The following is an 81071-nucleotide window of genomic DNA, read 5'->3' on the forward strand; positions in this document are numbered from 1 at the left end:
TCGCCCGAAGGCCAGTAGACGGTGCCGGACGCGCGCAGGCCGTCGACCGTGCCGTGCGCGCTCAGCACGACCGCCTTGTCGACGCGGACCGTCACCGGGGTCTCGATGTGCACCGTGGTGGCCTTGGTGAACGCGGGCGGCAGGTCCTCGGTGAGCCCGGTGATGTCGCTGCCGCGCGGGCCGCCGTTGCCGATGAACAGCACGCACATGATGAAGGTCGGCGCGGCGATGGCGAAGAGCTTGAGCCAGTACTGGAACGCCTGCACCACGGTGATCGCGCGCATCCCGCCGCCGAACACGTTGACGATCACCACGATCGTCACGAGCAGCGCGCCCGTCCACGTGGGCACCGGCAGGATGTTGGCGAGCGCGAGGCCCGCGGCCTGCAGCTGCGGGACGACGTAGAGGATCCCGATGAACACCACGAACGCGGCGGCGAGGCTGCGCAGCGCCCGCGAGCCGAGGCGGGCCTCGCAGAAGTCGGGCAGCGTGTAGGCGCCGGAGCGGCGCAGCGGGGCGGCGACGAACAGCATCAGCGCGAGGTAGCCCGCGGTGAAGCCGACCGGGTACCAGAGGGCGTCGGCACCGTCCTTGAGCACGAGGCCGGCGACGCCGAGGAAGCTCGCGGCCGACAGGTACTCGCCGGAGACCGCGGCGGCGTTGCGGCGGGAGCGCACGGTGCGGCGCGCGACGAGAAAGTCCTGTGTGGTGTTCGCGGTGCGCGAGGAGCGCCAGCCGATGTAGAAGGTCGCGACGGTGACGAGCACGATCCCGGCAAGCGCCCAAATCTTTGCGTCCACCGAGGTCCCGGTTCCTAACGAGAGCTGGCTACTTCTCCACCATCGCGACGAACGCCTGTTCCTGGCGCTCGGCCACCCGGTTGTACCAGTAGCCGACGCCGAAGAACAACGGGAACGGGAGGATGCCGATCACGAGCCACGGCAGGGCGACGCCGGCCAGGTTGACCTCGGCGAGCTGCGGGACGAGGAAGAAGACCGCCGGGACCGCGGCGAGCAGGCCGACCGTGAGCACCCAGAGCCACATCGAGACGCGGAGCTGGTGTCGGACGAACTGGCTCACCAGCTCCTCGCCGTAGCTGGTCTGCTCCTCCAGCTCGACGACCGTGCGCAGCACGGTGACCGGCGCACGCGAGTCGGCCAGCACGACGCGCTTGCGGCGTGGCTTGGTGGGCGGGTCCTTGTACGGCTTGTCGTGTTGCCCGGGGCCGGCGGCGTGTTTGCTCATGCCCCCCCGCGGCGCGTGATGCGGTCCTTGAGCTCACGCGTGTGCCGGCGGCTGACCGGGAGCTTGCGCTCCTCCTCGCCGATCACGACGTGGTAGCCGTTGCCGCCGAGCTGCAGCTCGGTGATCAGGTTGATCGGCACCAGGTAGGAGCGGTGGATGCGGACGAAGCCGGCCTTCTCCCAACGTTCCTCCAGTTGCGCGAGCGGGATGCGGACCAGGTGCGAGCCCTCCGCGGTGAACAGGCGCGCGTAGTCGCCCTGCGCCTCGACCCAGCGCACCGCACTGCGCGGGATCAGCTTGGTCGTGCCGGCGAGCTCGACCGGGATGACCTCCTCGTCGGTCGGCTCGGGGCCCGGGGCGGCGCCGGCCTGCTCGCCGGTGAGGCCGTCGCCGCGCAGCTTCGAGATCACGCGCTGGATCGCCCGGTCCATGCGCGTCTGGTCGCACGGCTTCGGGATGAAGTCGACTGCGCCGAGCTCGAACGCCTCGACCGCGTCGTTGCCCTCGCCGTGGCCGGTGATGAACACGAGAACCGGCGACGGCTTGAAGCCGGCCAGGACCTTGGCCATCTCCATGCCGGTCAGGCCGGGCATCTTGAGGTCGGAGAAGACGGCGTCGACGATCGGGCGGCCGGAGTTGCGGCGCGAGCTGAGCTCGGGGTCGTCGCCGGCGAGCTGGCGCAGGGCCTCGGTGGCGTCGAAGGCCGGGATGACCCGGCGCACGTACCGGTTCGCGTCGAGCCGTTCGAGCATGAGGTCCATCCCGTCCTTCTCGTCGTCGACGGCCAGGACGACGAGACCGGGGGTGTTGGCTGAAGTACTCACGGTGAGGAGCATCCTGCCGATCGGAAGAACCAAATGTCCATGGTCAACCTCCTGCTTACCCCGCCCGAGTGAGCAAGGGGTCGATCTTGCGTGGCGGACACGACTCTCAGCAGAGTCTCACACGCCTCACATCCCGAACCGCGACCACGCGGCGCGCACTTCGAGCGCCTCGAGCGCCCCCATCACGCGGTCGGCCGCGCTGAAGGTCGCGGCCGTGCCGCCGAGGCCGAGGCGGGCGAGCAGCGGGCGCTTCGGCTCCGCGATCGCGACGTCCGCGTCCGGGTACCGCTCGGTGATGACCTCGCGCAGGTTCCCGACCCCGTCGACGAGGCCGAGCTCGACGGCCTTCTTCCCCGTCCAGACTTCGCCGGTGAACAGGTCGTCGTCGCTGGTCAGCCGGTCACCGCGGCGCTTTTTGACCCACTCGACGAACTGGTCGTGGAGCTGGGTCTGCAGGCTCTTGAGCCACTCGACGTCCTCGTCCTTCTCGGGGCGGAACGGGTCGAGGCGGACCTTGTGGGCACCGGCGGTGTAGACGCGACGCTCGACGCCGACGCGCTCGAGCAGCCCGTTGAGCCCGAAGCCGGCGGTGACGACGCCGATGGAGCCGACGAGGGAGGAGGCGTGGGCGTAGATCTCGTCGGCGGCGCAGGCGAGCCAGTACCCACCGGATGCGGCCACGTCCTCGGCGAACGCGATGACCGGGACCTTCTTCCGGTTGGCGAGCTCGCGGATCCGCTCGCCGACGAGGGCGGACTGGGTGGGCGCCCCACCGGGCGAGTTGATCGCGAGCGCCACCGCCTTGAGCCGCTCGTGGTCGAACGCCCTGTGCAGCGCGGACTCGACGGTGTTGATGTTGATGGTGCCGCGCGCGAGCGGGGACGGCGTCGGCGTGATGACCCCGTGGAGCTTGACAACGGCGACGACGGGTCCGCTGTGGCCGCGAGCCTTGGGCAGCCGGGCGGCCAGCTTGTCGGTGACGCTCATGCCCCAACCCTATGCGCGATCCGGTGTACGACTCGTGAACCTTGCGCCCGTTCCTCGGGTGCCCAGCCGCCCGACACCAGCGACCCAGGTGCCCGAAACCTCCCCCCGCGCGCACGCGCGTGCAGAACGCGAGAAACGTAGCCCCCGCCCTCTCCGGGGGCACCCCTCGTGATCGTCAGTTTACCGGGAGGTACCGACAAAAGCGGTGGTCAGCCGTGCGCTGTGGACAACTGGGTGGGTTGTGGACAGCTGTCAGCGGGTTGGTTGGGTGGCGGTCGAGTCGGTGGTCTTGGATTCCGAGCCCTCTTCCGCGCCGAACTTCGGGAGGTCGGGGCGGACGCCGGGGAAGAACTTCGGGACGCGGAGGATCACCTTCATGCCCGCGCCGGGGGCCGTCTCCGCCATCAGGGCGTACTCGTCGCCGAAGACGGAGCGCATGCGCTGGTTGATGTTGCCGATGCCGACGTGTGAACCCGTCTTGTGGGCGTCGCGGAGGTCGGCGAACAGGCGGTCGGCATCCATGCCGACACCGTCGTCCTCCACGCTGATCAGGGCCTCGTTGCCGTTGTCCTGGGCGACCACCGTGATCGTGCCGCCGCCCGGCTTCGGGGAGATCCCGTGCTGGACCGCGTTCTCCACCAGCGGCTGCAGCACCAGGAACGGGACCACCACGTGCAGCACCTCGGGGGCGATCTTGATCCGCACGTTGAGACGGTCCGCGTAGCGCTGGGCCTGGATCGTCAGGTAGCGGTCGATGTTGCGCAGTTCCTCGGCCAGGGTCGTGAACTGGCCGGACGTACGGAACGAGTACCTCGTGAAGTCGGCGAACTCCTGCAGCAGCTCGCGCGCGCGCTCCGGGTCGGTGCGGATCAGCGAGGAGATCGAGTTCAGCGCGTTGTACAGGAAGTGCGGCGAGATCTGCGCGCGCAGCATCCGCACCTCGGCCTTCGCCAGCGCCTGCTTCGACTCGTCGAGCTTCGCCAGCTCCAGCTGGATCGACACGAACTTCGCCACCTCGTCCGCCGCGCGGATCAGGCGCTTGGAGTTCACGCCGCCGATCACGATCAGCGTGCCCTCGACCTGGCCGTCCGGGATCAGGGGGACGATCACGGCCGTGCGCATCGGGCAGCGGCCGCGTTGGGTGCACTTCAGGTTCGTGTGCGGGATCGCCGCGCGCTGTGCCTTGCGGATCGCCACGTCGATCGTCGGGATCAGATGCTGGTAGTGCTCGTTCGCGCCGCCGTCCCACGACAGCAGGTGCCCGTCCGCGTCGGTGATGCCGATCGCCACGCACTTGAGCATCTCGACCAGGTGCGACACCGCCTGGTCCGCCGCCTGCTCCGTCAACCCGCCGCGCATGGCCGGGGCGGCCTGGGAGAGGCGCTGCACGGCGTCGAGCACCGCGTCGTCGACCGAGCCCTCCGACTTGCGGCGGCGCACGACAAACCCGAGGAGCGCGCCGACCCCGAGCATGACGACGGCACCGATGAGCGCACGCTCGGTGAAAAGGCCGGACAACAGGTCGCTCACCCGTCAATGCTCAACCGAATCGCATGTGCGAAGCAAGCGACCCCTACTTGAGCAGGCGCGACATGCGCCGGTCCGCCAGCGGCTTGCCGCCCGTCTGGCAGGTCGGGCAGTACTGGAACGCCTTGTCCGCGAACGACACCTCGCGGATCGTGTCGCCGCAGATCGGGCACGGCATGCCGGTCCGGGCGTGCACCCGCAGGCCCGACCGCTTCTCCCCCTTGAGCAGCGCCGCGTGCTGGCCGACCGAGCGGCTGACGGCGTCGGTGAGAACCGTGCGCATCGCCGCATACAGCTCGTCGACCTGCGCGTCGGTGAGCTTGCCGGCCGTCGCGTACGGCGAGAGCTTTGCGGTGTGCAGGATCTCGTCGGAGTACGCGTTGCCCACTCCGGCGAGCATCTTCTGCGAGGTCAGCGCCGTCTTCAGCCGCTCGTTGTGGCCGGCGAGCACGGCCGCGAACTCGTCGCGCGTCACCGCCAGCGCGTCCGGGCCCAGCGACGCGATGCCCGGCACCTCGGCCGGGTCCGCCACGATCCAGACGGCCAGCCCCTTCTTCGTGCCCGCCTCGGTGAGGTCGAAGCCCGGGCCCGTGCCGGGCGGGCCCAGGTGCACGCGCAGCGCGAGCGGTCCCTTGCCCGGCTTCGGCGGCGCGGCGGACAGCGTCTCGGCCCAGCGCAGCCAGCCGGCGCGGGCGAGGTGGACGATCAGGTGGAGGCCGTCGCAGTCGAGGTCGAGGAACTTGCCGTGCCGGCCGGTCGAGACGACGGTCCGGCCGTGCAGCTCGGTCCACGGCGGGGTGACGGTCTTGAGCACGGAGAGCGACGCGACGTCCACCCTGGCCACGCTGCGGCCGACGCCGTGCTCGCGGATGTGCTGGGCGAGCGCCTCTACTTCGGGAAGTTCAGGCACGACGCCAGTGTTGCCGGATTCCGGCGATTACGCCACGGGTTGTAGCGGACCTTCCACACCGGGCACGCCGTCGCGGGCGATCGCCTTCATGACCCGGGTGCTCTGCTGGCGGACGTTGAAGACGCCGCGGACGGTGCCGACCCACCGCTCGATGGTGCCGTCCTCGTTCTGCACCTCGGCGACGATCCGCCACGGGCGGCGCAGCGCCCAGCGGGTCGGGAAGAACAGGATGCAGAGCAGGACGAGCATGACCACCCAGAGCGGCACGACGACGTCGTCGGGGGTCCACGCGATCAGGACCGTGCCGAGGGCCAGCACCAGGACGAGCAGAACGATCGCGGCCGCGTTGCCGACGCTGACGTCGTGCTCGAAGTCGTCCCCGGTAGCGGCCGGCCGCCACTCCATGTGGCTACGAACCGTCCACTTCCGTCCGTCCTTGTCTTTGACGATGCGCGGGGTCATCACGGCCTCCCGGCTCCGGAGCTGGTCGGGATATCGCTACTTATGATGACCTAACCCGTGACTTTCATGCACCCGTCAGGGCCCGTTCGGCGCAGCGGGCGACGCGGTAGGTTCAGCCGTTCGGGCTGTCTGCGGTCCACTGGACGGTGGTTGTGACGGCCGTCGTTGCTGGGTGTAGCTGGTGTTCTCGGTCCTCGTCCGCGCCTGGTTCTTCGCGTTGACCTCGTAAATCGTCGTCGTCTCGTACACGACCGTGTAGCCGTCGTACATCGTCGTGTGGCGCTCGACCGTGGTCTCCCGGTAGACGATCGGGGAGCTCTCGTCGAACGGCGCCTCGGCGCTCATCATCGGTTCCTCGGCGCGGGCACCGGCCGCCTTGTTCGCCGCCGGCTTCGCGTTGGCCTTCGCGGACGTCGGCCGCACTGTCTTCGCGGGTTCGTCGACCGGCTCGCCCTGCTCGGGCACGCGGGCCTCGGTAGTGAGCCGGCCGGTGGTGACCCGCAGCGAGGTGGCCGGTGGCGGTGGTTCCTGACTGCGCTGCAGCTCGACGCCGCCCTTGCCGGCCAGGTCGAGCGGTGCGGACGAGCCGCCTCCGGCACCCCACGGCGCGACGACGAACCCGAGCACGCCGACGGCCGCGACCGAGCCCGCCGCGACACCGATCTGGACCTTCGTGCTCGCGAGCAGGCCCTTGAGCATCGCGCCGAGCCCGCCCGCGCTCGCCACGGCGACGACCGGAAGGGCGGACACACCCGCGTGCGCGCGCAGTCCGGAGCAGACCTCGCGCAGCTCGTTGTACATGGCCGCGCAGGACGCGCAGGTGGCGAGGTGAGCGCGGATGCGGCGGCGCTCGATACCGGAGGTGCAACCCGCGGTGTAGGCGCCGAGCTTCTCGAGCACGGAGCGGCAGCCGGTGTCGCCGCGATCGGCGGTCAGGTGGGCCTGCAGGTAGGCGGCGCGCAGGCCCTGGCGCGCGCGGCGGGCGAGGGCGGCGGTGGCGTTGGGGCTGAGGCCGAAGTTGGTGGCGACGGCGGCCGGGCGCTCGCCCTCGACCTCCATCTTCCAGAGGACGTTGCGCCAGCGCTCGGGAAGGCTGGTGAACGCCCGGCGGATCAGGCTGCGCTCGGTGAACTGGCCGGAGGTGTCGGGGTCGGACGCGGCGCGGTGGGTCAGCTCCTCGTCGCTGACCGGGACGTCGCGGCGCAGGCTCCACTCCCACGCCACCCGCCGGGCGACGATCAGCAGGTAGCCACGCACGTTGTCGACGGGTCCGGAGCCGCGGCGGATCGCCTGCAGCACGCGGAAGAAGGCCTCGGCGGTAAGGTCCTCCGCTTCGGCGCGGTCGGTGACGAGGCCCAGCGCGAGCCGGTAGACGGCGGTCGAGTGGCGCGAGAAGAGCTCTCCGAAGGCGGCGTCCTGCCCGGCCCGGAGGCGCTCGAGCAGTGCCCGATCCTCCGCGTCCCCCGTCTCCACCCTGTGTGCTCCGGATGATCTCGGAGCATCGCCGGTCATCAGACCCGGCACCTCCTCCCGGCCGCCACGGGAATCTGGCTCAACATGCCACAGGGCGCTTGTGGTGTGCGGCAAACGTTAAGAACGGGAATGTGATACCTACGAAGGTATTAGCCCATTCGGTCCATTCACCGCAGGTCAGAACCGGCCCCAGCCCGTTGGGGGTTACCCCGGCCCGCATCCGCTAAACTCGGCCCCAGCACGCGCGGAAGCGCATGCGGACGTAGCGCAGTTGGTAGCGCATCACCTTGCCAAGGTGAGGGTCGCGGGTTCGAGTCCCGTCGTCCGCTCTGTGCACGTACGAAGGCCCGCCCCGAGAAGAGGCGGGCCTTCGTCGTCGGTCAGGCTTCGTTGGTCGTCAGGCCGATCGGGCAGCTCACTCCGGTGCCGCCCAGGCCGCAGTAGCCGTTCGGGTTCTTGGCGTCGGACAGGTACTGCTGGTGGTAGTCCTCCGCGTAGTAGAACTCGCCGAGCGGGGCGATCTCCGTGGTGATCTCGCCGTGGCCGCTGCGGGTCAGGGCCGCCTGGTAGGACTTGCGGCTCTCCTCCACGGCCTCGCGCTGTGACTCGTCCGTGTAGTACACGGTCGAGCGGTACTGGGTGCCCATGTCGTTGCCCTGGCGCATGCCCTGCGTCGGGTCGTGGCCCTCCCAGAAGACCTTCAGCAGGCCGTCGAAGGTGATCTGGTTCGGGTCGTACACGACCAGGACCACCTCGGTGTGTCCCGTCTGGCCGCTGCACACCTCCTCGTAGGTCGGGTTCGGCGTGTACCCGCCCGCGTAGCCCACGGCCGTCGTGTAGACGCCCGGGGTCTGCCAGAACAACCGCTCCGCGCCCCAGAAACAGCCCAGGCCGAACACCGCGGCCCGCAGACCGTCGGGGAACGGCGGGGCGATCGGCCGGTCGGTGAACACCGCGTGCGCGCTCGCCACCGGCATCCGGTTCGCCCTGCCGGGCAGCGCCCGCGTGGCGTCGACCATCCGTGCCTTGTCAAACCCGAACAAGCCCATGCCTCCACTCTCACCTGTGCACTCACCGAGGTCAACGCACAGACGTGGTAACAACTTCCCCATGGCGTGGCAGGAGGGGTTGCGGGCGCTCGGCGAGAAGCCGGAGACGGATGTGGAGTAGGCCGCGCGTCGGTGGTCAACGCGGCTTTGACATGGTATTGGCGTGACGAGCACGGTCTTGAAGTCGGATCCGGAGGCGGATCCGCCCCGCGAACCGGACGACTCGCAGGACGGCTCGAGCAGACTCGACCGGCGCGCGGGTGCCATGGTCGCCGCGCTGCGCCGGTGGCTCACCGACCCCGTGATCGCCCGGCTCGTCGAGGTGCTCGCCCTGATCCCGCCCCTCGCGATCGTGGTCGAGGTGGCGCGCTCGGGGAAGCTGCAGTGGCTCGACTACTGGTACGTGCTCGTCCGCATGACCAACCCGGACGGCTCGTTCCATCCCGGCGGCATCTTCGTGCCGCAGAACGAGCACCCGCTGATGATCCCGTCGCTGCTGTACTGGCTCGACGCGCGGCTCGCGGACGGCGACAACCGGGTGCTCGGCTACCTCGTGATCGTGATCGCCGCGGCCACCGTGCTGATGCTGCGCGCCGCCCTGCCGAAGACGCTGCCGCCGGTCGTGCGAGCCGGCCTCGTGGTGGCGGCGTCCGCGCTCGTGTTCAGCCTCCAGGGGCTGCACATGTTCGTCCGCTCGATGAGCGGCGCCGCGTGGCTCACCGCCAACCTGTTCGTGGTGGCCGCACTCGTGCTCGCGAACCGGCGCAAGTGGTGGGCCGCCTGGGGCATGGGCCTGCTCGCGACCGCCTCCTACGGCACCGGGTTCGCGCTCTGGCCGGCCCTGGCCGTGCTGGCCGCCCTGCACAAGGAGCGCTGGCGGACCCGGCTGATCCCACTCGGCATCGGTGTCGTCCTCGTCGGCATCTGGTACTACCTCAAGCCGACCATCTGGCGCGGCGGCACGCCGGCGAACGACGTCGGCTCGCTGCTGTACACGTTCCTGTCGATCGTCGGGAAGATGTGGACGGCCGACAACGCCGGCTTCGCGGTGATCGCGGGCGCGCTGATCCTCGTCGTCCTCGCCGTGCTGACCACGAACAAGACCGCGCAGGCACCCGGGCTGCGGTTCTGGTGGGCGCTCGCGGTCTACGGCATCCTCGCCTGCGGCATGATCGCCACCGCGCGGGTCGACTTCGGCGCCGACTTCGGGCTCTCCAGCCGGTACTCCTCGCTCGCCGTGATGGTGTCGATCCCGCTGCTGGTGCTGATGGCCGCGATCCTCTACAAGGGTGTGCGGCGCAACGCGCAGAAGATCGCGATCACCGTGGTCGCGCTCGGGGTCGTGGGCTTCACGCTCGGCCTGCCGACCGCCGCCCTGCTCCGCGGCCAGATCACCGAGCACCCGCTCGAGGGCATCGCGATCGCGGCCGGGTACGGCGACACGCTGGGCCCGGTGATCCCCAAGGAGGACCAGCTCGAGCCGACGCTGCGAGCGCTGCACGCCTACCCGCTCAACGGGCGGTTCTCGCTCGGCTGCGGCGGCCCGGAGCTCGGCTCGAGGATCGACCTCGACAAGACGACCGCGCTGCCCCAGCCCGGCACCCGCAGCCCCAACCAGCCGTCCGGTCTCGTGGAGTCGATCGAGCCCCGCGGCGAGGCCGACCTGATCGTCGGCTGGGCGACCGGTGGCATCGCCCGCGGTGCCGACCAGGTCCGCTGCACGCTGGTCGTGGACGGCGGCGGCAAGGTCGTCGGCGCGGGCGTGAGCAGGCTCGTCCGCAGTGACGTCACCGCGAGGTACTGGAACACACCGCCCGACGTAGGCTTCAAGGCCATCGGACCGGTCACCGACGAAACACGCGTCGTCGTCGTCTACACGAGCGGCGCGATGCGATGGCTACCCGCACAGGTCAGCGACACCGGAGACAAGTAGTGAGCATTGAAACCGTGCCAGACGTGCAGGTGAGCGTCCTCATCCCGGTCAAGGACGAGGAGGCGACGCTGGCCACGCTCGTGGCCCAGATCGGCGAGGCGTTCGAGACGCTGCCGGAGGTCGAGTACGAGGTGATCTTCGTCGACGACGGCAGCGTGGACTCGAGCTGGACCGTCATGCAGGAGCTCGCCGCCGCGAACGAGCGCGTGCGCGCGCTGCGGCTGCGGCGCAACTTCGGCAAGGCGGCCGCCCTCGCGGCGGCGGTCGACGAGGCGCGCGGCGAGCGGGTCGTCACGATGGACGCCGACCTGCAGGACGACCCGGCCGAGGTGCCGCGGCTGCTGGCCGAGCTCGACGACGGCGCGGACCTGGTGTCCGGGCACAAGGCCGACCGCAAGGACCCGCTCGGCAAGCGGATCCCGTCGAAGTTCTTCAACAAGATGACGGGCGTGATCACCGGCCTGAAGCTCAACGACCACAACTGCGGGCTCAAGGCCGCGCGGACCGAGGTGTACCGGCGGGTGCCGCTCTACGGCGAGCTGCACCGCTACATCCCCGCGCTCGCCCACCAGCACGGCTACAAGGTGCGCGAGCTCGCGGTCAACCACCGGCCGCGCGAGCACGGCAAGTCGAAGTACGGCTTCGAGCGGTACGTGCGTGGCGCGATCGACCTGCTGACGGTCATGACGATCACCAAGTACGGCCGCCGCCCGGCGCACCTGTTCGGCGGGCTCGGGCTCGCCTCGGGGATGATCGGCTTCCTCATGCTGGCCTACCTGACGATCGTGAAGATCTTCGGCGGCCAGGCGATCGGCGACCGGCCGCTGCTGATGCTGGGCATCCTGCTCGTGATCCTCGGCGTGCAGATGGTCTCGATCGGACTGATCGCGGAGATCGTGCTGCATCGCACGGCGAACCGGCGCGAGGCGACCGACCTGATCGGCGAACGGACGAAAACGCTCGAACCGGCGGACGCGGTGGAGCCGACGACGCCGTCGGTGGTGGGCAAGTGAGCGGTCTGAAGGGCGCCTACGTGAGCGGCGTCAAGACGATGCGCAAGGCCGCCGACAAGGCCGGCCTGCTGGAGCGGCTCGAGCGCAGCGACTCGCCGAAGGCGAAGCACGTGCGCACGCTGTTCTCGATCTTCGACGCCCAGGACATGGCGCGCATGGACCTGGCCTGGTGGAGCTACCCCGCGATGCGCCGGGTCGGGGAGTTCCTCGGCGAGCGGCCGGAGGCGCGCGTCTTCGAGTACGGCGCGGGCGCCAGCACGGCGTGGCTCGCCAAGCGGGCGGGCCAGGTGGACAGCGTCGAGCACGACACGCAGTGGGTCGAGTTCGTCCGGGAGCTTCTGGCGGACACCCCTGGCGTGAAGCTGCACGCGGTGCCGGCGACGCCCGCGACGGCCGAGACCGTGGTCCGCTCCGGGCGGGCCGGGCACACCGACCTCGACTTCGCCGAGTACGTGGCGACGATCGACCGGGTCGGCGGGCTGTTCGACGTGATCGTGGTGGACGGCCGCGCGCGGGTGGACGCGTTCCGCCGCGCGCTGGACCACCTCGCCGACGGCGGCGTGATCGTGTTCGACAACCTCAAGCGCAAGCGGTACTGGGATGTCATCTCCGCGATGCCGGGCCTGCGCTTCGAGCTGCTGAAGGGCGCGACGCCGACGCTGCCGTACCCGACGACCACCGGGCTGATCTGGCGTGAGTGACGACCACAGTTCGAAGGCAACCACGGGCGATCCCGCCGCGCGGGATGAGCTTCGAACTGTGGCCGGACCTGCCGCGCCGCGACCGAGCCGGCGGGCGGACCTGCTGGCGGTCGCGTTCGTGGTGGTCGCCGTGGGGGTTGCCGCCTGGGCCCTGCGGGACGAGCTGCCGGACGTCCTCGCGGCGATCGGGAAGATCGCGTGGTGGCGGATGCTGCTCGCGCTCGCGTGCGTCGTCGCCGGGCTCATGGCGACGGCCGAGGTGTGGAAGTACTGCCTGTCCGCACTCGGCTCGTCGGTGTCCTCCGGGGCCGCGCGGCAGATCTTCTTCCCCGCGCAGGTCGGCAAGTACCTGCCCGGCTCGATCTGGCCGTTCCTCGCACAGATGCGCTTCGCGCGCGAGCACGGCGTGCCGGGCGGCCTGGCGCTGCTCGCCGGCTCGGTGTTCCTCGTGGTGCACGCGGTGACCTCGGTGCTGGTCGGCGCGCTGCTGCTGATCAGCCAGCCGGCCCTGGTGAGCCGGTTCGGCTGGGCCGGGCTGTTCGTCCCGCTGGCGTTCGTGCTGCTGCATCCCAAGGTGATCAACCTGCTGGCCCGAAAGCTCGCCGGGCGCTCCGGTGTCGAGCCGCCCGTGCTGCGCTGGCGGGACCTGGTGCGCCCGCTCGCGTGGATGTTCCCGGCCTGGCTCGCGTACGGGCTCGCCGGCTACCTGCTGGCCGCCCCGTTCACCGACTCGATCCTGCAGCTGCTGGTCGTGTGCACCGGGGCGTTCGCGCTGGGCTGGATCGTGGGGCTCGTCGTGTTCATCGCGCCGGCCGGCGTGGGTGCCCGCGAGGCGGTGCTGATCCTGGCGCTGACCCCGCTGCTGGGCGTGGCGGCGGCGACCACGGTGAGCCTGATCCTGCGGGTGGCCCACACGCTCGCCGACGTGTTGCTCGCGCTCCGCTACGGGCTCGTGCGCGCCCGGCGCAACCACCGGGAGCCCGAAGAGCCGGTGGCTTCGGCCTGAACGGCGGCCTGGCGGTCCCACGCCCGGGCATCTCACGGACACCACGCGGAGTGTCCGGCTACCGTATCGCGCGTGACCTTGCACGATCGGCGCTCGGTCGGCGGGTTGCCCCCGCTGCACGAGGCGTGGCTGCCGCGGGAGCATGCCCTGCACCGGCCCCGGCACGGTGGCCGGCAGCTCACCGCGCTGATCTGTGCGCTGGTCTTCTTCACCACGCCCGCGTTCATGTGGCTGTTCGGCATGCGCCCGGTCGCACTGGAGAACCACCAGGTCAAGGGCTTCCCCAGCATCCTCGAGGGCTGGGGCTTCCTGACCGGGATGGACCCGTGGGCCACGGAGAACCTCGTGTTCCGCCCGGAGGCCATCGCCGCCGCCGACTGGGTCAGCCGCACCCTGTTCGGCGAGGCGGCGCCGTACGACCAGGGCAACGGCGCGCCGGCCGGCCCGCTGCCGGGTGGGCCGCCCAAGCCGGAAACCGGCACAACCACGCCGGACGACCCGTCCGCGACCGACCAGGACTCGGCCGGCTACCGCAGGGTCATCGAAGGCAGCGACGGCTGGATGTACCTGGGCCTCGACACGGCCAACAAGTGCAAGCCGAAGCAGCCGCTGGACAAGACGATCAAGCAGCTCGACGCCCTGCGCGACGCCGTCGAGGCGTCCGGCCGCAAGTTCATGCTCGTGGCCGTCCCGGACAAGTCGACGATGGTCCCCGAGCACCTGCCCGACAGCTACCCCGGCAAACACTGCGCGAGCGAGGTCACCCCGGGGCTGTGGCGCAACCTCGCCACGGCCGGCGCCATCGACATGCGGCCGTCCCTCCAGGCGACGAGCGAGCTGCTCGGCCGGCCCGTCTACTTCCCGCTGGACTCGCACTGGACGGACGAGGGCGCGCTGACGATGGTCCGCCAGCTCGCCGACCGGATCGAGCCCGGCGTGTCCGAGAACTGGCGTATCGAGCGCAGCGAGACCCACGAGGCGAGCGCCGACCTGCCGCCGCTGATCGGCAAGCAGGGCGAGAACAAGGCGCCGAGCTTCCGGCTGCTGCCCGACGGCGAGACCGACCGCACCGGCACGCACCTCAAGGACCCGCGCAAGCCGATCCGCCGCTCGTCGGAGCCCATCGACGGCATGGTCGACAAGTCGACGCTGCTGCTCGGCGACTCGTTCATGCTGCCGGCGTCGGCCTACCTGTCGGGGGCCTTCTCCGACATCACGCAGCTCTACTACAACACCATCGAGTCCGACCCCGCGCTCGTGGCGTCGACCATGGTCGAGAACGACGTCGTCGTGTTCGAGATCGTGGAGCGCAACATCGCGCTGGGCACACCGGAGATACTCGACGGCCCATTCATCGACCACGTACGCGAGGAACTGCAGAAACATCCCATTCGCTAAGCGCCACAGGGAGAGAAGACCGATGACCTGGCTGGACCGCCTGCGCCAGCTCGACACGCGCCTGACCAACGGTGAGATCAGCGCCGCCGACTACCGGAAGGCACGCGACGAGATCCTTGCCGAGGCATCCAGCGGGAAGCGGCCGGTCGGCGGTGAGTCCCCGAAGGGCGAGGCGTGGATACCAGCGCATCCGGCGCCGATGCCCGCCACGCCGCCGTCTCCCCCTGCCGCCCCGCCGACGCCGGCCGCGCCGAAGCCGCCCGTGGCCGCCGCGGTGCCCGAGGTGCCGCTCATCGCCGAGCACTCGCCCGGCCACACCGCCGGGCCGGCGAGCGAGGCGGACGCGGGCGAGACCACGCAGGTCATCGGGGCCGACCAGCCGACGGCCGCGGTCGTCGACGACTCGCCGACCATCGTGGCGCCGGACGCGCCCGCGGTCGCCCCGACGACCCACAAGCTCGCGTCGCCGGCGTCCCCCGACGAGCCCACCGGGGACGACGAGCCGACCCAGGTCGTGGCGAACGAGACCGCGACCGACGGCCCGACCGAGGACGTCTCCGCCGACGAGGAGGAGACCGAGGTCGTCAGGGCGAACGTCGTCGCGGCGGCCGTGCCCGCCCGGCGGCCCGTGCCGGAGTTTCCCGAGTTCAGCCCGCGGGTCCCGCGCCCCCGGTACGCCCGCCCCGCGCCGATCCAGGGCGAGGAGGTGTTCGCGGAGGCCCGGCCGGTGCAGAGCAGCGTCGCGGTCCGGATCCTCGTGCCGCTCACGATCCTGGCGGTCGTCGGCGTGGCCGTGTGGTGGTTCGCCTTCCGCCAGGACGACTCGGCTCCCGCCGCCGCGCAGAACGAGAACCCGCCGGCCAGCGCGGCGCCGCAGACGCCGTCCGAGACGCAGACACCGGCCCCGCCGCCGGTGCCGACCGCGGCCGAGGTCGCCAAGAAGGTGCCCACGCTGCCCGGACAGGCCAAGGAGCCGAGCACCGGGACGCTGACCGTGGCCAAGGCACGGAACCAGAAGCTCCTCAACCCCGCCTACGCCAAGCTGCTCACCGACAACGGCGTGACGGAGCTGGTCTACCGCAAGTCCGCCCGCGGCGACTTCGGCTTCCTGCTCCTGGCCGCGCCGGTCAAGCCGAGCGGGGGCGCGGCCGACCTGGCCACGGCGACGACCGGTAACCTCCGCCAGGCCGGCTTCGCGCCGGCCCGGCCGCCGAAGTCCGGTGACGTGCCGGTGATCACCCGCAACGACCAGTTCTTCCGCACCTTCGTGGCCATGTACGCCTCGGGAGAGGTATGGGTGCAGCTCAACGTGTCCGGTCCGCCGGACGGGGACACCGCCGCGGCGCGGACCGAGTTCGAGAAGGTCCTGGCGTCGGTGACGAAGGAGCTTCCGGCCGCATGAGGGCGTGGTCTGGACCCCGTGCACAATAAAGTTTCGTTCGCGATCGCCGGATCGGTGTGCATGAGCGTCGCGGCCGTCAGCAGGAAGGGAGACCAGGGTGGCCTGGCAGGACGAACTCCGCATGCTCGACGAAGAGCTAGCGTCGGGGCGAATCTCGGCCGATGACTACCGCTCCCGCCGCGAGCAGATCATGTCGTCCGCGGTGGGCAACCAGCAGGCGGGTGGCGTCACGGTCGGCGAGACGACCACGATGCTGCCGCCGGTCTCCCAGCAGAACCAGACCACGCAGACGACCCAGGTGAACCAGGGAGCCCAGGGAGCCCAGAGCCCGCAGGGCACCCAGGGAGCGCCGGGCGCCCAGGGCGGCCAGCAGGGCGAGGACTCAGAGAAGACGCAGATCGTCGCGGCCCCCGACGTCGGGGACCCCGAGCGGACGCAGACCGTCGGCGGCGGCTGGCGGACCACGCCGCCCATGGACGACGCCGCCAGCCGGACCCAGTTCGTGCCCGGCGTGCCGCCGCAGTCGCGGGCCGGTGGGCAGTTGAGGCCGGCGCCCCCGCCGTCGCCGCCGGGTGGCTTCCCGCAGCAGGGCCAGTACCAGAACCAGCCGCCGTGGCAGAACGAGGAGGAGCTCGCCCCGCCGTGGGCCGGGCAGGAGTTCCCGCCGCTCGCCGCCACCGGCACGCCGGACTGGTCGCGCCAGGGCCCGGAGGTCTTCGGCGACGAGAAGAAGTCCAACGGCCTGAAGATCTTCGGCATCATCGCGATCGTGGTGGTCCTGCTCGGCATCGCCGCGGGTGCGTACTTCCTGTTCGGCCGGGGCGACAACAAGCAGAACACCGCCGACCCGACCAACGAGCAGCAGCAGAACCCACCGCCCGCGACGTCCGAGGCGCCGTCCACGACGCAGACGCCGGAGGGCCCCATCGCGGAGCTGCCCGGCGACGTGTCCGACATGAAGGACGTCGACACGTTCGCCAAGGTCGTGGCGCTGAACTACCTGGACAAGCAGGAGATCAAGATCTACCAGAACACCGGCGCCACGAAGGCGCAGATCGCGATCTCCACCGAGAACGACGTCCAGCTCATCGTGCTCGTCACCGACCAGAAGAGCCCGGCGGCCGCGGTCAAGGCCCGCAACCAGCTCGACACGCTGCAGCGCAAGTTCAAGCTGGCCAAGGTCTCCTCCTCGCAGGCCGGCGTGCTGACCGGCCTGAACGACAAGGCGAGCCGCGGCCCGATCTACCGGGCGCACTACGCGTCCGGCAACCAGGTCGTCCGGGTGCAGGCGCAGGGCCAGGACAAGCAGGCCGTCACGGAGGCGTTCAACGAGCTCCTCGACGCGCAGCTCGAACGGCTACCCGCGGATGGCTGATTCGGGGGGATCGGGGGGCGCGGCCGGAGAGTTCGCCGGCACGGTCGCGGGCACAATCGTCGCGCGCAACTACGTGCCGGCCGCGCGCGTGCTCGCCGACTCGTACGTGCGGCACCATCCGGGTGCGGAGTTCGCCGTCCTGGTGATCGACGCCGAGGAGGACGAGCTCGCCGAGCTGACGTCGGCGGTGCCGGGCATCCGCTTCCTCGGCCCGGACGACATCGACCTCGACCCGAGCGAGTTCGGCCGGATGGCGCTGGCCTACACGGTCACCGAGCTCTGCACCGCGGTGAAGCCGTGGCTGCTGCGCACGCTCCTCGCCGACCACCCGGTGGCGATCTACCTCGACCCGGACATCGAGGTCTTCGCGCCGTTCGCCGGCGAAGTCGCCCGACGGGCGGGCGAGCACGCGATCGTGCTCACCCCGCACGTGCTGGAGCCGATGCCGCGCGACGGGCTGCGGCCGAGCGAGGCCGACATCATGGCCTCCGGCGTGTTCAACCTCGGCTTCATCGGGGTCTCTCGGGACGCCGCGCAGTTCCTCGCGTTCTGGGCGGACCGGCTGCGCCAGGACGCCATCTCGTCGGTCACCGAGCAGCTGTTCACCGACCAGCGCTGGGTCGACAACGTGCCGGCGCTGTTCGACCACACGGTGATCGACGACCCGGGCTACAACGTCGCGTACTGGAACGTCTACCAGCGCCCGCTCGCCAGGGACGGCGAAGCGGTCACGGCGGCCGGCCGGCCCGTGCGGTTCGTGCACTTCAGCGGCTACCGGCCGGAGAAGCCGTGGCTCGCGTCCACGCACTATGCCGACAAGCCGCGCGTGCTGCTGTCCGAGTACCCGGTGCTGGCCGAGCTCCTCGCCGGCTACCGCGCGAAGCTCGCCGACGCCGGCTACCGGCAGGCGCTCGAGGACATCCCGTACCGGTGGAACACGCTCCCCGACGGGACCTACGTGCCACCGGCCCTGCGCCGTGCGTACCGGCAGGCCTGGGTCGACTCCGAGCGCGAGAAGACGCCCGCGCCGCCCAACCCGTTCCGCGGCGACACCGCCGACGACCTGCTGGCCTGGGCCACCGCCCCGGCGACCCCGGCGCAGGAGCACGCCGGGCTGAGCCGCTGGGCGTACGCGCTCTGGCTCTCCCGCGTGGACCTCCGGCAGGCCTACCCGGACCCGCTGCACGCGGACGCCGAGGGCTACCGGCACTGGTGCCGCACGTCCGGGGTCAACGAGCGCGAGCTGCCGGCGGACGCCGTCGCGGTCCGGCCGGCGGCCGAGCCCGTGCCGGTGTCCGACGAGCTCGGCGCGAACGTGCTCGGCTACCTCACCGCCGAGCTCGGCGTCGGCGAGATGGGCCGGCTCGTGCACGACGCGGTCGTCGCGAGCGGGGTCCCGGTGGCCACCGCGGTCGAGGAGACGACCGTGGCCAACCGCACGTCGCACCCGCTGCCGGCGGACGCGTCGCCGGGGGACCCGCGCTACGGCGTCAGCGTGCTCGTGGTCAACGCCGACATGACCGCGCAGACCCTGCGGCTGCACCCGGACCTCGGCCGCGACCGGTACGTGGTCGGCGTGTGGTCGTGGGAGCTCGCGGAGTTCCCGCCCACGATGCACCCGGCGTTCGGCCAGGTCGACGAGATCTGGACGATCAGCGACTTCTGCGCCGCGGCCATCGCCGCGCACTCGCCGGTTCCCGTGCACCGCATCCCGGTGCCGGTTCGCGACCCGCTCGCCGGTCGCGCGCCCGAGCCGCGGACCCCGGACGGCGTCACCCGGTTCCTGTTCGTCTTCGACCACAACAGCATCTTCGAGCGCAAGAACCCGCTCGCCGCCATCGAGGCGTTCACCACGGCATTCCCCGAACGGACGGACGTCCGGCTCGTGCTCAAGACGATCAACGCCGGCAAGCACCCCGGCGACAGCGAGCGGCTGCGCATGGCGGTCGCGCGCGACGAGCGCATCGAGCTGATCGAGGGGTACCTCTCCGCCGACGAGGTGGCCAGGCTCTTCGCCTCGGCCGACGGCTACCTGTCGCTGCACCGCAGCGAGGGCTTCGGGCTCACGGTCGCCGAGGCGATGGCCCACGGCCTGCCGGTCGTCGCGACGGACTACGGCGGCACGAGCGAGTTCCTGACCGCCGAGACCGGCTGGCCGATCCCGTACCGGCTGGTCGACGTCGGCCCCGGCAACGAGCCGTACCCGCGTGACGCGCAGTGGGCCGAGCCGGACGTGGCCGCCGCCGCGGCCGCGCTCCGCGAGATCGCCGGCGACCCGAAGCGGGCGCTCGAGCGTGGCGCGGCCGCCCGCAAGCACGTGCTCGCCACCCGCACGCTCGCCGAGGCCGCCGAGTGGGCCCGCACCCGGATCGAGACGGCACACACCACGTGGCGGCAGCGACACCAGGCCGGCACGCGGCCGGACCAGCTCGTGCCGCTCGACCGCAGCCGCGAGGCCTTGCGGTGGCGGGCGGACCCGTCGGCGAGCAGCAAGGTCCCGATGGCGTCGGCGCTGCGCCGCGGCGTGCTGCGCATGCTCGACCACTACGACCACCACCAGCGCACCGTGCTCGGCGAGCTGATGAACGGCGTGGCGGAGAGCGTCACCCAGCTCGCCGCCGGGCAGCAGGCGCTGAGCGAGCGGCTCGACCGCCTCGAGCACGGGCTGACCACGAGCAAGCAGGCGCACCAGCAGCTGAGCGAGGACGTGGCCCGCCTGCCGGGCGAGATGGACCGGCGGATCGGTGCCCAGGCCAACAGCCTCGGCGAGCGGATCGCCGAGTTCGAGCACGAGATCACCCGCATGTTCCACGAGCGCGCGGAGTGGATGGCCGCGATCGAGGGCGCCACGAGCGAGCTCGCCAGCGAGGTGCCGCTGCTGCGGACCGGGCTGCTGCGCCACCACGAGCTGGTCAACCCGGCCCCGGCCGGCGGCGAGGCCAGCGAGACCGTGGTCAGCGATGCCGGCCCGCTGCGGCTGCCGGCCGAGGACACCGTCGTGCTGCCGTGGCTGCGCCGCTACGGCACTTGGGAGGTCGACGAGGCGCGGCTGATCGACCTGCTGCTCCCCCGCGGCGGCACGTTCGTCGACATCGGCGCGCACGTCGGCTACTTCACCGTCCGGGCGCTGCGCCGGGTGGGCGCGGACGGCCGCGTGGTGGCGGCCGAGCCGTGGCAGCGGGTTCGCGACCTGCTCGCGCTCAACGTGTCCGCCAACGTCCCGCCGGACGTGGCCGAGGCGCTCACCGTGGTCCCGGCGGCCGCGTGGCACGCCGACGGGCCGCTGCGCCTCGCGCTCGCCGACGACGGCAACAGCGGCGACAACCGGGTCGACCCGGCCGGGCCGCTGGAGATCGACGGCGTCCGGCTCGACGCCCTGCCGGCACTCGCCGGCCGCAAGGTCGACGTGGTCAAGTGCGACGCGCAGGGCCGGGACCACCTCGCGCTGTCCGGCCTCACCGGGGTGTTCGACGTGCACCGCCCGCACGCGCTGGTCGAGTTCTGGCCGGCCGCGATCGCGGATCTGGGCGACGACCCGGTGACCGTGCTCGACACCTACCGCGCGTGGGGCTACCGGCCGATTCCGGTCGACGCGGCCGTCGTCGACGGGCTCGAGGCGGCCGGCGGGGCGGCCGCGGCCCGCACGTTCGACCCCGGCCCCGAGCGGTCGGCCAAGGAGCTGATCGAGGCCGCCGTCGCCACCGGCGAAGGCTTCCTCACGTTGTGGCTGCGTCCGGCATGACCGACGGTCCGGCCGACGGCAGGACGGGCACGGTCGCCGAGGATCGGCCGCCCGTGCCGGCGGCGGCGGACCAGCCGGTCACCGAGCCGGCCCGCCCGCCGTGGCGGCCGACCACCAGACTGCTCGCCCGGCTGCTCGAGGTCCTCGCCGTCATCCCGGTGATCACCACGCTGCTCGAGGTGCTCGCCGGGCAGCGGCTGCAGTACACCGACTACTGGTACGTGCTGCTGCGGATCACGAACCCGGACGGCTCGCTGCACATCGCCGGCATGCGGGTGCTGCAGAACGAGCACCCGCTGATGCTGCCGTCGTTCCTCTACTGGCTTGACGCCCGGCTCGCCGACGGCGACAACCGGATCCTCGGCGTCCTCGTCGTGCTGATCGCGGCGCTGACCGTGCTGCTGCTGCGGTTCGCGCTGCCGAAGTCGCTGCCGCCGCTGCTTCGGGCCGGCATCGTGGTCGCCGCGTCCCTGCTCGTGTTCAGCCCGCACGGCCTGCACAACTTCGTCCGCGCGATGAGCGGCTCGGCCTGGCTCACCGCGAACCTGCTGGTCATCGGCGCGCTGCTGCTGGCATACCACCGCAAGTGGTGGCTCGCGTGGCTGCTCGGGCTGCTGGCGTGCATGAGCTACGGCACCGCGTTCGCCGTCTGGCCCGCGTTCGCGCTGATGGCCACGCTCGGCCGGGAGGCGTGGTGGAAGCGGCTGGTGCCGCTCGGCGTCGGCGTGCTCGTAGTGCTGACGTGGATCGGCCTGAAGCCGGCCGTCGACCCCGGCGGCACGCCCACCAACGACCTCGCCAGCCTGCTGTACACGTGGTTCGCGGTCGTCGGTCACCTGTGGACCTCGGAGAGCTCGGGTGTGGCGGTGCTCGCGGGCGTGGCCGTCGTCGGCATCTACTGCTGGCTCGCCACCACGACCGTCGGGCGGGACCGGTCGCTGCGGTTCTGGTGGGCGCTCGCGCTGCACGCGTTCGTCGCCAGCGCCATGATCGCGGCGGCCCGGATCGACTTCGGCTCGGACTTCGGCCTGTCCAGCCGGTACACGTCGCTGTCGGTGCTGATGGCCGTGCCCGCGATCGTGCTGCTGGCCGTCTACATGCACCGCGTCCTGGGCGAGCGGGCGCAGAAGCTCGCGATCGGGGTGCTCGCGATCGGCCTGCTCGGCTACACGCTCGGCTCGCCGGCGGCGGCCACGATCCGCTCGCAGAACTCCGAGCACCAGCTCGAGGGCATCGCCCTGCGCGCCGGGCTCGGCGACTCGTATGGTGCCACGCTGCCGCCGGCGAAGGCGCTCGTGCCGCGGCTGAAGGCGATGGGCCACTACCCGTTCTCCGACACGTTCACGCTCGGCTGCGGCGGTCCGGAGCTCGGCTCGACGATCGACATGAACGCGATGACGCCGCTCCCGCCGGCCGACTCACGCAACCCGCGGCAGGCGGCCGGCTCGGTCGACGACATCGAGAGCAAGAACGACGCGGTGATCATCCGCGGCTGGGCGACCGGCGTCGCGGACCCGGTGCGATGCGCGCTCGTGGTCGACCCGCGGGGCAAGGTCACCGGCGGCGGGCTCACCCACCTCGCCCGCCCGGACGTGACGAACCGCCTGTCCGGGATCAAGCCGGACGTCGGCTTCTCGGTGATCGCCCCGCACGAGGCAGCCGGCCGCGTCGTCATCATCCTGAGCAGCGGCTCGATGCGCTGGCTCGAACCCAAGGCGCCCGATTCGGGAAAGTAACCAACCGGCTGTCCGGTCGTTGATCCTCTGGAACCGCGGATATTGACGCACTCCGGCGTCAACAGAACAGCAGGTACCGGATGGCGACGCAGGTTGTGCCGGCAGCCGGGTCGGGGCAGGTGGCCGGGTCACACGACCGGCTGGTCAGTCTCGACCTCGTTCGTGTGCTCGCGGTCGTCCTCGTCCTCTACACACAGCTGGCCTCGTGGTTCCGGGCGAACGCCGAGCCGCTCGGCGCGAGCTCGGTGATCGACGACTTCCTCGTCACGCCGCTGCGCCTGGACGCCGACCTCCGCTTCTTCGGTGCCGCCCTGATCTTCGTGGTGACCGGGTTCCTCGCCGGGCACAGCGCGGCCCGGCGAAGCCTCGGCGAGTTCGGGGTGCGGCGCCTGCTGCGCGTGTTCCCGCCGCTGTGGGCCGCGGTCCTGCTGGCGTGGGCGCTGGTCGCGCTCGGCCGGCCGGCGGTGCCGCGCGCGGACGGCGCCCGGGCCGGCGACCTGCTGGCCGGCCTCGGGCTGGCGAACTACTTCCAGTCGCCGTCGGTCGCCCTGGTTGGCGCGGCCTGGACGCTGCTGCCGGTCCTCGCGGTGTACGTGCTGGTGGCGGCACTGCTGCCGGTGTTCCGGCGCAACCCGTGGCTCGTGGTCGCCGTCCAGATCACGGTCTTCTCGGTGCTGCTGTCGATCATGCCGAACATCGACGCGGTCGCTGCCGAGGCGGGCGGGGTGATCGGCGCGTACGGCACGGCGGTCGTGCTGGGCGAGGTGATCTGGCTGGTGTGGTCGGGCCACTCGCCCATGTGGGCAGCCGGCTGCCTCGGCGTCGCCTGCTGGGTCGTGTTCGCCTGGGCCGACCGGCTCGGCTACCACGGCGGCACGGCCTACCCGCTCGCGCTCGCGTACTCGTTCCTGCTCGTCGTGGCCGCCGTCCAGCTCGGCGACGTCGCCCGGTTCGCGGCGGCCGACTACCTGGCGCGCCGGAGCTACGGGATCCTGCTGACCCACCAGGCGGTCACCGCGGCCGTGCTGGCCGCGCTCGCCGGGCACGTGCACTCCGCGCTCGCCGCCGCGGCCGCGGTCCTCGCGACCCTCGCGGCGGCCGAGCTGGTGCACCGCGTGGCCGAGCGGCCGGCGGCGTGGGTCGCTGACCGGTTCGGCCGGGTGGCCTCGTGAGCGAGCTTGCGAGCGAACCATGGATACCGAGCGACCGCGAGCGGCCGCGCCGAGCCTGCGAGGCGCGGTCGTGAGCAGGGTCGAGAGGTCGAGGCAGAACCGGTTCGTCTTCCTCGACATCATGCGCGGCATCGCGCCGGTGCTGGTGATCTACAGCCACGTCGTCGCGCTGTTCCTCAACCCGCACAAGCTCGACTCGCCGGTCGTCGACCTGCTGAGCGAGCAGTTCCGCGACCCGCTGCGGCTCGAGCAGCAGATGGGCCACTTCGCGGTCGTGATGTTCTTCCTGGTCAGCGGGTTCATCATCACGCAGGTCGGCACGCAGGAGTCGCATCGCGAGTTCGGCGTGAAGCGGCTTTTCCGGATCTACCCGCTGCTGATCGTGACGGTCGGGCTCACCGCGATCCTGTCCATCTGGCACCTCCAGGTGCTGCGGACCGGTCAGCACTTCGAGATCACCACGCCGTCCGTGCTGACCAACATGGCGCTGGCGAACTACTTCATGGTGCCGCAGGTGATCCTCGTCGGGGTCGCCTGGACGCTGGTGATCGAGGTCGTCTTCTACACGATCGTCATGTCGCTGCTCGCGGTGCTGCGGCGGTGGACGTGGGTGGCGATCGTCATCGAGCTCGGGCTCGTGCTGGCCGGGCTGTTGCTGGCGCGGGAGTTCGGCTCGTCGTTCTTCCTGCTCGCGGTCAACCTGTCGTACCTGCCGGTCGTGCTGCTCGGCCAGGTGACCTGGGCGGTGTGGAGCGGGCGGGTGCCGCTGTGGGCGGGCACGCTCCTCGGGTTCGCCTGCTGGACGCTGTACGTGCTGGGCGACATCCGGAACATGGGCCGGCTGGACGACGCGTACAACTCGACGTTCGCGCTCGGGTTCGGCCTCTTCCTCGCACTGCTGCTGGCCGAGTCCAGGCTCCGGCCGACGAAGCCGATCTCGTTCCTCGCCGACCGCAGCTACTCGCTCTACCTCCTGCACGGCCCGGTCGCGTTCCCGGTGATGGAGAACCTGCGCGGAGTCGTCCCCGTGTGGCTGGCGGTGCTCGCCGGGCTGGTGTTGACGGTCGCGGCGGCCGAGGTGACGTTCCGGTTCGTCGAGCAGCCGGGGCAGCGGATCGGGCGCCGGCTGACCAGACGCTTCCGCCTGCCCAGGCCGAAGGCCGCCGAACCGGTCCGCGAGGAACCGGCCGAGGACGTCGTGCCCGCACCGGCGGTGACCGACCGGATCGAGCCAACCCGGCCCCCGCGCCCGGCCCGGCCTCCCGCCCGGCGCCAGCCCGTACGACCTCAGCCCGCGGCTCAGCCCGCGCGCCCCCAGCCGGCGTGGCCGAGCACGGACTGGGACGGCGCCGACGTGCCGGCCGCGCGCCGGGTCCCGTCCGTGGAGGACGCGTTCGCGCCCCGGGTCGCCCGGCCGGCTCCGCCCCGGCCCCGCCGGCCACCGGTCGTGCCTCCCCGGGAAGCTCCGCCGGTGCACGGCTTCCGGCCGACCAACGGGGCCGGGCGGGGGGAAATCGACCGCGTGGAGCCGAACTCCGTACCCGCCCCTGGCCGCCACCGGCGCAACGACTAATCCGATCGGAGCAGTTCCTTCGGCGTGTCCTGCGCGGAATCCGTGCGCGCGGGACGGAACCCGACGACCATCTCAGACGTCGCATGCACCGACCGATCCCCCCGGAGGCGAGCATGTGGGTTCAGATCGTGGTTGTCGCGGTTGTGGCCGTCGTGTTCCTCGTCCGGCTGGTCGCGGCCCTCTACGACCAGCCGTCGAAGTCCCGCAACTGACTGCTGCTCGGCAAGCAGCACCAACGCGGCCAGGCCGATGACCAGGCCGGCCAGCACCTTGCCGAGGCCCTGCAGCGCGGCCAGCGGCGCACCGCCGCTACCGAGCACCGTGCTGCCCAGCACGTTGACGGTCCCCCACAGCCCCCAGGCGAACATCGCGCCCGCGCCGAGCCAGGTCATCACGACCGGCAGCCAGAACGGCAGCCGCGGGCCCATCCTGTGCACCAGCCACAGGATCCCGCCGCCAGCGAGCAACGCCATGACCCCGTGGGTCGCCTCCACGACGCGCGACGCCGCGTCCAGCCGCGCGCCCGCCGGCAGCCCGAGCCCGCTGCCGGCCGCGTGTGCCAGGTGCAACGCGGCGACCGCGGCGACCGGCATAGCGGCGCCGTTCGCCAGCACCACCTGGACCGGATGCGTCGCGCCCCGCGGCACGTCGCCGGTGCGCTCGGTGAACACCGATGCCCAGCGATTCCGCGCGTAGAGCACGAACGCGGTCAGCAACGTGACGCCCTGCCAGGCGAACCCGGAGTAGACGAGCGGTTGCACCCACGGCTCGAGGAACGGCGAGCCGTGGGTCGTGAACGCCATCGGCACGACGAGCACGACCGGCGTGAGCAGTCCGGTGCCGACCCAGATCGGCACGAGCACGAGCCACGCCGGCAGCCGCCAGTCGTGGGTGAACGCGAGCGCCACGAAGACGGCTACGAGGTCCATCCCGGCGGTCACGACGTTCAGCACGAGCAGGCTGCCGTCGTGGGCGACGCCGTGGGCGATCGACGTGTCGGTGAAGCCGATCGTGCTGCCGGAGAGCCAGGCGAGCTTGAGCCACAGGTACGGCAGGGTGGCGAGGATCGCCGCGTAGCCGACGATCAGCCGGGTCAGGTGCAGACGGTTGGACATGACCCCAGCGTGCTGCTGCGGCGGCTGCGCGGCGTCCCGCGCGGGTGCGAGCCGGCCCCTACCTCCGAGGGAGATTCACCGGCTCAAGGGAATCGCCACCCCCGTCAGCTTCTCCGAGATGTCCCACAGGCGCTTGCCGAGCTCGCGGTCGCGGGCGTCGTCGAGCGGCTCGACGAGCGTGGGGAAGCCCTTCGACTCGCCCCGCCCGTCCGGGCCGTAGAACTGCCCACTCTCCACGTCCGCGCCGGTCGCCGCGTACAGCTGCGGCAACGAACCCATCTCGGCGTCCTGCGCGAACAACCGGTTGCCGGCCTTCATGAACAACTTGCCGACGCCGGTCGGGCCGGACGACTGCAGGTTGGTCGCCGAGTAGCCGGGGTGCGCGAGCACGCTGCGGACCGGGAGGCCGTTCGCCCGCAGCCGGCGGTTGAGCTCGATCGCGAAGACGACGTTGGCGAGCTTGGACTGGGCGTAGTACTTGGTACGCCCGTAGTCCTGCTCGCCGTGGATGTCGTCGAAGTGGATCCGGCCGCGCTTGTGCAGGTTCGAGGACACCGTCACCACGCGGCCGTCGTGGCTGCGCGCGAGCCGGTCCAGCAGCAGCCCGGTGAGCGCGAAGTGGCCCAGGTGGTTCACCCCGAACTGCAGCTCGAAGCCCTGCCGGGTGCGGCCGTGGGGTGGCATCATCACGCCCGCGTTGTTGATCAGTACGTCGAGTTCGCCGAGCGTGGCCGCGAACTCGTGCACGGAGTCCAGGTCGGCAAGATCGAGCAAGCCGAGCTCGATCTTGGCTTCGGGTTGTTCCTCCAGCAGTTCTTCCAGCGCCCGCTGACCTTTGCTCCGGTCGCGGGCCGTCATGATCACGTTCGCGCCCAAACTACCGAGGGCACGTACCGTTTCCAGCCCCAGTCCGCTGTTCGCCCCAGTTACCACGAAGGTTCGGCCGACCTGGCTGGAGATGTGGTCGGCGATCCAGCTCGCTGCCGACGGTTTCTCAGCGTCAGGTGCACTGCTCATAGGGCATAGCGTGCCTCACGCGGGCGCGAACGGCACCGTGACCCGGCGTATCAGCCGAGTGTCGTGGCCCATAGTGTTCGGCAGATGGCGAAGAGCAGCCAATACCCACCGTTTGGCAGCTGGATCACTGCCAGTCGGCTTAGTAGTTTGATCCGGTGGAACTGCGTCACCTCGGAGAATCCGGCCTGGTCGTCAGCGTCGTGGGGCTCGGCTGCAACAATCTCGGCCGGCCGGGGACCGCGGCGGAGTCGCTGGCCGGCTCGCGCGCGTTGATTCACGCCGCGATCGACGCGGGAGTCAACCTCTTCGACGTCGCCGACGTGTACGGCGCACCGCGCGGGCGCAGCGAGGAACTGCTCGGGCAGGCCCTTTCCGGCCGTCGCGACCACGTCGTGATCGCCACCAAGTTCGGCGTGGACATGCAGGGCGCCAACGGGCCGGACTTCGGCGCGCGGGGCTCGCGGCGCTACGTCAAGCGTGCGGTCGAGGCGTCGCTGCGGCGGCTCGGCACCGAGTGGATCGACCTCTACCAGCTGCACCGGGCGGACCCGCACACGCCGATCGAGGAGACCCTGAGCGCGCTGGACGACCTCGTGCGCGAGGGGCTGATCCGGTACGCGGGCGTGTGCAACCTCGCGGGCTGGCAGGTCGCGGACGCGGTGTGGTTGTCGCGGACGAAGAACCTGCTGGCGCCGATCGCGGCGGAGAACCAGTACTCGCTGCTCGAGCGCGAGGCGGAGCGGGACCTGCTGCCGGCGTGCGACCGGTTCGGTCTGGGCGTGCTGCCGTACTTCCCGCTGGGAAACGGGTTGCTGACCGGCAAGTACCAGCGCGACGTCGAACCGCCGGCGAGCGCGCGGCTGGCCGGCCGGACGCGGTTGCTGGCGGACGCGCCGTGGGACCGGATCGAGAAGCTGCGCGCGTTCGCGGACGAGCGAGGCATCGGCATGGCGACGGTCGCGATCGGCTGGCTCGCGGCGCAGCGCACGGTGGGCTCGGTCATCGCGGGCGCGACGACGCCGGAGCAGGTGATCGCGAACGCCGGCGCCGCGCAGTGGCATCCCACCGAGGACGATCTGGTGGCGCTGGACGAGATCTGCCCGCCCGGACGCCGCTGACCATTCACCGCTGACCATTCACCGCTGACCATTCACGGTGGGTCATCCCCCGGTCGGACGTGCGGACCGCACCGATGGCGGACGCGCGAGCACGGGTCGGCCGGTCATGGTGGAGGAATGGAGCTTCTCGCCGCCGCCGGCCTGTTCGTCCTGCTCGCGCTGCTCGCGGCCGTGCCGTTGGTGCTGCTGCTGAATCTCGGTGGACGCCACCCCGATGGCGAGGGTTAGCGTTGCCGGGTGCTTAAAGGCGATCTTGTCGTTCTCGTACCCGTCGCCGAGGCCCACGTCCCGCAGCTGCTACGCATCCGGCGTACGCCGGAGGTGCACGCCCGCTGGGGCGAGTCCGGGCCGGGCTGGCCGCTCGACGAGGACGGGGTCGTGTCCCTCACGGTGCTCGTCGACGACGAGGTGCGCGGGATGATCCAGTATGGCGAGGAGGACGATCCCGGCTACCGGCACGCGTGGATCGACATCTTCCTCGACCCGGCCGTCCATGGTCGCGGCGCCGGCCAGGACGCGGTGCGCACGCTGGCCGGGTACCTCATCGAGGAGCGCGGCCACCACCGGTTGGTGATCGACCCGGCGGCGGACAACAAGGCGGCGATCCGGTGCTACGAGAAGGTCGGGTTCCGCCCGGTGGGCATCATGCGCGACTACGAGCGCGACCACGACGGCACGGGCTGGCACGACGGTCTGCTGATGGACCTGCTGGCGTCGGAACTCGTGTGAGCACCCGTTAACCTCTTCCGCGGACGTGCGGAGAAAGGGGACGGGGCATGCAGATCGACGACATCGCGGCGATCGTGACCGGTGGAGCGTCCGGTCTCGGCGGCGCGACGGCCCAGGCGCTGGCAAAAGGCGGCGCGCGGGTGTTCGCCCTGGACCTCCCGCCGGCGATCGACAAGGCGCCGTCGGTCTCGGGCCTGACGTACGTCCCGGCGGACGTGACGGACCCGTCGCAGGTTTCCGCGGCGGTCGACACCGCGGCGGGCGCCGGCGTGCCGTTGCGAGTGGTGGTGAACTGCGCCGGCATCGGCCCGTCGGCGCGGATCCTGTCACGAAAGGGGCCGCACGATCTGGACCTGTTCCGCAAGGTGGTCGAGATCAACCTGATCGGCACGTTCAACGTGCTCACCCTCGGCGCGGCGGCCATCGCCCAGACTTCGCCGGACGACAACGGACAGCGCGGCGTAGTGGTCAACACGGCGTCCATCGCCGGGTACGAGGGCCAGGTCGGGCAGGCGGCCTACGCGGCGTCCAAGGGCGGGGTGATCGGGCTCAACCTGCCCGCGGCCCGGGACCTTTCGTCGTTGGGGATCCGGGTGATGACGATCGCACCCGGGATCATCGACACGCCGATGCTGGCGACGGTCTCGGACGAGTTCCGGGCGACGCTGGCGGAGGGGATCCCGTTTCCCAAGCGGCTGGGCCGGCCGGAGGAGTTCGCGTCGCTGGCCCTGTCGATCATTGCGCACGACTACCTGAACGGCGAAGTCATCCGGATGGACGGCGCCTTGCGGATGGCGCCTCGCTGATCCGTTCGTCCACAAAGGACCCGGCCCGCGCGGCTCGAGAACCTCAGAGATCCCCGACGTAGGGAATCGAACCGACCTCCTCCGAGGTCATCCACCGCCGCAGGGTCAGCGTTGCGTGGACGTCGTCCTCGTTGTACTCCAGCAGCCGCTGTCGCTGCCCCGCGTCCGGCGCCGCGCCGTCCATGCCTACCGCGTCGCGATACCAGCGCATCGAGTTCTCGCCACTCGCCTCCGGGTCGCGCCAGGTGAAGCCGGCCGCCGGGGCGATCGTCTTCAGGCCCTTGCCGCGGGAACACAGGAAGTGGTCACGGACGCTGCCGAACAGGTCGAACCACGAGTCCGACGTGATGAACACCTGCACGCTTTCCGTCGACGGGATGCCCGGTTTGCCGGCGAAACGCTTCGCCGAGGCCAGCAGCCAGCGGTTCTCCGCCAGCTCGTTGTAGCAGTACGCGCGGAAGCTCAGGCCGCGCGCCCGGGCCCGCAGCCGGATGAGCATCAGCCACTGCCAGAACTCCGCGAAGCTTCGCGCCTCGTCGTCCGTCGGGAGCGGCTCCCACGTGGCGAACGCCCGGTAGCCCTGGCGCTCGCCCACGTCCGCGCCCGAGAGCCAGGCGCCCCAGAGGTACGCACCCGAGTCGCCGAAGCTCTCCATGTCCACGTCGACCTCGACGTCCGCTCTCGGGACGACGATTTCCGGCACCCGCCGCACGACCGTGAGGTCCGCCAGCCACGCCTTCGCCAGGCCCACCGCGTCCGTCAACGGCATGCCCGTCGGCGGGAGGGACTCGTCGTTCGGGTCGAGGTGGGCCAGGTCGTCGACCGTGCGGACGCCGGCCGCACGCAGGGTCGCCGCCTCCTCGCCGCGCACCACCAGGCTCACGTCCCGCGCGCCCTGCAGCTCCACTTGGCACACCGGCCACCACGGGCACGTCCGGCACTCCACGATCCGCGACGGCTGGGCCAGCGCATCGCCACCCGACGCGGCCGTCGTCGCGATCGCCAGGCGGTCGGCGAAGCGGGCGTCGTACTCGTCGAGGGCCCCGCGGCCGCCCGGCCAGGTCGGGGCGAGCAGGTCATGCCACACGACCACGTCGCCGTCGAGGCCGATCACACCGCCGACCGCCTCCTCGCCGGCCCGGCCGCACGCCTGAAGCAGGCGGTACGCGTGCGCGAGGCGCAGCTGGTCCCTCGGCTGCGGGCGGACACGTCGTCGCTCGTCGGTGGCGCGGGCGGACGGCAGCGGGCTCGCGAGCGGCGAGGTCTGCGCGCCGGTGCCCGGGTCGCTCACCTTGTGCCGGACGACCAGCACCGGGACGTACCCGCCCGGTGTCGCGACCAGGAGATCTATGGCGCCGCGGCGCCCGCCCGGGTGGTCGCGCGGCAGCTGCGCGGCCCAGATGTACGGGGCGCCGGCGGCCATCGCCCCGAGGGTGAGTTGCTCACGTTCCGTTGCCCGGTGATCGGCGCCGCGCGGAATCTCCGTCCAGCCGGGACCGACCAGCCCCGCGATCTCGTCCGCGATGGACCTGCGGTGCGCGGCCGCGTCGGCTTTGCGCTGCTCGGCGGTCGGATCGGGCGGCGCGGTGACCGTGTCCTGCATGGTCGGGTCGTGCTCCAGGTGCACCCGGCGCCGGCAACGGGTCACCACCCCCGCGTCGAGCAGCACCGAAGTTGTCACGTTTCGCAGTTTAGGCGGACCCACCGACAGAACACGGCAGCCAGCCCACGTGCTCCGCACCGCGCTGCCCAGTAGGTTCATCGCATGGCACTCAGGAAGCGCAAGGCCGACCCTGCGCCGGGCGACCCGCGGTTCACCCCGAAAAGGGCGAAGAACGTCCTCGCCGTGGCCAAGATCGTCGGGCCCGCGGTGATTCCGGTGGTCGCGCCCATCGCCCTGCGTGCAGCCGGCGAGGTGCGCGACCGGATCGACCGGATGAAGGCGCGCCGCCTGGGTGTCGACGTCAGCGACCTGCACCAGTACTCCGGCCGGGGCGGGGCGCTGCACGCCCGCATCACCGGCGCGGCCGAGGCGATCGAGGACCTGCGCCACCGCGCGGACGCCACCGCCGAGGACCGCACGTTCGCGGACCACTCCGAGATCACGCTGCGCCAGCTGATGGCCGCCGTCCGGGCCTCCGAGCGGATGCCGGGCCCCCGCCGCCGCGCCGCGCACAAGGCCATCTCCACGGAGCTCGACGAGCTCGAGCAGCGGCTGCTCGGCAGGCTGGGCATATAGCCCTTACACAACTCGAACACAACGCATGCGGTTCGCTCATCTCGTCCCGGCACCGTGACGGTCGTCAGGGAAATCCACGAGAGGAGCGACATGAACCGGATGTCGAGGATCGCCGTCGGGGGCGCAGTGATCGGCTCGGTGCTGTTCGGCGGCGCCGCGGTGGCATCGGCGCAGGAGGATCCGTCTTCGTCGGCACCCGCGCCCAGCGAGCCGGGGTCGGTGACGATCACGCTGAGCCCCGAGCAGGTCACCTGGCTGTGCGACAAGCGGCTGCCGCGGATCGAGAGGCGGTCGAGCAAGCTGGTCGAGCGCATCCAGGCGGACGAGAACACCCGCGGGTCGGCCGCCAACCTGCGGGCGCGCGCGGCCAAGGAACGCGACGCCGGCCGCGAGGAGTCGGCACAGCTGCTCGAGGAGAAGGCGGACCGCCGGGAAGGCTTCGTCGACGATCTGAACAAGATCAACAAGTGGGCGACCGACTTCCGCACCCAGCACTGTGAGTCGAAATGAGGCGGGCACGGATAATCGCGCTCGTCGCGGTTCCCGTGCTGCTGTTCGGCGCGGGCTGCCGGGGTGAGGTCGGCTCCGGCAGCGCGCCGCCGGGCGGTTCGGGCGGCACGGGTGGTACCGGCGGCGGAGACGGTCAGGTGGAGCAGGAGTTCAACGACATCGAGTCCACGTTGAACTCGATCGAGTCCGAGATGTCCGAGGACGGTCGCTGAGCGGCTCGCTGGAGGTGGTGCATGCCCGACGAGCGCGGGTTGGTGCTGGTCGTCGAGGACGACGCGGCGATCGCCGACCTGGTGAGCCGGTACCTGCGCCGCGAAGGGTTCGGCGTGCACCTCGTCCGCGACGGCGAGACGGCGCTGGCCGAGGTGCGCCGGCTTCGCCCGGTGGCGGTGGTGCTCGACGTCGGGTTGCCGAAGCTGGACGGCATCGACGTCTGCCGGGCGATGCGGGCGGCGGAGGACTGGACTCCGGTCCTGTTCGTGACCGCGCGCGACGACGAGGTCGACCGGGTGCTCGGGCTGGAGCTCGGCGCGGACGACTACGTGACGAAGCCGTTCAGCCCGCGCGAGCTCGTGGCCCGGGTGCGCTCGGTGCTGCGCCGCGCGGGCGGCGGCCCGGCCGGCGAGGTCCTGGAGATCGGCACCACCCGCGTCGACGTCGGGCAGCGTCGCGTGTGGACGGACGGGCGCGAGGTCGCGTTGACGTCCACGGAGTTCGACCTGCTGACGGCGTTGATGCGGCGGCCGCGGCAGGTGTTCGAACGCGCGCAGCTGCTGTCGATGGTGTGGGGGTACGAGGCGGCGGCCGGCACCCGCACGGTGGACGTGCACATCGCGCAGCTGCGCGCGAAGCTCGGGCCGGCAAGTCCGATTAGGACGGTTCGGGGCGTCGGGTACTCCGCGGACCTGCCGGCATGAGGCGGCCGTCCTCGCTCGCGGTCCGCACGACCGCCTTGTGCCTCGCGGTCGCCGGTGTGATGGCACTGGTCGCCGGCGGGATCGCGGTTCGGCAGGTGTCGACGGCGTCGCGGGAGATCAGCCAGCAGACGCTGTCGGCCGAGGCGGACGTGGTCGCGGCGCAGCTGGCGGAGTCTCCGGTCGCGGCGCGGCGGCTGAACGAGATCCTGCGCGGGCAGGGCGTCGAGGTCGTGCGGCGCGGCGAGGCCGGCGGCCTCGTGGGGACGGACCGGACTGCCGTGCAGGCGGCGCGCCGGGCGGGGCTCGCACGGGTGACGGCAGACCAGCCGCTGCACGGCAGTGCGCGGGTCGACGGCTCGGTGCTGCTGGTCGAGGGCCGGACCATCGACGGGCAGGTCGCCATGGCACTTGTCGGCAAGGTGGCGATCGCCGAGGGCGCCGGCCGGCGGCTGCTGAACAACGTGGTGTTCGCGCTGGCGATCGGCCTGCTCGTGGCCGCGGGCGCCGGCCTGCTGCTGGCGCGGCGGCTCGCCGGCCCGCTGCGCCGGACCGCGGCGGTGGCGTCGGCGATGAGCCACGGGCGGCGGGACCTGCGGGTGCCGCCGCAGGGTCCGCGGGAGCTCGTGGAGGTCGGCGAGTCGATCAACACGCTCGCCAACGCGCTGGCGTACAGCGAGGCGCGGCAGCGGGAGTTCCTGCTGTCGGTGTCGCACGAGCTGCGCACGCCGCTGACCGCGGTGACGGGGTTCGCCGAGTCGCTGGCGGACGGCGTGGTGACGGGCGACGAGGTGCCCGAGGTGGGCCGGGTGATCGGCCAGGAGGCGGAGCGGCTGAACCGGCTGGTGTCGGACCTGCTGGACCTGGCCCGGCTCGGCGCGGACGACTTCCGGCTGGACATCGCGGACGTGGACGTGGTGCAGCTGCTTGCGGAGTCGGCCCAGGTGTGGCACGCGCGGTGCGCCGCGGCGGGGGTGACGTTCTCCCTGGAGTCGCCCGGCCATCCGGTGCCGGTGCGGACGGACGCGCGGCGGTTGCGTCAGGTGGTGGACGGCCTGGCGGAGAACGCGTTGCGGGTGACCCCGGCCGGAGCGCCGATCGTGCTGTCGCTGCGGTACGGGCCGGGTTTCGCCGTCGTCGAGGTGCGGGACGGCGGGCCGGGGTTGTCGGCGGAGGACTACGCGCGGGCGTTCGAGCGCGGGGTGCTGCACTCGCGGTACGAGGGCGTGCGGCCGGTGGGCACGGGGATCGGGCTGGCGCTGGTGCACGGGTTGGTGACGCGCATGGGCGGGCGGATCGAAGCGGGCCCGGCACCGGAGGGCGGCGCGCGGTTCACGGTGACCCTGCCGCTGGCTCCTCCCGGTCCAGACGCGACACAGCCACTACCGCGCTGACCGGCTCCCGGATGCTCGCGCGCACGCGCGCGCTGCGTACGTGCACGCCCCCACCCTCTCCGGGGGCACCCCTCGTGACCGTCAGTCTACCGGGGAGGGCTGACAAAAGCGGTGGTCAGACGCGTGCTGTGGACAGCTGCGTGGGTTGTGGACAACTCAGTCGGGCAGGCCGGCGGCCAGGACCTCGGCCAGGTGGACCGCGCGGCGGTCGCTGCCTTGTGCCACCTGGGTGCGGCAGCTGAAGCCGTCGGCGAGCACGAGGGTGTCCGGGGCCGCCGCGCGGACCGCCGGGAGCAGGGTGCGTTCCGCCAGCGCCTGGGACACCTCGTAATGACCGCGTTCGAAGCCGAAGTTGCCGGCCAGGCCGCAGCAGCCCGCCGGCAGACGCTCGGCCGCCACGCCGGACCGGGCCAGCAGGGCCGCGTCCGCGTCGAAGCCCAGGGTGGCGTGCTGGTGGCAGTGCACCTGGGTGATCGCGGTGCGCGGCACGGCGGGCGGGGTCCACTCGGGAGCGTGCGTCGCCAGGAAGCCGGCCAGGGTGAAGCTCTGTGCGGCCAGTCTCGCCGCGCGGGGGTCGGCCGTCAGCTCCGGTACCTCGCCGCGCAGGGCGGACAGGCAGCTCGGTTCCAGGCCTACCACCGGGGTACCGGCCGCGATCTCAGGGGCGAGCACGCGCAGGCTGCGGCGCATCACGCGGCGGGCCGTCGACAGCTGGCCGGTCGACACCCAGGTGAGGCCGCAGCACACCGCACCGCCCGGCAGGACCGGGTCGAAACCGGCCGACCGCAGCACCCGCGCGGCCGCGACACCGATCTCCGGGGCGAAGAAGTTCGTGAACGTGTCCGGCCAGAGGACCACGCGGCGGCGCGTGCCGGCCGACCGGTGCTGCCGGGTGAACGGGGTGCGGGCGACGCGGGGCAGCGTGCGTTCCGGTGCGATTCCGCCAAGGCGCTTGAGCACGGCCGCCGAGCCGCGTGCCGACATGAGCGCGTTGGCCAGGCGAGGCATCCGGGACGCCACGCGCAGCCAGACCGGCAGCCAGCCCATGGAGTAGTGCGACGCCGGCCGGACGCGGCGGGCATAGTGGTGGTGCAGGAACTCCGCCTTGTACGTCGCCATGTCCACATTGACCGGACAGTCGCTCGCGCATCCCTTGCAGGACAGGCAGAGGTCGAGCGCGTCACGCACCTCGGTGGACCGCCAGCCGGTCGTGATGACGTCGCCGGCGAGCATCTCGTACAGCAGCCGGGCCCGGCCGCGCGTCGAGTGCTTCTCCTCGCCGGTGACGCGAAAGCTCGGGCACATCACGGCCGCGTCCACGCCGTGGTTGCGGCACTTCGCCACGCCGATGCACCGCCGCATCGCCTGCGTGAAGTCGCCGCCGTCGTGGGAGTAGGCGAACTCCGTCGTGATCGGGAGCGGCTTCACCGCGGCGAACCGCAGGTTCTCGTCGATCCGGAACGGGCGCACGATCATGCCGGGGTTCATCCCGCCCTCCGGGTCCCAGATCGCCTTGAACCGCGCGAACAACTCGAGCGCCTCCGGCGAGTACATCCGCGGCAGCATCTCCGCGCGCACCTGGCCGTCGCCGTGCTCGCCGGACAAGGTGCCGCCGTGCCTGGCGACGAGGTCCGCGCCCTCCTCGATGAACCGCCGGTACGCCGCGACGCCCGCCGGGGACGTCAGGTCCCAGTCGATCCGGATGTGGATGCAGCCCTCGCCGAAGTGCCCGTACGTCAGGCCGCGCAGCCCGTGCCGGTCCAGCAACGCGCGGAACTCCCGCAGGTACGCGCCGAGCCGCTCGGGCGGGACGGCCGTGTCCTCCCAGCCGGGCCACGCCTCGGAGCCGTCCGCCATCCGCGTCGAGATGCCCGAGCCCTCCTCGCGAAGCCGCCACAGCGCCCGCTGCGCGGCCGGCGACGTGTACACCTCGTGCGGAACGGGCAACTCCGCCACGATCGCGGACGCCGCGGCGGCGGCCGAAGACGTGTCCGTCCCGCCGACCTCCACGAACAGCCACGCACCGCCCGCCGGCAGCTCCGGCCGGGAGTCGGCGCTGCGGGCGTCGCGCAACGCGAGGATCCGCTCGTCCATGCTCTCGACGGTCAGCGGGCGGTGCGGCAGGATCGCCGGCACCGCGTCCGCCGCGGCCACGTCGTCGGGGAAGCCGAGCACCAGCAGGGCACGGGTCGCCGGCACGGGCGCTAGCCGGACCGTCGCGCCGAGCACGATCACGCACGTGCCCTCGGTGCCGACGAGCGCCTTCGCGAAGTCGCGGCCGTGCTCGGGCAGCAGCTGGTGCAGCGGATAGCCGGACACCTGCCGGCCGAGCCTGCCGAGTTCGGTGCGCAGCAGCGCGAGGTTGCCGTCGGCCAGGTCGTGCAGGGCCGCGCGGATGCCGGCGGCACGGTCGCCGTCCAGCCGGTCGCGGCCGACCGTCAGCCGCGTGCCGTCGTAGAGCAGGACGTCCAGCTCCTCGACGTTCTCCAGCGTCGTCCCCCACGCGACCGAGTGCGCGCCGCAGGAGTTGTTGCCGATCATGCCGCCGAGCGTGCAGCGGCTGTGGGTCGACGGGTCCGGCCCGAAGGTCAGGCCGTGCGCCGCGGCCGCCGCACGAAGGTCGTCGAGGATCACCCCGGGCCCGACGCGCGCGGTCCGGGCGACCGGGTCGACGCCGTGGATCTCGTCGAGCCGCGACAGGTCGAGCACGAGCCCGCCGCCGGTCGCGTTGCCGGCCAGGCTCGTGCCGCCGCCGCGCGCGACGATCGGCACGCCGAACTCACGGGCGGCGCGTACCGCGGCGACCGCGTCGGCGGCGGACCGGGCGACCACGACGGCGACCGGCACCTGCCGGTAGTTCGAAGCGTCCATTGTGTACAAGGCACGGGTGCCGGCGTCGAAGCTGACCTGACCGGAAACGGTCGCGGTCAGCCGCTGCTCGAGCCCTGCGATGTCCACTGTGGACCTCCCGTGCGGTCGTCCAGGAGTCCACCGTAGCCACTGGCGGAGCGTTCGGCGGATCATGTCCGTGCTCGGCATGGAGGGTCGGATGCGCCCGGTCCGGGCAGCTCGCGAGGCGGACGACGCGAGGCAGAGCAAGCAGCCGGTCACCACGCTTGCGCGGAGCGCATATGCTGTGCCGACATGGGCCGACGGACCAGCAGCCGAGCGCCGGGCGCGCGTGGCTGGCTGCTGGCCGCGTGCTCGGCCGCGCTGGCCGTCACCGCGCACGGGACCGCCGGCGGCGCGCTGTCCGACTCCGCGCTGTCCGCCCTGCTCACGGCCGTCCTCGCGTGGGGCGGCACCGCGCTCGCCCGGCGCGGCGGGCTGCTCACCGTGGTCGCCGCGCTCGGTGTCACGCAGCTCGCGCAGCACCTGCTGCTCACCGAGATCGCCGACGGCGCGCACGCCGGCCACTCGCTCACCCCGCCGCCGCTCAATGGCTGGGTCATGCTCGCCACGCATGCGATCGCCACGCTGCTCACCGCCGCGCTGCTGCTGCGTGCCGACCACGCGCTCGCCGCCGCACGCGCCGCGGTCGCCTGGCTCGTCGGCCGGCTGCGGACGCTCTGCCCGGTGCCGCCCGAGGGTGGCGCCGAGACCATGCACACGAGCGTGCCGGCCCGGCCGGGGCTCGTGCTCGAAGTGCTGTTACGCGAGATCAGCCCGCGTCGCGGGCCGCCCGCCCACTCCTGACACCGCACATCCCCACCGACGCGCCGGCCCAAGCGGCGTGTCGTCATCCCAATTCGTCAGGAGCGATTTCACGCATGTCCAACAACTGGTTCAGGCGGGCCGGCGCGGGCGCCGGCGTCGCCGTGGTCGCCGGCGCGGTGCTGCTGCTCGGCAGCGGCGTCGCCGCAGCCCACGTCACCGCGAACGTCATCGGCGAGGACGCCACGCAGGGCGGCTACACGAAGATCACCTTCCGGGTACCCAACGAGGAGGAGAACGCCGGCACCGTCAAGCTCGAGGTGCAGTTCCCCACCGACACCCCGCTGAGCGGCGCGCGCACCACGCCGATGCCCGGCTGGAAGTCCGCGGTCACCATGACCAAGCTGCCCAAGCCGGTCGAGGTGAACGGCGCCGACGTCACCGAGGCCGTCAGCAAGATCACCTGGACGGCCCAGGCCGGCACGCGGATCAACCCCGGCGAGTTCCAGGAGTTCGAGGTCTCCGCGGGCCCGCTGCCGGCGACCGACCAGCTCGTCATGCCGGCCATCCAGACGTACGACAACAAGAAGGTCGTCGCCTGGGATACCCCGATGAAGGAGGGCGAGGAGGAGCCGGAGCACCCGGCACCGGCCATCGCCCTCGCTCCGGCCGAGGAGGGCGGTGACCACCACGGCGGTGGCGCGGCACCCGCGGCCGGGCATGACGAGGACGCGACCGAGAGCCACGACGTGCAGAACGCGGCCGCCGAATCGGCCGACGACGACACCGCACGCTGGCTCGGCGGGGCCGGCCTGGTCGTCGGCGCGCTCGGCCTCGGCGTCGGGATCGGCGCGACCATGCGAGCCCGCAAGGCCGCGGCCGGGACCAGCAGGACCAGCAGCGAGTCATGAAGCGGCTCGCCGTCGTGATCGGGGTGGCCTGCCTGGCGCTGCTGGGCCTGGCCACCCCGGCCTTCGCCCACAACACGCTGGTCAGCAGCTCGCCCGCCACGGACGCGACCGTCCAGAGCACGCCGTCGACGATCAAGCTGACATTCGACCAGCCCGTGCAGAAGGGCGAGGGGCTCAACACCGTCTCGGTCCGGGGCCCGGACAACACCGGCTGGAAGACCGGTGCGGTGGACGTCCAGAGCAACGTGGTCAGCGCGACGCTCGACGAGCTCGGCCCGGCGGGCGGCTACACGATCACCTACCGGATCGTGTCCGCCGACGGGCACCCGGTGTCCGGCGACGTGAAGTTCACGCTCGCCAAGGCGGGCAACGGCACGCCGACGGCCGCGGCGCAGGAGGAGGACAGCGGCGGCGGGCTGCCGATCTGGGTATGGATCGTCGGCGGGGTCGTCGTGCTCGGCGCGGGCATCACCGTGGCCATGCGCATCGGGAGCAAGCAGCCGCAATGACCCAGGCCCGGACCACCGCGTCCGCCCGCTTCTCCCTGGTCCTGGCGCTGCTCGTGGCGGCGCTGGCCGGCATGCTCGTCGGCATCGCGCTGACCGCGACGCAGCCGGTGGCCGGGGTGGCGGAGCCGGGCGCGGTGGTCCGGTACGGCCTGCCCGTCGTCCGGGTGGTACTCGACCTGTCCGCCGTGGCCACGGTCGGGCTCTCCCTGCTGCCGATCCTCGTCGGGTTCGACCGGCCGAAGCACGTCGAGCCGGCGCTCGAGGCGAGCCGGCGGGCGGCCGCGGCGGCCGCGCTGATCTGGGCGCTCGCCGCGCTGATGGCGCTGGTGCTGCAGACCGCCGAGGTCCGGCCGGGCGCCGGGGTCTCGCCGGGTGCGGTCGTCGACTACGTGCGCGAGTTCGGCGCCGGCAAGGCGCTGCTGTTCGTCGCGGGCGTGGCGGTGGTGGCGTTCGTGCTCAACATCGCGTCGGTGCGGGTGGGCGAGTCGGTGCCGGCCGAGGTGCGGGCGGCGGTCGCGTTGTTCGGGCTGCTGCCGCTGCCGGTCACCGGCCACGCCACGAACCTGGAGTGGCGCGACTTCACGATGATCTCGCTGGAGCTGCACGTGCTCGGCGCGGTCGCGTGGACCGGCGGCCTCGGTGCGACCGTCGTGCTGCTGGCGGCCAACCGCTCGCTGCTCGCCACCGCGCTGCCCCGGTTCTCCCGGCTCGCCACCGTGTGCCTCGGCGTGGTCGCGGTGAGCGGGTTGTTCAACGCGGTCATGGAGCTGACCGCGAGCCACGGTCTGTTCGAGGCGCTCTTCGGCACCGGCTACGGCGTGCTGGTGCTGTGCAAGGCCACCTGCCTCGGGCTGCTCGCCGTGCTGGGCGGCAACATCCGCTTCCGGCTGCTGCCGGCGATCGTCCGGCACCAGCGGACCGCGCTCGTCCGGTGGGCCGCGCTGGAGCTGTCGGTGATGGGGCTCGCGTTCGGCTTCGCGGTCGTGCTCAGCCGCGCGCCGGTGGCTTGATACTCCCGCCGTACCAGAAAGGTTGCACGTTCGGTCGTACCGAAACGCCGAACGGCCACAAAGGACCGTTCGTCGTGTGGATCAAGATCTTCGCTACGCCGCTTGGCCGCCGCCGATGATCGAAACGGCGTAACGGCGAACGGTCAGTCCTTGTCGGTGAACTGCGCCGAGGAGATGCTCGAGCGGCGGCGGATGACCGCGATCCGGGACACGTGCCCGTTGCCACGGCGCTCGAGCTCGCGGCGCGAGATCCAGCCGGCGGCGTGGTGGCGGTAGGCCTGGGACAGCATGACGAGCTCGGCCAGGAAGTCGGCGGCTCTGTGCCGGCTCGCCTCGGGAAGGCGGGCCATCAGCGGGAGGTGGTCCGCCACCATCTGGTCCAGCATCCGCGCGGAGGCGAGCGCGCGGCGCGCGCGTCGACTCGGCCTGGTCACCTGCCTGCGCCTAGCCACCGGCATGAACCACCTCGATCGGGGACGGAAGTGCGGCTAGCTCGACCGAGCGTAGCGTGCCCCTTGCGAACGTCCACTCCGGCCTGTCACCCAATCGGGTGAAGTTGGTGCTGACCTGGACAAACGCGCTGGTGAACGTCACCCGGTCACTGGGCCTTTCGTTCACCGGCGACGCTGTGTTACGACACAGTGGACCGCTGCTGAACCGTCCGGGTCAGGTGTAGCGCGCCCATCTGGCCGAGTCGTCCCCGCGGCGCACGTCGGTGAGCCTGCGGAAGAACTCCGGGCGTACCTCGGGCCGGCTGGACAGGATCGGCAGCACGCTGGTGATCAGCTTGAGCTCGCGCACCGCGCGGAGGACCGGGAAGCCCTTCCAGCGGGTGACATCGAACCCGTACGACCGGGCCAGCTCGCGGTAGCGCCCGGCCGGCTCGCCGAACCGGACCACGCCGACCGCGAGCGGCGTCAGGTCCCACTCGGGCGGGCCCAGGCTGGCCGAGTCGAAGTCGCAGAGTACCGGGCCGGCCGGGCTCGGGATCAGGTTGCCCAGGTGCGCGTCGCCGTGCAGCAGCGACGCGGGCAGCGCGAACTCCAGCGCGTCCAGCCGGTCGCTGACCTCGTCGAGCCGGTCGCGCAGGAAGTCCAGGTCGGCCGCGTCGAGACCCTCCGCCTCGCCGATGCGGCGGCGCACGTCGTCCAGTGGTTCCCAGGCCGGCAGCGGGAACGACGGCTCCGGCAGCTCGTGCATGCGGAGCAGGAGTTTCGCGAGGTCACGGCCGCGGGGCCGGTGGCCGCCGTGGGGCACGCTCTCCCAGACCGTCGCCATGTACGGGCCGGCCGACACGGGCTGGTCGATGCCCGGGACGAGCCGCACGGCCGGCACGTCGTACTCGGCCAGCCAGGTGGCCACCCGGACCACCTTGTCGACCCGGTGGCGCAAGGCGTTCGACGCCACGATCCGCACCACCACGGGTGCCGTGGCCAGCTCGAACACCGCGTTGTTGGTGCACCGCAGCAGCTCGGCGCCGGCCGGATCGAGCCCCGCCGCGGCACATACCGCCGAGAGCGCCTCGGCGAGGTTCGCCGGCGCGAACTGACCGGTGGCTTCGGCCCCGCCTTCCGCGCGCGTCTCCGGAGCCATGTCGGAGGTGGGCGTCGCGGTCATCGGGCTGCCTTTGTCGACTCAGGACACGTCGGCGTCGTAGAACCTGGCGATGGTCTCGGACAGCTCCCGCGCGTCGCTGTAGTTGCGGCGCTTGTCCGCCTCCTCCTTGAGCGGCATCAGGCGGTCCCGGACCCGGCGCGACTTGAGGTGTTGTGCCAGGTCGACGGCCTGGTGGCCGATCTTGGCGCCGTGGTCGATGTCCCCGTCGAGCAGGTGGTTGGTGGCGAGGAAGCTCAGGTTGAACGCCTTGCTCCGCGCCATGTCGTCGCCGTACGAGCCGATCGCCCGCTGCAGGGCGGGGATCGCGTACTTGGTGTGCTTGGTGTCGACCTGCTGGGCCAGCACGGTGTGGACGGTGCCGATCATGGCGTAGACGTCGTCCTCGTTGAAGAACTTGACCCAGTCCTCGGCCTCGCCGCCACCCGCTCGCGCGAACTCGTCACGGGTGCGGCCGATGAGCTTCATGGTCTGGTCCTCGTGGCCCATCATCGCGTAGGCCCAGGCCTGGTTCGCGCAGATGACCGCGACGGCGAGCTCGGAGCCCGACTCCTGGGCGGCGATCTGGCCCAGCTGGAACATCTTCAGGGCGTCGTCCGGGGACTCCTTGTGCAGGTAGACCCGGCCCATGCGGTACAGGATGTTCGCGACGAGCTGGTTGGAGTTGCCCGCCTTGGCGAGCTCGAGTGCCCGGCCGAAGTGGTTGCGCGCGGAGTCGATCAGGCCGATGTCGAACGAGGTCCAGCCGGCCAGGTTGTGCAGGTCCGCGAGCGCCACGTGCAATCGTTGCTTGACGACATCCGTGCCAGACGCGGACAGCATCTGCTGCCCCCACGAGAGCTGCGCGACGACGGCGTCCCGGCAGAAACCCCCGCCGTACTGGTAGTCCAGCGAGCGGAGTGCCCGGGTCGCCGCCTCGACCTGGCGGACATCGGTCATCCCGATCCGACCAGGAGCGGGGGTCAACACGGGGTTGGACACCCACGATCCTGAGTCCGCGCCGAGTACATGCGCACCGACCGCGACCGCGGCCGCATGCGCAAGGAACTTGCGACGCTTCACGTTCTCCGGCTCCTCAGCCTCCGGGGCTTCGCGCGTCTCGGCTACTCGTGCCGCCGTGACTTCGTCGTACGCGAGGCCCATGTATCCCCTCGGGACACCCAGGCCATCGGCGATACGTACAAGGACGTCGTAGGCCATGACCTGCCGACCCTTGAGGATCTCCGACACCTCGGACTGTGACTGACCGGTGTAGGCCGCGATCTGGCGTTGTGACACGCCTTTGCGTCGCAGCAGCTTGTAGATCGTGCTGACCTCCCGCGCCGCGAGCGCGTTTCGCATCTCGGGGTCTTCCCACACCTCTGGCGTTACGGAAGAGCTCTGAGATCCGATGGAGTTCATTCCGCCCCCTCACAGTCCGCTGGGCGTCAGCAGCAATGTATGCGCACTTCACAAGCCACGAGAAGTCCGGATCGGTGAACCTGATCGGTCCTACCGAAGTTCAGCGACCGCTCACCGTGAAACGACCGCCGATCGGCGCTCTTACGCACCAATCTCTGCTCTCAGGCACCAATGTAGTTGGTTGTAAGCATACGAGCACGGAGGGAAGCCGCGACTGTGGAACTGGTGAGGACCACTCCGGCCGCAGCTCCGGCGGCCCCGCGAAAGCTTTCGGGGATCGTCGGTGACGGCTCGGTGGAACCTCGCGGTGACCTGCACGGGTCCGCACTCGGTCGCAAGGTCTGGCGGATCAACTGCGGTGACGTGGTGAACCGCGAGCGGTGCCTGACGGTGCTCGTCGAACGCAATCGGGTGGTCCTGGTGGGACCACCGGGCGAGACAGCGGTGCTGACGGCCGGCCAGCTCGGCCAGCTGCGTATCGCGCTTCGCGAAGCCGCCGAGCAGGCGGAAAGGTGACGGTGACGTTTCGGTGGACGAGATACTCGGGCAGGTGCTGCGCAACGCGGTGTGGGAGCGGCTCGACATGCTCTCCGAGCTGGCCAACCGCGCAGACGCGCCGTCCCTGCTGTCCGTGGCCCGTTCCGAACTTCCCAAGCTGACCGAAGGCTGGCGCGCGATGCTCGCCGCCCACGAGCCGGACGAGAAGGGCAACTGCCCCGCGTGCTCGTCCCGCTGGCGTCAGCAGAAGGCGCCCTGCTCCGTGTGGCAGGCCGCCTACGAACACCTGGTGGCAGGTGGTCTCGCGCCGGATCAGAACCAGGCGAGGCACGCGGTTGCCGAATCTCGGCCGCAGCCGGCGACGCCTGGACGGCTGGCGAGCGCCAGGTGAAGCCGGCGACCTCGGCCCCCGTGACCCCGCACGCTGTGCGGCCTGAGGTCGTCTGATGGACCGGCGGTTCGACTCGTCGTCAGCACCCCCGAGCTAGACGAACGCGGGCCGCCGGTTCCTATAACTCCAGACTCCACGGACCGGTGCTGCTGTACTCCCCCTCCCCCGACCAGCATCGGTCCGTGGCTCCACTCCGGACGACCCTGCTCAGCGCTTTGCGCTTTCGCCGGGTCGTTTCGCGTCATTCTGGGGGGCCGAGCCCCCCATGCCCCCACGGTGCGTGCTTCCTTCGACCCGGCTCGGTCCTGGGAGTGGATCACCAGCACGGCACGTCCCGGAGCCGATCACCAGCACGTTCCGTCCTGCGGGGCCAGTCATCGGCATGGGTGCCGGCGCTGATTTTTTCGTTTTCGCGTGATCTCTGACCACTTTGGGGTTTCGTATACATCGTTCTGTGGTGGAGCCTGCTTCGCGCGGGCAGGATGGGTGTAGGCCCCAGCTAGGAGTACATGTGGCGACCTCTGTGCCGTTGCGAAAGCAACCCGTTCAGCAGCGGAGCGCGAAGCGCGTCGAGAAGATGCTCAAGGCGTGCGCGTCGCTGATCGACGAGCTCGGCTACGACGGTGTGACCACCACGCTGATCGCCGAGCGCGCCGGGGTCGCCGTCGGGTCGCTGTACCAGTTCTTCCCCGACAAGCGCGCGGTCGTCCAGGAGCTGACCAAGCGCAACCTCGACTACTTCACCGCGGAGATCGACCGCCGGCTCGACTGGGACAACCTCGAACACTGGTGGCACGGCGTCGACGAGATCATCGACATCTATGTCGAGATGTACCGCAGCACACCGGGGTTCGCGCACGTGCGCTTCGGTGACGTCATCGATCTGCGGTTCATCGACGAGAAGCGCGACAACAATACGGTCATCGCCGACAAGATCGCCGGGCTGATCGCACGCAAGGTCAACGTGCCCGTGACGAGCATCTACATGCAGATCACGATCGCGAGCGACATCGGCGACGCGATCCTCGCGCTCGCGTTCCGGCGCAAACTGTTCGGCGAGCAGGAGATGATCGACGAGGCCAAGCGGGTCGTGCGCAACTACCTCGCCGGCTCGCTGTAGACCCGCGGGGCCATCAGCCGAAGCACTGCCCTTCGCCGCGGTAGGTGGGCACGGTCTCGGTCACCTCGTCGCCGGAAAGCACGTGGTACTCGGTGAACCGCTCGGCGAGCTCGCCCGCCTTCGTGTGCCGCAACCACACCCGGTCGCCCACCCCCAGGTCGCGCGCGGCCTTCCCGGTCACCGGCGTCTGCACTTCGCCGGCGCCCTCCACGCCGAGCAGCTTCAGCCCGCCCGGCAGGTACGGCGACGGCAACCGGTCCTTGCCGGCCGCACCCGAGGCGATGTAGCCGCCGCCGAACAACGTCGCGATGTTGCGCCGCGGCTTGCGCACGACCGGCAGCGCGAACAGCACGGCGGGCGAAGGGGAGAACCGCCGGTAGTTGTCGAACAGCGTGGGCCCGATCAGTCCGGAGCCGGCCGCGACCTCGGAGACCGACTCGTCGGACCCGGTCGTCTCGATGCTGCCCGTCCCACCGCCGTTGACGAACTCCAGCGAGCCGACGGATTTCACCGCCGCCACGACCTCGCTGCGTCGGGCGGCGAGCTCCTGCGCCGAACGGGCTTGCATCCACCGCACCACCGCACCCGCGACCGGCTTGCCGGCCGGCTGGTCCCCGAGGCCCGCGATCTGGCCCTCATAGCCCATCAGACCGACGAGACGAAAGCCCGGCCTGCCGACCACCGCCCTCGCCAGGGAGGCCGCCTGCGCCGCCGTGAACACCGGGGAACGGCGCGTTCCCACGTGCGCCACATCGAGTCCCCACAGCGGTCGCCAGGACACGTCCAGCTCGAGGCAGACCCGGATGTCGGCGTGCCCGATGCCGAGCGCCGCGTCGACCAGGTCCAGATGGGCGGTCGAGTCGACCATGATCGAGATGTGCTCGCGGGCGTGCGGGTCGTCGGCGAGCATGCGCAGCGCGGCGTGGTCGGTGGTCGGGTAGGCGACGAGGATGTCGACGTCGGCGAGATCCGTGTCGCGCCACTGGCGGGCGAGCCAGCGGGCCTCGGGCAGCGAGTAGGACATCACGCCGGTGAAGCCGTCCAGCCGCAGCACGCGCTCGAGCAGGAACCGGCAACGGACCGACTTGCTCGCCACCCGGATGGGCCGGCCGGCGGCACGGTGCACCAGGTCCGCGGCGTTGTGGTCGAATGCCTCCAGATCGACGACGGCGAGCGGCGGGTCCAGGTGCTTGGTCGCCGCGTCCAGCCTCATCCGGTGCGTCTCCGGGCGCAGTTGAGAGGGCACGGACTCACCGTACGACCTGGGAGGACCGCGTGGCAGCAACGACAGCCTGGCGTAACTGGGCCGGCACCGAATCGGCCGTGGCGACCGACGTGGTCCGCCCGCGCGATCTCGAGGAGCTCGCCGGGGCGGTGACGAAGGCCGCCCGCGACGGCAAGACCGTGCGCGCGCGGGGCAGCGGCCACTCGTTCACCGCGGTCGGCGCCGCGCACGACGTCGCGCTCGATCTGGGCGACTGGACCGGGATCACGTCGGCGGACATCGACACCGGCCTCGTCTCCGTGCGGGCCGGCACCACGCTGCGCGCGCTCAACGCGGAGCTCGACCGGCTCGGGCTCGCGATGACTAACCTCGGCGACATCGACGCGCAGACGATCTCGGGTGCGATCTCCACGGGCACGCACGGCACGGGCGCGCGGTTCGGCGGCATCTCGACCCAGGTCGCCGGGCTCGAGCTCGTGCTGGCCGACGGATCGGTGGTCGGCTGCTCCGCGAGCGAGCTGCCGGAGCTGTTCGCGGCGGGTCGGGTCGGGCTCGGCGCGTTCGGCGTGATCGCGTCGGTGACGCTGCAGACCGAGCCGTCGTTCGTGCTCGCCGCCGAGGAACGGCCGGAGCCGCTCGACGAGGTGCTCGAGGCGCTGGACGAGAACTGCGCGCACAACGACCACTTCGAGTTCTACTGGTTCCCCTACGGCCCCAAGGCGTTGACCAAGCGCAACAACCGCCTGCCGGCCGGCACCAAACCGGAGCCGCTGTCGAGGGCGCGCCAGTTCGTCGAGTACGAGCTGATGGAGAACCGGGCGTTCGGCACGCTGTGCCGGATCGGCCGCCGGGTGCCGAAGTTGGTACGGCCACTGAACAAGCTGTCGTCCAACGTCCTCTCCGCACGGTCCTATCGGGACGTGTCGCACCGCGTCTTCGTGACCAACCGGAGCGTGCGGTTCGTGGAGTCCGAGTACGCGGTGCCGCGAGAGGCGCTCGGCGACGTGCTGGCCGAGCTGCGCAGGCGGGTGCCGAAGCTCGCGGACCCGGTGATGTTCCCGGTGGAGATCCGCGTTGCGGCGGCCGACGACATCTGGCTTTCCACTGCGTACCAACGGGATTCGGCGTACGTCGCGATCCACCAGTTCGTCGGCATGCCGTACCGGGCGTACTTCGACCTGTTCGAGTCGATCGTCGGCGACGTCGGCGGCCGGCCGCACTGGGGGAAGATGCACACGCTGGACGCGGCCGCGCTGCGCGAGCGGTACCCGCGCTTCGACGACTTCGTCGACCTGCGGACCAAACTGGACCCGGGCGGGCTGTTCGCGAACCCCTACCTCGACCGCGTACTAGGCAAGACGGTCTAGCGCCCGGTCGATCGCCTCGTCGCCGCCGACGAGCTCGAGCACCTTGCCGGCGGTCGCCGGCCGGTCGAGGAGGCCGACGAGCACGGTCGCGACGTCGTCGCGGGTGACCGAGCCGCGCCGGACGTGCTCGTCGAGGGTGACCGTGCCCACACCGGGATCGTCGGTGAGGCCGCCCGGACGCAGGACCGTCCACTCCAGATCGCGGGCCATCAGGTCCTCGTCCGCGGCGGCCTTGGCGCGCAGGTACCCGCGGAAGACCTCGTCCAGGTCCGGGTCGTCGGCGCGGTCCAGACCGATCGAGCTGACCTGGACGTAGCGCCGCACGCCCGCGGACTCGGCGGCGTCGGCGAGAAGTACCGCGGCCGCGCGGTCGACGGTCTCCTTGCGTGCGGCGCCGCTGCCCGGCCCGGCACCGGCGGCGAACACGACCGCGTCGGCGCCGCTGACGACGCCGGCCACGTCCGCGGTCGTCGCGGCCTCGAGATCGACGACCGCCGCCTGGCCGCCGGCCGCCTGCACATCCGCTACGTGGTCGGGGTTGCGCACGATGCCGATCACCTCGTCGCCGCGGTCCGCGAGCAGCCGGGTCAGCCGCAGCGCGATCTTGCCGTGCCCGCCGGCGATCGCAACTCGCATCAGACGGTGGCGAGGATCTGCTCGTAGGCGAGCTCGTTGATCCAGCGGTGCGTGCCGTCGACGCCGGCCGGCGCCCGGTCACCGCGGACCGCGAGGTCGAGCGTGATGTCGGGGCCGGGCTCGGCGCTCAGCACGCCCACGCCGTACGCGCGGGCGCGCGGCAGGCAGTTCACGAGGTAGTCGTTGGTGATCACGACCGACATCGGCAGCACGACGGCGGCGTCGCAGTACCGCAGGAACGGCACGGCGTTGACGAGCCCGGTGCGCCAGTGGCGGGTGACCGCGAGCGCGCCCACGATCCGCACGGCCGGCTCGGGCACGTGGCCGGTGAACTCCGGCCACACCCACGTCGACACGGTCGCGCGGTCGACCTCGGGGCCCTGCCCGAGGCAGATGCGCTCCGCGTGCGCGTCCGGCATCAGCTGGGCGACCAGGTTGATCCGCCGGCCGAGCAGCTTCATCTCCGGCAACACGACCCCCTGCCAGCCGAGCTCACGCGCGGCCGTGGCGGCCAGCTCGTCGACTTCTGCCGGCAGCTCGACGGACGGGACAAGAGGAGACGGCACTGCCGTCAGGTTGTCCACCGCCGCCGTGCGCCCAGGAATGCCCGTCACGAACTCAGCCCTCTCCGTTATCCGCCGCGCCCTTCAAGCCATCCCCTGCCAAGCGCGGCGTTTTTCGGTACCTGTCTGGCGTACCAGTTGGCCCTGCTCGAAACGCAGACGAGAACGCGCCTCCTGCGACCGGCGGCGCGCAGCGGTCGGTGACCGGTCGACGGACGGCAATAGGACTTCTGCCCCGCTGTGCCGCCGTCTGGGTGAGTCGTCGGCTGGATGGCTGAACGCGAGGGAGTACCGAGGGTTGCGCAACGCAATGCAGGGCAACACCAGCAAAGATCGAAAGGACGACCGCCGCGGTTACGCAAACCGCAGGCACCCCCCGCGCCGAGCACGCCGAAATCCGTTACGACGCAACCAATCCGGACACCGGCAAAGATCCACATCGCCGCGCCGGACCCTGCGCTCCGCATCGACCCCATCGCCTGGTGCCCCGAGGTCGAACGAACAACCAGTTCCACCGGCCCTTCCCCGAGCCACTCACCCACCCGGCCCACGACGAACGGAGGAGCACCACCCGCAACCGGCTCATTCGTAGCCACCGTGGGAAACCACCCCACCGCACCCAGTAAGCGGAAAGTGAGGCAGGACACCCTTTTCGCCAACCCCAGTTGAGGAAATTGTTTCCCAGCCCCAGCTTCCGCGAAGAGCCCTCCGTAATGGCAACTGGTGAAGGAAAGCGCCCACCCCGAAGACGGTTGTCCGAGGTCCAGACCACGCCCGGCGACGGAGCAACGCCCCCACCCCGCACACGTCCACAAAGAGAGCACGAGACAGAACCGCACCGAAGATCAGAAGCGCAGAGCAAGATCCAAGCGCACACAAAGATCAACCGGCAGGCCAAAGCAAGACCAACAACGGCAGAAGCAAGACCAACAACAGAAGCAAGACCAAGGGCAGAAGCAAGACCAACAACGGATGCTGGTGACACCAATCCGACACCACGCTGGGTCAACAGAAGCCGGCACCGTGGGGGTCTGGGGGTCGCCCCCCAGAACAAAACGGAAAAGGCGGGAAGGTGCCCAAAGCACCGAACAAGGTGGGCGAGGGGGGAGTTGAACCCCCACGTCCTTACGGACACACGGACCTGAACCGTGCGCGTCTGCCATTCCGCCACTCGCCCGAGTGGAACGTCGCGAAGCCTACACGGTCGTCAATCGGGTTTGCACATCGCACTGTCCTCCTGGCCGGACACGGATACGATCGACTGAGGAGCACGTGTGGAAGGAGGTACCCATGGGCATCGGCCAGCGGCTCAACCGCAAGCTGGAGAACCTCGTGGGCAACTCTTTCGCTCGCGTGTTCGGTGGCAGTGTGGTGCCGCAAGAGGTGGCGCAGGCACTGCTGCGTGAAGGTGAGGTCAACGTCCGCGAGCTCGCTGGGGGTCGACAGCTGATACCCAACCACTACATAGTGCAACTGGGTGCGGCCGACTTCGAAAACTTCGCTAACGATGAAGACCGCACAACAGCGCTGCTCGCGGACTGTGTGAAGGAGAATCTCTCCGAGCACCAATGGGACACCTATGGTGACGTCGTAGTCTCCCTGGAGCGCTCCGACGCGCTGCACACCGGACAGTTTCGAATACGCTCGGCCGTCGACCCGGATGTGAAGGCTTCCGGGAAGCGGTCAGCATCACCCCGCAACGCAGGAGACCGATCGATGAGCCAGCCTCCCGGCTACGGCCAGCCGCCCGAGGGCGATCCCTACGGACAGCAGTACGGCTACGGCCAGCAGCAAGGTTATGACCAGGGCTACGGCCAGCAAGGCGGCTACGACCAGGGATATGGCCAGCAACAGCAGGGCTATGACCAGGGTTACGGCCAGCAGCAGGGCTACGGCCAGCAGGGTTACGACCAGGGCTATGGCCAGCAGGGCTACGGCCAGGGCGGCTACCAGCAAGGTGGCGACCCCTACGGTCAGCAGGGCTACGCCCCGCCGGCGGTGCAGACCGGCCCGCGGCAGCTGAACGCCAGCCTGCAACTTGACGACGGCTCGAACCGGACGTACTCGCTCAAGCAGGGCGGCAACGTCGTGGGCCGCGGCCAGGATGCCGACTTCCGGCTGCCCGACACCGGCGTCTCGCGCCGGCACCTGGAGATCACCTGGGACGGACAGAGCGCCACGCTCGCGGACCTCGGTTCGACCAACGGCACCACGGTCAACGGCACTCCGGTGCAGACCTGGCAGCTGGCGGACGGCGACGTCATCCGCATCGGGCACTCTTCGTTGGTGTTCCGTACCCAGGGCTGACCGCAGGCCGCGCAGACCGACCCTCAATACTGAGCACAGGCACCGGTCGGGTGCCGGTGCCATTGACCCCTACCGGCGGGAGCGTTCGCAGCAGGTGCCAGAGCTTGTTGTGCAGCTGACCAGAGCAGGGTTCCTTGCCCTGCTCTGGTTGTTCGTGCTGGCCGCGCTGCGGATCGTGCGCTCGGACCTCTACGCCGCGGCCGGACTGAAGGTGGCGGTGCCCGGATTCCGCCGCAGCACCGCGAAGAAGGCCCGGGGCAGCAAGGCACCCCGGCAGCTCGTCGTGACCCACGGCGCCCTCGCCGGCACCAGGATCTCGCTGGACGGCCGGCCGATCATGATCGGGCGGGCGGACGACTCGACGCTCGTCCTCGACGACGACTACGCCTCCACCCGGCACGCGCGGATCTCGCTGCGGGGTACCGACTGGTACGTGGAAGATCTGGGCTCGACGAACGGCACGTACCTCGACCGGGCTAAGGTCACGGCGCCCCTCCGGGTGCCTCTCGGGGCCCCGATCCGAATCGGCAAGACGGTGATCGAGCTACGGTCATGACCCTCGTCCTTCGCTATGCGGCCCGCAGCGACCGGGGCCTGGTCCGATCGAACAACCAGGACTCCGTGTACGCGGGGCCGCGCCTGCTCTCGCTCGCCGACGGCATGGGCGGGCACGCCGCGGGTGAGGTGGCCAGCAAGGTCGTCATCGCCGCGCTGGCGCCGCTCGACGACGACGAACCCGGCGAGGACCTGCTGGGTCAGTTGCGCGAGGCGACCAATGCGGGCAACGGTGCGATCGCCGAGCTGGTGGCGAGCGACCCCGAGCTCGACGGCATGGGCACGACGCTCACCGCGATCCTGTTCGCCGGCACCCGCATCGGGCTGGTGCACATCGGCGACTCGCGGGCGTACCTGCAGCGCAACGGTCAGTTCGCGCAGATCACCCACGACGACACGTTCGTCCAGTCGCTGATCGACGAGGGCCGGATCACCGAGGAGGAGGCGGCCTCGCACCCGCAGCGCTCGCTCCTTCTCAAGGCGCTCACCGGACACGAGGTCGAGCCGAACCTGACGATCCGGGAGGCCCGCGCGGGCGACCGGTACCTGCTGTGCTCGGACGGTCTTTCCGGTGTGGTGTCCCACGAGACGCTCGCCGACACGATCAAGATCCCGGACGCCCAGGAGTGCGCGGACCGGATGATCGAGCTCGCGCTCAAGGGCGGCGGGCCGGACAACGTCACGGTCATCGTGGCCGACGTGGTCGACATCGACTTCGGCGAGGACGCCCCCATCGTCGGCGGCGCGGCGGGCAACGGGCAGGACGACCAGCCGCCGCCGGACTCGCCCGCCTCCCGTGCGGGCGCGATCACCTCGCCGCGCATCGAGCCGGTCCGGGTCGAGCCGACCGAGCCGCCGCCGGACCCGAAGGCCAAGCGCCGCAAACGGATCCGGCTCTTCGTGCTGCTGATCGTGGTCCTGCTGGTGCTGACCGGCGGCGCGGTGGCCACCTGGATAGTGGTGAACAAGCAGTATTTCGTCGGCGAGGCCGACGACGGCGAGATCGCGATCTTCCAGGGCGTGCGCGGCAGCATCTTCGGCATCTCGCTCAACACCAAGGTGCAGGGCTCCTGCGGTCCAGAGGTGCTGACCTGCGACCGGTTCTACGTCGACGACCTGCGCCAGCTCGGCCGGGACGCGGTGCGCTCGGGCACGGAGAGCTTCGACAACATCCCCGACGCCCGCCAGTTCATCCAGGACCTGCGCACGAAGTATCCGCTGCCGACGTGTGAGTCGCTGATCAAGCAGCAGGAGCAGGTCGGCTCGCCGGCGCCGCCGAAGACGACCGGGCGGAAGCCGCCGGCCTCCGGGAAGCCGCCGGCTCGCACGACCACGACGACCCCGCCGAAGACCACGACCGAACCGGTCGAGCCGGATCCGGGAGTCAACTGCCGCCAGCCGCGCGGGGACGAGGGCGGCGGCTGATGGCGCAGCCAGGGCCAGTGTTGGCCGCACAGGGCAACGAGACGCCAGGCAGATCGGCTCCGACCCGGCGCGGTACCGAACTGGCCATGCTGGCGTTCGCGGCCGGCCTCGTCACGGGCGCGCTCATGCTCGTCGAGGCCAATCAGGAGCAGACTCTCACGATCCGGCTGGTCTGGTACGGGCTTGCCTACCTGGCGCTGTTCGGCATCGCGCACGCGGCGGTGCGGAAGTGGGCGCCGTACGCGGATCCGCTGATCCTGCCGTGCGTTGCTTTGCTGAACGGCATCGGCCTGGTCATGATCTACCGGATCGACCTGGCCGACGCCGAAGCGGCGGTGCGGACGAACACGGAGTTCGAGAACACCGTCCCCAAACAGATCCTGTGGACCACGATCGCGCTGGTGCTGTTCCTGGTCGTGCTCTACGTGATCAAGGACCACCGCACGCTGACCCGCTACGGCTACACCTTCGGCCTCGCCGGCCTCTTCCTGCTGGCGCTGCCTGCCGTGCTGCCGGGCGTGATCGCCCCGACGATCAACGGCGCGAAGATCTGGTTGCGGCTCGGGCCGGTCTCGATCCAGCCCGGTGAGTTCGCCAAGATCCTGCTGCTGATCTTCTTCGCGGCGTTCCTGGTGTCCAAACGCGACCTGTTCATGGCCGCGGGCCGCCGCGTGATGGGCATCGACCTGCCACGGGCGCGCGACCTCGGGCCGATCCTGTTCTGCTGGGCGGTCTCCGTGGTCGTCCTGGTCGCGGAGAAGGACCTCGGCAGCTCGCTGCTGTTCTTCGGCACCGTGCTCGTGATGCTCTACGTGGCGACCGAGCGGGGCATCTGGGTCGGCGTCGGGCTCGCGCTGTTCGTCGGCGGCTGCCTGCTCGCCTACCAGCTGTTCGGCCACGTCCAGGTGCGCGTGGCGAACTGGCTGGACCCGTTCGCCGACTACGACTCGGGCGGCTACCAGATCGCGCAGTCGCTGTTCGGGCTCGGCACCGGAGGCGTCGGCGGCACCGGGCTCGGCGCCGGCCGGCCGGACATGGTGCCGCTCGCCAACAGCGACTTCATCACCGCGGCGATCGGCGAGGAACTCGGCTTCATCGGGCTCGCCGCGCTGCTGCTCGTCTACATGCTGCTGGCGATGCGTGGCCTGCGCTCGGCGGTCGCGGTGCGCGACACGTTTGGCAAGCTGCTCGGCGGCGGGCTCTCGTTCGCGTTGATCATGCAGGTGTTCGTCGTGGTCGGCGGTGTCACCAAGCTGATCCCGATGACCGGCATCACCGCGCCGTTCCTGTCCGCGGGAGGTTCCTCGCTGCTCGCCAACTACGTGCTGGTCGCGCTGCTGCTGCGGATCTCCGACGCCGCCCGCCGCCCGCAGACCGGCGCGAAGCCCAAGCAGCCGCAGCAGGTCCCGATCGCCGAGGCGGGCACCGTGATGGTGGAGCGTCCCTCATGAACACTCCCCTCCGCCGCGTCGGCCTCGCCATGCTGGCCATGATCATCCTGCTGCTGGCGAACGCGACCTACATCCAGGTCGTCAAGGCGGACGACTACCGCAACGACCCGCGCAACCAGCGCGTGCTGCTCGAGGAGTACGCCCGCCAGCGCGGCCGGATCATCACCTCCGACGAGGTGATCATCGCCAACGTCAAGTCGACCGACGACCGGCTGCGTTTCCAGCGGACCTACCTCAATGGCCCGATGTACGCGCCGGTGACCGGGTTCTACTCGGTCCGCTACGGCGCAACCGGCCTCGAGCGCACCGAGGACGAGATCCTCAACGGCTCCGACGACCGGTTGTTCGTGCGCCGGCTCTCCGACCTCATCACCGGCCGCGACCCGCGCGGCGGCAACATCGTCACCACGATCAACTCGAAGGTGCAGAAGGCCGCCTACCAGGGCATGACGGCGAGCGGCTACAAGGGCGCCGTCGTCGCGCTCAAGCCCGACGACGGCCAGATCCTCGCGATGGTCTCCACGCCGTCGTTCAACCCGAACGCCCTGGCCGTGCATGACGGTGACGACCAGGAGAAGGCGTACAAGAGCTTCAACACGAACAAGAACAAACCGATGCTCAACCGGGCGATCCAGGAGAACTACGCGCCCGGCTCCACGTTCAAGCTCGTCACGGCGTCCACCGCGCTGGAGGACGGCAAGGACAAGGAGTACCAGCTGACCGCTTCCCCGGGCATCGACGTGATCACCGGCGACCCGTGCGACCCCTCGGACGGGAGCAGCCGCTGCCTGTCGAACTTCGCGGGCAGCTCCTGCGGTTCCGGCCAGACCGCGACGATGGCGACCGCGATCCAGCTGTCCTGCAACACCGCGTTCGCCCAGCTGGCGTCCCAGGAGGGCGCGGGCAAGCTCAGCGCGCAGGCGGCGAAGTACGGCATCGGCCAGACGGACCTGACGATCCCCATGCCGGTCGTGGCCTCGTGCATCGGCCCGCAGGGCGACCAGTGCCTCACGATCTCCGACAAGGCGGCGCTGTACCAGAGCGGCATCGGCCAGCGCGACGTCCGGCTGACGGCGCTCCAGAACGCCGTCATCGCGGGCACGATCGCCAACGGCGGCGACCGGATGCGCCCGCAGCTGGTGCAGAAGATCCTCGCGCCGGACCTGTCGATCATCTCCGACTACGAGCCGGAGTCCGAGGAGCAGGCCATCTCCGGCAACAGCGCCGACCAGCTGCGCGACATGATGATCCTCTCCGAGGAGCACACCGGGGGCGACGGCAAGCGCGGCGATCTCACGATCGCGTCGAAGACCGGTACCGCCGAGACGGGCGCCGATCCCAAGAACACCCCGCCGTACGCCTGGTACGTGGCGTTCGCGCCGGCGGAGGACCCCAAGGTCGCCGTCGCCGTGATCGTGGAGAGCACCGACGTCGCCGCGACGGGCGGCAAGCTGTCCGCCGCGATCGGCCGGCAGACCATCGACGCAGCGCTGGCCGGGGGGAACTGAGCACCATGCTGACGTCAGGCCAGCTCCTCGCCGAGCGGTACCGGCTGTCACGCCGGATCGCGGTAGGCGGCATGGGCGAGGTCTGGGAGGCGGCGGACACCCGGCTGGACCGGCGCGTGGCCATCAAGGTGCTCAAGCCCGAGCTGTGCGGGGACGCGGAGTTCCTGCACCGCTTCCGGACCGAGGCACGCACGACCGCGTCGCTCAACCATCCGGGTATCGCCGCGGTGCACGACTACGGCGAGACCGCGGCGGTGGTGGACGGTCCGAAGGACACCGCGTACCTCGTGATGGAGCTCGTCGAGGGTGACCCGCTCGCGGCGATCCTCGCCAAGGAGCGGCGGATCAGCGCGGACCTCACGCTGGAGATCCTGGAGCAGGCCGGCAACGCGCTGCAGGCCGCGCACGAACGCGGCTACGTGCACCGGGACGTCAAGCCCGGCAACATCATGGTGACGCCGACCGCCGACGGCCGGGTCACGGTGAAACTCACCGACTTCGGCATCGCCAAGGCCGCCGACGCCGCCCCGGTCACCCGCTCCGGCATGGTCATGGGCACCGCCCACTACATCGCCCCGGAGCAGGCCCTCGGGCACGAGGCCGAGCCGGCGAGCGACGTCTACTCGCTCGCCGTCGTCGGCTACGAGTGCCTCGCCGGCCACCGCCCGTTCCTGTCCGAGAACGCCGTGACCGTCGCGATGATGCACATCCGCGACATGCCGCCACCGCTACCGCCGGACGTCCCGCCGCACGCGCGCGCGGTCGTCGAGGCGACGCTGGTCAAGGACCCCACACAGCGCTACGGCAGCGGCGGGGAGTTCGCGGCCGCGGTCGCCGCGGTCCGTGCCGGGCATCCGCTGCCGGCTCCGTCCGGGCGGGCACTGACGCCCAACCGCGGGCCGAGCGCGAGCAACCCGGCGATGCTGCCGGCCGGGCCGCCTAGCGCGCCGCTGCAGGGGCCGGGCACCGGCTCGTTCCCCCTTGGTCCCCCACCTCCGCCGCGACGCAACCGAACCGCGATGTGGGTTCTGATCGTTGTACTCGCGTTGGTGTTGCTGACACTGGCGGGCTTCGGCATCGCGATGTTGGTGAGCGGTGGGGACAACGACACGGGCGGCGTTTCGACACCGGAGTCGTCGACGTCCGTGGGGGGCGGGGACAATGACGGCGGCGCAGGCGCGGGGGCCCAACCGGGAAACGCGCCGGGGCCGAACCACGACGAGACGGCGCCGAGCAAGCCGGGCGAGTTCGTCGAGGTGGATGACCGGAAGTACATCGGCAGACCCGCGTCCTACGCCGCGGAGTCCCTTTCCCGGGACGGGCTGGTCCCGGTGATCGTGGCGCAGGGCGGACAGGAACCGGAAGACGCGGACAACTGCACGGTCATCAAGATCGACGCGGACCGACCGGTGCTGGTTGGAACGGAGGTCCCGATCTACTGCAACGAGGGAGAGGGCCCGTCGCGATGATTCGCGGAATCTGGGAGCACTGGTCGGGCATGATTGGCGCACGCGGAGCAGTACAACTGCAGACGAGGATCGAGACGACATACCGATGACCACTCCGAGACTGCTCTCCAATCGGTACGAGCTGGGCGAGGTGCTCGGCTACGGTGGCATGTCCGAGGTCCACCGTGGTCGGGACGTCCGCCTCGGCCGGGACGTCGCCGTCAAGGTGCTGCGTGCCGATCTCGCCCGCGACCCTCAGTTCCAGGAGCGGTTCCGGCGCGAGGCGCAGAACGCGGCGGCGCTGAACCACCCGGCGATCGTCGCGGTGTACGACACCGGCGAGACGAGAACAGAAAACGGCCCGCTGCCCTACATCGTCATGGAGTACGTGGACGGGCGGACGCTGCGCGACATCGTCAAGACCGAGGGCCCGCTGCCCGGTCAGCGCGCGATGGAGATCATGGCCGACGTCTGCGCGGCACTGGACTTCTCCCACCGGCACGGCATCGTGCACCGGGACGTCAAGCCGGCCAACGTGATGATCACCCGGACCGGTGCGGTCAAGGTGATGGACTTCGGCATCGCGCGCGCGGTCGCGGACGGCCAGGCCGCCGTGACGCAGACCGCCGCCGTGATAGGGACCGCCCAGTACCTGTCTCCCGAGCAGGCCCGCGGCGAGGCGGTCGACGCGCGCAGCGACGTCTACGCCGCCGGCTGCGTGCTGTTCGAGCTGCTCACCGGCGAGCCGCCGTTCACCGGTGACTCCCCGGTCGCGGTGGCCTACCAGCACGTCCGGGAGGACCCGAAGCCGCCGTCGGCGCTCAACGGGCGGGTCTCGCCCGCGCTCGACGCGATCGTGCTGAAGGCGATGTCGAAGGGCGCGCCGAACCGGTACCAGTCGGCCGCGGAGATGCGCACGGACCTGGTGCGTGTGCTGTCCAACCAGCGCCCGCTCGCGCCGATGGTGATGACCGACGACGAGCGCACCACGATCATGTCGCAGGGCCGCCAGCCCGAGCCGACCCGCGGCCGGCACCGCCCGGCGGCGCTCGCGAACGACTACGACGACTACGACCCGTACGAGGACGAGGAGGAGGAGCGCCGGCGCCGGCGGAAGAAGGGCTGGATCATCGCCCTGGTCGCCGTGCTCGCGCTCGCGCTGATCGGGTTCATCGCGTGGCTGATGGGCACGGTGTTCTCCTCCGACCCGGTGACCGACGAGGTCGTCGTGCCGAACGTGGTCGGCAGGCTCGCCGAGGACGCCCAGCGCACGCTCACCGACCAGGGCTTCGAGGTGGCGCTGGAGCCCGTGCCGTGCCAGGCCTCGCCGGACGGCAAGCCCGGCAAGTGCGGCCCGGACAGCATCGGCAAGGTCATCGACTCGAACCCGAAGGCGGGCGAGAAGATGAAGAAGTCCGACCGCCTCACGCTGCTCGTCGGCGCGCCCGCGGAGAAGGTCAACGTGCCGGACGTGCGCGGCCGCTCCACGGACGAGGCCCGCCAGATCCTCAAGGACGAGGGCCTCGCGGTGGCGCCGCAGACGCGGGAGGAGGAGACCGACGACCCGAACCTGGTCGGCAAGGTGATCGACACCGACCCGACCGCCGGGCAGCCGGTGTCCAAGGGCAGCCCCGTAAAGCTGATCGTCGGCAAGGAGAAGCCGCAGGTCAACGTGCCGGACCAGACCGGCCAGAACGTCGACGCGGCCCGCGCCAACCTCGAAGGCCTCGGCTTCAAGGTCGAGGTCAACGACGTGGACTCCGACCAGCCCAAGGGCACGGTCGTCGACCAGGACCCGAAGAACGAGGATGCGGATCCGGGCTCGACGGTCACCCTCGACGTGTCGAAGGGGCAGGACCAGAACAAGTTCACGATGCCGAACATCATCGGCCAGACGCCGCAGGAGGCCGAGCAGGCACTGCGTGCCCGCGGCTGGACCGGCCAGTTCGACATCAAGGACGGCCAGACGAACGACCCGAACGAGTTCGGCCGGATCGTCGACGCCCAGTTCGGTGAGGGACAGCAGATCGACAAGGACGAGGAGATCGGCATCACGGTCGCGACCGAGCTGAACCCGGGTGGCGGCGGAGGCGGAGGCTGAGCATGCGGACCGCGGTCGTCGGTGCTGGCGTGATCGGCCTGGCGACCGCGGACGCGCTCGCGCGGCGCGGTGCCGAGGTCGTGTGCCTCGAGGCCGGCGTGCCGATGGCGGCCCGGTCGACCGGCAGCTCGCGGATCTTCCGGCTGGCACACGCGGATCCGGCGCTCGTCGCGTTCGCGGCGTCGGCGCGCGAGCTGTGGGCGTCGTGGTCCGAACGCGCGGGCGCACCGCTCGTCGGCTCGGAGGGCGGGGTGCTCACCGGCCCGCCCGCGCGGGACTGGTCGGCCGCCATGGCCGCGGCGGGCGCTGACCACTCGCTTGTGGACGACCCCGCATCGCTGGGCCTGCCGGCGTCCACTGTGGCCGGTCCGGCGCTGTTGGACCCGGCGGCCGGCGTGATCGACGTCCCGGCGACGGGTGCCTTCCTCCAGTCGGTCGTCGGGCCCGCGTTGCGGCCCGGCTACGTGCACCGGCTCGAGGTGTCGGACTCCGGCGTGACGCTGCACAGCTCGGCCGGCCCGGTCTCGGCGGACCGCGTGGTGATCGCCGCCGGGCGTGGGACCTGGCAGCTCGCCGCACAGGTCGGCATCTACGTGCCGACCGCGCTGGCCCACCACGTGCGCTTCACGTTCCGGCTCAAGGACCCGCGGGCGCGGCCGCCGTGCTGGATGGACCGGACGCAGACGTGGCGGCCGGGGTTCACCACGTACCAGCAACTGGCGGGCCCCGGCCGGTGGGCGGTCGGCGCGACGCTGCCGGACGAGGACGCGGCGTGGGAACGCGGCCGGGCGGCGGTGACCGCGCGGTCGCGGGACCTGGTGCGGGCGTACGCGCGCGAGGTCCTGGCAGGCGTCGAGGACGAGATCGTCGAGGAGGTCTACTGCGATTTCCCACCGGCCCTCGGCGACGGCATCCACGTGGCCGGCGCGGGCCCGGTGACCGCCCTGTGGGGCGACAACCTCTTCAAGCACGCCCCGGCGATCGGCGCCTCGCTCGCGACCGCACTCCTCGAGGACACGGTCCCGGACATCCCACCGGCCTAGGTGGTCGCCGCGGCGGCTTCGGCCAGGGTGCGCATCTGGTCGGTCAGTTCGGTCACCCGGGTCTCCGGGACCGGGTGACCGCAGGCCGCCAGCCAGTTGGCGAGCATCCGGTGGCCGCCTTCAGTCAGCACCGACTCCGGATGGAACTGGACGCCCTCGACCGGGAGCTCGCGGTGGCGCATCGCCATCACGATGCCGGTCTCCGTCTTCCCCGTGACCTCGAAGTCGGCGGGAATCGTCTCCGCCAGGACGGTCAGGGAGTGGTAGCGGGTCGCGGTGAACGGGTCCGGCAGGCCGGCCAGCACGCCCACGCCCTCGTGGTGCACCCGGCTCGTCTTGCCGTGCAACAACTCCGGCGCCCGGTCCACGACCGCGCCCCACGCCGCGCCGATCGCCTGGTGGCCGAGGCACACGCCGAGCACCGGCACACCCGCGTCCGCACACCGCCGGACGACGTCGATGCTCGAGCCCGCGCGCTCGGGCGTGCTCGGGCCGGGGCTGATCAGTACGCCGTCGAAGCCGTCCAGCGCGTCGGGCACGGTGAGCGCGTCGTCGTCGTTGCGCCGGACCACGCACTCGGCCCCGAGCTGGGCCAGGTACTGCACGAGGTTGTAGACGAAGCTGTCGTAGTTGTCGACCACCAGCACCCGCATGCCTGACAACCTACCGGCCGCGCTCGCCGCTACTGCACGTCCACGTGGTTGAACGGCAGCAAGGGCTCCAGCCACGGGAAGACAACGAACATCAGCAGCGCCACGAACCCGAGCGCGAGGACGATCGCGAGCGTCGCGCGGATCGCGACCGGGCCCGGCAGGTGCCGCCAGATCCAGGCGTACATCAGACGGTCTCCTCGAGCTCCGGCGGCCGCTCGTTGGGCTTCTTCGCGTCCTTCGCCCACTGCTTGGTCAGCACCGCGTGGACGATCAGCCGCTCCTTGTCGGAGAAGCGCGGGTGGCACGTCGTCAGCGTCATCAGCGAGGCCATCTCACCCTTGCTGGGCGGGGTGGCACCCTTCGGCGGGACCGGGGCGATGACGCCGCCGTTGGTCGGCAGCACGATCTGCTGGCCGTCGAGGTCCTTGTACGCGCCGCCGAGCGGGCCGACGCCCTTGCACTTCGGGTCCTTGGCCTTGGTCTGCGCCCAGTCCTGCTTCTCCTCGGCGAGCGGCAGCATCCGGTAGACGAACCAGCTGTACTGGGTCTCCACGACGATTGCGTCGCACGACTGGATCAGGTTGATGTCGTTGAACGGGGCCCCCTTGCCGACCCGGTGGCCGGCGACCGCGAAGTTGCCGGGCTGGCCCGGGTAGGCGGTCTTCGTGTAGTGCCCGGGGCCGATCTCGAGGGACTTCTCGGTGGTCCCCTCGACGATCGTGAAGTGGTAGTCGGCGCCGAAGGCCGGGATGTACATCTTCGCGAAGCCGTCTCCCTCGCCGAGGCCCTGGAAGTGGTCCTGGCGCTTGGGGTCGGCCGCGGACGGGTCCTGCCACTTGCTGTCGAGCGCGGTGGTGGCGTCGCTCTGCTTGCCCGCGGAGATGAGGTCGGTCCAGTAGACCTCGTAGACGACGAAGAGCAGCACGATCATGCCGAGGGTGATCAGCACCTCGCCGGCGTTCCGCACGATGTTGCGGACGCGATCCGGTCGCTCTGCGCTGTAGCTGCCACGTGGGTACGGAGACGGCCTCATGTCGCCCAGGTCCCCGGAGATCCGGCCTCTGCCGGGACCGAGGTGCTGCACTGTGCCCACGCGCGCTCCTTCCGGTCCTCGACCTGTCCGTTCGTCGCACTACTCAGTTACGTTAACGTGTGAAGCAGTGGACGTGTTCAACACGGATACGGTTGCTTTTGCGTTCAAGCTACACGTCAGGTGAGGACGACCATGCCCAAGTCCAAGGTTCGCAAGAAGGCGGTCTATACACCACCCGCCGATCGACGTACTCCGGTGAAGGTGAAGGCTGCGGGGCCGTCTCACCCGGTATACGTGGCGGTCATGCTCGGGGTGATGTTGCTCGGACTGGCCTGGCTCGTGGTCAACTACATCGCCGGCGAGAGCGTTCCGCTCATGAAGGACCTCGGCAACTGGAACTTCGCCGTGGGCTTCGCGCTGATGATCGGCGGGCTGCTCATGACGATGCGCTGGCGCTGAGATTCTCCCCCGCACACCACGCGATTCACTCGGATACACCCGTTCAGCGCAGTGTGACTGAACCACAAGGGTGTAAGTCATCCCCAGTGTGGATAACCGCTGTGGATAACTCGTCCTTCCCTTCCGGAGTGTGACTCGTTGGCCGTCCCGACCGCGCGCAGCTGGGCACCGAAGCCGGAGCTTGCCGCGGTGGCGTGCGTGCTTGCGCTTGCCGCGGCCGCGTTCGCGGTGTTCTCCGACGACCCACGCGGCCGGGTGCTGCTGGGGGCGGTGGCGCTCGGCCTGGCCCTCGGCGGCCTGTACGGCCTGGTGGTCCGCCCGCGGCTCGCGGCCGACGCGGAAGGCGTGACCGTGCGCGGGCTGACCGGCAGCAGGCGCTGGAGCTGGAGCGAGGTCAACGTGCGGCTCGCGCGCACGCGGCGGCTCGGCCGGGAGGTCTCGACCCTCGAGCTGGACGCGGAGGGCGCCGAGGTGCCGGACCTGGTGGTGCTCGGCCGGCTGGACCTCGGTGCGGATCCCGAGGACGTGGTGAACGCCCTTCTGGAGCTGCGAACCTAGCCGTTGCAGAAGTAGTACAGGTGGCCGTCGACCTGGCAGTCCATCGCGGAGCCCCTGAGCGCGACCGCGACGAGCATGATCACCAGCAGCGCGATGCAGGCGGCGAGCTGTACCTGGAACCGGCGGGCCGGTGGCGAGTAGACCATGGCCGCCGTGGCCAGCGTGCCGGCGACGAGCCCGCCGATGTGCCCGAGCAGCGAGATCCCCGGCAGCGTGACGCTCAGGAAGATGTTGATCGCGATCAGCGTGAGCACCGGCGTCGGGTTCATCCGGGCCTTGAACACGACCACCGCGATGCCGCCGAAGATGCCGTACACCGCGCCCGACGCCCCGGCGACGCCCCCGCCCGCGTCGCCGAACAGCATCACCGCGGTCGACCCGCCGAGCAGCGAGATCAGGTAGACCGCGAGGAACCGGCCGCGGCCGAGCACGACCTCGAGGTCCCGGCCGATCACCCACAGCGCGAACATGTTGAACAGCAGGTGCACCGGCCCGTAGCCGCCGTAGTTGCCGAAGTGCAGGAAGCCCGAGGTGACGAGCCGCCACCACTCGCCGGCGGAGACGAAGGCGGGCACGAGCGTGCCGTCCTGGAACAGCGTCGAGCGGCTGTTGTCGACGATGCTGCCGGCCTGCACCGCGGTCGCGGCGAACGCGGCGACGTTGACCAGGATCAGCGCCGGCACGACGACGAGCCGCCGGCCGCGGCCGGCCTTGGCCCCGCTCACCGTGCGCGCCGGCCGGACCGACTTCACGCCCTCGTTCACGCAGTCGACGCACTGGTGGCCGACGGAGGCCTCGCGCAGGCAGTCCGTGCAGGCCGGCCGGTCGCACCGCACGCAGCGCAGGCCGGTCGGCCGATCCGGATGGCGAACGCAGGCCGGAAGGTTCTGCTGCCGGTTTACCGACACTCAGCCCTCGGCACGCTGGACGCTGACCCGCTCCACGACGATGTCCTCGACGGGCTTGTCCTGTGGACCGGTCGATGAGTGTGCGATGGAGTCGACGACGTTGCGTGACTCCTGGTCGGCGACCTCGCCGAAGATCGTGTGCTTGAAGTTCAGCCAGGTCGTCGGCGCCACGGTGATGAAGAACTGCGACCCGTTGCTGTCCCGCACCCCCGGGTTGGCCATGCCGAGCAGGTACGGCTTGTTGAACTGCAGCTCCGGGTGGAACTCGTCGGCGAACTGGTAGCCGGGACCGCCGCGGCCGGTGCCGGTCGGGTCGCCGGTCTGGATCATGAAGCCGTCGATAACCCGGTGGAAGATCATGCCGTCGTAGAACGGCCCGGACGTCTCGCCCTTGGCGTTGCGCGTCGTGTACTGCTTGCTCCCGTCGGCCAGGCCCACGAAGTTCGACACGGTCTTCGGGGCGTGGTCGGGGAAGAGGTTGATCCTGATGTCGCCCCGCGAAGTGTGCAGGGTCACTCCGACGAGGGAACCATTGCTGTCTGCCACCCGGTCATCGTGCCATCCACAGCGAGATCGGGCGGGAAGGGGCAGGATAGTAACTGTCCGATAAGCCACCCTGGAGCACACTATGGACGATGTGAAGGCCATGACCCGGGCCGGAGAGACGGTCGGCAAGGCCGTCGGCTCCGGCTGGCTCGCGGTCCGTCGAAGCGCCAAACGCGCAGGTCAAGCGAGTGCGGATGCGACGACAAAGGCCGCACACGCCGCGGACCGGAAGCTGACGGAGCGCGGCGTCGCTCCCCAGCAGCTGGCCGTGGCGCTGGCCGAGGGCGCCGGAGTCGCCCGCCAGGAGGTCGTGAAAACCACGCGCCGTGCGCGCAAGAAGTTGGCGCGCAGGGCCAAGCACACCCGCAAGGACCTTGCCAAGGCGGCCAAGCAGGCCCGCAAGGACGCCAGGAAGAGCAAGCCAGCCAAGCGGATGTCGAAGTCGGCGAAGCAGGCCCGCAAGGATGCCAAGGCGATGCAGGCGTCCCTGAAGGCCGACCTCGGCCGGCTGAAGACCCAGGCCACGGAGCAGGCAGCGGCCATGAAGCTCATCGACGCGCCCAAGAAGCGCCGCCGGTGGCCGAAGGTGATGCTGCTGCTCGTGATCGCGGCCGGGGTCGCGTATGTGGTACGCGGCAAGACCCCGACGCCGGAGCCGACACCGGTTCCGGAGCCGGTTCCGGAGCCGCAGCAACGCGTGGACGAGCCCTCTGAGGAAGGCTCGGCTTCGTCGGCCGCCAACGGTCAGCGACCACAGAAGTCACCCACCACGCAGGGCTGATATCTGCGACTCGGCCCGCCAAGGCGATCCCTTGGCGGGCCGAGTGCCGTCTGTGGGCGGTTACAGGCCCAGCGCGGAGATGGCCTCCTGGGCGACGACCTTCGCCTTGATCGTCTGCTCCTGGTTGGTCGTCACGACCACGGCCTCGGTCTCCTTGGCGACGGCGTACACGGCACCGTCGTCGGTCGGCTGTGCGCCGCCGGACCAGCCGCCCGCGAGCTCGGCCGGGTTGGCGGTGTCGATCGGCGCGGCCTGGTCGACGATCGCCTTCGCGACGTCGGCCTTGCCCTGGTAGATCCGGACCGTCATCTGGAGGTTGCCGTCGGACCGGTAGAAGAAGCAGGCGGGCGGATCACCGGCGGAGGTCTTGATCTCGCCGATCCGCTGCCCGTTGGTGTCCTCGACGAAGGTCTGGTCGAGGTAGGGGCAGGGCCCGTCCGCGGTGGGCTTGGGCGCCGGTGGCGCCTTGGCGGCCGGCGCGGGCGCGCTGGCCCCGGTCTGCGGCGGATCCGCCACAGTCGGATTATCCAGCCGGGCCTCGGAGGTGCACGCGGCGAGCACGATCAACAGGGGACCGAGTAACAAGGCGCGTTTCACGGACAGGTAGTCAATCACACACGGTCCGTGGGCGAACAACCGGAAGCTTCCTCCAGCAGGGCACGACCTTTACGCGCTCGACCTTCGTGGAGACGAGGGGAATCGAACCCCTAACCCCTGCCTTGCAAAGGCAGTGCTCTGCCAATTGAGCTACGTCCCCATTGCCGGTGTGGGCCGAGCCCGCACCGGTGGTGTTGCTGACGCTATCGGGCCGTCAGGCCTTCTTGGCGTTGTTGGCGCCGGTGGCCGGAGCGGTCGCCTCGCGCCACAGGTCGTCCTGCGCCTTGGCCGACTTGTTGCGGCGCACGACGAACAGCACGCCACCGGCCACGGCCACCAGAGCGAGAAGCTTCTTCACTTCCATTGCCTCCTTCGGCAAAACACCACGTATCGACTGCTGCGGCCCCCTGCGGCGTCCCGCAGCAAGGCCCAAGTCTGCCACAAGCGGCCGCGTGCCCGACGGGGCTCGGCCACTCACAGGTCAGGCCCCGTCCACGTGGTGAACAGGGCCTGATCCGGTGGGCCTAGGAGGACTTGAACCTCCGACTTCTTCGTTATCAGCGAAGCGCTCTAACCGCCTGAGCTATAGGCCCCAACAGCGCGATGAGACTATCGCACGGCTTGCATCGCGCCCAAACCGGTATCCCTGCGCTACTCCCGCTCCGCGAGCGTCACTTCGAGGCCGCCGGCGAGGTCCGCGGAGACGTTGTAGATGAAGGCGCCGACCGTGGACAGCGCGCTGAACAGCACGATGTTCACCGCCCCGATGATGGCCGCGACACCGAAGACGCGACCGGCGCTGATCAGTGGTTCGCCGCCGCCGTTGTCCGTCGGCTGGAGGATCTCGCTCGAGATGCCATTCAGCTTGTCCCACACGCCCATGCCGTCGAGGACCGCGTACAGCACGCCGACCGCGACCAGCCACACGAAGAACAGCGCCACGCCGAGCACCAGCGACAGCTTCAGCACCGACCACGGGTCGAACCGCTTGATCTGCAGGTTCGCCCGCCGGGGGCCCCGGCCGGGACGGCGCAGCGCACTCGGCGTCGCCGCCGCCGACATGCGGACCGGGCCGGTGGACGGGCCCGGGCCCTCCAGATGCACGGTCGTCCGGGACGGGGCCGCGCCCGCGTGGGGCATGCCCGTGCCCGGCGCCGGCACCGTGGCCGCCGTCGGCAGGCCGTCGGGGAACATGCGGGCCGCCGCGGCGCCGGTCACGACCGGGCGCTCCAGCGACACGGTCTTCTCGCCGACCGGCTCCGACCGCTGCGGGGCCTGCTCATCGCGCGACTCATCGCGCGGTGGCGTGTTCTCCGGCGCCTCCTGGCCGCGTTCGGGTGTCGTCGGGGACACCGGTGCCGTCGTGGACGAGGAGTTCGACGTCGACGTGTTGTCGCTGGTCACCCGCTGCCATGGCGGTGGGGTGCCGTGGGTGAGCTCCAGGTCGTCGGACGTGGCTACGCGTGCGGTGGGCGCGTCCGCCGACACCTGCCCGTTCCCCTCATGGTTGCCACCGGCGTGCTCGACCGGTTTGGCCTGGCCGTCGGTGGCGACGCCGGACGTCTGGTCCGACTCGCGCTCCGTGTTCTGGCCGGTGCTTCCGGACTTGTCAGCTGGTGTCACGAGGATCCCCTACGTGTCGCGCTTACTGCGGTGGCTCTTGTGGCTGCTGGCCGTTGTCGGACGTCTCGGGTGCCGGAGGAGTTGCGCCGCCGTTCTCCGACGGCTCCTCGGCGCTGCGTGCGATGGCAACCAGGGTGGTCCCTTCACCGAGGTTCATCAACCGCACCCCCTTCGTCTGCCGGCCGGCCTTGCGCACCTCCCGGGCGTTGGTCCTGATGACCCCGCCCGACGAGGTGATCGCGTACACCTCGTCGTCCACGTCGACGATGAGGGCACCCACAAGCCTGCCACGCTTCGTGTCGTGCTGAATGGTGAGCACGCCCTTGCCGCCCCGGCCCTGCACCGGGTAGTCCTCGATCGCCGTGCGCTTGGCGTACCCGCCGTCCGTCGCGACCAGCAGGAACTGTCCTTCGCGGACGACGCCGAGGGTGAGCAGCTCGTCACCGGAGTTGAACCGCATGCCGAGCACGCCCGACGTCGCCCGGCCCATCGGCCGCAGCGCCTCGTCGGTCGCCTTGAACCGGATGGACTGGCCACCCGCCGACACGAGCAGCAGGTCGTCCTCAGCCCCGCACAGCACGGCGCCGACGAGCTCGTCCTCCTCGCGGAGGTTGATACCGATCAGGCCGCCCGCGCGGTTGCTGTCGAAGTCCGACAGCTTGCTCTTCTTGACCAGGCCGCTCTTCGTCGCGAGCACCAGGTACGGCGCGACCTCGTAGTCCTTGATCTCGATGACCTGCGCGATCGTCTCCTCCGGCTGGAACGCCAGGAGGTTCGCGACGTGCTGGCCGCGCGCGTTGCGGTTGGCCTCGGGCAGCTCGTACGCCTTCGCCCGGTACACCCGGCCCTTGTTCGTGAAGAACAGGATCCAGTCGTGGGTCGAGCACACGAAGAAGTGCGCCACGATGTCGTCCTGCTTGAGGCCGGCGCCCTGCACGCCCTTGCCGCCGCGCCGCTGCGCGCGGTACAGGTCGGTCTTCGTGCGCTTCGCGTAGCCGGTCCGGGTGATCGTGACGACCACGTCCTCGACCGCGATCAGGTCCTCGATCGACACGTCGCCGTCGTACGGGATGATCTTCGTCCGGCGGTCGTCGCCGTGCTTCTCGACGATCTCCATGAGCTCGTCGCGGACGATGTTCCGCTGCCGCTCGGGGTTCGCCAGGATGTCCTGCAGGTCGGCGATGACGAGCTCGATCTCGGCCAGCTCGTCCACGATCTTCTGCCGCTCCAGGGCGGCGAGCCGGCGCAGCTGCATCTCGAGGATCGCGTTCGCCTGGATCTCGTCGACGTCCAGCAGCTCGATCAGGCCCGTCCGGGCCTCGTCGACCGTCGGCGAGCGGCGGATCAGCGCGATGACCTCGTCGAGCGCGTCGAGCGCCTTGACCAGACCGCGCAGGATGTGCGCCCGCTCCTCCGCCTTGCGCAACCGGTAGCGGGTGCGCCGGACGATCACGTCGACCTGGTGCTTGACGTAGTGCCGGATCATCTGATCGAGGCGCAGCGTGCGCGGCACGCCGTCGACCAGGGCCAGCATGTTGACGCCGAAGTTGTGCTGCAGCTGGGTGTGCTTGTAGAGGTTGTTCAGCACGACCTTCGCGACCGCGTCCCGCCGCAGCGTGATCACGATGCGCATGCCGTTGCGCTTGTTGGACTCGTCGGCGACTTCGGAGATGCCCGTGACCTTGCCGTCGCGCACCAGCTGCGCGATGTTCTCGATCAGGTTGTCGGGATTGACCTGGTACGGCAGCTCGGTGACGACCAGTATCGTGCGGCCCTTGGCGTCCTCGTCGACCTCGACCACCGCGCGCATGCGGATCGAACCGCGGCCCGTGCGGTACGCGTCCTCGATGCCCTGCGTGCCGAGGATCTGGCCGTGCGTCGGGAAGTCCGGACCCTTGATCCGCTGCATCATCGCGGCGAGCGTCTCGTCCTCGGACGCGTCCCAGTTCTCCAGTGCCCACACGACGCCGGCCGCGACCTCACGCAGGTTGTGCGGCGGGATGTTGGTGGCCATGCCGACCGCGATGCCGCCGCTGCCGTTGACGAGCAGGTTCGGGATCCGCGAGGGCAGGACGTCCGGCTCCTGCGTCTTGCCGTCGTAGTTGTCCGAGAAGTCGACGGTCTCCTCGTTGATGTCCTGCAGCATCGCCATGGCGAGCGGCGCCATCCGCGCCTCGGTGTACCGCATGGCGGCCTGCGGGTCGTTGCCCGGTGAGCCGAAGTTGCCCTGGCCGTCGATGAGCGGGTACCGCAGCGACCACGGCTGGGCGAGCCGGACGAGCGCGTCGTAGATCGCGGAGTCACCGTGCGGGTGGTAGTTGCCCATGACGTCGCCGACGATGCGCGAGCACTTGACGTGGCTGCGGTCCGGCCGCAGGCCGGTGTCGTACATCGAGTACAGGACGCGGCGGTGCACCGGCTTGAGCCCGTCGCGCACGTCCGGCAGCGCGCGGCTCACGATGACGCTCATCGCGTAGTCGATGTAGGAGCGCTGCATCTCCTGCTGGATGTCGACCGGCTCTATCCGGTCGCCCTCCGGCGGCAAGGTTTCGGTCACGAACCTGGGTTCCTTTTCCTGTTACCAGCAGTCGGCTAGACGTTGCCCGGACATCGCCTAGACGTCGAGGAAGCGGACGTCCTTGGCGTTGCGCGTGATGAAGGAGCGGCGGGCCTCGACGTCCTCGCCCATCAGCACGCTGAACAGCTCGTCCGCCTGGGCGGCGTCGTCGAGGGTCACCTGGAGCAGCAGGCGGTTCGCCGGGTCCATCGTGGTCTCCCACAGCTCGTCGGCGTTCATCTCGCCGAGACCCTTGTACCGCTGGATGCCGTCCTCCCGGTTGATCTTCTTGCCGGACTCCAGACCGGCCTTGAGCAGGCCGTCTCGCTCTCGGTCGGTGTAGGCGAACTCCGGTTCGGCGCGCTGCCACTTGATCTTGTAGAGCGGCGGCTGCGCGAGGTACACGTGGCCGTGCTCGACCAGCGGGCGCATGAAGCGGAACAGCAGCGTCAGCAACAGGGTCCGGATGTGCTGACCGTCCACATCGGCGTCCGCCATCAGCACGATCTTGTGGTAGCGCAGCTTCGAGAGGTCGAACTCGTCGTGGATGCCGGTGCCGAGCGCGGTGATCAGGCTCTGCACCTCGGTGTTCTTGAGCACGCGGTCGATGCGTGCCTTCTCCACGTTGATGATCTTGCCGCGGATCGGCAGGATCGCCTGGTACATCGACTCCCGGCCCTCCTTGGCCGAGCCGCCCGCGGAGTCGCCCTCGACGATGTAGAGCTCGCACTCCTCGGGGTTGGTCGACCGGCAGTCCTTGAGCTTGCCGGGCAGGCCGCCGATGTCGAGCGCGCCCTTGCGGCGGACCAGCTCCTTCGCCTTGCGGGCCGCGATCCGGGCCTGGGCCGAGGAGACCGCCTTGGTCACGATCGTCTTCGCCTCGGACGGGTTGCGCTCGAACCAGTCCGCGAGGCGCTCGTTCGACGTGGTCTGGACGAACGTCTTCGCCTCGGTGTTGCCCAGCTTCTGCTTGGTCTGGCCCTCGAACTGCGGCTCCGCCAGCTTGATCGAGATGATCGCGGCGAGGCCCTCGCGCACGTCGTCGCCGGTGAGGTTCGCGTCCTTATCCTTGAGCAGCTTCTTCTCGCGCGCGTATACGTTGACCACCCGGGTCAGCGCGGCGCGGAAGCCCTCCTCGTGCGTGCCGCCCTCGGCGGTGTTGATCGTGTTGGCGAACGTGTATACCGACTCGCTGTAGCCGGTGTTCCACTGCATCGCGACCTCGACCTCGAGCCCGTCGCCCTTGGCCTCGAAGGAGATCACGTTCCCGTGGATCGCGTCGCGCGTGTGGTTGATGTGCTTGACGAAGTCCTCGAGCCCGCCCGGGTAGTGGTACGTGCGCTCGCGCACGCGCGCCGACTTGCCCTCGGCGTCCGCCTCGCTGTCCTCTTCGGACACCCGCTCGTCGCGGAGCACGATCGTCAGGCCCTTGTTGAGGAACGCCATCTCCTGCAGCCGGCGCGCGACGGTCTCGGCGTTGAACGTCGTCGTCTCGAACACGGCGGGGTCCGCCCAGAACGTGACCGAGGTGCCGGTGCGGTCGGTGGGCTCGCCCTCGTGCAGCTCGCCGGGCTCGGAGCGCTCGTAGTGCTGGGACCACACCTTGCCGTTGCGGAGGATCTCCACGTCCAGCCTGGTGGACAGCGCGTTCACCACCGAGATGCCGACGCCGTGCAGGCCGCCGGACACCGCGTAGCTGTCGCTGTCGAACTTGCCGCCCGCGTGCAGCGTGGTCAGCACGATCTCCAGCGTCGGCTTCTGGTGGACCGGGTGCATCTCGACCGGGATGCCGCGGCCGTCGTCGACCACGCGAGCGCCGCCGTCGGCGAGCAGCGTGACCTCCACGCGGGTCGCGAACCCGGCCATCGCCTCGTCGACGGCGTTGTCCACGACCTCGGTGAGCAGGTGGTGCAGGCCGCGCTCGCCGGTGGAACCGATGTACATGCCGGGCCGCTTTCTGACGGCCTCGAGACCCTCCAGGACGGTGATGGAGGACGCGTTGTATTCATGGTTATTGGTGGCTGCCACGGGCGTGGTGTCTCCTCGTCAAGGAACGGGCGCGAAACTCCCTATCTCAATTGTACTGGTGCGGTCGCGCTGGAGTGGGGCAAGGACACCCCTAGCGTCGCCACTGACGCTCTGACGGAAAAGGGCGTGAGAGAGGACTCCGGCCCGCGGTCCCGACCCCGGTTCTGACGGATTTCCGGCCGCCGGTTCACCCGTAGGTGTCCCGTGGCCCCCTTCCGCGTACGTGCCGGGGCCCGTAACGCCAGCTCGGCGTCGACGGACCGTGCACCTTCAGCCGCTTGACCACCCCGTCGCCCACGCCGGCGGCGATCTTGGCGAGGAGCTGGCGCTGCAGGAGCCGAAGCTGCGTGGCCCAGGCGGTCGAACGCGCCTGGACGGTCAGCTCGCCGTCCTTGAGCGACACGGGCTGCGCGTGCTCGGCGACCTCCTCGCCGACGATCTCGCTCCACCTGGCGAACAGGCGGCCGGTCGTCAACCTGCCGGTCCACCCGCGCTCGGTGGCGAGCCGGGCGGCGAGCCGGCCGAGCGGCTGCGGGTCCCGGTCGTCTGCGCTCGGCCCGGACCAGCGCCTGCGGCGTCGCGAGCGGCCCGCGAAGTTGCGCTTGACCTGCTTGGTCCGGTTGGCCGTCGGCCCGCCGGAGGCCTCCCTGGCGGCCTGGAGCGCGGCACGGGCCAGGTCGGAGCCGCGCAGCTGTGGATAGTCACTCTCCGTGCTAGATCGCGGGACCCGATCATCGACCGCCCCCTTGGGGGGCATCTTCCCAGGCAGATCCACCTGGTCGGGGGGCGCTGAAGCGTGGCGGGTGACAGTGTTATCCACACTATCCACAGGGTTGTCCCCAGATGTGCGGCGTATCACATCACTGGTGGTGACTCGCGGTTGATCACTGGGCCGTTCGGGGGATTGATCACCCTGGGTACCCGGCTGATCAGCTGGCGACTGGTCCGGCACGAGCCACCTCCCCGTTCGACACGACGTAGCGGGCGCCGTCGAGCTCGTCCGGCACATCCTCCTCCACCGCGGCGGTCACGAGGACCTGTTCGGCCTGCACGGCCACGTCGGCGAGTCGCCGCCGGCGGCGGCGATCGAGCTCGGCGAACACGTCGTCGAGGACGAGCACGGGTTCGCTGCCGTCGGCACGCAGCAGCTCGTAGGACGCGAGCCGCAGCGCGAGCGCGAACGACCAGGACTCGCCATGGCTCGCGTAGCCCTTCGCAGCCACGTCGTCGAGGGTGAGCTCGAGCTCGTCGCGGTGGGGGCCGACCAGGCTGACGCCGCGCTCCAGCTCGTTGTCGCGCGCGGCCGCCATCGCCGCGAGCAGCGCGTCGACCAAGACCTCCGGGTCCGCGCGCGCCCCCGGCGTGCCGTACTCGGCCGGGAACGACTCGGCGATGCCCGACCGGTACCGGATCCGTGCCGGCCGCGACTCGGGCGCGACTCCGGCGTACGCCGCGGTGACGTGGTCGGCCATGTCGGCGACGAGGTCCAGGCGTGCGGTGAGCAGCTCCGCGCCGTGCCGGGCGAGGTGACCGTCCCACACGTCGAGCGTCGCGATATCCCCCTTCGACCCGGCGCGCCGCGCGTGGACCGAGGACTTGAGCAGCGCGTTGCGCTGGCGCAGCACCCGGTCGTAGTCCGCGCGCACCCCGGCGTAGCGAGGCGCGCGCAGTACCAACAGGTCGTCGAGGAAGCGCCGCCGCTCGCTCGGGTCGCCGCGCACGAGCGCGAGGTCCTCCGGCGCGAACAACACGGTGCGGAGGATCCCGAGCACGTCGCGGGTCTTCGGCACGGGCGAGCGGTTCACGCGCGCACGGTTCGCCTTGCCCGCGGTGATCTCGAGCTCGACCGTCAGCTCACGCCCGGCGTTGACGACGGCGGTCCGCACGATCGCGCGGGAGCAACCGTGGCGGATCAACGGAAGATCCACCGCCACCCGGTGCGAGCCGAGCGTGGCGGTGTAGCCGATCGCCTCGACGAGGTTCGTCTTACCCTGCCCATTCTGTCCTAGGAGGACATTTGCGCCAGGCGTCAGGTCCAGGTCCGCGTGCTCCCACGACCGGAAGTCGCTGACCTGTAGATGCCGGACGTACAACGTCAGCCTTGGGTGCTGCCCGCGCCCGACGTGGGCCCGGCCTGGTGTACCGCGTGCCCGCCGAACTGGTTGCGCAGCGAGGCGACCGCGCGCATCGCAGGCGAGTCGTCCTGCCGCGAGCGGAACCGGGCGAACAACGCGGCCGCGATCACCGGCGCCGGCACCGCGAGGTTGATCGCCTCCTCGACGGTCCACCGGCCCTCGCCGGAGTCGTCGACATAGCCACGAAGATCGTCGAGCTCCGGGTCGGAGTCGAGGGCGCGGACCAGAAGGTCGAGCAGCCACGAGCGGACCACGGTTCCGCGCTGCCACGCCTTGATCACCGCCGGCACGTTCTCGATGAGGTCGGCCGTCTCGAGGAGCTCGAACCCCTCGGCGTAGGCCTGCATCAAGCCGTACTCGATGCCGTTGTGGATCATCTTCGCGTAGTGGCCGGCGCCGACCGGGCCCGCGTGCGCGAACCCCTCCTCGCGCGGGCCTTCCGGGCGCAGCGCGTCGAAGATCGGCATCGCCCGCTCGACGTGCTCGGCGCGGCCGCCGACCATCAGCCCGTAGCCGTTGTCCTTGCCCCACACGCCACCGGACACCCCGCAGTCGAGGTACCCGATCTCCTTCTGGTCGAGCAGCTCGGAGTTCTGCTGATCGTCGGTGAACCGCGAGTTGCCGCCGTCGATCACCATGTCGCCGGCGTCGAGCAGCCCGGCGAGCTCGGTGATCGTCTGCCGGGTCGGCTCACCCGCGGGCACCATGATCCAGACCAGCCGCGGCGCCTCGAGCCGGCCGACCATGTCGGCGAGCGAGGCCGAGTCGCTGACGTCCGGGTTGCGGTCGTAGCCGACCACCTCGTGACCGGCCGCCCGGATCCGGTCCCGCATGTTGAAGCCCATCTTGCCGAGACCGACGAGACCGAGCTGGGTGTTGCTAGCCACTGGAAGTCCTCCGATCAGCCGGGCAGGCGCACCGGCATCAGCAGATGCAGGTACCCCGGTACCACCGACCCATCCTCACCGACCGGCTTGATCAGCGCCGGTCGGCTGGGCGTGGTGAAGGAGAGCTCCGCGCGGTCGGCGTGCAGCGCGCCGAGCCCCTCCTGGAGGAACGACGGGTTGAACGCGATCGTGACGGGCTCGCCCGTGTACTCGACCGCGATCTCCTCCTCCGCGCTGCCCTCGTCGTCGCCGCCGGCGGTCAGCCGCAGGCCGGACTCGCCGAACTCCAGCCGCACCTGGGTGCCGCGCTCCGCGACGAGCGACACGCGCTTGATCGCCTCGACGAGCGGGGCCACCTCGATGATCGCGGTCGCGGTCTGCTCGGTCGGCAGCAGCTGGCGGTAGCGCGGGAACTCCGTATCGAGCAGCCGGCTGGTGGTGCGCCGGCCGGAACCGGACAGCCCGATGAGCCCGTCGCCGGGGGCGAGGGCGAGCTCGACGGTCGCGCCGGCGGTGCCGAGTGCCTTGGCCGCGTCGGCCAGCGTGCGCGCCGGCACCAGGACGGCGACCTCGCCGGCGTTGGCCATGCTCTCGTCCGGCGTCCAGGTGAACTCCCGCATCGCGAGGCGGAACCGGTCCGTGGCGACGAGGGTCAGCTTGTCCCCGTCGATCTCCACGCGCACTCCGGTGAGCATCGGGAGCGTGTCGTCCTTGCCGGCCGCGACGGCGACCTGGCTCACCGCGAGGCCGAAGACCTCACCGGCCAGCTCGCCCGCGTGTGGCGGCATCGCCGGCAGCTGCGGGTAGTCCTCGACCGGCATGGTCGGCAGGCTGAACTTCGCGCTGCCACACGTGATCGACACGCGTGCGCCGTCGACCATGATCTCGACCGGTTGCGCCGGCAGGGATCGGGTGATGTCCGCGAGCAGGCGACCGGACACGAGCGTGCGCCCGCCGTCCGCGACCGTCGCCGCGACGCCGACCGTGGCCGAGACCTCGTAGTCGAAGCCGGAGATCGTCAGTGCGTCCGAGCCGGCGTCGGAACTGCCGGCATCCAACAGGATGCCGCCGAGTACCGGGACCGGCGGCCGGGACGGCAGGCTGCGCGCGACCCAGGCGACGGCGTCGGCGAGTCCGTCGCGCTCGACGCGGATCTTCATGACTGTCCTTTCCAGACACGGCAAGAGGACGCGGGCATGCGGGCATGCACCCCCGACGGCTCGCGACGTAGACCGTCACCGTACGGCGTGCCGGCCGGGCGCGGTACTCGGGGCTCGGTGGCTCCGGGTGTGTGTGGCCGCTTCGTCGTTCGCTGACTCGCGTCCCCTGTCTTTTCTTTGTTGATGAAGAGAAGAGAGAAAACCAGCAGTAGTAGTAAGGGCTGTGGGTTGTGTGGACAACGCTCGTCCGCGCACGTCGTCGCGCGCGTCCGGCTGTGGATGAACCTGGTGTCCGATCCGTGGACAGCTCGGCGCACCGGTGGATGGATCGGCGACGCACCGGAGTTGTCCACACATGGCCCCCAGTTGCCCACAGCACGCTCCCCAGACTTGGCCCGGTTCATACCCAAGTCGTGCACAGGGCTGGGGACGGTCATGAATCCCCTTTCCGGGTGATGCCAAGGGGTCTCGCGAAGATCGTTGCCACGTAAGGAAGATCGCGTCAGCCGCGTGCGCGTTGCTTGATGCGCGAGGTCAGTTCCTGGACCTGGTCGTAGATCCGCCGGCGTTCCGCCATCTCCTTGCGGATCTTCTTCTCCGCGTGCATGACCGTCGTGTGGTCGCGGCCGCCGAAGGTCTGTCCGATCTTCGGCAGCGACAGGTCGGTCAGCTCGCGGCACAGGTACATGGAGATCTGCCGCGCCTGCGCGAGCGCCTTCGTTTTGCCTGGGCCGCAAAGATCATCGATCGTCACGGAGAAGAACTCCGCCGTCACGGCCATGATGGTCGACGCGCTGATCTCCGGAACCTGGGAGTCGGGGATCAAGTCCCGCAACACGATCTCGGCTAGGCCGACGTCGACCGGTTGCTGGTTAAGGGAAGCGAAGGCGGTCACGCGGATCAGCGCGCCCTCGAGCTCGCGGATGTTGTGCTCGATGCGGGCGGCGATGAACTCCAGCACCTCGGCGGGCGCGGCGAGCCGGTCCTGCGCGGCCTTCTTGCGCAGGATGGCGATGCGCGTCTCGAGCTCGGGCGGCTGGATGTCGGTGATGAGCCCCCACTCGAACCGCGTGCGGAGTCGATCTTCCAGAGTTTCCAACCGTTTCGGCGGCCGGTCGGACGACACGACGATCTGCTTGTTGGCGTTGTGCAACGTGTTGAAGGTGTGGAAGAACTCCTCCTGGGTTCCTTCCTTGCCTTCCAGGAACTGGATGTCGTCCACCAGCAGGATGTCGATGTCGCGGTACCGCCGCTGGAACGCGACCTTGCGGTCGTCGCGCAGCGAGTTGATGAAGTCGTTGGTGAACTCCTCGGTCGACACGTACCGCACGCGCATGCCCGGGAAGAGCCGTTGCGCGTAGTGGCCGACCGCATGGAGAAGATGTGTCTTGCCGAGCCCGGACTCGCCCCAGATGAACAACGGGTTGTACGCGCGGGCCGGTGCCTCCGCGACGGCGACCGCGGCCGCGTGCGCGAAGCGGTTGGACGCGCCGATGACGAACGTGTCGAACGTGTACTTCTCGTTCAACCGTGTCTTGGAGGTCTGCGGCTGCGCGGGCGCGGTGAACGGTTGACCGCTGGGGGGCTGGCCGACGGCGAACGTCGGCCAGATCTCGTGCACGGTGGCGAGCGCCTCGGTCTCCTCGTCGACCTCTTCGCCGTCGGAGTTGTCCGCACCGGGATCGGCGCCGTACTCCGACTCGATCTCGTCGGACACGGGCGGGAGGATCGGCGTGCGCGGCGGCAGCTGCGGGTCGGCGCCGTTGCGCCCGTCGACCCCCACGTCTCCATTGGACGGTGTCGCCGGCATCGGGGCGGTGGCCGGGAGGGGCGTGCCGGCCGGCGGTGTCATCGGGTCGACCTTCACCGCGAGCGAGACGGCACGGCCGAGCCGGCGCGACAGCGCGTCGGTGATCGGTTCGCGGAGCGCGCGCTCGATGGCGTCCTTCGCGAAGTCACTGGGCGCCGCGAGCAACGCCGTGCCGTCGAGAAGCCCGATGGGCCGGGTCACCCGCATCCACGCGCGTTGTTGGGGGGACAGCGTGCCCGCGGACAGTTCCCGCACGACCTGCTCCCAGACGACACCAAGGTTCATCTGCTCGGACACCTACGAGCTCCCCTCCCCTCGTCGGCCATTGGTCATGTCCAACCCTCCGACCCACCCCGAACCGCCCACCCCGCGTGGGCTCGGTCGCGCCCCGACGAAACGGGAAGCATCCACAGGGTTGTCCACAACTGTGCACGAAGGTACGGCGAACCGCAGCGGAACCCCCGCCGAAGGTCCGACATAACTTGCGCGGCGCAGTAGGGCTCCCACTCCCATCTGGCCAACCAAGAGCACGCACGCTAACAAGCGCCGCGCTATGCCACAAGATGTGTTCGCTAGCAAGCATCCGAGCGTGCGCGGCGTGTCGCCGACCGGCAGCCGGGCGGACGTGACGGGCACCCGGATTGAACCCCCTGATCGAGGGTGCGTAGCCTTATAAGGTCTCCCGCGAGGTGTGGGGTGAGTTCTGCGCGCCGTCCGTCGGTAGACCGGGCGTTGTGGCCGGGACGCCGGACGTCGGCGGGGACGTGAACTTGGCGAGCCAGTACCGGGAGATCCACCAGTGAGCAAGCGTACTTTCCAGCCGAACAACCGCCGCCGGTCGCGGACCCACGGGTTCCGGCTGCGCATGCGCACCCGCGCCGGGCGGGCCATCCTCGCTGCTCGTCGCAGCAAGGGCCGCAAGCGCCTGTCTGCCTGACTTGCGTGCTCCCGGCGTCCGCACGACTGACCCGTAGCGACGACTTTCGGCTGGTGACCAGGAAGGGCCGGCGAGTTGGCCGGTCCAGGCTCGTCGTCCATGCGATCACGGCCGAAGAGGTCGCGCGGCTCGGTGCGGCCGGGTCTCCGGACACCCGCGTCGGTTTCGTGGTCAGCAAGGCCGTGGGGAACTCCGTCGTACGTCATCGCGTCACGCGCCGCTTACGTCATCTAGTTCGCGAACGTATTGGAACCGTCGCGCCTGGTTGCACGTTGGTCGTACGAGCGCTCCC

74 protein-coding genes and 4 tRNA genes are annotated in these 81071 nt (G+C 70.7%); 41 read left to right on the forward strand and 37 right to left on the reverse strand.

From position 1 onward, the window contains the following. The 8 genes from VH969_RS21355 to VH969_RS21390 all read right to left on the reverse strand — a co-directional run. Positions 1–800: sodium:solute symporter family transporter (locus VH969_RS21355; protein ID WP_414638592.1), on the reverse strand; the 800-nt coding region annotated here is incomplete at its 3' end. A gap of 28 nt (positions 801–828) precedes the next feature. Beyond that, entirely contained in the window at positions 829–1245 is a 417-nt protein-coding gene (locus tag VH969_RS21360) for a hypothetical protein (RefSeq protein WP_331976931.1), read from the reverse strand. Continuing rightward, on the reverse strand, positions 1242–2081 hold the full coding sequence (locus VH969_RS21365) for a LytR/AlgR family response regulator transcription factor (RefSeq protein ID WP_331976933.1): 840 nt from the start codon (positions 2079–2081) through the stop codon (positions 1242–1244). Before VH969_RS21365 ends, VH969_RS21360 begins: the two co-directional genes overlap by 4 nt. A gap of 114 nt (positions 2082–2195) precedes the next feature. Then, a complete protein-coding gene (locus VH969_RS21370; protein WP_331976935.1) occupies positions 2196–3056 on the reverse strand; it encodes a S49 family peptidase in 861 nt (286 codons plus the stop codon). 252 nt (positions 3057–3308) lie between these two features. Further along, positions 3309–4529, reverse strand: a complete 1221-nt coding sequence (locus VH969_RS21375) for a histidine kinase (RefSeq protein WP_331977070.1) — start codon at positions 4527–4529, stop codon at positions 3309–3311. Positions 4530–4629: 100 nt separating this feature from the next. Further along, the gene (locus VH969_RS21380; protein WP_331976937.1) at positions 4630–5493 is read right to left on the reverse strand and encodes an Fpg/Nei family DNA glycosylase; all 864 of its coding nucleotides are present in this window, start codon (positions 5491–5493) and stop codon (positions 4630–4632) included. Positions 5494–5520: 27 nt separating this feature from the next. Next, a complete protein-coding gene (locus VH969_RS21385; protein ID WP_331976939.1) occupies positions 5521–5955 on the reverse strand; it encodes a DUF983 domain-containing protein in 435 nt (144 codons plus the stop codon). 75 nt (positions 5956–6030) lie between these two features. After that, positions 6031–7428 carry a sigma-70 family RNA polymerase sigma factor gene (locus tag VH969_RS21390; RefSeq protein ID WP_331976941.1) on the reverse strand — a complete coding sequence of 466 codons (1398 nt, stop codon included), beginning with the start codon at positions 7426–7428 and terminating at the stop codon, positions 6031–6033. Positions 7429–7684: 256 nt separating this feature from the next. On the opposite strand from VH969_RS21390, the gene VH969_RS21395 reads away from it, so the two are divergent. Then, a tRNA-Gly gene (locus VH969_RS21395) sits at positions 7685–7757 on the forward strand. A gap of 51 nt (positions 7758–7808) precedes the next feature. On the opposite strand, the gene msrA is transcribed toward VH969_RS21395, so the two are convergent. Further along, a complete protein-coding gene (gene msrA, locus VH969_RS21400; protein WP_331976943.1) occupies positions 7809–8477 on the reverse strand; it encodes a peptide-methionine (S)-S-oxide reductase MsrA in 669 nt (222 codons plus the stop codon). Positions 8478–8640: 163 nt separating this feature from the next. Between msrA and VH969_RS21405 the strand changes: the two genes are divergently transcribed. The 11 genes from VH969_RS21405 to VH969_RS21455 all read left to right on the forward strand — a co-directional run bounded on the left by VH969_RS21405 (position 8641) and on the right by VH969_RS21455 (position 25528). Then, positions 8641–10410 carry a DUF2339 domain-containing protein gene (locus VH969_RS21405; RefSeq protein ID WP_331976945.1) on the forward strand — a complete coding sequence of 590 codons (1770 nt, stop codon included), beginning with the start codon at positions 8641–8643 and terminating at the stop codon, positions 10408–10410. A 14-nt stretch (positions 10411–10424) separates the two neighbouring features. Beyond that, complete coding sequence (locus VH969_RS21410; protein WP_331976947.1) at positions 10425–11423, forward strand: glycosyltransferase family 2 protein; 999 nt, start codon at positions 10425–10427, stop codon at positions 11421–11423. Further along, positions 11420–12124, forward strand: coding sequence for a class I SAM-dependent methyltransferase (locus VH969_RS21415; RefSeq protein ID WP_331976949.1), 705 nt, complete (start codon positions 11420–11422; stop codon positions 12122–12124). Before VH969_RS21410 ends, VH969_RS21415 begins: the two co-directional genes overlap by 4 nt. 58 nt (positions 12125–12182) lie before the next feature. Next, positions 12183–13130 carry a lysylphosphatidylglycerol synthase domain-containing protein gene (locus VH969_RS21420; RefSeq protein ID WP_331976951.1) on the forward strand — a complete coding sequence of 316 codons (948 nt, stop codon included), beginning with the start codon at positions 12183–12185 and terminating at the stop codon, positions 13128–13130. A gap of 72 nt (positions 13131–13202) precedes the next feature. Continuing rightward, positions 13203–14528 carry an alginate O-acetyltransferase AlgX-related protein gene (locus VH969_RS21425; RefSeq protein WP_331976953.1) on the forward strand — a complete coding sequence of 442 codons (1326 nt, stop codon included), beginning with the start codon at positions 13203–13205 and terminating at the stop codon, positions 14526–14528. Positions 14529–14550: 22 nt separating this feature from the next. Further along, positions 14551–15930, forward strand: a complete 1380-nt coding sequence (locus VH969_RS21430) for an SHOCT domain-containing protein (RefSeq protein WP_331976955.1) — start codon at positions 14551–14553, stop codon at positions 15928–15930. 97 nt (positions 15931–16027) lie between these two features. Next, on the forward strand, positions 16028–17305 hold the full coding sequence (locus tag VH969_RS21435; RefSeq protein WP_331976957.1) for a flagellar basal body-associated FliL family protein: 1278 nt from the start codon (positions 16028–16030) through the stop codon (positions 17303–17305). After that, on the forward strand, positions 17298–21047 hold the full coding sequence (locus VH969_RS21440; RefSeq protein WP_331976959.1) for an FkbM family methyltransferase: 3750 nt from the start codon (positions 17298–17300) through the stop codon (positions 21045–21047). The genes VH969_RS21435 and VH969_RS21440 overlap by 8 nt, the downstream gene beginning before the upstream one ends. Next, positions 21044–22783 (forward strand): hypothetical protein, encoded by a 1740-nt coding sequence (locus VH969_RS21445; RefSeq protein ID WP_331976961.1) that lies wholly within the window; start codon positions 21044–21046, stop codon positions 22781–22783. Before VH969_RS21440 ends, VH969_RS21445 begins: the two co-directional genes overlap by 4 nt. A gap of 80 nt (positions 22784–22863) precedes the next feature. Next, the gene (locus VH969_RS21450) at positions 22864–23955 is read left to right on the forward strand and encodes an acyltransferase family protein (protein WP_331976963.1); all 1092 of its coding nucleotides are present in this window, start codon (positions 22864–22866) and stop codon (positions 23953–23955) included. Positions 23956–24025: 70 nt separating this feature from the next. Beyond that, a complete protein-coding gene (locus VH969_RS21455; protein WP_331976965.1) occupies positions 24026–25528 on the forward strand; it encodes an acyltransferase family protein in 1503 nt (500 codons plus the stop codon). Here the strand turns inward: VH969_RS21455 and VH969_RS21460 are convergent. Next, a complete protein-coding gene (locus VH969_RS21460; protein WP_331976967.1) occupies positions 25525–26643 on the reverse strand; it encodes a hypothetical protein in 1119 nt (372 codons plus the stop codon). The two genes, VH969_RS21455 and VH969_RS21460, sit on opposite strands and share 4 nt — an antisense overlap. A gap of 75 nt (positions 26644–26718) precedes the next feature. Beyond that, positions 26719–27660, reverse strand: a complete 942-nt coding sequence (locus VH969_RS21465) for an oxidoreductase (RefSeq protein ID WP_331976969.1) — start codon at positions 27658–27660, stop codon at positions 26719–26721. A 155-nt stretch (positions 27661–27815) separates the two neighbouring features. On the opposite strand from VH969_RS21465, the gene VH969_RS21470 reads away from it, so the two are divergent. The 3 genes from VH969_RS21470 to VH969_RS21480 all read left to right on the forward strand — a co-directional run bounded on the left by VH969_RS21470 (position 27816) and on the right by VH969_RS21480 (position 30313). Next, a complete protein-coding gene (locus tag VH969_RS21470) occupies positions 27816–28778 on the forward strand; it encodes an aldo/keto reductase (protein WP_331976971.1) in 963 nt (320 codons plus the stop codon). A 237-nt stretch (positions 28779–29015) separates the two neighbouring features. Beyond that, a complete protein-coding gene (locus VH969_RS21475) occupies positions 29016–29507 on the forward strand; it encodes a GNAT family N-acetyltransferase (RefSeq protein ID WP_331976973.1) in 492 nt (163 codons plus the stop codon). 47 nt (positions 29508–29554) lie between these two features. Then, a complete protein-coding gene (locus VH969_RS21480; protein WP_331976975.1) occupies positions 29555–30313 on the forward strand; it encodes an SDR family NAD(P)-dependent oxidoreductase in 759 nt (252 codons plus the stop codon). Positions 30314–30356: 43 nt separating this feature from the next. On the opposite strand, the gene VH969_RS21485 is transcribed toward VH969_RS21480, so the two are convergent. Beyond that, positions 30357–31994: a TM0106 family RecB-like putative nuclease gene (locus VH969_RS21485; protein ID WP_331976977.1), complete on the reverse strand. Its 1638-nt coding sequence runs from the start codon at positions 31992–31994 to the stop codon at positions 30357–30359. Positions 31995–32078: 84 nt separating this feature from the next. On the opposite strand from VH969_RS21485, the gene VH969_RS21490 reads away from it, so the two are divergent. The 5 genes from VH969_RS21490 to VH969_RS21510 all read left to right on the forward strand — a co-directional run bounded on the left by VH969_RS21490 (position 32079) and on the right by VH969_RS21510 (position 35370). Further along, a complete protein-coding gene (locus VH969_RS21490; RefSeq protein ID WP_331976979.1) occupies positions 32079–32552 on the forward strand; it encodes a DUF6474 family protein in 474 nt (157 codons plus the stop codon). A gap of 99 nt (positions 32553–32651) precedes the next feature. Then, positions 32652–33062, forward strand: a complete 411-nt coding sequence (locus VH969_RS21495) for a hypothetical protein (RefSeq protein WP_331976981.1) — start codon at positions 32652–32654, stop codon at positions 33060–33062. Further along, on the forward strand, positions 33059–33274 hold the full coding sequence (locus VH969_RS21500; RefSeq protein WP_331976983.1) for a hypothetical protein: 216 nt from the start codon (positions 33059–33061) through the stop codon (positions 33272–33274). The genes VH969_RS21495 and VH969_RS21500 overlap by 4 nt, the downstream gene beginning before the upstream one ends. A 21-nt stretch (positions 33275–33295) precedes the next feature. After that, on the forward strand, positions 33296–33979 hold the full coding sequence (locus VH969_RS21505; RefSeq protein ID WP_331976985.1) for a response regulator transcription factor: 684 nt from the start codon (positions 33296–33298) through the stop codon (positions 33977–33979). Further along, on the forward strand, positions 33976–35370 hold the full coding sequence (locus VH969_RS21510) for a sensor histidine kinase (protein ID WP_331976987.1): 1395 nt from the start codon (positions 33976–33978) through the stop codon (positions 35368–35370). The genes VH969_RS21505 and VH969_RS21510 overlap by 4 nt, the downstream gene beginning before the upstream one ends. Positions 35371–35526: 156 nt before the next feature. On the opposite strand, the gene VH969_RS21515 is transcribed toward VH969_RS21510, so the two are convergent. Continuing rightward, positions 35527–38241: an FAD-binding and (Fe-S)-binding domain-containing protein gene (locus VH969_RS21515; RefSeq protein WP_331977072.1), complete on the reverse strand. Its 2715-nt coding sequence runs from the start codon at positions 38239–38241 to the stop codon at positions 35527–35529. A gap of 273 nt (positions 38242–38514) precedes the next feature. Here VH969_RS21515 and VH969_RS21520 point away from each other — a divergent pair, with 273 nt between their 5' ends. The 4 genes from VH969_RS21520 to VH969_RS21535 all read left to right on the forward strand — a co-directional run bounded on the left by VH969_RS21520 (position 38515) and on the right by VH969_RS21535 (position 41454). Next, the gene (locus VH969_RS21520) at positions 38515–39066 is read left to right on the forward strand and encodes a hypothetical protein (protein ID WP_331976989.1); all 552 of its coding nucleotides are present in this window, start codon (positions 38515–38517) and stop codon (positions 39064–39066) included. 74 nt (positions 39067–39140) lie between these two features. After that, the gene (locus tag VH969_RS21525; RefSeq protein WP_331976991.1) at positions 39141–39935 is read left to right on the forward strand and encodes a YcnI family copper-binding membrane protein; all 795 of its coding nucleotides are present in this window, start codon (positions 39141–39143) and stop codon (positions 39933–39935) included. Next, positions 39932–40444 carry a copper resistance CopC family protein gene (locus VH969_RS21530; protein ID WP_331976993.1) on the forward strand — a complete coding sequence of 171 codons (513 nt, stop codon included), beginning with the start codon at positions 39932–39934 and terminating at the stop codon, positions 40442–40444. The genes VH969_RS21525 and VH969_RS21530 overlap by 4 nt, the downstream gene beginning before the upstream one ends. Next, positions 40441–41454, forward strand: coding sequence for a CopD family protein (locus VH969_RS21535; protein ID WP_331976995.1), 1014 nt, complete (start codon positions 40441–40443; stop codon positions 41452–41454). Before VH969_RS21530 ends, VH969_RS21535 begins: the two co-directional genes overlap by 4 nt. Positions 41455–41597: 143 nt before the next feature. Here the strand turns inward: VH969_RS21535 and VH969_RS21540 are convergent, their stop codons facing one another. From VH969_RS21540 to VH969_RS21550, 3 genes are all read right to left on the reverse strand, one after another. After that, entirely contained in the window at positions 41598–41888 is a 291-nt protein-coding gene (locus VH969_RS21540; protein ID WP_331976997.1) for a hypothetical protein, read from the reverse strand. 232 nt (positions 41889–42120) lie between these two features. Next, positions 42121–43047 (reverse strand): phosphotransferase family protein, encoded by a 927-nt coding sequence (locus VH969_RS21545; RefSeq protein WP_414638594.1) that lies wholly within the window; start codon positions 43045–43047, stop codon positions 42121–42123. A gap of 42 nt (positions 43048–43089) precedes the next feature. Next, positions 43090–44469 (reverse strand): helix-turn-helix domain-containing protein, encoded by a 1380-nt coding sequence (locus VH969_RS21550; RefSeq protein ID WP_331977001.1) that lies wholly within the window; start codon positions 44467–44469, stop codon positions 43090–43092. A gap of 276 nt (positions 44470–44745) precedes the next feature. Between VH969_RS21550 and VH969_RS21555 the strand changes: the two genes are divergently transcribed. The 3 genes from VH969_RS21555 to VH969_RS21565 all read left to right on the forward strand — a co-directional run bounded on the left by VH969_RS21555 (position 44746) and on the right by VH969_RS21565 (position 46478). Beyond that, on the forward strand, positions 44746–44985 hold the full coding sequence (locus VH969_RS21555; protein WP_331977074.1) for a hypothetical protein: 240 nt from the start codon (positions 44746–44748) through the stop codon (positions 44983–44985). Positions 44986–44998: 13 nt separating this feature from the next. Continuing rightward, the gene (locus tag VH969_RS21560) at positions 44999–45358 is read left to right on the forward strand and encodes a hypothetical protein (protein WP_331977003.1); all 360 of its coding nucleotides are present in this window, start codon (positions 44999–45001) and stop codon (positions 45356–45358) included. Between the two features lie 511 nt (positions 45359–45869). Continuing rightward, positions 45870–46478 (forward strand): TetR/AcrR family transcriptional regulator, encoded by a 609-nt coding sequence (locus VH969_RS21565; RefSeq protein WP_331977005.1) that lies wholly within the window; start codon positions 45870–45872, stop codon positions 46476–46478. 13 nt (positions 46479–46491) lie between these two features. On the opposite strand, the gene VH969_RS21570 is transcribed toward VH969_RS21565, so the two are convergent. After that, positions 46492–47691, reverse strand: coding sequence for an amino acid deaminase/aldolase (locus tag VH969_RS21570; RefSeq protein ID WP_331977076.1), 1200 nt, complete (start codon positions 47689–47691; stop codon positions 46492–46494). 62 nt (positions 47692–47753) lie between these two features. On the opposite strand from VH969_RS21570, the gene VH969_RS21575 reads away from it, so the two are divergent. After that, a complete protein-coding gene (locus tag VH969_RS21575; RefSeq protein WP_331977007.1) occupies positions 47754–49070 on the forward strand; it encodes an FAD-linked oxidoreductase, L-gulonolactone oxidase family in 1317 nt (438 codons plus the stop codon). Here VH969_RS21575 and VH969_RS21580 read toward each other — a convergent pair. The 3 genes from VH969_RS21580 to VH969_RS21590 form a co-directional block, all read right to left on the reverse strand. Continuing rightward, positions 49053–49706, reverse strand: coding sequence for an NAD(P)H-binding protein (locus VH969_RS21580; RefSeq protein WP_331977009.1), 654 nt, complete (start codon positions 49704–49706; stop codon positions 49053–49055). The two genes, VH969_RS21575 and VH969_RS21580, sit on opposite strands and share 18 nt — an antisense overlap. After that, on the reverse strand, positions 49706–50320 hold the full coding sequence (locus tag VH969_RS21585) for a hypothetical protein (RefSeq protein WP_331977011.1): 615 nt from the start codon (positions 50318–50320) through the stop codon (positions 49706–49708). The genes VH969_RS21580 and VH969_RS21585 overlap by 1 nt, the downstream gene beginning before the upstream one ends. A 1043-nt stretch (positions 50321–51363) precedes the next feature. Beyond that, positions 51364–51446 (reverse strand) — tRNA-Leu (locus VH969_RS21590). A 113-nt stretch (positions 51447–51559) separates the two neighbouring features. Between VH969_RS21590 and VH969_RS21595 the strand changes: the two genes are divergently transcribed. From VH969_RS21595 to VH969_RS21630, 8 genes are all read left to right on the forward strand, one after another. Continuing rightward, positions 51560–52576 carry an FHA domain-containing protein gene (locus tag VH969_RS21595; protein ID WP_331977013.1) on the forward strand — a complete coding sequence of 339 codons (1017 nt, stop codon included), beginning with the start codon at positions 51560–51562 and terminating at the stop codon, positions 52574–52576. A gap of 94 nt (positions 52577–52670) precedes the next feature. Beyond that, positions 52671–53132, forward strand: a complete 462-nt coding sequence (locus tag VH969_RS21600; protein ID WP_331977015.1) for an FHA domain-containing protein FhaB/FipA — start codon at positions 52671–52673, stop codon at positions 53130–53132. Further along, positions 53129–54556 (forward strand): PP2C family protein-serine/threonine phosphatase, encoded by a 1428-nt coding sequence (locus VH969_RS21605; protein ID WP_331977017.1) that lies wholly within the window; start codon positions 53129–53131, stop codon positions 54554–54556. The genes VH969_RS21600 and VH969_RS21605 overlap by 4 nt, the downstream gene beginning before the upstream one ends. Beyond that, positions 54556–56007: an FtsW/RodA/SpoVE family cell cycle protein gene (locus tag VH969_RS21610; RefSeq protein ID WP_331977019.1), complete on the forward strand. Its 1452-nt coding sequence runs from the start codon at positions 54556–54558 to the stop codon at positions 56005–56007. Before VH969_RS21605 ends, VH969_RS21610 begins: the two co-directional genes overlap by 1 nt. Further along, entirely contained in the window at positions 56004–57515 is a 1512-nt protein-coding gene (locus VH969_RS21615) for a peptidoglycan D,D-transpeptidase FtsI family protein (RefSeq protein ID WP_331977021.1), read from the forward strand. The genes VH969_RS21610 and VH969_RS21615 overlap by 4 nt, the downstream gene beginning before the upstream one ends. Positions 57516–57520: 5 nt before the next feature. Next, complete coding sequence (locus VH969_RS21620) at positions 57521–58984, forward strand: serine/threonine-protein kinase (protein WP_331977023.1); 1464 nt, start codon at positions 57521–57523, stop codon at positions 58982–58984. 85 nt (positions 58985–59069) lie between these two features. Continuing rightward, positions 59070–61064 carry a Stk1 family PASTA domain-containing Ser/Thr kinase gene (gene pknB, locus VH969_RS21625; protein WP_331977025.1) on the forward strand — a complete coding sequence of 665 codons (1995 nt, stop codon included), beginning with the start codon at positions 59070–59072 and terminating at the stop codon, positions 61062–61064. A gap of 2 nt (positions 61065–61066) precedes the next feature. After that, on the forward strand, positions 61067–62107 hold the full coding sequence (locus VH969_RS21630) for an NAD(P)/FAD-dependent oxidoreductase (RefSeq protein WP_331977027.1): 1041 nt from the start codon (positions 61067–61069) through the stop codon (positions 62105–62107). Here the strand turns inward: VH969_RS21630 and VH969_RS21635 are convergent. The 3 genes from VH969_RS21635 to VH969_RS21645 are packed head-to-tail and all read right to left on the reverse strand — an operon-like array spanning position 62104 to position 63853. Beyond that, positions 62104–62760 (reverse strand): aminodeoxychorismate/anthranilate synthase component II, encoded by a 657-nt coding sequence (locus VH969_RS21635; RefSeq protein ID WP_331977029.1) that lies wholly within the window; start codon positions 62758–62760, stop codon positions 62104–62106. The genes VH969_RS21630 and VH969_RS21635 overlap by 4 nt on opposite strands. A 29-nt stretch (positions 62761–62789) precedes the next feature. Beyond that, positions 62790–62945 carry a hypothetical protein gene (locus VH969_RS21640; protein ID WP_331977031.1) on the reverse strand — a complete coding sequence of 52 codons (156 nt, stop codon included), beginning with the start codon at positions 62943–62945 and terminating at the stop codon, positions 62790–62792. Continuing rightward, positions 62945–63853 carry a class E sortase gene (locus VH969_RS21645; RefSeq protein WP_331977034.1) on the reverse strand — a complete coding sequence of 303 codons (909 nt, stop codon included), beginning with the start codon at positions 63851–63853 and terminating at the stop codon, positions 62945–62947. Before VH969_RS21645 ends, VH969_RS21640 begins: the two co-directional genes overlap by 1 nt. Before the next feature lie 132 nt (positions 63854–63985). Here VH969_RS21645 and crgA point away from each other — a divergent pair, with 132 nt between their 5' ends. Both crgA and VH969_RS21655 read left to right on the forward strand, forming a co-directional pair. After that, on the forward strand, positions 63986–64252 hold the full coding sequence (crgA, locus tag VH969_RS21650) for a cell division protein CrgA (RefSeq protein WP_331977036.1): 267 nt from the start codon (positions 63986–63988) through the stop codon (positions 64250–64252). Between the two features lie 138 nt (positions 64253–64390). Next, a complete protein-coding gene (locus VH969_RS21655) occupies positions 64391–64810 on the forward strand; it encodes a PH domain-containing protein (RefSeq protein WP_331977038.1) in 420 nt (139 codons plus the stop codon). Here VH969_RS21655 and VH969_RS21660 read toward each other — a convergent pair. Together VH969_RS21660 and VH969_RS21665 are read right to left on the reverse strand one after the other, a co-directional pair. Beyond that, positions 64807–65646, reverse strand: a complete 840-nt coding sequence (locus tag VH969_RS21660; protein ID WP_331977040.1) for a rhomboid family intramembrane serine protease — start codon at positions 65644–65646, stop codon at positions 64807–64809. The two genes, VH969_RS21655 and VH969_RS21660, sit on opposite strands and share 4 nt — an antisense overlap. A gap of 72 nt (positions 65647–65718) precedes the next feature. After that, positions 65719–66264 (reverse strand): peptidylprolyl isomerase, encoded by a 546-nt coding sequence (locus VH969_RS21665; protein WP_331977042.1) that lies wholly within the window; start codon positions 66262–66264, stop codon positions 65719–65721. Positions 66265–66346: 82 nt separating this feature from the next. Between VH969_RS21665 and VH969_RS21670 the strand changes: the two genes are divergently transcribed. Beyond that, a complete protein-coding gene (locus VH969_RS21670; RefSeq protein ID WP_331977044.1) occupies positions 66347–67045 on the forward strand; it encodes a hypothetical protein in 699 nt (232 codons plus the stop codon). 60 nt (positions 67046–67105) lie between these two features. Here the strand turns inward: VH969_RS21670 and VH969_RS21675 are convergent, their stop codons facing one another. The 12 genes from VH969_RS21675 to dnaA form a co-directional block, all read right to left on the reverse strand. After that, the gene (locus tag VH969_RS21675) at positions 67106–67660 is read right to left on the reverse strand and encodes a DUF2020 domain-containing protein (RefSeq protein ID WP_331977046.1); all 555 of its coding nucleotides are present in this window, start codon (positions 67658–67660) and stop codon (positions 67106–67108) included. A gap of 69 nt (positions 67661–67729) precedes the next feature. After that, positions 67730–67802, reverse strand: a tRNA-Ala gene (locus tag VH969_RS21680). A gap of 54 nt (positions 67803–67856) precedes the next feature. Beyond that, positions 67857–68000: a DLW-39 family protein gene (locus VH969_RS21685; RefSeq protein WP_414638593.1), complete on the reverse strand. Its 144-nt coding sequence runs from the start codon at positions 67998–68000 to the stop codon at positions 67857–67859. A 161-nt stretch (positions 68001–68161) separates the two neighbouring features. Next, a tRNA-Ile gene (locus VH969_RS21690) sits at positions 68162–68235 on the reverse strand. Between the two features lie 58 nt (positions 68236–68293). Then, positions 68294–69046, reverse strand: a complete 753-nt coding sequence (locus VH969_RS21695) for a DUF3566 domain-containing protein (RefSeq protein ID WP_414638595.1) — start codon at positions 69044–69046, stop codon at positions 68294–68296. Between the two features lie 241 nt (positions 69047–69287). Next, positions 69288–71822, reverse strand: a complete 2535-nt coding sequence (gene gyrA / locus VH969_RS21700) for a DNA gyrase subunit A (protein ID WP_331977048.1) — start codon at positions 71820–71822, stop codon at positions 69288–69290. Between the two features lie 57 nt (positions 71823–71879). Then, positions 71880–73850, reverse strand: a complete 1971-nt coding sequence (gene gyrB / locus VH969_RS21705; protein WP_331977050.1) for a DNA topoisomerase (ATP-hydrolyzing) subunit B — start codon at positions 73848–73850, stop codon at positions 71880–71882. A gap of 187 nt (positions 73851–74037) precedes the next feature. Further along, complete coding sequence (locus VH969_RS21710) at positions 74038–74607, reverse strand: DciA family protein (RefSeq protein ID WP_331977052.1); 570 nt, start codon at positions 74605–74607, stop codon at positions 74038–74040. A gap of 172 nt (positions 74608–74779) precedes the next feature. Next, on the reverse strand, positions 74780–75943 hold the full coding sequence (recF, locus tag VH969_RS21715; protein ID WP_331977054.1) for a DNA replication/repair protein RecF: 1164 nt from the start codon (positions 75941–75943) through the stop codon (positions 74780–74782). A gap of 2 nt (positions 75944–75945) precedes the next feature. Beyond that, positions 75946–76872, reverse strand: a complete 927-nt coding sequence (gene gnd, locus VH969_RS21720; protein ID WP_331977057.1) for a phosphogluconate dehydrogenase (NAD(+)-dependent, decarboxylating) — start codon at positions 76870–76872, stop codon at positions 75946–75948. 14 nt (positions 76873–76886) lie between these two features. Next, positions 76887–78032, reverse strand: a complete 1146-nt coding sequence (gene dnaN, locus VH969_RS21725) for a DNA polymerase III subunit beta (protein ID WP_331977059.1) — start codon at positions 78030–78032, stop codon at positions 76887–76889. 502 nt (positions 78033–78534) lie between these two features. Next, positions 78535–80127 (reverse strand): chromosomal replication initiator protein DnaA, encoded by a 1593-nt coding sequence (gene dnaA, locus VH969_RS21730; protein WP_414638596.1) that lies wholly within the window; start codon positions 80125–80127, stop codon positions 78535–78537. 514 nt (positions 80128–80641) lie between these two features. Here dnaA and rpmH point away from each other — a divergent pair. Together rpmH and rnpA are read left to right on the forward strand one after the other, a co-directional pair. Further along, positions 80642–80779, forward strand: a complete 138-nt coding sequence (rpmH, locus tag VH969_RS21735) for a 50S ribosomal protein L34 (RefSeq protein WP_331977065.1) — start codon at positions 80642–80644, stop codon at positions 80777–80779. Between the two features lie 5 nt (positions 80780–80784). Continuing rightward, positions 80785–81071 (forward strand): ribonuclease P protein component (gene rnpA, locus VH969_RS21740; RefSeq protein WP_331977068.1); only part of this gene is annotated, 287 nt, incomplete at its 3' end.

Origin of the sequence: Actinophytocola sp. (assembly GCF_036555685.1) — a bacterium.
Classification (GTDB): domain Bacteria; phylum Actinomycetota; class Actinomycetes; order Mycobacteriales; family Pseudonocardiaceae; genus Actinophytocola.

Bases quoted from the DNA above. Each gene is read 5' to 3' on its own strand.
- VH969_RS21535 (WP_331976995.1), top strand. From the start codon at position 40,441: ATGACCCAGGCCCGGACCACCGCGTCCGCCCGCTTCTCCCTGGTCCTG.
- VH969_RS21640 (WP_331977031.1), bottom strand. From the start codon at position 62,945: ATGTACGCCTGGATCTGGCGGCACCTGCCGGGCCCGGTCGCGATCCGC.
- VH969_RS21615 (WP_331977021.1), top strand. From the start codon at position 56,004: ATGAACACTCCCCTCCGCCGCGTCGGCCTCGCCATGCTGGCCATGATC.
- VH969_RS21370 (WP_331976935.1), bottom strand. From the start codon at position 3,056: ATGAGCGTCACCGACAAGCTGGCCGCCCGGCTGCCCAAGGCTCGCGGC.
- VH969_RS21385 (WP_331976939.1), bottom strand. From the start codon at position 5,955: ATGACCCCGCGCATCGTCAAAGACAAGGACGGACGGAAGTGGACGGTT.
- VH969_RS21605 (WP_331977017.1), top strand. From the start codon at position 53,129: ATGACCCTCGTCCTTCGCTATGCGGCCCGCAGCGACCGGGGCCTGGTC.
- VH969_RS21595 (WP_331977013.1), top strand. From the start codon at position 51,560: ATGGGCATCGGCCAGCGGCTCAACCGCAAGCTGGAGAACCTCGTGGGC.
- VH969_RS21710 (WP_331977052.1), bottom strand. From the start codon at position 74,607: ATGCCCCCCAAGGGGGCGGTCGATGATCGGGTCCCGCGATCTAGCACG.
- VH969_RS21490 (WP_331976979.1), top strand. From the start codon at position 32,079: ATGGCACTCAGGAAGCGCAAGGCCGACCCTGCGCCGGGCGACCCGCGG.
- dnaA (WP_414638596.1), bottom strand. From the start codon at position 80,127: ATGAACCTTGGTGTCGTCTGGGAGCAGGTCGTGCGGGAACTGTCCGCG.
- VH969_RS21430 (WP_331976955.1), top strand. From the start codon at position 14,551: ATGACCTGGCTGGACCGCCTGCGCCAGCTCGACACGCGCCTGACCAAC.
- dnaN (WP_331977059.1), bottom strand. From the start codon at position 78,032: ATGAAGATCCGCGTCGAGCGCGACGGACTCGCCGACGCCGTCGCCTGG.
- VH969_RS21500 (WP_331976983.1), top strand. From the start codon at position 33,059: ATGAGGCGGGCACGGATAATCGCGCTCGTCGCGGTTCCCGTGCTGCTG.
- VH969_RS21620 (WP_331977023.1), top strand. From the start codon at position 57,521: ATGCTGACGTCAGGCCAGCTCCTCGCCGAGCGGTACCGGCTGTCACGC.
- VH969_RS21440 (WP_331976959.1), top strand. From the start codon at position 17,298: ATGGCTGATTCGGGGGGATCGGGGGGCGCGGCCGGAGAGTTCGCCGGC.
- VH969_RS21670 (WP_331977044.1), top strand. From the start codon at position 66,347: ATGGACGATGTGAAGGCCATGACCCGGGCCGGAGAGACGGTCGGCAAG.
- VH969_RS21525 (WP_331976991.1), top strand. From the start codon at position 39,141: ATGTCCAACAACTGGTTCAGGCGGGCCGGCGCGGGCGCCGGCGTCGCC.
- VH969_RS21580 (WP_331977009.1), bottom strand. From the start codon at position 49,706: ATGCGAGTTGCGATCGCCGGCGGGCACGGCAAGATCGCGCTGCGGCTG.
- VH969_RS21515 (WP_331977072.1), bottom strand. From the start codon at position 38,241: ATGGACGCTTCGAACTACCGGCAGGTGCCGGTCGCCGTCGTGGTCGCC.
- VH969_RS21360 (WP_331976931.1), bottom strand. From the start codon at position 1,245: ATGAGCAAACACGCCGCCGGCCCCGGGCAACACGACAAGCCGTACAAG.
- VH969_RS21520 (WP_331976989.1), top strand. From the start codon at position 38,515: ATGGGCCGACGGACCAGCAGCCGAGCGCCGGGCGCGCGTGGCTGGCTG.
- VH969_RS21610 (WP_331977019.1), top strand. From the start codon at position 54,556: ATGGCGCAGCCAGGGCCAGTGTTGGCCGCACAGGGCAACGAGACGCCA.
- pknB (WP_331977025.1), top strand. From the start codon at position 59,070: ATGACCACTCCGAGACTGCTCTCCAATCGGTACGAGCTGGGCGAGGTG.
- VH969_RS21550 (WP_331977001.1), bottom strand. From the start codon at position 44,469: ATGAACTCCATCGGATCTCAGAGCTCTTCCGTAACGCCAGAGGTGTGG.
- VH969_RS21635 (WP_331977029.1), bottom strand. From the start codon at position 62,760: ATGCGGGTGCTGGTGGTCGACAACTACGACAGCTTCGTCTACAACCTC.
- VH969_RS21445 (WP_331976961.1), top strand. From the start codon at position 21,044: ATGACCGACGGTCCGGCCGACGGCAGGACGGGCACGGTCGCCGAGGAT.
- VH969_RS21465 (WP_331976969.1), bottom strand. From the start codon at position 27,660: ATGAGCAGTGCACCTGACGCTGAGAAACCGTCGGCAGCGAGCTGGATC.
- VH969_RS21530 (WP_331976993.1), top strand. From the start codon at position 39,932: ATGAAGCGGCTCGCCGTCGTGATCGGGGTGGCCTGCCTGGCGCTGCTG.
- msrA (WP_331976943.1), bottom strand. From the start codon at position 8,477: ATGGGCTTGTTCGGGTTTGACAAGGCACGGATGGTCGACGCCACGCGG.
- VH969_RS21450 (WP_331976963.1), top strand. From the start codon at position 22,864: ATGGCGACGCAGGTTGTGCCGGCAGCCGGGTCGGGGCAGGTGGCCGGG.
- VH969_RS21630 (WP_331977027.1), top strand. From the start codon at position 61,067: ATGCGGACCGCGGTCGTCGGTGCTGGCGTGATCGGCCTGGCGACCGCG.
- crgA (WP_331977036.1), top strand. From the start codon at position 63,986: ATGCCCAAGTCCAAGGTTCGCAAGAAGGCGGTCTATACACCACCCGCC.
- VH969_RS21505 (WP_331976985.1), top strand. From the start codon at position 33,296: ATGCCCGACGAGCGCGGGTTGGTGCTGGTCGTCGAGGACGACGCGGCG.
- VH969_RS21495 (WP_331976981.1), top strand. From the start codon at position 32,652: ATGTCGAGGATCGCCGTCGGGGGCGCAGTGATCGGCTCGGTGCTGTTC.
- VH969_RS21480 (WP_331976975.1), top strand. From the start codon at position 29,555: ATGCAGATCGACGACATCGCGGCGATCGTGACCGGTGGAGCGTCCGGT.
- VH969_RS21545 (WP_414638594.1), bottom strand. From the start codon at position 43,047: ATGGCTCCGGAGACGCGCGCGGAAGGCGGGGCCGAAGCCACCGGTCAG.
- VH969_RS21375 (WP_331977070.1), bottom strand. From the start codon at position 4,529: ATGCTCGGGGTCGGCGCGCTCCTCGGGTTTGTCGTGCGCCGCCGCAAG.
- VH969_RS21460 (WP_331976967.1), bottom strand. From the start codon at position 26,643: ATGTCCAACCGTCTGCACCTGACCCGGCTGATCGTCGGCTACGCGGCG.
- VH969_RS21570 (WP_331977076.1), bottom strand. From the start codon at position 47,691: ATGAGGCTGGACGCGGCGACCAAGCACCTGGACCCGCCGCTCGCCGTC.
- VH969_RS21365 (WP_331976933.1), bottom strand. From the start codon at position 2,081: ATGCTCCTCACCGTGAGTACTTCAGCCAACACCCCCGGTCTCGTCGTC.
- VH969_RS21510 (WP_331976987.1), top strand. From the start codon at position 33,976: ATGAGGCGGCCGTCCTCGCTCGCGGTCCGCACGACCGCCTTGTGCCTC.